At 51.1% G+C, this 110,963-nt stretch carries 97 protein-coding genes, 2 pseudogenes and 1 riboswitch; of the genes and pseudogenes, 50 read left to right on the forward strand and 49 right to left on the reverse strand.

Annotation, left to right across the window (positions count from 1 at the left end):
* A partial coding sequence (locus A9180_RS19885; protein ID WP_149025986.1) for an NAD(P)H-dependent glycerol-3-phosphate dehydrogenase occupies nucleotides 1-454 on the forward strand: 454 nt, incomplete at its 5' end.
* Between the two features lie 79 nt (nucleotides 455-533).
* Nucleotides 534-1,355 carry a serine O-acetyltransferase gene (cysE, locus tag A9180_RS19890; protein ID WP_001277564.1) on the forward strand — a complete coding sequence of 274 codons (822 nt, stop codon included), beginning with the start codon at nucleotides 534-536 and terminating at the stop codon, nucleotides 1,353-1,355.
* A gap of 55 nt (nucleotides 1,356-1,410) precedes the next feature.
* Here the strand turns inward: cysE and trmL are convergent, their stop codons facing one another.
* The 6 genes and pseudogenes from trmL to A9180_RS19915 all read right to left on the reverse strand — a co-directional run bounded on the left by trmL (nucleotide 1,411) and on the right by A9180_RS19915 (nucleotide 6,523).
* Nucleotides 1,411-1,884 (reverse strand): tRNA (uridine(34)/cytosine(34)/5-carboxymethylaminomethyluridine(34)-2'-O)-methyltransferase TrmL, encoded by a 474-nt coding sequence (gene trmL / locus A9180_RS19895; protein ID WP_064530256.1) that lies wholly within the window; start codon nucleotides 1,882-1,884, stop codon nucleotides 1,411-1,413.
* A gap of 47 nt (nucleotides 1,885-1,931) precedes the next feature.
* On the reverse strand, nucleotides 1,932-3,122 hold the full coding sequence (gene lldD / locus A9180_RS19900; RefSeq protein ID WP_064530257.1) for a quinone-dependent L-lactate dehydrogenase: 1,191 nt from the start codon (nucleotides 3,120-3,122) through the stop codon (nucleotides 1,932-1,934).
* Nucleotides 3,119-3,895, reverse strand: a complete 777-nt coding sequence (gene lldR / locus A9180_RS19905) for a transcriptional regulator LldR (protein WP_064530258.1) — start codon at nucleotides 3,893-3,895, stop codon at nucleotides 3,119-3,121. The genes lldD and lldR overlap by 4 nt, the downstream gene beginning before the upstream one ends.
* Complete coding sequence (gene lldP, locus A9180_RS19910; protein ID WP_064530259.1) at nucleotides 3,895-5,550, reverse strand: L-lactate permease; 1,656 nt, start codon at nucleotides 5,548-5,550, stop codon at nucleotides 3,895-3,897. Before lldP ends, lldR begins: the two co-directional genes overlap by 1 nt.
* Before the next feature lie 255 nt (nucleotides 5,551-5,805).
* Nucleotides 5,806-6,006, reverse strand: a pseudogene (locus A9180_RS25035) (hypothetical protein); the annotation flags it as partial.
* Nucleotides 6,007-6,160: 154 nt separating this feature from the next.
* The gene (locus A9180_RS19915; RefSeq protein WP_064530260.1) at nucleotides 6,161-6,523 is read right to left on the reverse strand and encodes a YibL family ribosome-associated protein; all 363 of its coding nucleotides are present in this window, start codon (nucleotides 6,521-6,523) and stop codon (nucleotides 6,161-6,163) included.
* Nucleotides 6,524-6,804: 281 nt separating this feature from the next.
* Here A9180_RS19915 and yibT point away from each other — a divergent pair, with 281 nt between their 5' ends.
* Complete coding sequence (gene yibT, locus A9180_RS19920) at nucleotides 6,805-7,014, forward strand: protein YibT (protein WP_064530261.1); 210 nt, start codon at nucleotides 6,805-6,807, stop codon at nucleotides 7,012-7,014.
* Between the two features lie 4 nt (nucleotides 7,015-7,018).
* Here yibT and mtlR read toward each other — a convergent pair whose 3' ends face one another.
* From mtlR to mtlA, 3 genes are all read right to left on the reverse strand, one after another.
* On the reverse strand, nucleotides 7,019-7,606 hold the full coding sequence (gene mtlR / locus A9180_RS19925; protein ID WP_064530262.1) for a mannitol operon repressor MtlR: 588 nt from the start codon (nucleotides 7,604-7,606) through the stop codon (nucleotides 7,019-7,021).
* Nucleotides 7,606-8,751, reverse strand: a complete 1,146-nt coding sequence (gene mtlD / locus A9180_RS19930; protein WP_064530263.1) for a mannitol-1-phosphate 5-dehydrogenase — start codon at nucleotides 8,749-8,751, stop codon at nucleotides 7,606-7,608. The genes mtlR and mtlD overlap by 1 nt, the downstream gene beginning before the upstream one ends.
* A 210-nt stretch (nucleotides 8,752-8,961) precedes the next feature.
* A complete protein-coding gene (mtlA, locus tag A9180_RS19935) occupies nucleotides 8,962-10,875 on the reverse strand; it encodes a PTS mannitol transporter subunit IICBA (protein WP_064530264.1) in 1,914 nt (637 codons plus the stop codon).
* 535 nt (nucleotides 10,876-11,410) lie between these two features.
* On the opposite strand from mtlA, the gene A9180_RS19940 reads away from it, so the two are divergent.
* The 7 genes from A9180_RS19940 (at nucleotide 11,411) to aldB (ending at nucleotide 19,965) form a co-directional block, all read left to right on the forward strand.
* Complete coding sequence (locus A9180_RS19940) at nucleotides 11,411-11,773, forward strand: DUF3302 domain-containing protein (protein WP_064530333.1); 363 nt, start codon at nucleotides 11,411-11,413, stop codon at nucleotides 11,771-11,773.
* A gap of 2 nt (nucleotides 11,774-11,775) precedes the next feature.
* Entirely contained in the window at nucleotides 11,776-12,912 is a 1,137-nt protein-coding gene (locus A9180_RS19945; RefSeq protein ID WP_064530265.1) for an HlyD family secretion protein, read from the forward strand.
* Between the two features lie 70 nt (nucleotides 12,913-12,982).
* Complete coding sequence (locus A9180_RS19950; RefSeq protein ID WP_000766696.1) at nucleotides 12,983-13,591, forward strand: glutathione S-transferase; 609 nt, start codon at nucleotides 12,983-12,985, stop codon at nucleotides 13,589-13,591.
* A 97-nt stretch (nucleotides 13,592-13,688) separates the two neighbouring features.
* Nucleotides 13,689-15,080, forward strand: coding sequence for an L-seryl-tRNA(Sec) selenium transferase (gene selA / locus A9180_RS19955; protein WP_064530266.1), 1,392 nt, complete (start codon nucleotides 13,689-13,691; stop codon nucleotides 15,078-15,080).
* Nucleotides 15,077-16,921, forward strand: coding sequence for a selenocysteine-specific translation elongation factor (gene selB, locus A9180_RS19960; RefSeq protein WP_064530267.1), 1,845 nt, complete (start codon nucleotides 15,077-15,079; stop codon nucleotides 16,919-16,921). Before selA ends, selB begins: the two co-directional genes overlap by 4 nt.
* A 188-nt stretch (nucleotides 16,922-17,109) precedes the next feature.
* Nucleotides 17,110-18,261, forward strand: coding sequence for an L-threonine dehydrogenase (yiaY, locus tag A9180_RS19965; RefSeq protein ID WP_064530268.1), 1,152 nt, complete (start codon nucleotides 17,110-17,112; stop codon nucleotides 18,259-18,261).
* A 165-nt stretch (nucleotides 18,262-18,426) separates the two neighbouring features.
* Nucleotides 18,427-19,965, forward strand: a complete 1,539-nt coding sequence (gene aldB / locus A9180_RS19970; protein ID WP_064530269.1) for an aldehyde dehydrogenase AldB — start codon at nucleotides 18,427-18,429, stop codon at nucleotides 19,963-19,965.
* 223 nt (nucleotides 19,966-20,188) lie between these two features.
* On the opposite strand, the gene A9180_RS19975 is transcribed toward aldB, so the two are convergent.
* Nucleotides 20,189-20,503: a hypothetical protein gene (locus tag A9180_RS19975; RefSeq protein WP_149025987.1), complete on the reverse strand. Its 315-nt coding sequence runs from the start codon at nucleotides 20,501-20,503 to the stop codon at nucleotides 20,189-20,191.
* 182 nt (nucleotides 20,504-20,685) lie between these two features.
* Here A9180_RS19975 and A9180_RS19980 point away from each other — a divergent pair, with 182 nt between their 5' ends.
* Together A9180_RS19980 and A9180_RS19985 are read left to right on the forward strand one after the other, a co-directional pair.
* Nucleotides 20,686-21,009, forward strand: a complete 324-nt coding sequence (locus A9180_RS19980) for a DUF3302 domain-containing protein (RefSeq protein ID WP_064530271.1) — start codon at nucleotides 20,686-20,688, stop codon at nucleotides 21,007-21,009.
* Nucleotides 21,010-21,014: 5 nt separating this feature from the next.
* On the forward strand, nucleotides 21,015-22,151 hold the full coding sequence (locus A9180_RS19985; RefSeq protein ID WP_064530272.1) for an HlyD family secretion protein: 1,137 nt from the start codon (nucleotides 21,015-21,017) through the stop codon (nucleotides 22,149-22,151).
* Here A9180_RS19985 and A9180_RS19990 read toward each other — a convergent pair.
* Nucleotides 22,148-23,122, reverse strand: a complete 975-nt coding sequence (locus tag A9180_RS19990) for a LysR family transcriptional regulator (protein WP_064530273.1) — start codon at nucleotides 23,120-23,122, stop codon at nucleotides 22,148-22,150. The genes A9180_RS19985 and A9180_RS19990 overlap by 4 nt on opposite strands.
* Before the next feature lie 124 nt (nucleotides 23,123-23,246).
* Between A9180_RS19990 and A9180_RS19995 the strand changes: the two genes are divergently transcribed.
* On the forward strand, nucleotides 23,247-23,987 hold the full coding sequence (locus A9180_RS19995) for a MipA/OmpV family protein (protein ID WP_064530274.1): 741 nt from the start codon (nucleotides 23,247-23,249) through the stop codon (nucleotides 23,985-23,987).
* 94 nt (nucleotides 23,988-24,081) lie between these two features.
* On the opposite strand, the gene rhaM is transcribed toward A9180_RS19995, so the two are convergent.
* Both rhaM and A9180_RS24570 read right to left on the reverse strand, forming a co-directional pair.
* Nucleotides 24,082-24,396 (reverse strand): L-rhamnose mutarotase, encoded by a 315-nt coding sequence (gene rhaM / locus A9180_RS24565; protein ID WP_064530334.1) that lies wholly within the window; start codon nucleotides 24,394-24,396, stop codon nucleotides 24,082-24,084.
* 6 nt (nucleotides 24,397-24,402) lie between these two features.
* A pseudogene (locus A9180_RS24570) lies at nucleotides 24,403-24,654 on the reverse strand (L-rhamnose/proton symporter RhaT); the annotation flags it as partial.
* A gap of 284 nt (nucleotides 24,655-24,938) precedes the next feature.
* Here A9180_RS24570 and sodA point away from each other — a divergent pair.
* Both sodA and kdgT read left to right on the forward strand, forming a co-directional pair.
* On the forward strand, nucleotides 24,939-25,559 hold the full coding sequence (gene sodA / locus A9180_RS20005; protein ID WP_001296619.1) for a superoxide dismutase [Mn]: 621 nt from the start codon (nucleotides 24,939-24,941) through the stop codon (nucleotides 25,557-25,559).
* 259 nt (nucleotides 25,560-25,818) lie between these two features.
* Entirely contained in the window at nucleotides 25,819-26,802 is a 984-nt protein-coding gene (kdgT, locus tag A9180_RS20015) for a 2-keto-3-deoxygluconate transporter (RefSeq protein WP_064530275.1), read from the forward strand.
* Nucleotides 26,803-26,857: 55 nt separating this feature from the next.
* On the opposite strand, the gene A9180_RS20020 is transcribed toward kdgT, so the two are convergent.
* A complete protein-coding gene (locus A9180_RS20020) occupies nucleotides 26,858-27,748 on the reverse strand; it encodes a dihydrodipicolinate synthase family protein (RefSeq protein ID WP_064530276.1) in 891 nt (296 codons plus the stop codon).
* A 152-nt stretch (nucleotides 27,749-27,900) separates the two neighbouring features.
* Between A9180_RS20020 and yiiM the strand changes: the two genes are divergently transcribed.
* On the forward strand, nucleotides 27,901-28,575 hold the full coding sequence (gene yiiM / locus A9180_RS20025; RefSeq protein ID WP_064530277.1) for a 6-hydroxyaminopurine reductase: 675 nt from the start codon (nucleotides 27,901-27,903) through the stop codon (nucleotides 28,573-28,575).
* 319 nt (nucleotides 28,576-28,894) lie between these two features.
* On the opposite strand, the gene cpxA is transcribed toward yiiM, so the two are convergent.
* Entirely contained in the window at nucleotides 28,895-30,268 is a 1,374-nt protein-coding gene (gene cpxA, locus A9180_RS20030; protein WP_000580414.1) for an envelope stress sensor histidine kinase CpxA, read from the reverse strand.
* Nucleotides 30,265-30,963, reverse strand: coding sequence for an envelope stress response regulator transcription factor CpxR (gene cpxR / locus A9180_RS20035; RefSeq protein WP_064530278.1), 699 nt, complete (start codon nucleotides 30,961-30,963; stop codon nucleotides 30,265-30,267). The genes cpxA and cpxR overlap by 4 nt, the downstream gene beginning before the upstream one ends.
* A gap of 149 nt (nucleotides 30,964-31,112) precedes the next feature.
* Between cpxR and cpxP the strand changes: the two genes are divergently transcribed.
* The 5 genes from cpxP (at nucleotide 31,113) to cdh (ending at nucleotide 35,973) form a co-directional block, all read left to right on the forward strand.
* Entirely contained in the window at nucleotides 31,113-31,613 is a 501-nt protein-coding gene (gene cpxP, locus A9180_RS20040; RefSeq protein WP_064530335.1) for a cell-envelope stress modulator CpxP, read from the forward strand.
* 148 nt (nucleotides 31,614-31,761) lie between these two features.
* Nucleotides 31,762-32,664, forward strand: a complete 903-nt coding sequence (gene fieF, locus A9180_RS20045; RefSeq protein WP_064530279.1) for a CDF family cation-efflux transporter FieF — start codon at nucleotides 31,762-31,764, stop codon at nucleotides 32,662-32,664.
* Nucleotides 32,665-32,844: 180 nt separating this feature from the next.
* Nucleotides 32,845-33,807: a 6-phosphofructokinase gene (gene pfkA, locus A9180_RS20050; RefSeq protein ID WP_032185626.1), complete on the forward strand. Its 963-nt coding sequence runs from the start codon at nucleotides 32,845-32,847 to the stop codon at nucleotides 33,805-33,807.
* A 319-nt stretch (nucleotides 33,808-34,126) separates the two neighbouring features.
* The gene (gene sbp / locus A9180_RS20055) at nucleotides 34,127-35,116 is read left to right on the forward strand and encodes a sulfate/thiosulfate ABC transporter substrate-binding protein Sbp (protein ID WP_064530280.1); all 990 of its coding nucleotides are present in this window, start codon (nucleotides 34,127-34,129) and stop codon (nucleotides 35,114-35,116) included.
* Between the two features lie 101 nt (nucleotides 35,117-35,217).
* Nucleotides 35,218-35,973, forward strand: coding sequence for a CDP-diacylglycerol diphosphatase (gene cdh / locus A9180_RS20060; RefSeq protein ID WP_064530281.1), 756 nt, complete (start codon nucleotides 35,218-35,220; stop codon nucleotides 35,971-35,973).
* 54 nt (nucleotides 35,974-36,027) lie between these two features.
* On the opposite strand, the gene tpiA is transcribed toward cdh, so the two are convergent.
* Together tpiA and A9180_RS20070 are read right to left on the reverse strand one after the other, a co-directional pair.
* Complete coding sequence (gene tpiA, locus A9180_RS20065) at nucleotides 36,028-36,795, reverse strand: triose-phosphate isomerase (RefSeq protein ID WP_001216325.1); 768 nt, start codon at nucleotides 36,793-36,795, stop codon at nucleotides 36,028-36,030.
* 107 nt (nucleotides 36,796-36,902) lie between these two features.
* Nucleotides 36,903-37,502: a YiiQ family protein gene (locus A9180_RS20070; protein ID WP_064530282.1), complete on the reverse strand. Its 600-nt coding sequence runs from the start codon at nucleotides 37,500-37,502 to the stop codon at nucleotides 36,903-36,905.
* A 100-nt stretch (nucleotides 37,503-37,602) separates the two neighbouring features.
* Here A9180_RS20070 and A9180_RS20075 point away from each other — a divergent pair, with 100 nt between their 5' ends.
* The 3 genes from A9180_RS20075 to uspD all read left to right on the forward strand — a co-directional run bounded on the left by A9180_RS20075 (nucleotide 37,603) and on the right by uspD (nucleotide 39,013).
* Nucleotides 37,603-38,043, forward strand: a complete 441-nt coding sequence (locus tag A9180_RS20075; protein WP_064530283.1) for a DUF805 domain-containing protein — start codon at nucleotides 37,603-37,605, stop codon at nucleotides 38,041-38,043.
* Between the two features lie 211 nt (nucleotides 38,044-38,254).
* A complete protein-coding gene (locus tag A9180_RS20080) occupies nucleotides 38,255-38,554 on the forward strand; it encodes a DUF406 domain-containing protein (RefSeq protein WP_032204720.1) in 300 nt (99 codons plus the stop codon).
* Nucleotides 38,555-38,584: 30 nt separating this feature from the next.
* Nucleotides 38,585-39,013, forward strand: a complete 429-nt coding sequence (gene uspD / locus A9180_RS20085; RefSeq protein ID WP_064530284.1) for a universal stress protein UspD — start codon at nucleotides 38,585-38,587, stop codon at nucleotides 39,011-39,013.
* Between the two features lie 4 nt (nucleotides 39,014-39,017).
* On the opposite strand, the gene fpr is transcribed toward uspD, so the two are convergent.
* The 4 genes from fpr to glpF form a co-directional block, all read right to left on the reverse strand.
* Nucleotides 39,018-39,764: a ferredoxin--NADP(+) reductase gene (gene fpr, locus A9180_RS20090; protein ID WP_064530285.1), complete on the reverse strand. Its 747-nt coding sequence runs from the start codon at nucleotides 39,762-39,764 to the stop codon at nucleotides 39,018-39,020.
* A 96-nt stretch (nucleotides 39,765-39,860) separates the two neighbouring features.
* Nucleotides 39,861-40,871: a class II fructose-bisphosphatase gene (glpX, locus tag A9180_RS20095; protein WP_064530286.1), complete on the reverse strand. Its 1,011-nt coding sequence runs from the start codon at nucleotides 40,869-40,871 to the stop codon at nucleotides 39,861-39,863.
* Between the two features lie 197 nt (nucleotides 40,872-41,068).
* The gene (glpK, locus tag A9180_RS20100) at nucleotides 41,069-42,577 is read right to left on the reverse strand and encodes a glycerol kinase GlpK (protein WP_064530287.1); all 1,509 of its coding nucleotides are present in this window, start codon (nucleotides 42,575-42,577) and stop codon (nucleotides 41,069-41,071) included.
* Between the two features lie 22 nt (nucleotides 42,578-42,599).
* The gene (gene glpF / locus A9180_RS20105; RefSeq protein ID WP_064530288.1) at nucleotides 42,600-43,445 is read right to left on the reverse strand and encodes a glycerol uptake facilitator protein GlpF; all 846 of its coding nucleotides are present in this window, start codon (nucleotides 43,443-43,445) and stop codon (nucleotides 42,600-42,602) included.
* Between the two features lie 424 nt (nucleotides 43,446-43,869).
* Here glpF and zapB point away from each other — a divergent pair, with 424 nt between their 5' ends.
* Nucleotides 43,870-44,115, forward strand: a complete 246-nt coding sequence (gene zapB, locus A9180_RS20110; protein ID WP_001296623.1) for a septal ring assembly protein ZapB — start codon at nucleotides 43,870-43,872, stop codon at nucleotides 44,113-44,115.
* A gap of 38 nt (nucleotides 44,116-44,153) precedes the next feature.
* Here zapB and A9180_RS23580 read toward each other — a convergent pair whose 3' ends face one another.
* From A9180_RS23580 to priA, 8 genes are all read right to left on the reverse strand, one after another.
* A complete protein-coding gene (locus A9180_RS23580; protein ID WP_149025988.1) occupies nucleotides 44,154-44,780 on the reverse strand; it encodes a hypothetical protein in 627 nt (208 codons plus the stop codon).
* A 350-nt stretch (nucleotides 44,781-45,130) separates the two neighbouring features.
* Nucleotides 45,131-45,616 (reverse strand): ribonuclease E activity regulator RraA, encoded by a 486-nt coding sequence (gene rraA, locus A9180_RS20120; RefSeq protein WP_064530289.1) that lies wholly within the window; start codon nucleotides 45,614-45,616, stop codon nucleotides 45,131-45,133.
* A gap of 92 nt (nucleotides 45,617-45,708) precedes the next feature.
* Nucleotides 45,709-46,635 (reverse strand): 1,4-dihydroxy-2-naphthoate polyprenyltransferase, encoded by a 927-nt coding sequence (gene menA / locus A9180_RS20125; RefSeq protein WP_064530290.1) that lies wholly within the window; start codon nucleotides 46,633-46,635, stop codon nucleotides 45,709-45,711.
* Between the two features lie 66 nt (nucleotides 46,636-46,701).
* Nucleotides 46,702-48,033 carry an HslU--HslV peptidase ATPase subunit gene (gene hslU / locus A9180_RS20130; protein WP_001293348.1) on the reverse strand — a complete coding sequence of 444 codons (1,332 nt, stop codon included), beginning with the start codon at nucleotides 48,031-48,033 and terminating at the stop codon, nucleotides 46,702-46,704.
* A gap of 9 nt (nucleotides 48,034-48,042) precedes the next feature.
* The gene (gene hslV, locus A9180_RS20135) at nucleotides 48,043-48,573 is read right to left on the reverse strand and encodes an ATP-dependent protease subunit HslV (RefSeq protein WP_000208242.1); all 531 of its coding nucleotides are present in this window, start codon (nucleotides 48,571-48,573) and stop codon (nucleotides 48,043-48,045) included.
* Between the two features lie 92 nt (nucleotides 48,574-48,665).
* Entirely contained in the window at nucleotides 48,666-49,625 is a 960-nt protein-coding gene (ftsN, locus tag A9180_RS20140) for a cell division protein FtsN (protein ID WP_074399652.1), read from the reverse strand.
* Nucleotides 49,626-49,716: 91 nt separating this feature from the next.
* Complete coding sequence (gene cytR / locus A9180_RS20145) at nucleotides 49,717-50,742, reverse strand: DNA-binding transcriptional regulator CytR (RefSeq protein WP_064530291.1); 1,026 nt, start codon at nucleotides 50,740-50,742, stop codon at nucleotides 49,717-49,719.
* 155 nt (nucleotides 50,743-50,897) lie between these two features.
* Nucleotides 50,898-53,096: a primosomal protein N' gene (priA, locus tag A9180_RS20150; RefSeq protein WP_064530292.1), complete on the reverse strand. Its 2,199-nt coding sequence runs from the start codon at nucleotides 53,094-53,096 to the stop codon at nucleotides 50,898-50,900.
* 203 nt (nucleotides 53,097-53,299) lie between these two features.
* Between priA and rpmE the strand changes: the two genes are divergently transcribed.
* The gene (rpmE, locus tag A9180_RS20155; protein WP_000710769.1) at nucleotides 53,300-53,512 is read left to right on the forward strand and encodes a 50S ribosomal protein L31; all 213 of its coding nucleotides are present in this window, start codon (nucleotides 53,300-53,302) and stop codon (nucleotides 53,510-53,512) included.
* 81 nt (nucleotides 53,513-53,593) lie between these two features.
* Here rpmE and pgtA read toward each other — a convergent pair whose 3' ends face one another.
* From pgtA to A9180_RS24445, 4 genes are all read right to left on the reverse strand, one after another.
* A complete protein-coding gene (pgtA, locus tag A9180_RS20160) occupies nucleotides 53,594-54,856 on the reverse strand; it encodes a two-component system response regulator PgtA (RefSeq protein ID WP_064530293.1) in 1,263 nt (420 codons plus the stop codon).
* 2 nt (nucleotides 54,857-54,858) lie between these two features.
* Nucleotides 54,859-56,826 carry a two-component system sensor histidine kinase PgtB gene (gene pgtB, locus A9180_RS20165; protein ID WP_064530294.1) on the reverse strand — a complete coding sequence of 656 codons (1,968 nt, stop codon included), beginning with the start codon at nucleotides 56,824-56,826 and terminating at the stop codon, nucleotides 54,859-54,861.
* Nucleotides 56,823-58,055 (reverse strand): ABC transporter substrate-binding protein, encoded by a 1,233-nt coding sequence (locus A9180_RS20170; protein ID WP_064530295.1) that lies wholly within the window; start codon nucleotides 58,053-58,055, stop codon nucleotides 56,823-56,825. Before A9180_RS20170 ends, pgtB begins: the two co-directional genes overlap by 4 nt.
* 140 nt (nucleotides 58,056-58,195) lie before the next feature.
* Nucleotides 58,196-58,411, reverse strand: a complete 216-nt coding sequence (locus tag A9180_RS24445; protein WP_149025989.1) for a hypothetical protein — start codon at nucleotides 58,409-58,411, stop codon at nucleotides 58,196-58,198.
* 516 nt (nucleotides 58,412-58,927) lie between these two features.
* Here A9180_RS24445 and pgtP point away from each other — a divergent pair.
* Entirely contained in the window at nucleotides 58,928-60,313 is a 1,386-nt protein-coding gene (pgtP, locus tag A9180_RS20180) for a phosphoglycerate transporter PgtP (RefSeq protein ID WP_064530297.1), read from the forward strand.
* 32 nt (nucleotides 60,314-60,345) lie between these two features.
* Here the strand turns inward: pgtP and A9180_RS20185 are convergent, their stop codons facing one another.
* A complete protein-coding gene (locus A9180_RS20185) occupies nucleotides 60,346-60,954 on the reverse strand; it encodes a YiiX family permuted papain-like enzyme (protein WP_064530298.1) in 609 nt (202 codons plus the stop codon).
* A gap of 185 nt (nucleotides 60,955-61,139) precedes the next feature.
* On the reverse strand, nucleotides 61,140-61,457 hold the full coding sequence (gene metJ / locus A9180_RS20190) for a met regulon transcriptional regulator MetJ (RefSeq protein WP_000852812.1): 318 nt from the start codon (nucleotides 61,455-61,457) through the stop codon (nucleotides 61,140-61,142).
* Nucleotides 61,458-61,733: 276 nt separating this feature from the next.
* Between metJ and metB the strand changes: the two genes are divergently transcribed.
* Complete coding sequence (metB, locus tag A9180_RS20195; protein ID WP_000197203.1) at nucleotides 61,734-62,894, forward strand: cystathionine gamma-synthase; 1,161 nt, start codon at nucleotides 61,734-61,736, stop codon at nucleotides 62,892-62,894.
* A 2-nt stretch (nucleotides 62,895-62,896) separates the two neighbouring features.
* A complete protein-coding gene (metL, locus tag A9180_RS20200; RefSeq protein ID WP_064530299.1) occupies nucleotides 62,897-65,329 on the forward strand; it encodes a bifunctional aspartate kinase/homoserine dehydrogenase II in 2,433 nt (810 codons plus the stop codon).
* Here the strand turns inward: metL and A9180_RS20205 are convergent.
* Nucleotides 65,293-66,423 carry a hypothetical protein gene (locus A9180_RS20205; RefSeq protein WP_064530300.1) on the reverse strand — a complete coding sequence of 377 codons (1,131 nt, stop codon included), beginning with the start codon at nucleotides 66,421-66,423 and terminating at the stop codon, nucleotides 65,293-65,295. The two genes, metL and A9180_RS20205, sit on opposite strands and share 37 nt — an antisense overlap.
* A 132-nt stretch (nucleotides 66,424-66,555) precedes the next feature.
* On the opposite strand from A9180_RS20205, the gene A9180_RS20210 reads away from it, so the two are divergent.
* Nucleotides 66,556-68,109 carry a bifunctional metallophosphatase/5'-nucleotidase gene (locus tag A9180_RS20210; RefSeq protein WP_064530301.1) on the forward strand — a complete coding sequence of 518 codons (1,554 nt, stop codon included), beginning with the start codon at nucleotides 66,556-66,558 and terminating at the stop codon, nucleotides 68,107-68,109.
* Between the two features lie 73 nt (nucleotides 68,110-68,182).
* Here the strand turns inward: A9180_RS20210 and malI are convergent, their stop codons facing one another.
* Together malI and A9180_RS20220 are read right to left on the reverse strand one after the other, a co-directional pair.
* Nucleotides 68,183-69,199: a Mal regulon transcriptional regulator MalI gene (gene malI, locus A9180_RS20215; RefSeq protein WP_064530302.1), complete on the reverse strand. Its 1,017-nt coding sequence runs from the start codon at nucleotides 69,197-69,199 to the stop codon at nucleotides 68,183-68,185.
* 87 nt (nucleotides 69,200-69,286) lie between these two features.
* Nucleotides 69,287-70,786: a PTS transporter subunit EIIC gene (locus A9180_RS20220; RefSeq protein ID WP_064530303.1), complete on the reverse strand. Its 1,500-nt coding sequence runs from the start codon at nucleotides 70,784-70,786 to the stop codon at nucleotides 69,287-69,289.
* 498 nt (nucleotides 70,787-71,284) lie between these two features.
* Between A9180_RS20220 and metF the strand changes: the two genes are divergently transcribed.
* From metF to yijE, 3 genes are all read left to right on the forward strand, one after another.
* On the forward strand, nucleotides 71,285-72,175 hold the full coding sequence (gene metF, locus A9180_RS20230) for a methylenetetrahydrofolate reductase (RefSeq protein ID WP_064530305.1): 891 nt from the start codon (nucleotides 71,285-71,287) through the stop codon (nucleotides 72,173-72,175).
* A gap of 328 nt (nucleotides 72,176-72,503) precedes the next feature.
* Complete coding sequence (katG, locus tag A9180_RS20235) at nucleotides 72,504-74,684, forward strand: catalase/peroxidase HPI (RefSeq protein ID WP_064530306.1); 2,181 nt, start codon at nucleotides 72,504-72,506, stop codon at nucleotides 74,682-74,684.
* A gap of 277 nt (nucleotides 74,685-74,961) precedes the next feature.
* Nucleotides 74,962-75,867, forward strand: coding sequence for a cystine transporter YijE (gene yijE / locus A9180_RS20245; RefSeq protein WP_064530308.1), 906 nt, complete (start codon nucleotides 74,962-74,964; stop codon nucleotides 75,865-75,867).
* A 26-nt stretch (nucleotides 75,868-75,893) separates the two neighbouring features.
* On the opposite strand, the gene A9180_RS20250 is transcribed toward yijE, so the two are convergent.
* From A9180_RS20250 to ptsP, 4 genes are all read right to left on the reverse strand, one after another.
* Nucleotides 75,894-76,511, reverse strand: a complete 618-nt coding sequence (locus A9180_RS20250; protein WP_064530309.1) for a DUF1287 domain-containing protein — start codon at nucleotides 76,509-76,511, stop codon at nucleotides 75,894-75,896.
* A 274-nt stretch (nucleotides 76,512-76,785) separates the two neighbouring features.
* On the reverse strand, nucleotides 76,786-77,889 hold the full coding sequence (gene gldA / locus A9180_RS20255) for a bifunctional L-1,2-propanediol dehydrogenase/glycerol dehydrogenase (RefSeq protein ID WP_064530310.1): 1,104 nt from the start codon (nucleotides 77,887-77,889) through the stop codon (nucleotides 76,786-76,788).
* Between the two features lie 10 nt (nucleotides 77,890-77,899).
* Complete coding sequence (gene fsa / locus A9180_RS20260; protein ID WP_064530311.1) at nucleotides 77,900-78,562, reverse strand: fructose-6-phosphate aldolase; 663 nt, start codon at nucleotides 78,560-78,562, stop codon at nucleotides 77,900-77,902.
* An 11-nt stretch (nucleotides 78,563-78,573) separates the two neighbouring features.
* Nucleotides 78,574-81,075, reverse strand: coding sequence for a phosphoenolpyruvate--protein phosphotransferase (gene ptsP / locus A9180_RS20265; protein ID WP_064530312.1), 2,502 nt, complete (start codon nucleotides 81,073-81,075; stop codon nucleotides 78,574-78,576).
* Nucleotides 81,076-81,383: 308 nt separating this feature from the next.
* Here ptsP and A9180_RS20270 point away from each other — a divergent pair, with 308 nt between their 5' ends.
* Genes A9180_RS20270 through A9180_RS20290 form a run of 5 tightly spaced genes read left to right on the forward strand, consistent with a single transcriptional unit; the run spans nucleotide 81,384 to nucleotide 86,336 of the window.
* Nucleotides 81,384-82,463: a PTS fructose transporter subunit EIIC gene (locus A9180_RS20270; protein WP_064530313.1), complete on the forward strand. Its 1,080-nt coding sequence runs from the start codon at nucleotides 81,384-81,386 to the stop codon at nucleotides 82,461-82,463.
* 14 nt (nucleotides 82,464-82,477) lie between these two features.
* Complete coding sequence (locus tag A9180_RS20275) at nucleotides 82,478-82,798, forward strand: PTS fructose-like transporter subunit IIB (protein ID WP_064530314.1); 321 nt, start codon at nucleotides 82,478-82,480, stop codon at nucleotides 82,796-82,798.
* A 53-nt stretch (nucleotides 82,799-82,851) separates the two neighbouring features.
* Nucleotides 82,852-85,149 (forward strand): formate C-acetyltransferase, encoded by a 2,298-nt coding sequence (locus A9180_RS20280; RefSeq protein ID WP_064530315.1) that lies wholly within the window; start codon nucleotides 82,852-82,854, stop codon nucleotides 85,147-85,149.
* Complete coding sequence (locus A9180_RS20285; protein WP_064530316.1) at nucleotides 85,115-85,993, forward strand: [formate-C-acetyltransferase]-activating enzyme; 879 nt, start codon at nucleotides 85,115-85,117, stop codon at nucleotides 85,991-85,993. Before A9180_RS20280 ends, A9180_RS20285 begins: the two co-directional genes overlap by 35 nt.
* Nucleotide 85,994: 1 nt before the next feature.
* A complete protein-coding gene (locus tag A9180_RS20290; RefSeq protein WP_064530317.1) occupies nucleotides 85,995-86,336 on the forward strand; it encodes a PTS fructose-like transporter subunit IIB in 342 nt (113 codons plus the stop codon).
* Here the strand turns inward: A9180_RS20290 and A9180_RS20295 are convergent.
* The 4 genes from A9180_RS20295 to argE form a co-directional block, all read right to left on the reverse strand.
* Nucleotides 86,323-87,174 carry an AraC family transcriptional regulator gene (locus A9180_RS20295; RefSeq protein ID WP_064530318.1) on the reverse strand — a complete coding sequence of 284 codons (852 nt, stop codon included), beginning with the start codon at nucleotides 87,172-87,174 and terminating at the stop codon, nucleotides 86,323-86,325. The genes A9180_RS20290 and A9180_RS20295 overlap by 14 nt on opposite strands.
* Nucleotides 87,175-87,370: 196 nt before the next feature.
* Entirely contained in the window at nucleotides 87,371-89,104 is a 1,734-nt protein-coding gene (locus A9180_RS20300) for a phosphoethanolamine transferase CptA (RefSeq protein WP_064530319.1), read from the reverse strand.
* 180 nt (nucleotides 89,105-89,284) lie between these two features.
* Complete coding sequence (gene ppc, locus A9180_RS20305; RefSeq protein ID WP_064530320.1) at nucleotides 89,285-91,936, reverse strand: phosphoenolpyruvate carboxylase; 2,652 nt, start codon at nucleotides 91,934-91,936, stop codon at nucleotides 89,285-89,287.
* A 473-nt stretch (nucleotides 91,937-92,409) separates the two neighbouring features.
* The gene (gene argE, locus A9180_RS20310; RefSeq protein ID WP_064530321.1) at nucleotides 92,410-93,561 is read right to left on the reverse strand and encodes an acetylornithine deacetylase; all 1,152 of its coding nucleotides are present in this window, start codon (nucleotides 93,559-93,561) and stop codon (nucleotides 92,410-92,412) included.
* A 153-nt stretch (nucleotides 93,562-93,714) separates the two neighbouring features.
* Here argE and argC point away from each other — a divergent pair, with 153 nt between their 5' ends.
* The 6 genes from argC to oxyR all read left to right on the forward strand — a co-directional run bounded on the left by argC (nucleotide 93,715) and on the right by oxyR (nucleotide 101,204).
* A complete protein-coding gene (argC, locus tag A9180_RS20315; protein WP_064530322.1) occupies nucleotides 93,715-94,719 on the forward strand; it encodes an N-acetyl-gamma-glutamyl-phosphate reductase in 1,005 nt (334 codons plus the stop codon).
* Nucleotides 94,720-94,726: 7 nt separating this feature from the next.
* Nucleotides 94,727-95,503, forward strand: coding sequence for an acetylglutamate kinase (gene argB, locus A9180_RS20320; protein WP_077883548.1), 777 nt, complete (start codon nucleotides 94,727-94,729; stop codon nucleotides 95,501-95,503).
* Between the two features lie 60 nt (nucleotides 95,504-95,563).
* A complete protein-coding gene (argH, locus tag A9180_RS20325) occupies nucleotides 95,564-96,937 on the forward strand; it encodes an argininosuccinate lyase (protein WP_064530324.1) in 1,374 nt (457 codons plus the stop codon).
* Between the two features lie 516 nt (nucleotides 96,938-97,453).
* On the forward strand, nucleotides 97,454-98,668 hold the full coding sequence (gene manD / locus A9180_RS20330) for a D-mannonate dehydratase ManD (protein ID WP_064530325.1): 1,215 nt from the start codon (nucleotides 97,454-97,456) through the stop codon (nucleotides 98,666-98,668).
* Between the two features lie 83 nt (nucleotides 98,669-98,751).
* The gene (locus tag A9180_RS20335) at nucleotides 98,752-100,035 is read left to right on the forward strand and encodes an MFS transporter (protein WP_064530326.1); all 1,284 of its coding nucleotides are present in this window, start codon (nucleotides 98,752-98,754) and stop codon (nucleotides 100,033-100,035) included.
* Nucleotides 100,036-100,286: 251 nt separating this feature from the next.
* Nucleotides 100,287-101,204, forward strand: a complete 918-nt coding sequence (oxyR, locus tag A9180_RS20340) for a DNA-binding transcriptional regulator OxyR (RefSeq protein WP_064530327.1) — start codon at nucleotides 100,287-100,289, stop codon at nucleotides 101,202-101,204.
* On the opposite strand, the gene sthA is transcribed toward oxyR, so the two are convergent.
* Nucleotides 101,187-102,587 carry a Si-specific NAD(P)(+) transhydrogenase gene (gene sthA / locus A9180_RS20345; protein WP_001120822.1) on the reverse strand — a complete coding sequence of 467 codons (1,401 nt, stop codon included), beginning with the start codon at nucleotides 102,585-102,587 and terminating at the stop codon, nucleotides 101,187-101,189. The two genes, oxyR and sthA, sit on opposite strands and share 18 nt — an antisense overlap.
* Nucleotides 102,588-102,916: 329 nt before the next feature.
* On the opposite strand from sthA, the gene A9180_RS20350 reads away from it, so the two are divergent.
* The 4 genes from A9180_RS20350 to A9180_RS20365 all read left to right on the forward strand — a co-directional run bounded on the left by A9180_RS20350 (nucleotide 102,917) and on the right by A9180_RS20365 (nucleotide 106,555).
* A complete protein-coding gene (locus A9180_RS20350) occupies nucleotides 102,917-104,083 on the forward strand; it encodes a M20 aminoacylase family protein (RefSeq protein ID WP_064530328.1) in 1,167 nt (388 codons plus the stop codon).
* A gap of 42 nt (nucleotides 104,084-104,125) precedes the next feature.
* On the forward strand, nucleotides 104,126-105,442 hold the full coding sequence (locus A9180_RS20355) for a citrate-proton symporter (protein ID WP_064530329.1): 1,317 nt from the start codon (nucleotides 104,126-104,128) through the stop codon (nucleotides 105,440-105,442).
* Between the two features lie 103 nt (nucleotides 105,443-105,545).
* Nucleotides 105,546-106,196 (forward strand): HTH-type transcriptional repressor FabR, encoded by a 651-nt coding sequence (gene fabR / locus A9180_RS20360; RefSeq protein ID WP_001309117.1) that lies wholly within the window; start codon nucleotides 105,546-105,548, stop codon nucleotides 106,194-106,196.
* Complete coding sequence (locus tag A9180_RS20365) at nucleotides 106,196-106,555, forward strand: YijD family membrane protein (RefSeq protein ID WP_000806411.1); 360 nt, start codon at nucleotides 106,196-106,198, stop codon at nucleotides 106,553-106,555. The genes fabR and A9180_RS20365 overlap by 1 nt, the downstream gene beginning before the upstream one ends.
* Before the next feature lie 40 nt (nucleotides 106,556-106,595).
* Here the strand turns inward: A9180_RS20365 and trmA are convergent, their stop codons facing one another.
* Entirely contained in the window at nucleotides 106,596-107,696 is a 1,101-nt protein-coding gene (trmA, locus tag A9180_RS20370) for a tRNA (uridine(54)-C5)-methyltransferase TrmA (protein WP_064530330.1), read from the reverse strand.
* 113 nt (nucleotides 107,697-107,809) lie between these two features.
* Nucleotides 107,810-108,001, forward strand: a riboswitch (cobalamin riboswitch).
* Between the two features lie 64 nt (nucleotides 108,002-108,065).
* Here trmA and btuB point away from each other — a divergent pair.
* Complete coding sequence (btuB, locus tag A9180_RS20375; RefSeq protein ID WP_064530331.1) at nucleotides 108,066-109,910, forward strand: TonB-dependent vitamin B12 receptor BtuB; 1,845 nt, start codon at nucleotides 108,066-108,068, stop codon at nucleotides 109,908-109,910.
* Nucleotides 109,855-110,712 carry a glutamate racemase gene (murI, locus tag A9180_RS20380; protein ID WP_074399655.1) on the forward strand — a complete coding sequence of 286 codons (858 nt, stop codon included), beginning with the start codon at nucleotides 109,855-109,857 and terminating at the stop codon, nucleotides 110,710-110,712. The genes btuB and murI overlap by 56 nt, the downstream gene beginning before the upstream one ends.
* Nucleotides 110,713-110,963: the final 251 nt, after the last annotated feature.

The raw sequence follows: 110,963 nt of genomic DNA on the forward strand, positions 1-110,963 counted from the left end.
GCTTGGCGGCGCGGTGAAAAACGTCATGGCGATTGGGGCGGGGATGTCCGACGGTATGGGTTTTGGCGCGAATGCACGAACGGCGCTAATCCCCCGTGGTCTGGCTGAAATGTCGCGTCTGGGCGCGGCACTGGGGGCCGATCCTGCCCCCTTTATGGGTAGGGCGGGGCTGGGCGATCTGGTGCTGACCTGTACCGACAACCAGTCGCGTAACCGCCGTTTTGGCATGATGCTCGGTCAGGGTATGGATGTACAAAGCGCGCAGGAGAAGATTGGTCAGGTGGTGGAAGGCTACCGCAATACAAAAGAAGTCCGAGAGTTGGCGCATCGCTTCGGCGTTGAAATGCCAATAACCGAGGAAATTTATCAAGTATTATATTGCGGAAAAAACGCGCGCGAGGCAGCATTGACTTTATTAGGTCGTGCACGCAAGGACGAGCGCAGCAGCCACTAAACCCAGGGAACCTTTGTTACCGCTATGACCCGGCCCGCGCAGAACGGGCCGGTCATTATCTCATCGTGTGGAGTAAGCAATGTCGTGTGAAGAACTGGAAATTGTCTGGAACAATATTAAAGCTGAAGCCAGAACGCTGGCGGACTGTGAGCCAATGCTGGCCAGTTTTTACCACGCAACGCTACTCAAGCACGAAAACCTGGGCAGTGCGTTGAGCTATATGCTGGCGAACAAGCTGTCATCGCCGATCATGCCTGCCATTGCTATCCGCGAAGTGGTTGAAGAAGCCTACGCCGCCGACCCGGAGATGATCGCCTCTGCGGCCTGTGATATTCAGGCGGTACGTACCCGCGACCCGGCAGTCGATAAATACTCAACCCCATTGTTATACCTGAAAGGTTTTCATGCCTTGCAGGCGTATCGCATTGGTCACTGGCTGTGGAATCAGGGCCGTCGCGCACTGGCTATTTTTCTGCAAAACCAGGTTTCTGTGACGTTCCAGGTCGATATTCACCCGGCAGCAAAAATTGGTCGCGGGATCATGCTCGACCATGCGACGGGCATCGTCGTTGGTGAAACGGCAGTAATTGAAAACGACGTGTCGATTCTGCAATCCGTGACGCTCGGTGGTACAGGTAAAACCAGCGGCGACCGTCACCCGAAAATTCGTGAAGGCGTAATGATTGGCGCGGGCGCGAAAATTCTCGGCAATATTGAAGTTGGGCGCGGCGCGAAGATTGGCGCAGGTTCCGTGGTGCTGCAACCAGTGCCGCCGCATACCACCGCCGCTGGCGTTCCGGCACGCATTGTCGGTAAACCAGACAGCGATAAGCCATCAATGGATATGGATCAGCACTTCAACGGCATTCACCATACCTTTGAGTATGGGGATGGGATCTGACGTCATGTGATCGTGCCGGATGCGATGCTAACGCATCTTATCCGGCCTGGCGTAACTAATCTCTCAACACCGCTCCCGGATACCCCAGCTGCCGCCAGGCTTCATACACCACTACCGACACCGCATTGGACAGGTTCATGCTGCGGCTGTCCGGCACCATCGGAATACGAATTTTTTGTTCAGCGGGCAGGGCGTCGAGAATGCTCGCTGGCAGGCCGCGCGTTTCCGGGCCGAACATCAGATAGTCACCATCCTGATAACTTACGGCGCTATGCGCGGGCGTACCTTTGGTGGTGAGGGCAAACAGACGCTGGGGATTTTCTGCTTCGAGGAACGCGTTATAGTCATGATGACGCGTAACAGCGGTAAATTCGTGGTAGTCCAGCCCCGCGCGGCGCAGGCGCTTGTCGTCCCAGGCAAATCCCATCGGTTCGATGATATGCAGACGAAAGCCGGTATTAGCGCAAAGACGAATGATGTTGCCAGTGTTTGGCGGAATTTCTGGTTCGTAAAGTACGATGTTTAACATACTGCCCCCTTAGTGCGGGGGCAGGATAGCAGATATTCATCTAACCCTTAAGCCGCATTCCCTTTCGCCATCGGAGCCAGCGCTGCAGGCAACTCTTTACCCAACCCCTGCACCAGCGAATCTTGCGTAATTTCGCTAATCGATTTCGCGCCTGTCAGCGTCATCGCCACTTTCATCTCTTTCTCAATCAGATTCAGCAGGTTAGCTACGCCCGCCTGGCCCGCCGTTGCCAGCGCATAGAGGAAAGCACGGCCCAATAGTACGGTATCGGCACCGAGAGCAATCATACGCACAACATCCAGCCCGTTACGAATGCCGCTATCCGCCAGAATGGCGATATCACCTTTCACCGCATCCGCAATAGCGGGCAGTGCGCGGGCAGAAGAGAGTACGCCATCTAACTGGCGACCACCGTGGTTAGAAACCACAATGCCATCTGCGCCAAAACGGACTGCATCACGCGCATCTTCTGGGTCGAGGATCCCTTTGATCACCATCGGGCCATCCCAGAAATCGCGGATCCACTCAAGGTCTTTCCATGAGATGGACGGATCGAAGTTATTCCCCAGCCAGCCGATGTAATCTTCCAGTCCGGTCGGTTTGCCAAGGTAAGCCGAGATATTACCTAAATCATGCGGACGACCATTCAGGCCCACATCCCACGCCCATTGTGGGTGAGTCACCGCCTGCAAGTAGCGGCGCATTGCGGCGTTCGGGCCGCTCATACCTGAGTGCGCATCACGGTAGCGTGCGCCCGGCGTTGGCATATCCACGGTGAAAACCAGCGTCGAACAACCTGCGGCTTTTGCCCGTTCCAGTGCGTTACGCATAAAACCGCGATCGCGCAGTACGTAAAGCTGAAACCACATTGGGCGCTGGATGGCGGGTGCGACTTCCTCAATCGGGCAAACGGAAACCGTCGAGAGAGTAAACGGAATACCGTGAGCATCAGCCGCTTTGGCTGCCTGAACTTCGCCGCGACGCGCATACATGCCGCACAAGCCCACCGGAGCCAGCGCTACTGGCATCGACAATTTCTCATTAAACAGCGTCGTTTCCAGACTTAAGTCGGACATGTTTTTCAGAATACGCTGGCGCAGCGCCACTTCTGACAAATCTTCCATGTTACGACGCAGGGTATATTCAGAATATGCGCCGCCATCCATATAGTGGAACAGGAACGGCGGCAGAATGCGTTGTGCTGCGGCGCGATAATCGCTGGCTGCGGAAATAATCATGCGTTTTTCTCCCTCGAATACTCATTATGCTCACCGGGCAGGCGGGTAATACGTGCACGGCGCGCCTGATCTTCATCGAATCTTTTCATGGTGCTGTGGACAAAACTGAGGTGCGCCATCATCGCTTTACGCGCCCCGTCGGCATCACCGGCAAAAATGGCGTCAATGACCGCCTGATGTTGCTCGGTCAGTTGTGAAAAAACGGGCGGCACAAGATACATCCGTTGACGGCTTTGCATCACCGAGGATTGCAGAACATCAAAGAAACCGCGCATGGTTTGCAGCAGCACGATGTTATGTGAGGCTTCGGCAATCGCCAGATGAAAACGCACATCCGCTTGCGAGGCGAGATCCGGGTCTTCACTCTGCGTCGCTTCAAAGCAGAGCTGTATCTTTTCTTTATCGGCTTGTGTGGCGCGCATCGCTGCATGCCACGCAGTGCTGGCTTCAATGGCGTAGCGGGCTTCCAGAATATCGAAGCTGTAATCCGGATCATCGGCCATCAGCGTTTTCAGCGGCTGGACGATGTTTTGCTCCGACCACGCATCATGACGCCAGCGCACAAATGTGCCACCACCGCGACGACTAAGCAGCACGCCTTCGCTCACCAGCTTTGCCAGCGCTTCGCGCAGTGAATTACGCGACACGCCGAGTTGCATCGCCAGTTGGCGTTCAGCGGGCAATTTCATGCCCGCCTCCAGATTTTGTTCATCAATCAGCGCCCGCACACGGGAGGCTACCTCGTCTGACAGGCGTCTGGGTGTAGCAATCATTAAGGAATCATCCACGTTAAGACGTAAGCCTGAAGCGTGGTGATCACGCCCACCATACAGGTGAAGATCAGGCTGTGTTTGACAGTAAAGCGGAATAAATCTGACTCTTTGCCCACCAGACCTACCGCCGCACAGGCGATGGCGATGGATTGCGGAGAGATCATCTTGCCGGTAACGCCACCGGTGGTGTTGGCTGCAACCAGCAACAGGTCAGAAACGCCAATTTGTTGTGCAGCGGTGGCTTGCAGCGCGGCAAACAGAGCGTTAGAGGACGTATCCGACCCGGTCAGGAATACCCCCAGCCAACCAAGGAACGGCGAGAAGAAGGTAAATGCATGACCGGTGTGCGCCAGTGCCAGCGCCAGCGTTGACGACAGCCCGGAATAGTTCGAGATAAAGGCGAACGCCAGCACCATACCTATAGAGTAGATGGGCAGGGCCAGTTCTTTCAGTGTGCTGCCGAAGGTGCTGATAGCGTCAGACGGTTTCATCTTCAGCCAGACAACCGAAAGCAGTGCAGCAAACAGAATGGCGGTACCAGTGGCAGAGAACCAGTCAAACTTAAACACGGCGGCGTAGGCGGTAGCTTCGCTGACGACCGGCGGCATACGGGCAACCAGTTTGTCGAGATACGGCACTGGAATGTTGATCACCCATTCATACAGGGCGCCGCCCGAAGCGAACAGGGCTTTAAACGGCGGGATACTCCAAAGTGTTACGGTGGCGGTCAGGAACAGGAATGGTGTCCAGGCACGCAGCACCTGACCCGCCGTGTAACCGGTGTGGGCCAGCGTCATATCAACCTGCGATGCACCCAGATCGCCGAAGCGGAAAACGCGTACCGGCTGCCAGCGTTTGAGGAACAGTGTCAGGCAGAGCAGCGATACCAGCGAAGAGATAATATCCGGCAGTTCCGGCCCAATAAAGTTGGAGCTGAGATACTGTGCGATGGCAAATGAACCACCTGCAACCACGACCGCAGGCCACGTCTCTTTGATGCCGCGCCAGCCGTCCATAATCGCCATGATCCAGAACAGGACGATAATGGTCATAAACGGTAACTGACGACCCACCATCTGGCCAATCTCAAAGCTGTCGATGCCCGTCACCTGCCCGGCAACCAGAATTGGAATGCCCATCGCGCCAAATGCCACTGGCGCGGTGTTAACAATCAGGCACAGCCCGGCGGCGTATAACGGTTTAAAGCCCAGACCCACCAGCAATGCGGCGGTGATCGCTACCGGTGCGCCAAAGCCCGCAGCCCCTTCGAGAAAAGCGCCGAAACAGAAACCGACAATCAGCATTTGCAGACGCTGGTCTGGGGTTATCGAAAGAATCGACGAGCGGATGATGTCAAATTGCCCGGTTTTCACTGAGATTTTATAGACGAACACCGCCGCAATAATGATCCAGGCTATTGGCCACAAACCGTAGAAGAAGCCATAAACCACCGAGGCCAGTGCGTTGGCGACCGGCATTTTGTAGAACAATAGCGCGACGGTCAGAGCGATAGCGACTGTCCACGTGGCGGCGACATAGCCTTTGAGTTTGAGCTTAATCAGCGCAAAGAAGAAAAACAGGATGGGAAGCGATGCTATCAGGCTGGAAAGCCAGATATTCCCGGCGGGATCATAGTTTTGTTGCCAGAGATTCATTGCAAGTCTCCTGGAGTCCACACACATCGTGTAATGAGTCTGTTGCTCATCTCCTTGTTACACGTTGTGTAAAAGTGGCACTGCCAATTTTGTTGTGTAGGGATAATGACAATGAATGGTTAACTAAATGTTATTAATTAGCAACAATGATGTGTGTTTTAATTGGGGAACTGTGAACCAGAGGTCAGATAAGCAAAGAATTGGTAGGGCCAATTTGGGATGGGAGGATGTCTGGTAAAGAAAAGGGCAATCCCCATCAGCGATCACACTTGCGTCACCATTAGTACCGTGTTTGGCCCTGATTTTACCTGCGGAGGTATCCCAAAGCAGAGCATCGCCAGGAGAAGTGCTAAATGAGGTGTTAATTGCTGCCAGTGCATCACCGACGTTATCGTAGTTAGTGGTACCGATGGTATATGTAGGGCCAGTAAACACTCTGTCAGCATCCACGGAAGCTATTTTCAGATTCTAGCCTACTAAAATTATTCAGGTATGCGGGGGAATTGAAAATATAACGTTAATCGATTTCGATGTTTGAAATATGCTCCTGCATGTGCCGGCAGGAGCGAATAAAAATGCGGAGACTTTAGTTATATCGACCAGTAGGGGCTTAAAACTCGGTCTTAGAGAACCCTGTCATCTCTTGCAGGCCCATTTCACGGCCCAGCGCAGTCATCGGGTGCACAACGACCAGTCCGCGAACGCTCTTCTTCAGCTTACCCATATCAGCCTGCTCTTTTTTAGTAATCGCACGCTGGAACGGCATCTTCATCAGCTTCTGCGCTTCTTTGCTAAGTTTCTGGCTGTGAACGTCACGCAGGCGGGCAATTTCCGCTTCCAGCGTGGCTTTTTCTTTCTCCAGCTCGGCGTATTTGTCTGCGGCTTCAACCAGCGACAGATCGGCCTGCTGGTGGCGGATAGCGTCCAGGCGATCGCTAAGACGTTTGATTTCGTTTTTTTCGACTTCTTTCATGTGATGACTTCTGATAAAGATAAATTTATAGTCTCTAGTATGCGTGACGGGGGGCGTTGTACACAACTGATGGCATTGCAATAGTTCCTTTTGAAATCATTGCTGTGTGTGAAATGCATTCAATTTATTGATTAATTCAGGAATCCAAAGGAAAGGATGATAAGCATGAGAGTGCAATTATTATAGTTTCAGCACAATTTCCTTAATGCCATCTTTACCGGGATCTACACTAAAATTGGCGGCCGCGCATTCCCGGCGCGGGGTAATACGGAGATATTATCATGGGCAAATTAGGTGAAAACGTTCCGCATCTTATCGATAAAACCGTAGATTTTATGGCATCAAGCCAGGCTTTCCGGGAGTATCTGAAAAAGCTTCCTCCCCGTGACGCGCTTCCGTCCGATATACCCGAGGAAAGCGTGCCGTTATATCTGCAACGTCTGGAGTATTATCGTCAACTTTATAGGCCGAAGCAGGTTGAGAAGCAGTAATCGCTTACTTTTGAAAGGCTTTTTTTAAGCTGATTTTGGAAATCAGCTCAGTCAGTGAAAGGACCATTGTTGAACGCACAGCTTGTTGGTAACGCTGAATTTGCATCGCATACAAACTGGAGTCTGTTGGTTCAAACTGTGGCGGCGGTGGGATCGCCGCCACGCAGTGCAGCTCGCCAAATGGCCCAATAATTTCATCATCGGTAAAGGCGTATTCGTTACCGTCGTGATTCAGCTCTTCACGCAGCGCCATCAAGAGTTCCGCATCTTCATATTCGTTGCGGCTAATCACGCCAAGCCCATAAATCAGCTTTAAGCGCACGGAAAGGTCGCCCAGCGGACCATCGCCGTCGAGTAATGGTTCTACAGCATACTTCACCGCGTAATCGTCTTTGCGGAATACCTGAAGCACCAGAAGATTCACCGCCTCGGTCAGGAGATCAACTGCGGTGATCAAAAAGCTTCGCACGGTTTTGCCAGCATTCAGACGCTCAAGCACACGGTTTTCAAAGGCCTGGGTTTGTTCCATTGTTGCCTGCATATCTGACAATCTGTTATTCGGGCGCAGGGAGTCCTGCGCCTGGTCTACCATTATTTTGCGTTATAAGCCGTGACTGCTTCGGCGACAACCTCGCTGTTAGCATCAAGCCCGGAAATTTGCGCCAGCGCTTCCTGCGGGCCTTTCTCGGTAATCAGCGCCGCCAGTTCCTGCGCCTGTGGATCATCTTCACTGCGGAAGTGCATTGCGGCGGCGATACCTTCAATCAGGTTTTTGTGTGGCAAACCGTACTCCAGCGTACCCAACAGCGGTTTTACCAGACGGTCGCCAGCACTCAGTTTACGCAGCGGTTGACGGCCTACGCGCTCCACATCATCTTTCAGATACGGGTTTTCAAAACGACCGAGGATTTTCTGGATGTATGCTGCATGTTTGTCAGCATCAAAGTTATAGCGCTTGATCAGTACCGCGCCGCTTTCTTCCATCGCACCTTTTACCACCGCACGGATTTTCTCGTCGAGAATCGCATCACGAATGGTCTGATGACCTGCCAGTTTTCCGAGGTACGCGGTTATAGCATGACCTGTGTTCAGGGTGAAGAGTTTACGCTCAACAAATGCCATCAGGTTGTCGGTTAACTCCATGCCTGGGATGTTCGGCAGTGCGCCTTTGAACTGGGTTTTATCAACAATCCATTCGCTGAAGGTTTCTACAGTTACTTCCAGCGGATCGTTAGTTGCAGAGGCGGAAGGCGGTACGATGCGGTCAACGGCGGAATCCACAAAGCCAACATGCTCTTCTACCCACGCTTTGGCTTCTTCCGGCAGGGCGTTCATCACATGGCCTTTCAGCTGCGTGGTGCCGCGTACCATGTTTTCACAGGCGATGATGTTCAGTGGCGATTCATTACCTTGTTCTTTACGTTTCACCAGCCCTTTGGCGATGGCGGGAGCTATACGTTCCAGCACGACCGGGCCAACTGCGGTGGTGACCAAATCAACCTGGGCGATTAAATCAACCACTTCATCGCCGATGCTGCTGACGGCATTTACGCCGGAAACGGTATCTACCTGCTCGGTTTCACCGACCACATGAACCTGATAGCTATGACGGGCATTCAGGGCATCAAGCACCACCTGATTTACATCGGCAAACGTCAGTTGGATACCCGCGTCTGCCAGCAGTTTACCGATAAAGCCACGACCGATATTACCTGCGCCAAAATGTAATGCTTTCATAGTATTAACCTTCATCAATGTTTTTACCCGAGAGGGCTGGGGTGAGGCATTTCCCTCACCCAAACCCTCTCCGTGAGGAGAGGAGCTGCGCCGGATGCGGCCTACAAAAACGTGCAAATTTAACAAACTGCGCTTTGTTTTGTAGGCCTGATAAGCAAAGCGCATCAGGCAGTTAGCCCCCCTTCTCCATGTGGAGAGGGGGGAACTGGATTACTTACGACCTGCCAGCAGTTCCAGCACTTCATCCACGCTGGTGGTGTGCGCCAGACGCTCGATGACAGACTCATCATCCAGTGCGTTGGTCAGGCTGGTGATAACCTGGATGTGCTCGTTGTTACGGGCAGCAATACCAATTACCAGACGGGCAATGTCATCTTCTTCTTCACCGAAGCGCACGCCTTCTGGGTACTGGCAGAACACGACGCCAGTTTTCAGCACGCGATCTTTCGCTTCAACCGTACCGTGCGGCACTGCGATAGACTCACCCAGATAGGTCGGGGTCAGTTTTTCACGGTCCAGCATCGCCTGAACGTATTCCGGCTCAACGTAACCGCCTTTCACCAGCTGCTCGCCGGCAAAACGAATCGCTTCTTCTTTGGTTGCCGCTTTGCGACCGAGGAAGATGTTTTCTGCGCCGAGCTTGAACAGGTTGGTGTTAGAATCGTCAAAGCTGTCTTTCAGGCTGTCTTTTACTTTCACTTCGTTTTCAGTATGGCGCTGGGCAGCAACCAGACGTTCGGTCAGGCTGGTGTACAGGCCGCTGTCGAGGAAGTTAGTCAGCGAAATATGCTGTGCCTGCGGTACCTGGCGCATAGCACGTTCGGTCAGGTCACGGTGAGTGATGACCAGGTCCACATCAGGCGGCAGGTTGTTGATCGCGCTGTTAGTAACAGAAATCTGTGACAGGCCCGCATCCTGAATCTTCTTACGCAGCACACCTGCACCCATCGCACTGGAACCCATACCGGCGTCACAGGCAACGATGATTTTACGTACGTGGCTCAGGTCGTTAGTGACATCGCCAGCAGACAGCGGAGACGCGCCTTTAGATTCAGCCTTCATGTCCTGCATACGACGAGTTGCTGCTTCAATATCATCTTCTTCTTTCACTTTGCTGGTTTTCAGCAGAATGGCAGAGACAACGAAGGAGACAGCCATTGCCGCACACACACCGGCAATGTTAGCGAAGTAAGCGCCTTTTGGCGTCATCGCCAGTACTGCGAGGATAGAGCCCGGAGATGCCGGAGAAACCAGACCGCCGCCCAGAATAGTCAGCGTGAACACGCCAGTCATACCGCCGAGGATAACGGCCAGAATCAGACGCGGGTTCATCAGTACATACGGGAAGTAAATTTCGTGGATACCACCCAGGAAGTGGATGATTGCCGCACCGCCCGCAGACTGTTTAGCGCTACCACGACCAAAGAACATGTACGCCAGCAGAACACCCATACCCGGACCCGGGTTCGCTTCAATCAGGAAGAAGATGGATTTGCCCATCTCATGGGACTGCTGAATACCCAGCGGCGAGAAGATACCGTGGTTAATGGCGTTGTTGAGGAACAGGATTTTCGCTGGCTCAACAAAGATAGATGCCAGCGGCAGCATGTCATGGACAACCATGAAGTTAACGCCCGCAGCCAGCATTTTGGACAGAGCTTCAACCAGCGGGCCAATCCCCATGAATGCCAGAATAGCGAGGATCATCCCCATGATACCGGCAGAGAAGTTGTTCACCAGCATCTCAAAACCGGATTTGATTTTACCGTCTACCCAGCGGTCGAAATGCTTAATGCACCAGCCGCCCAGCGGACCTGCAATCATAGAACCGAGGAACATCGGCATGTCTGCACCGACGATAACGCCCATGGTAGTGATAGCACCAACCACGCCGCCACGTTCGCCACCTACCAGCTTACCACCGGTATAACCGATCAGCAGCGGCAGGAGATAGGTGATCATCGGCCCGACCAGCTTCGCCAGCGTTTCGTTCGGTAACCACCCTGTTGGAATAAATAACGCGGTGATGATACCCCACGCGATAAACGCGCCGATATTTGGCATCACCATGTTGCTGAGGAAACGACCAAAGCTTTGCACTTTGATCTTAATATCGGATGACATAAAAACACCCCTTCTTATGTTTGCTGTCGCGCAGGCTGGAAGCCCGAGGTTTTTTGTTAATGTGGCGGCAGAGGTAGCCGGACCTTGTAGATACTGCGAAATCTGGCACTGAATCGGTTAACTGTCCAGTCGGTGGCCTTTTATGTGATATCAGTCACATAAATATAGGGGGTAGAGAGGTAATTGACGTGATGTTCATCACAAAATGTTTGTGTATAAAAACAACAAGACGGCAATATTGGCCAAAAATGGCATTTAAATGTGATTTTTGTCACGTTTTTGTTTTGGCTGTTTGTTGAATTTTTGTGATCTTAATCACAAGATATTTTCTTACGGCGTTCACCTGACGTGATCTACAGCATGTTATGTCTTAGCCGTAAAACCGTTATGTAACTAAGCAACTCATCGTTTCTTAAAATTATTCTTCGGTGTGATGGCGAGAATCGCAAACCCGGATTATTGTCAAATAATCAGCCTGACTCCCATCTGGCTGCCAGCCCATAACAACTCTGATAAGCGTGAATCCGAGGCAGATATGTTTCTAAACTACTTCGCGTTGGGAGTGCTGATATTCGTCTTTCTGGTGATTTTTTATGGAATCATCGCAATTCATGACATCCCTTATCTGATCGCCAAAAAGCGTAATCATCCCCATGCTGATGCGATCCATACTGCGGGCTGGGTGAGCCTTTTTACCCTGCATGTAATTTGGCCATTCCTGTGGATTTGGGCGACGCTCTACCAGCCAGAGCGCGGCTGGGGCATGCAGTCGCATGCTACGCCGCAAGAGAGGGCGCCTGACCCGGACATCGCTGCGCTTTCTGACCGTATCTCCCGGCTGGAACATCAACTCGCCGCCGAGAAAAAAACTGACTATTCCACGTTTCCGGAGATCTAACCATGGATCTGTTGATTGTCTTAACTTACGTGGCGCTGGCGTGGGCGGTCTTTAAAATCTTCCGCATTCCGGTGAATCAGTGGACGCTGGCGACGGCGGCGCTCGGTGGCGTATTTCTGGTGAGTGGTTTGATTTTGCTGATGAACTACAACCATCCTTACACTTTTACGGCGCAAAAAGCGGTGGTTTCTATCCCCATTACGCCGCAGGTGACGGGGATCGTCAGCGAAGTGACGAATAAAAATAATCAGCTTATTCAAAAGGGTGAAGTACTCTTTAAACTCGATCCGGTACGTTACCAGGCGCGAGTGGCGCGGTTACAGGCCGATCTGATGACGGCAACCCATAACGTGAAAACGCTGAGAGCGCAGTTAGCCGAAGCGCAGGCCAATACCACTCAGGTTTCAGCAGAACGCGATCGTCTGTTTAAAAACTATCAGCGTTACCTTAAAGGTAGCCAGGCCGCAGTGAATCCTTTTTCTGAGCGTGATATCGATGATGCCCGACAAAATTTTCTCGCACAGGACGCGCTGGTAAAAGGTTCGATAGCAGAGCAGGCACAGATTCAAAGTCAGTTAGACAGCATGGTCAACGGTGAGCAGTCACAAATTGTCAGCCTGAGAGCACAATTGACGGAGGCGGAGTATAACCTGGCGCAAACCATCGTGCGGGCGCCAAGTAATGGATACGTCACTCAGGTGTTGATTCGCCCAGGCACTTACGCTGCTGCGCTACCACTACGCCCGGTGATGGTGTTTATTCCTGAGCAGAAGCGGCAAATTGTCGCCCAATTCCGGCAAAATTCGCTGCTGCGTCTGGAACCTGGCGATGAAGCTGAAGTGGTATTTAATGCGCTGCCGGGTCAGGTATTTCGCGGAAAACTGAGCAGTATTTTGCCGGTTGTACCTGGTGGTTCCTACCAGGCACAGGGCGTACTGCAATCGCTGACCGTTGTGCCAGGCACAGATGGCGTACTCGCGCTGATTGATCTCGAACCTAATGCTGAGGTTGATTCTCTGCCAGACGGCATCTACGCCCAGGTGGCGGTTTACTCCGACCATTTCAGTCATGTTTCCGTGATGCGCAAAGTGCTGCTGAGAATGACCAGTTGGATGCATTATTTATATTTGGATCATTGAGACTTGTATCACCTGTGTTTTGCGTGAGCCTGGGCCATACTGATATTTTTCCTCGCACAAAGGACCCGGCATGAAACTCATCGGTAGCTACACCAGCCCGTTTGTACGCAAACTTTCTATTCTGTTGTTAGAAAAGGGCATTACTTTCGAATTTATAAATGAACTGCCCTATAACGCGGACAATGGCGTGGCGCAATTTAATCCGTTAGGGAAAGTACCGGTGCTGGTGACCGAAGAGGGCGAATGCTGGTTTGATTCGCCGATCATCGCCGAATATATTGAATTAATGAATGTTGCTCCGGCGATGTTGCCGCGCGATCCGCTGGAGTCGCTGCGAGTGCGTAAAATTGAGGCGCTGGCCGACGGCATTATGGATGCCGGGCTGGTGTCGGTGCGCGAACAGGCGCGTCCTGCGGCGCAGCAGTCTGAAGATGAATTGTTACGCCAGCGAGAGAAAATCAACCGTAGCCTGGATGTGCTGGAAGGATATCTGGTCGATGGCACGCTCAAAACCGATACAGTCAATCTGGCGACTATCGCCATTGCCTGTGCCGTCGGGTATCTCAATTTCCGCCGCGTTGCGCCGGGCTGGTGTGTCGACCGCCCACACTTAGTCAAACTGGTTGAAAACCTGTTTAGCCGCGAAAGCTTCGCTCGCACCGAACCGCCAAAGGCTTGATGCGCGATATGTCCTCCTGACGCTTCTCACGTTACAATCCGTGGTTATGTTAAACGCCCTTCTCCGTGCGAGAGGGCCTTGATGAGCCTGGTTTCCTATGACAACCGAAACGCGTTCCCTCTATAGTCAGCTTCCAGCTATCGATCGCTTATTGCGTGATAGCTCTTTCCTTTCTTTGCGTGATACTTATGGCCATACCCGAGTCGTGGAGTTGCTACGTCAAATGCTCGACGAAGCGCGGGAAATGATTCGCGACAGCCAGTCGCTGCCTGCATGGTGTGAAAACTGGGCGCAAGAGGTTGATGCTCGTCTGGCGAAAGAGGCGCAGAGCGCGCTGCGTCCGGTGATCAACCTGACGGGAACGGTGCTGCATACTAATCTTGGGCGGGCATTGCAGGCGGAAGCGGCGGTTGAGGCCGTTACGCAAGTTATGCGTTCGCCGGTGACGCTGGAGTACGATCTGGACGACGCCGGACGCGGGCATCGCGATCGTGCGCTGGCGCAGTTGTTATGTCGCATCACCGGCGCAGAAGATGCCTGTATCGTCAATAACAATGCGGCGGCGGTGCTGCTGATGTTAGCTGCAACAGCCAGCGGTAAAGAAGTGGTGGTTTCTCGCGGCGAACTGGTGGAGATTGGCGGCGCGTTTCGTATTCCTGACGTAATGTGTCAGGCGGGCTGCACTCTGCATGAAGTGGGGACGACCAACCGCACGCACGCGAATGATTATCGTCAGGCAGTGAATGAAAATACCGCGCTGCTGATGAAGGTGCATACCAGTAATTACAGCATTCAAGGCTTCACCAAAGCGATAGACGAAGCGGAACTGGTGGCGCTCGGCAAAGAACTGGATGTTCCCGTGGTGACTGATTTAGGCAGTGGTTCGCTGGTAGATCTCAGCCAGTATGGTTTGCCAAAAGAGCCGATGCCGCAGGAGTTGATTGCGGCGGGCGTCAGCCTGGTGAGCTTCTCCGGCGACAAGTTGTTAGGCGGGCCGCAGGCAGGGATTATCGTTGGTAAAAAAGAGATGATCGCTCGTTTGCAAAGCCACCCGCTGAAGCGTGCATTACGCGCGGATAAAATGACCCTCGCGGCGCTGGAAGCGACGTTACGTCTTTATTTGCACCCAGAAGCACTGAGTGAAAAATTACCGACCCTGCGTCTGCTTACCCGCAGCGCAGAGGTCATTCAAATCCAGGCGCAACGGTTACAGGCACCCCTTGCCGCTCACTACGGTGCGGAGTTTGCTGTACAGGTTATGCCATGCCTTTCGCAGATTGGTAGTGGTTCGCTGCCGGTTGATCGCCTGCCGAGCGCGGCATTAACGTTTACGCCCCACGACGGACGCGGTAGCCATCTTGAGTCATTAGCTGCTCGCTGGCGTGAATTGCCGATTCCGGTGATTGGCCGCATTTATGACGGGCGTCTGTGGCTGGACTTACGCTGCCTTGAAGATGAGCAACGGTTTTTGGAGATGTTGTTGAAATGATTATTGCGACTGCCGGACACGTTGACCACGGCAAAACAACGTTATTACAGGCGATTACTGGCGTAAATGCCGACCGTCTGCCGGAAGAAAAGAAGCGTGGGATGACCATCGATCTCGGCTATGCCTACTGGCCGCAGCCGGACGGACGTGTGCCTGGATTTATTGATGTTCCCGGCCATGAAAAGTTTCTTTCTAATATGCTGGCGGGCGTCGGGGGTATCGATCACGCGCTGCTGGTGGTGGCGTGCGATGACGGCGTGATGGCGCAGACCCGTGAGCATCTGGCGATTTTGCAGCTGACGGGTAACCCGATGTTAACAGTGGCGCTGACTAAAGCCGATCGCGTGGATGAAGAACGTGTTGATGAGGTTGAACGCCAGGTAAAGGAGGTGCTGCGGGAATACGGTTTTGCCGAGGCAAAACTGTTTGTCACCGCAGCAACCGAAGGGCAGGGAATTGATGCTCTGCGTGAACATCTACTTCAGTTGCCGGAACGTGAACACGCCAGTCAGCACAGTTTTCGCCTCGCTATCGATCGCGCTTTTACCGTAAAAGGTGCCGGGCTGGTGGTCACTGGTACGGCGTTAAGCGGCGAAGTGAAGGTAGGTGATTCGCTGTGGCTGACGGGGGTAAATAAACCGATGCGTGTGCGTGCGCTGCATGCGCAGAATCAGCCAACAGAAACCGCCCACGCCGGGCAGCGTATTGCGCTTAATATTGCCGGTGATGCAGAAAAAGAACAGATTAACCGTGGTGACTGGTTGCTGGCTGATGCACCGCCAGAGCCGTTCACACGGGTCATTGTCGAACTTCAAGCCCATACGCCGTTGACCCAGTGGCAGCCGCTGCATATTCACCACGCCGCCAGCCACGTTACGGGGCGCGTTTCGCTGCTGGAAGATAACCTGGCCGAACTGGTGTTCGACACGCCGCTGTGGCTGGCGGATAACGATCGCTTAGTGCTGCGCGATATCTCTGCCCGCAACACGCTGGCGGGGGCGCGCGTGGTGATGCTCAACCCGCCACGTCGCGGCAAGCGTAAGCCGGAATATTTGCAATGGCTGGCGTCTCTTGCACGTACACAAAGCGATGCCGACGCACTGACCGTTCATCTGGAACGCGGAGCGGTTAACCTTGCGGATTTCGCCTGGGCGCGCCAGCTCAACGGCGAAGGGATGCGCGAACTGCTGCAACAGCCTGGCTATATTCAGGCTGGTTATAGCTTGTTGAATGCGCCGGTTGCCGCCCGCTGGCAACGTAAAATTCTCGACACGTTAGCAACGTATCATGAGCAACATCGTGATGAACCAGGGCCGGGACGCGAGCGTCTGCGGCGCATGGCGTTGCCGATGGAAGATGAAGCACTGGTGCTGTTGCTGATTGAAAAGATGCGCGAAAGTGGCGACATTCACAGCCATCATGGTTGGCTGCATCTGCCGGATCACAAAGCGGGATTCAGTGAAGAGCAGCAGGCTATCTGGCAAAAAGTGGAACCGCTGTTTGGCAACGAGCCGTGGTGGGTGCGTGATCTGGCAAAAGAGACGGGAACTGACGAACAGGCAATGCGTCTGACACTACGGCAGGCGGCACAGCAGGGGATAATTACGGCGATCGTTAAAGATCGTTATTATCGTAACGATCGGATTGTCGAGTTTGCCAATATGATCCGCGATCTCGATCAGGAATGTGGCTCGACCTGCGCAGCGGATTTCCGCGATCGCTTAGGCGTAGGCCGAAAGCTGGCAATTCAAATTCTGGAATATTTTGACCGTATTGGCTTTACGCGGCGCCGTGGAAACGATCATTTATTGCGCGACGCATTATTATTTCCCGAAAAGTAAGGAAATTATTAATTCATAATAAACATGAATTAATACAAAATTATTATCAATATTAAGGAAGCACGTTATTTGATGAATATAACGTGCTTTTTATTAAAAATATTTTAATAAACGGTAATATCGATCATATTTTCGAATGAAATTCCTCTGTAAGCTGCCAGCCCTTTTTACTCTTCCAGGAGTGTTTTATGGCAGCTTCAACCTTTTTTATTCCTTCTGTGAATGTCATCGGTGCTGATTCATTGAATGATGCAATGAATATGATGGCAGACTATGGATTTACCCGTACATTGATTGTCACTGACAATATGTTGACGAAATTAGGCATGGCGGGTGATGTGCAAAAAGCCTTACAGGAACGCGATATTTTTAGCGTTATTTATGATGGCACTCAGCCTAATCCAACCACAGAAAACGTCGCCGCAGGCCTGAAACTACTGAAAGAAAATAATTGCGATAGCGTGATTTCTTTAGGTGGTGGTTCCCCGCACGACTGTGCGAAAGGCATTGCGCTGGTGGCAGCCAACGGTGGTGATATTCGCGATTACGAAGGCGTTGACCGCTCTGCAAAACCGCAGTTGCCGATGATCGCCATTAACACCACAGCGGGTACTGCGTCTGAAATGACCCGCTTCTGCATCATCACTGACGAAGCGCGTCACATCAAAATGGCGATTGTGGATAAGCACGTGACTCCGCTGCTTTCTGTTAATGACTCCTCTCTGATGATCGGAATGCCGAAGTCGCTGACTGCCGCAACGGGTATGGATGCCTTAACACACGCTATCGAAGCGTATGTGTCTATTGCCGCAACGCCGATCACTGACGCTTGTGCACTGAAAGCCGTGACCATGATTGCCGAAAACCTGCCGTTAGCCGTAGAAGATGGCAGCAATGCGAAAGCGCGCGAAGCGATGGCTTATGCCCAGTTCCTCGCCGGTATGGCGTTCAACAATGCGTCCCTGGGTTATGTTCATGCGATGGCGCATCAGTTAGGCGGTTTCTACAATCTGCCGCACGGTGTATGTAACGCCGTTCTGCTGCCGCACGTTCAGGTATTCAACAGCAAAGTAGCCGCCGCACGTCTGCGTGACTGCGCTGCCGCGATGGGTGTGAATGTGACAGGTAAAAACGACGCGGAAGGTGCAGAAGCCTGCATTAACGCTATCCGCGAACTGGCGAAGAAAGTCGATATTCCGGCAGGTCTGCGGGACCTGAACGTGAAAGAAGAAGATTTCGCGGTACTGGCGACCAATGCCCTGAAAGATGCCTGCGGATTTACTAACCCGATTCAGGCAACTCACGAAGAAATTGTGGCGATTTATCGCGCTGCGATGTAATTACCTTCTCGTAACGGCTGACGTGTTGTCAGTCGTTTTGCTGAAACTATCTCTGTAGTCCTTGCCCGTAAATTCGTGATTGCCGTCGTAAAGCTGTCACCGGCTGGCGAAGATTTCGCCAGTCACGTCTACCCTTGTTATACCTCACACCGCAAGGAGACTACCATGACCAACAATCCCCCTTCAGCACAGATTAAGCCCGGCGAGTATGGTTTCCCCCTCAAGTTAAAAGCCCGCTATGACAACTTTATCGGCGGCGAATGGGTCGCGCCCGCCGACGGCGAGTATTACCAGAACCTGACGCCGGTGACCGGGCAGCTACTGTGCGAAGTGGCGTCTTCGGGCAAACGCGACATCGATCTGGCGCTGGATGCCGCGCATAAAGTGAAAGACAAATGGGCGCATACCTCGGTGCAGGATCGCGCGGCGATTCTGTTTAAGATTGCGGATCGAATGGAACAAAACCTCGAGCTGTTAGCGACGGCAGAAACCTGGGATAACGGCAAGCCCATCCGCGAAACCAGTGCTGCCGATGTGCCGCTGGCGATTGACCATTTCCGCTATTTCGCCTCGTGTATTCGGGCGCAGGAAGGTGGGATCAGTGAAGTCGATAGCGAAACTGTGGCTTATCACTTCCACGAACCGTTAGGCGTGGTGGGGCAGATTATCCCGTGGAACTTCCCGTTGCTGATGGCGAGCTGGAAAATGGCGCCCGCGCTGGCGGCGGGCAACTGCGTGGTGCTGAAACCCGCACGACTCACTCCGCTTTCTGTACTGCTGCTAATGGAGATCGTTGGTGATTTACTGCCGCCAGGCGTGGTGAACGTGGTAAACGGTGCGGGCGGCGAAATTGGCGAATATCTGGCGACCTCAAAACGTATTGCCAAAGTGGCATTTACCGGCTCAACGGAAGTGGGCCAGCAGATTATGCAGTACGCCACGCAAAATATTATTCCGGTGACGCTGGAGCTGGGCGGCAAGTCGCCAAATATCTTCTTTGCTGACGTGATGGATGAAGAAGATGCCTTTTTCGATAAAGCGCTGGAAGGCTTTGCACTATTTGCCTTTAACCAGGGCGAAGTCTGTACCTGTCCAAGCCGTGCTTTAGTGCAGGAGTCTATCTATGAACGCTTTATGGAACGCGCCATCCGCCGTGTTGAAGGTATTCGTAGCGGTAACCCGCTCGACAGCGTGACGCAAATGGGCGCGCAGGTATCTCATGGGCAACTGGAAACTATCCTCAATTACATTGATATCGGTAAAAAAGAGGGCGCAGACGTGCTCACCGGCGGGCGGCGTAAGCTGCTGGAAGGTGAGTTGAAAGACGGCTACTACCTTGAACCGACAATCCTGTTTGGTCAGAACAATATGCGTGTGTTCCAGGAAGAAATTTTTGGCCCGGTGCTGGCGGTAACCACCTTCAAAACGATGGATGAGGCGCTGGAGCTGGCGAACGATACACAATATGGTTTGGGCGCAGGCGTCTGGAGTCGTAACGGCAATCTTGCCTATAAGATGGGGCGCGGCATTCAGGCTGGGCGCGTGTGGACCAACTGTTATCATGCCTACCCGGCACACGCAGCGTTTGGCGGCTACAAACAGTCGGGCATCGGGCGCGAAACCCATAAGATGATGCTGGAACATTATCAGCAAACCAAGTGCCTACTGGTGAGCTACTCGGATAAACCGTTGGGGCTGTTCTGATGTAAGAAGCTGGTCGCATCGGGTATTCATTGCCTGATGCGACGCTTACGCGTCTTATCATGCCTACGGCGTAGGCCGGATAAGGCGTACACGCCGCATCCGGCATAAACAAAGCGCACGTTGTTACAATCTGCGCTTTATTTATGCGTCAATTGAAACCTACGTGCGCAATAATCCTGATTACGCCAACAGAAGTGCGTTTCTGGCGGAAGCTGCCCGGCGTTTAATCTCGCGTTTCGATAGTGAGCGGGCGAACCAGGCTGTACAACCACAGACCAAAACAAGCGATGGTGCCAATCAGTACGGTGAGGAACACACTGACTGACAGGCCTGCAAGCAATCCCGCAGGCAGGGCCAGTAGGCCGTGTATCACGGTGTCGTTCCATCTCACCTGGTCGTAGCCAAACATGCCTAAAATACCGCAAACCAGGCCGTAGATAACCAATGGCGTACCGAGGCCAATCAGCAATAAACGGTAGATAATTGATGGTTTAATACGTTTAAGCTGCACTGTAGATGTGTTGCTGGTGTTATTCATAAGTTTGGCCAATAATTCCATTATTTCAATATGATAAGCCTCGTACTGTTGAAAAGCCAGACAGCACATTTCAGAAAGTATATATAAAACAATATGCCGTTATATAAATAAGTAAATTGCACTGCATTATTGCATTTCATAATATGTGTTAATTGTTCTTTTTTATATTCTCTGAGGGAAATATGTTCCTGGATTATTTTGCACTGGGAGTGCTTATTTTTGTATTCCTGGTGATCTTCTATGGGATTATTATTTTACATGATATTCCCTACCTGATTGCGAAAAAACGCAACCATCCTCATGCCGATGCCATTCATGTTGCCGGTTGGGTGAGTTTGTTTACGCTGCACGTTATCTGGCCCTTTTTGTGGATTTGGGCCACGCTTTACCGCCCGGAGCGGGGATGGGGAATGCAAAGTCATGATTCATCCATTATACAACTGCAACAGCGTATTGCCGGGCTGGAGAAACAGCTCGCTGATATGAAAGCCCCTTCTGCCGAGTAATATTTATGGATTTACTGATTATTTTGACCTATGTGGCTTTCGCATGGGCAATGTTTAAGATTTTTAAAATTCCCGTGAATAAATGGACTGTCCCTACTGCGGCACTGGGCGGCATATTTATTGTCAGTGGCTTAATTCTATTAATGAACTATAACCATCCATATACCTTTAAAGCGCAAAAAGCAGTTATTTCCATTCCGGTTGTTCCGCAGGTGACGGGTGTAGTAATTGAAGTGACGGATAAGAAAAATACGCTGATTAAAAAAGGTGAGGTGCTATTCCGACTGGACCCGACGCGTTATCAGGCACGAGTAGATCGGCTGATGGCGGATATCGTCACCGCAGAACATAAGCAGCGGGCATTGGGTGCAGAGTTAGATGAGATGGTGGCGAATACCCAGCAGGCAAAGGTTACACGGGATAAATTTGCTAAAGAGTACCAGCGTTACGCACGCGGCAGTCAGGCGAAAGTAAACCCGTTTTCAGAACGGGATATCGATGTGGCGCGGCAAAATTATCTGGCGCAGGAAGCCTCAGTGAAGTCATCGGCGGCGGAACAAAAACAGATCCAGAGCCAACTCGACAGCCTGGTATTGGGGGAGCATTCTCAAATCGCCAGCCTGAAAGCGCAGCTTGCGGAAGCAAAATATAACCTTGAGCAGACGGTAGTGCGTGCGCCGAGCGACGGTTACGTGACTCAGGTACTGATTCGTCCAGGAACGTATGCCGCGTCGCTGCCGCTGCGTCCGGTAATGGTGTTTATACCCGATCAGAAACGACAAATCGTGGCACAGTTCCGCCAGAACTCCTTGCTGCGCCTGGCCCCCGGCGATGATGCGGAAGTGGTGTTTAATGCCCTGCCAGGTAAGGTCTTCAGTGGTAAGCTGGCAGCCATCAGTCCAGCCGTTCCCGGAGGGGCTTATCAGTCGACCGGCACTTTACAGTCCTTAAATACAGCACCAGGTTCTGATGGCGTTATCGCGACCATTGAGCTGGATGAGCATATTGATTTGAGCGCATTACCAGACGGTATTTACGCCCAGGTGGCGGTCTATTCCGATCATTTCAGCCATGTTTCGGTCATGCGCAAAGTGCTGTTACGCATGACCAGCTGGGTGCATTACCTTTATCTCGACCATTAATCTTTGCTTTCCGCCGCTTGTTCAGGCCGCAGTTGCTGCGACTGAGCAAGCTGGTGGCGAATTTCACGCAGCATCTCGTCCAACACATACTGGACCCGCCAGGGCTGGTATTCCCGTTTACGGAAGATAGCCACCAGATCCAGCCACCATTCATACGGTTGCTGGAAACAGGGGATCAGCGTGCCGTCTTGCAGGTCGCTCTGCACACTTTTGTCTGGCGCAAACACAATCCCCAGGTGATTTCGCGCCAGCTCCAGCGCCGACTGAGTATTGTCGCAGACGTAATTTCCCGTAACACGATAATCACGCACTTCTTTACTTCCGGCGACGTTGAAGCGCCAGATATTCGCGTCATCGATCATCATCGAATCGATCAAAATACAGGAGTGATGTTCAAGTTCGTCTGGTTGGCTAATGGGATGTTTCTCAAGATAAGTTTGGCTGGCATAGGCGGTTACTGCATATTGCGTAATAAAACTGGCAACCAGCGATTCATCTTTTGGTGGCGCGTAGCTGATTAAAATATCACAATCATCGGGAAATTCGACGCCTTCATAAAAAGCGTTGCGCTCAAGATTGCAGGTTTTTAGCGATAAGGTGATTTCACCGATATCTTTAATTTTGTCGATAACGTGTTTGGATAAATAGGTAATAATGCCAGTTGGTGCGTAGATGGTAACCCGACCACGTTTCTCATGCTTATAATCTGCAATAAAATTATTAAGCTGCTCGTTTCTGTCGAGCATATCATTAATGTACGGTAATAGTGCGGCGCCAAAAGGCGTCAGCATTAGTTGCCGTGTGGTTCTGTCAAAGACTTTTAAACCCACTTTTGATTCAAAATCAGCAAGATATTTACTGACATTGGCCTGCGCGATGCCAAGCACGGTAGCTGCATGGCTGATATTTTCACTGGCAGCGATTACCGAGATAATTTTTAACTCCCGGTACTTGAGTTGTAATTTTGTCATCGCAACAGTCCAATTTATATATAATTTTATATATTACTATATAAATATGAATCTTGCACCGGAGAAATTGTAAGCATTACTATGCCGACTCTTTTTTATCTTAATTTAAAATGGAATGTCGGACATGTTAATTAACCGAAATATTGTGGCGTTATTTTTTATGCCTTTTATGGCAAGTGCAACTGCTGCAGAATTATCCGTTGGTACTGGCGCAGTTTATAATGAATCGCCTTATCGCGGTTATAATGAAAATACCAAAGCAATTCCGCTGATCAGTTATGAGAGCGATTCTTTTTATGTCCGCCAGACCACGTTAGGTTTTATTCTGTCGCAAAGTGAAAAAAATGAACTTAGCCTGACGGCATCCTGGATGCCACTGGAATTTGATCCTGCTGATAATGACGACCATGCTATGCAACAACTCGATAAGCGTGACAGCACGGCAATGGCGGGTGTTGCCTGGTATCACCATGAGCGTTGGGGGACCGTGAAAGCTTCTGCGGCGGCTGATGTTCTGGATAACAGTAACGGTTGGGTGGGTGAGTTATCGTTATTCCACAAAATGCAGATAGGTCGCCTGTCGCTGACACCTGCTCTTGGCGTTCTCTATTATGACGAGAATTTCAGTGACTATTACTATGGCATTTCAGAGAGCGAGTCTCGTCGCAGCGGTCTGGCGAGTTATACCGCGCAAGATGCCTGGGTGCCTTATGTCAGCCTGACGGCAAAATACCCCATCGGAGAACACGTCGTATTAATGGCGAGTGCCGGATACAGCGAGCTGCCGGAAGAGATCACTAACAGCCCAATGATTGACCGTAATGAAAGTTTTACTTTTGTCACCGGAGTGAGTTGGCGTTTTTAATTGACCCGGGAGATGTTGGATAAATTGCGTCAGCGAAATCTATATTAATCAATTGTCATCGCGGTGTCTGAGGGGGATCCGGCACCGCAGTGGATTATGCCATGTAAAACACGTCTTGCAGCTCGCTACTGACCGGGCTGTTATCCGGATTAGCGGGCATCACGTCCTGCATATGCTTCCTCCAACGTTGGCAGACTTCAGTGCTGGCAACCGCATTCCACCATTCTTCAGATTCAATCTCTACCGTGGCAAACAGCAAATTTCGCGCTTTATCGAGATAGATGGCGTAGTTATGCGCGCCGTGGGATTTCAATACAGCTTCCAGTTCCGGCCAGATCGGGTTATGCCGACGCTGATACTCTGCGTGAGCATCGGGGTTTACCTGCATCACAAAGGTTTTGCGGAGTATGTTTGCCCCCCACATCGCGCCGAACAGAAAAACAGGCAGCAGGGTAGAGAGACTAAACGAGCTGTAATACGCCCAGAAATTCGGTAGTAACAGGGCGCTGATGGCCCACGGCAGAATAATCCACGAAACAATCCCACCGACTGACCACATGGTTTCCCATGACCATTTTTTTACTTTTTTGAACGGAGCGTAAAAACAGGCTGCACTGGCCGCGCCGATCAAATGCCAAAAAATCCCCATCGTAATCGCGTTACTCATTCTTTTATCCTCATCATTTTTCGTCGCGTCACATCTCCGACGAGATGAGTGTAAAAATTGTGCAGTCGATTAACCTTTCGCCTGTTGCCGCCGTTGCCGATTTACTGGCAATCACGGCATTAAGTGGGTGATTTGGCTCACATCTCAGGCATTTTCCTGCAAAACCATATCCTTACGAAAAGTACGGCATTGATAATCATTTTCAATATCATTTAATTAACTATAATGAACCAACTGCTTACGCGGCATTAACAATCGGCCGCCCGACAATACTGGAGATGAATATGAGCTATACCCTGCCATCCCTGCCGTATGCTTACGATGCCCTGGAACCGCACTTCGATAAGCAGACCATGGAAATCCACCACACCAAACACCATCAGGCCTACGTCAACAACGCCAATGCGGCGCTGGAAAGCCTGCCAGAATTTGCCAACCTGCCGGTTGAAGAGCTGATCACCAAACTGGACCAGCTGCCAGCAGACAAAAAAACCGTTCTGCGCAACAACGCTGGCGGTCACGCTAACCACAGCCTGTTCTGGAAAGGTCTGAAAAAAGGCACCACCCTGCAGGGCGATCTGAAAGCGGCTATCGAACGTGATTTCGGTTCCGTTGATAACTTCAAAGCAGAATTTGAGAAAGCGGCAGCTTCCCGCTTTGGTTCCGGCTGGGCATGGCTGGTGCAAAAAGGCGATAAACTGGCGGTGGTTTCTACTGCTAATCAGGACTCCCCGCTGATGGGCGAAGCCATTTCTGGCGCTTCCGGTTTCCCGATTGTGGGCCTGGATGTGTGGGAACACGCTTACTACCTGAAATTCCAGAACCGTCGTCCGGACTACATCAAAGAGTTCTGGAACGTAGTGAACTGGGATGAAGCTGCGGCGCGTTTCGCGGCGAAAAAATAATCGCATATTGCCTGCTGCAATGAGGCGTTTACGCCGTTTGCCAGCATAAAAAACAAACCATCGCACATAGCGGTGGTTTTTTTGTGATCAATTTCAAAATAAAAACAATGATCCTATAAAATTAAAACAACGTTTCAATTGATGTGGTTTTGATCACTTTTATTGCTCTGTTGAATGTCTATCTTCATTTCCATCAACACTGATGCTCCGTTAAGGAACTTCGCATCAGCCTATAAAAATATGCCAACAGGTGATGAAAATGCAGATAAAACGCACGATAGAGAAAATCCCGGGGGGGATGATGCTCATCCCGCTGTTCCTTGGCGCACTGTGTCACACCTTCTCGCCGGGGGCGGGGAAATATTTTGGATCATTCACCAACGGGATGATTACCGGCACGGTGCCTATTCTGGCGGTGTGGTTTTTCTGCATGGGGGCGTCTATCAAATTAAGCGCGACGGGAACAGTGTTGCGTAAATCCGGTACGCTGGTGGTAACCAAAATTGCCGTTGCGTGGGTGGTTGCGGCAATTGCTTCGCGCATTATTCCTGAGCACGGTGTCGAAGTTGGATTCTTTGCCGGGCTTTCAACGCTGGCGCTGGTGGCGGCAATGGACATGACCAACGGCGGTCTGTATGCCTCTATCATGCAGCAGTACGGCACCAAAGAAGAGGCCGGGGCATTTGTGTTGATGTCGCTGGAATCTGGTCCGCTAATGACGATGATTATTCTGGGAACCGCCGGGATTGCTTCGTTTGAGCCGCATGTTTTCGTTGGCGCAGTGTTGCCGTTCCTGGTGGGCTTCGCACTGGGGAACCTTGATCCTGAATTGCGCGAGTTTTTCAGCAAAGCGGTGCAGACGCTGATTCCGTTCTTTGCCTTCGCGCTGGGCAATACCATTGATTTAACTGTGATTGCCCAGACAGGTTTGTTGGGGATCCTGTTGGGCGTGGCGGTGATTATCGTGACCGGTATTCCGTTGATTATTGCCGATAAATTGATTGGTGGTGGCGATGGCACTGCCGGAATTGCCGCCTCCAGTTCAGCCGGGGCCGCGGTGGCTACGCCGGTACTGATTGCGGAAATGATCCCGGCTTTTAAACCGATGGCGCCTGCGGCAACTTCGTTGGTGGCGACGGCGGTAATTGTGACTTCGATTCTGGTGCCAATTCTTACCTCTGTCTGGTCACGTAAAGCCAAAGCCAGAGTGGCGAAGATCGAAATTCTGGGGACGGTGAAATAATCTCTCTTATGCCATATTATCGCCGGATGAATTGACGTTCATCCGGCGTTTTACCTTAAATAACAAACACCTCATCAATCGTCCGACATTCGCTTTCTGTTAACTCTCCACCGACATTGCGCGACACTCCTGTGCAGTAACCAAACTTACGTGATACCACCGTCTTAATGGTGGTGACAAAATCCTCACCGATGGCGTAGATGGACATATAAGTGCCGATCTGTTGCTGAATTTCATGTAGGGCAGCGAGATTGCCATTCTTGAAGGCTTCGCGTGCTTCAACAAACAGCTCCGGCATGACGTTATTTAAGCCAGAGATTATCCCCGCGCCACCGGCCAGCAGATTAGGAATGAAATATTCGTCATACCCCGAAAGCACCGCAAAATCAGGACGCACAGCCTGAGTTGCCTGAATCATGCTGCGGGTGTGTGACTGGCAATCGACGGTATCTTTAATTCCTGCAAACTCAGGAAACTCACTCGCCAGTGTGGCAACCAGGTCTGGGGTTAAATCACAACCGGTCCGCGCCGGGAAGTTATATGCGAACCATTTGCCCTGTAATTCGCGACCCAGATGGCGGAAATAGCTTAATAATTGCTTCGCCGTCTGGCCGTAGTAGTAAGGCGGGAGGATCATCACCGCATCGTACCCAACGCGATACGCTTCTTGCGCCATCACCAGTACATCATGTGTGCAGGTGGACGAGACGTTGGCCACCATTTTTAATGTGCTCATGGAACGCGCTTCGCGAATAAGCATGAGCCTCTCTTCCAGGGTGAAGGAAGCAAACTCACCAATGCTTCCCATTAGCAATATCACATCGATGTTAGCGTCAGTGAGTCGCTGCAGATGCTGCTTCAGTCCGTTAAGGTCTACATTCCCGTCTTTATCCATCGGTGTGATGGAAGGACACCAGACGCCAGAAAACTGTATTTGCTCGGTCACGTTGTACACTCCTGATAATGAAATGGTGTTTCAAATTCATCTCATTGATAACATTTCTAAGACGTCGTCATGTGAACCGTGCTCTCATTTTGCGCGCCTGACGTAAAATAAATATGGTCTAATGGGGAAATTTCTCGGTGGAGAGGGAACAGATGCGATATCCGGTTGATGTATACACAGGCAAAATACAGGCTTATCCCGAAAGCAAACCCAGCGCGATTGCGAAAGTCCAGGTCGATGGTGAGTTGATGCTGACAGAACTGGGTCTGGAAGGTGACGAGCAAGCGGAGAAAATAGTTCACGGTGGGCCGGACAGGGCGCTGTGCCATTATCCTCGCGAGCATTATCTCTACTGGGCGCGGGAATTTCCGGAACAGGCAGATTTGTTTGTTGCGCCAGCTTTTGGCGAAAACCTCTCAACCGATGGCCTGACGGAAAGCAATGTTTTTATAGGTGATATTTTCCGCTGGGGAGAGGCGTTGATTCAGGTCACCCAGCCGCGCTCTCCGTGCTACAAACTCAATTACCACTTTGATATCAGTGATATAGCGCAGTTGATGCAAAACACGGGTAAAGTCGGCTGGCTGTATAGCGTGATTGCGCCGGGGCAGGTATCTGCTGATGCGCCGCTTGAGCTGGTTTCCCGCGTTAGCGATGTGACCGTGCAAGAGGCTGTCGCCATCGCATGGCATATGCCGTTTGATGATGAGCAGTATCACCGTTTGCTTTCTGCCGCTGGGCTATCGAAAAGCTGGACGCGAACGATGCAGAAGCGCCGACTTAGCGGCAAGATTGAAGATAATTCACGGCGGTTGTGGGGGAAATAATTCCCAGAGAGTAGGCCTGATAAGACGCTATCAGCGCCGCATCAGGCATTCTGCTCAAATGCCGGATGCGGCGTAAACGCCTTATCCGTCCTACAAAAGCAATAATTTCAGCAGATGTTGTAGGCCTGATAAGACGCGACCAGCGTCGCATCAGGCATTCTGCTCAAATGCCGGATGCGGCGTAAACACCTTATCCGTCCTACAAAAGCAAGAATTTCAGCAGATATTGTATGACTGATAAGACGCGATCAGCGTCGCATCAGGCATCCTGCTCAAACGCCGGATGCGGCGTAAACGCTTTATCCGTCCTGCGCGGTGTTTAACTCCGCTTATACAGCGGCAGCCAAATCACCAGCCGCAAACCGCCCAGCGGGCTGTCTTCGGCTTTCACCCAACCACGGTGCTGCTGGATGGCGGTTTCGACAATCGCCAGCCCCAGACCCGTACCGCCAGATTCACGATCGCGAGCTTCATCGGTACGATAGAACGGACGGAAAATTTGTTCGCGATCTTCCGGGCTAACGCCAGGACCATCATCATCCACCGTAATGGTGATACCGTCTTTATCTACCGCGAAGCCTACTTCGATCTTCGTATGGGAATAACGCAGAGCATTACGAACAATGTTTTCCAGCGCACTTTCCAGGGCATTCGGGTTGCCGTACAGCGGCCACGGCCCCGGCGGGAAGTTAACGGTAAACGATTTGCCCATTTGCTCCGCTTCGAACGCCGCGTTATCCAGCACTTCGTTCCACAGCTGGTTGGCTTTGATTGTCTCGCTCACCAGCGCGTTTTTCTGCTGATTACGTGACATCACCAACAGGTCGTTGATCATGCTGTCCAGACGCTGGGCTTCGGTTTCAATACGCTCCAGTTCCTTGCTTTCACCACTACGGCGACGCAGTAACGCCGTACCCAGTTGCAGACGCGTCAATGGCGTGCGCAGCTCGTGAGAGATATCAGAAAGCAGGCGCTGCTGGGAGGTCATCATACGTTCCAGCGCGGTCACCATCTGGTTAAAACTGGCACCTGCGGCAAGAAATTCTTGTGGCCCCGCTTCCAGTTCCGGATGCTGGCGTAAGTTCCCCTGGGCAACTTCATCGGCAGCGTTTTTCAGCTTACGTGCCGGTTTTGCCAGACTCCAGGCCAACCACAACAGCAGCGGCGTACTGACCAACATGGTGACAATCAGCAGTAATAGCGGGCGGTCAAACAGTAAGTTGATGAAATCGGATTGAGAACTGCTGGCCGGACGAATCAGATAAAGCTGGTAATTATCTTCGCCATCACGCACGGAGAACGGACCGACCAGTTCCACGCGGCCATACTTTTTCTTCTGCGGATGATCGGCGTTATCTGCTTGTCCAATAAAGTTGCGAATGATCTGCATTTCGCTGCGTTCAGCGCCGATCACGCGGCCTTCTGTGGTCACCAGTAATAAACGCTGGCCTGGCGGCGCCCACTTATCAATGGCTCGGAACAGGCGACGCCACCACATTAAATCGTTGGGTGGATCGTTCGCCAGTTCCGCTTCGACATGCTGCTCAATCATCAGCCCCTGACGCTGTTCGCTATCCAGAAGCTCGGTCATCTGGCGTGAATCGAGCTTGGGTAACATTAAAACCAACATCAACACCAGCGCCAGCGTCAGCCAGAAGATGGCGAAGATGCGCGCGGTTAAACTGCCTATCATGAAGCGGAAACCATCAGATAGCCGCGACCACGCAATGTTTTAAACCACGGATGACCGTCTTTACGATCCGGCAGCTTACGACGCAGGTTGGAAATATGCATATCGATAGCACGGTCGAAAGGCGTCAGGCGTTTGCCCAGTACTTCCTGACTTAAATGCTCGCGAGAAACCACCTGACCCAGATGCTGCGCCAGTAGGTAGAGCAGAGTAAATTCAGTACCGGTTAACTCCAGTGTTTGCCCGTCGAAGCTGGCTTCCTGACGGCCTGGATTCAGCACTAAGGCGTCAACTTCCAGCGTCGGCGAACCGTTATCGCTGTTCTGCTGTTGCTCGCTCCAGTGCGAACGGCGCAGGATCGCGCGAATACGCGCAACCAGTTCACGATCGTTAAATGGTTTCGGGAGATAGTCATCTGCACCCAGTTCAAGGCCGAGGACGCGATCAAGTTCACTGCCGCGAGCCGTCAACATAATGACTGGCGTCTGGTGTGTCTGGCGAAGTGCTTTCAGCGTATCGATACCATTTTTCTTCGGCATCATCACATCAAGCAAAAGTAAATCAATGCTGTCGTCCAGAAGATCAAGCGCCTGTTCCCCGTCGTGGGCAACAATCACGTTGAAGCCTTCCATCTCGAGCAGCTCCTTTAACAGGGAAGTCAGCTCTCGGTCATCATCAACTAACAGGATTTTATTCATTGTTTAAATACCTCCGAGGCAGAAATTACGTCATCAGACGTCGCTAATCCATGACTTTACGTTGTTTTACACCCCCTGACGCATGTTTGCAGCCTGAATCGTAAACTCTCTATCGTTGAATCGCGACAGAAAGATTTTGGGAGCAAATGATGCGCATAGTTACCGTTGCCGTCATGGCCTCAACGCTGGCAGTCAGTTCATTAAGCCACGCTGCTGAAGTCGGTTCAGGCGATAACTGGCATCCGGGCGAAGAACTTACGCAGCGCAGTACGCAGAGCCATATGTTCGACGGCATAAGTTTAACCGAACATCAGCGTCAGCAGATGCGAGATCTTATGCAACAGGCCCGGCACGAACAGCCTCCTGTTAATGTTAGCGAAATGGAGACAATGCATCGCCTTGTCACCGCAGAAAATTTTGATGAAAACGCTGTGCGCGCTCAGGCAGAAAAAATGGCGAAAGAACAAATCGCTCGCCAGGTTGAGATGGCAAAAGTCCGCAACCAAATGTATCACCTGTTAACGCCGGAGCAGCAAGCGGTTTTAAACGAGAAACATCAACAACGAATGGAGCAGTTGCGCGACGTGACGCAATGGCAAAAAAGTTCATCGTTGAAGCTATTGAGTAGTAGCAACTCACGTTCCCAGTAGTAAACCCTGTTTTCCTTGCCATAGACACCATCCCTGTCTTCCCCCACATGATGTGGGGGTTTTTTTTATCCTCAATTTGCCTGTTACTTGATGCATTGCAGATGATTTGCATCCGTTATACTACCGTCAGTTGATAGCGGGAGTATTTATGAATCAATCTTATGGGCAGCTGGTCAGTCGGGCAGCGATCGCTGCAACGGCGATGGCTTCGCTGTTATTACTGATTAAAATTTTTGCATGGTGGTATACCGGATCAGTGAGTATTCTCGCTGCGCTGGTAGATTCGCTGGTGGATATCGGCGCGTCCTTAACTAACTTATTGGTCGTGCGTTACTCACTGCAACCTGCCGACGATAATCACTCCTTTGGTCACGGTAAAGCTGAGTCGCTCGCCGCGCTGGCGCAAAGTATGTTTATCTCCGGTTCCGCGCTGTTCCTGTTTTTGACCGGTATTCAGCATTTGGTTTCTCCGACACCGATGAAAGACCCGGGTGTTGGGGTTATCGTGACTATTGTGGCGCTAATTTGTACGATTATCCTTGTCTCGTTTCAGCGTTGGGTCGTTCGCCGGACGCAAAGCCAGGCAGTGCGGGCAGATATGCTACATTATCAGTCTGATGTTATGATGAACGGCGCGATTTTGCTGGCGCTGGGATTGTCCTGGTATGGTTGGCATCGTGCTGATGCCCTGTTTGCTTTGGGAATCGGCATCTATATTTTATATAGCGCGTTACGCATGGGGTATGAGGCGGTCCAGTCATTATTGGATCGCGCGCTGCCCGATGGCGAACGACAGGAAATTATTGATATCGTGACTTCCTGGCCGGGAGTTAGCGGCGCTCACGATCTTCGCACGCGGCAGTCAGGGCCGACTCGCTTTATTCAGATTCATTTGGAAATGGAGGACTCTCTGCCTTTGGTTCAGGCACATATGGTGGCGGATCAGGTAGAGCAGGCTATTTTACGGCGTTTTCCGGGTTCAGATGTGATTATCCATCAGGATCCTTGTTCTGTCGTACCCAGGGAGAGTAAACGGTCTACGCTTTCATAATCCGTACAAAAGAGAGCCAGACCCGCATTTTGTGTATAAAATACCGCCATTTGGCCTGACCTGAATCAATTCAGCAGGAAGTGATTGTTATACTATTTGTACATTCGTTGGATCACTTCGATGTGCAAGAAGACTTCCGGCAACAGATTTCATTTTGCATTCCAAAGTTCAGAGGTAGTCATGATTAAGAAAATCGGTGTGTTGACAAGCGGCGGTGATGCGCCAGGCATGAACGCCGCAATTCGCGGGGTTGTTCGTTCTGCGCTGACAGAAGGTCTGGAAGTAATGGGCATTTATGACGGCTATCTGGGTCTGTATGAAGACCGTATGGTACAGCTAGACCGTTACAGCGTGTCTGACATGATCAACCGTGGTGGTACATTCCTCGGTTCTGCACGCTTCCCGGAATTCCGCGACGAGAACATCCGCGCCGTGGCTATCGAAAACCTGAAAAAACGTGGTATCGACGCGCTGGTGGTTATCGGCGGTGACGGTTCCTACATGGGTGCAATGCGTCTGACCGAAATGGGCTTCCCGTGCATCGGTCTGCCGGGCACTATCGACAACGACATCAAAGGTACTGACTACACCATTGGTTTCTTCACTGCGTTGAGCACTGTTGTTGAAGCCATCGACCGTCTGCGTGACACCTCTTCTTCTCACCAACGTATTTCCGTGGTGGAAGTGATGGGCCGCTACTGTGGCGATCTGACTCTGGCTGCGGCTATTGCTGGTGGCTGTGAATTCGTTGTGGTTCCGGAAGTTGAATTCAGTCGTGACGATCTGGTAAACGAAATCAAAGCCGGTATCGCGAAAGGTAAAAAACACGCGATTGTGGCGATCACTGAACATATGTGTGACGTCGACGAGCTGGCTCATTTCATCGAAAAAGAAACTGGCCGTGAAACCCGCGCAACTGTGCTGGGCCACATCCAGCGTGGTGGTTCCCCGGTACCTTACGACCGTATTCTGGCTTCCCGTATGGGCGCTTACGCTATCGATCTGCTGCTGGCAGGCTACGGTGGTCGTTGCGTAGGTATTCAGAACGAACAACTGGTTCACCATGACATCATCGATGCTATCGAAAACATGAAGCGTCCGTTCAAAGGTGACTGGCTGGACTGCGCGAAAAAACTGTATTAATGATTTCGGAAAAAGGCAGATTTCTTTAGCCTGAAACCGATGACAGAGGCAAAAATGCCTGATGCGCTTCGCTTATCAGGCCTACATAAATTCTGCAATCTATTGAGTTTGCAAGCTTTTGTAGGCCGGATAAGGCGTTCATGCCGCATCCGGCATGAACAAAGCGCACTTTGTCAGCAATATGGGGCGGATTCATTCCGCCTTTTTAACTCTTCAACATATACCCGCAAGTTATAGCCAATCTTTTTTTATTCTTTAATGTTTGGTTCACCTTCTGGCACGCTTTGCTTATCACAACACAACATAAGAGAGCCGGGCGATGAACAAGTGGGGCGTAGGGTTAACATTTTTGCTGGCAGCGACCAGCGTGATGGCAAAGGATATTCAGCTTCTTAACGTTTCGTATGATCCAACGCGCGAACTGTACGAACAGTACAACAAAGCCTTCAGCGCCCACTGGAAACAGCAAACTGGCGATAATGTGGTGATTCGCCAGTCGCACGGCGGTTCGGGTAAACAGGCGACGTCGGTAATCAATGGCATAGAAGCTGATGTCGTCACGCTGGCGTTAGCCTATGATGTGGATGCCATTGCTGAACGTGGCCGTATTGATAAAGCGTGGATCAAGCGTCTGCCGGATAACTCCGCACCTTATACTTCTACCATTGTCTTCCTGGTGCGTAAGGGTAATCCGAAGCAGATTCACGACTGGAACGATTTGATTAAGCCCGGAGTTTCGGTGATCACCCCGAACCCGAAAAGCTCTGGTGGTGCTCGCTGGAACTACCTGGCAGCCTGGGGATATGCCCTGCATCACAACAACAACGATCAGGCAAAAGCGCAGGAATTCGTGCAGTCGTTATATAAAAACGTCGAAGTGCTGGATTCCGGCGCGCGCGGTTCAACGAATACCTTTGTCGAGCGCGGCATTGGCGACGTGCTGATTGCCTGGGAAAACGAAGCTCTGCTGGCGGCGAATGAACTGGGGAAAGATAAATTCGAAATCGTCACGCCGAGCGAGTCTATTCTTGCAGAGCCTACGGTGTCAGTTGTCGATAAAGTGGTGGAGAAAAAAGGCACCAAAGAGGTGGCGGAAGCGTATCTGAACTATCTCTACTCGCCAGAAGGTCAGGAGATTGCGGCTAAAAACTACTATCGTCCGCGCGATCCTCAGGTAGCGAAAAAATATGAAAATGCCTTTCCGAAGCTGAAGTTATTCACCATTGATGAAGAGTTCGGTGGCTGGACGAAAGCGCAAAAAGAGCATTTCTCTAACGGCGGTACGTTTGACCAAATCAGTAAACGTTAATACTTTTAAGATTATCAGCCCGGTGGCATCTCGCGACCGGGTTTTTTATTGTCACGATTTTGCGTTACCCTTGTATCTCTTTGAGGTACAGGGAAAAAAAGATGAAAAAAGCAGGTCTTCTTTTTTTGGTGATGATAGTTATCGCCGTTGTGGCTGCCGGTATTGGTTACTGGAAATTAACCGGTGCAGAGTCGGACACGTTACGTCAGATAGTTCTTGAGCAATGTTTACCCAATCAGCAGCAAAACCAAAACCCTTCGCCATGTGCGGAAGTCAAACCCAATGCCGGATACGTGGTTTTAAAAGACCTTAACGGTCCTCTGCAATATTTGTTGATGCCAACGTATCGTATTAACGGCACTGAAAGTCCATTGTTAACCGATCCTTCAACGCCTAATTTCTTCTGGTTAGCCTGGCAGGCGCGTGATTTCATGAGCAAAAAATACGGCCAGCCGGTTCCCGATCGCGCGGTTTCTTTGGCGATCAACTCCCGCACCGGGCGTACGCAAAACCATTTTCATATTCATATCTCTTGTATTCGTCCTGATGTGCGCGAACAGCTGGATAACAATCTGGCGAACATCAGCAGCCGCTGGTTGCCGCTGCCAGGTGGTTTGCGCGGGCATGAATACCTGGCGCGTCGGGTAACGGAAAGCGAACTGGTACAACGCAGCCCATTTATGATGCTGGCGGAAGAAGTGCCTGAGGCGCGGGAACATATGGGAAGCTACGGGCTGGCGATGGTACGGCAGAGTGATAACTCATTTGTATTGCTGGCGACACAACGAAATCTACTGACGCTTAACCGTGCTTCAGCCGAAGAAATTCAGGATCATCAGTGTGAGATTTTGCGTTAAGGCGAAGAGTTAAGGAAAGTAAGTGCCGGATATGAAATCCGGCACCTGTCAGACTTAAGCCTGTTTAGCCGCTTCTGCAGCTTTAACGATTACTGCGAAAGCGTCAGCTTTCAGAGAAGCACCGCCAACCAGCGCGCCGTCGATGTCTGGTTGAGCAAACAGTTCTGCAGCGTTAGACGCGTTTACAGAGCCGCCGTACTGAATGATCACTTGTTCAGCGATGTTAGCGTCAACTTTAGCGATGTGGTCACGGATGAATTTGTGAACAGCCTGTGCCTGAGCCGGAGTTGCAGATTTGCCAGTACCGATTGCCCATACTGGTTCGTAAGCGATTACCGCACCTTCGAATGCCGCAGCACCCTGAGTTTTCAGCACAGCGTCAATCTGACGTGCGCAAACTTCTTCAGTTTTGCCCGCTTCGTTTTCAGCTTCGGTTTCACCGATGCACAGAACCGGAGTCAGACCCTGCTCTTTCAGCACCGCGAATTTTTTCGCGATCAGTTCGTCAGACTCTTTGTGGTAAGTACGACGTTCAGAGTGGCCGATGATGATGTACTGTGCGCCGATGTCTTTCAGCATAGCAGCAGAGGTTTCACCGGTGAATGCGCCGGACAGGTTCAGATCCACGTTCTGCGCACCCAGCATGATGTGGCTGCCTTCAGCTTCACGCTTCGCCATATCGATGTACATTTCCGGTGGTGCGATTGCAACCGCACAGCCAGCAACGCCTGCCAGCTCTTTACGCAGGTTAGAAACCAGCTCATGAACCATGTGGCGGCTGCCGTTCAGTTTCCAGTTACCCATCACTAAAGGATGTCGCATTTTAATTCTCCACGCTTATAAGCGAATAAAGGAAGATGGCCGCCCCGCAGGGCAGCAGGTCTGTGAAACAGTATAGAGATTCATCCGCACAAAGGCTTTGCTTTTTGTCATTTATTCAACCCTTCAAGCGATTCAGATAGCGCCAGCTTAATCGGTTCAACAGCGAAGGTCAGTCCCTTTTCGCCGTTGTCCGCGACAACATAGCGCAGTGCGCCTTCTGTCTCGGTGTAATAACGTTTGTTTTTCCCCGCAGTAAGGAGCGATTGCAACTTTTTCTGGCTTTGTGTTTTGGTCATCAGCGGGGTGAGTGTGCGGATCACCGCCGCCATGTATTCATGAGCTTTCGCTTTGGCGGCTTTTTGCTCTGGTCCCTGGATTGGTAGCCAGGTAATTTGAATGCTTTTGATTTTTAAAGTGCCGCGCTCCAGCGCCGTAGAGGCATACAAGTTCTCGTTAATTTTACTGGCGGCGCGAGTCAGATTGGCTTTGTCGGGGCTGCTGTCGATGGCGCGAAACTCGTTCAGTGGCAGGTTGGGGTTCTGGCTGTTAAAGTTTTCTCGAAACTGGCTGATGGAGAGGTCGAAGGTAGGGGCGCCAGCAAGCAGATAGGGCGCAGTGGTCGCCGTACCTGGTGTTTGTGCATGCACCGTTGTGCTAACGGCTGATGCAGAACATAAGAGAAAAAACAGCGCAAACCCTGGCTTCATCGACAGTACCTTTTGTTATGACTGACTCCGATTAAAACGATATCTGTCTCCCTTGTCAAAAGGGTAGAATCCTGGAAAAGACAACCATCAAGGAACTTACATGACCATACAGCAATGGTTATTCTCGTTTAAAGGGCGTATTGGGCGCCGTGATTTCTGGATTTGGATTGGCCTCTGGTTCGTTGGCATGCTGGTGCTTTTCTCACTGGCAGGTAAAAACTTACTCGATATCCAGACCGCCGCGTTTTGCCTGGTGTGCTTACTTTGGCCGACAGCGGCAGTAACGGTCAAACGGCTGCACGATCGCGGGCGTTCCGGCGCATGGGCATTTTTGATGATTGTAGCGTGGATGCTGCTGGCGGGTAACTGGGCGATTTTACCGGGCGTCTGGCAATGGACGGTTGGGCGTTTTGTCCCGACGTTGATTCTGGTGATGATGCTTATTGATCTTGGCGCATTTGTCGGTACGCAGGGCGAAAATAAATTTGGCAAAGATACTCTGGATGTGAAGTATAAAGCCGACAATAAATCAAGTAATTAACCTTTAATATATCTCTTATTGCTATTTTTTTCCGGGATCGTTATTTCCACGCAGGATATGACAATGCCCGGAAAATCCTCCTCATTTCCTCACCTTAAGCAATATCAAAAAAAATGGTAATCCATAAGATCATTACTTGTTTGTTCTTCTCTTAACGGCGCATTATTCTTAAGTCGTAATCGACAGAGAGGCGAATATACAGAGGTGCCCTATGAAAGATGTCGTAGATAAATGCAGTACTAAAGGATGTGCGATTGATATCGGTACGGTGATTGATAACGACAACTGTACCAGTAAGTTTTCGCGCTTTTTTGCCACCCGCGAAGAAGCAGAGTCCTTTATGACCAAACTGAAAGAGCTTGCCGCCACTGCATCCTCTGCGGATGAAGGGGCCAGTGTGGCCTATAAGATTAAGGATCTGGAGGGGCAAGTTGAGCTTGATGCGGCCTTCACCTTCTCATGCCAGGCCGAGATGATTATTTTTGAGTTATCCCTGCGTTCGTTAGCTTGATGGAGTCGCTTTAGAAGGAAGGAGTTAAACATGGCTTATAAACACATTGGCGTGGCAATTTCCGGAAATGAAGAAGATGCCTTACTGGTGAACAAAGCCCTGGATCTCGCCAGACATAATGACGCTCACCTGACGTTAATTCATATTGATGATGGCTTAAGTGAGTTGTATCCGGGCATTTACTTCCCTGCAACAGAAGATATTCTTCAACTGTTGAAAGATAAGTCGGATAACAAGCTGTATAAACTGACGAAAAATATTCAGTGGCCGAAGACAAAACTGCGTATTGAGCGCGGAGAAATGCCGGAAACACTGCTAGAAATTATGCAAAATGAGCAGTGCGACCTCCTTGTCTGTGGTCATCACCACTCATTTATCAACCGTTTGATGCCGGCATACCGCGGGATGATCAATAAGTTGAGTGCGGACCTGCTCATCGTGCCGTTTATCGATAAGTAACCGCTTACCAGTAATGCTCCGCTGTCATGTGGCCCGGCCGACGACGTAAATGTTTCGTCATCTGCCGGGTTTCTTTTAGCAGCTGTTGCGTATCGCGCACCATTTGCGGATTACCACACAGCATCACATGGCTGGTTTCTTTATCCATTGCCAGGCCAACCACGTTTTCCAGTTCACCGCTTTCAATTAACGCCGGTATCCGCCCGGTGAGCGAACCCGCAGCCGTTTCTCTACTGACCACCGTCTGAATGCGCAGTTTCCCCCCGTAGCGTTTTTCCAGTTCCTGCATCAGTGGTAAATAGCTTAAGTCGGCGGCATATCGTGCGGCGTGAACCAGCACCAGATTTTTGAAGCGATCTAAATCTTTGCCCAATTGCAGAATCGATAAATAAGGGCCAATCGCCGTACCGGTCGCCAGCATCCATAGCGTTTCGCAGTCCGGTACTTCATCCAGCACAAAGAAGCCTGCCGCCTCGCTAACCACTTGCACTTCGTCACCCGGTTTTAGCGCCGCCAGTCGCGGGCTTAATTTGCCATCGGGGACGGTGACCAGGTAAAACTCCAGATCGGGATTATCGGGCGAGTTAACATAGGAGTAGGCGCGCTGAACGCGTTCGCCATCAATTTCAAGGCCAAGTTTGGTGAATTGCCCGGCGGTAAACGGAAGCACGGGAGCGTGAACGGTGAGACTAAACAGGGCGTCGGTCCAGTTCTGCACTTTAGTGACTTTGCCTGTTACCCAATCAGCCATGTTTTTCTCCTGTTTTGATTGACTTGCCTTATCTTCGTTCTCCGAACAAAAAAATTCCAGTCCCGAAGGACTGGAAGGCTCAATCGATCAAATCACTCAGAGAATGTGTACCTGCATATCCGGGTCTTTACGATCCAGATAGTGGATGGACTGAATGCGGCGAATGGTGCGTGACTTGCCGCGGATCAGCAGCGTTTCGGTAGTCGCGATATTGCCTTTGCGGCTAATGCCTTCCAGCAGATCGCCTTTGGTGATACCGGTTGCGGAAAAGATAACGTTATCGCTGCGCGCCATATCGCCCAGACGCAACACTTTACCCGCTTCGATGCCCATCGCTTTGCAGCGTGCCAGTTCCTGTTCACCAATGCGGCGATTTTCTTCGTTGTCGCCTTTGACATCATGACGTGCCAGCAGACGGCCATTCATATCGCCATCTAATGCGCGGATCACCGCCGCAGAAACCACGCCTTCCGGCGCGCCACCAATGCCGTACAGCACATCAACTTCGCTGTCAGGCATGCAGGTGAGAATTGAGGCCGCAACGTCACCATCCGGAATAGCAAACACGCGCACGCCGAGTTGCTGCATTTCTGCGATAACCGCATCGTGTCGCGGTTTCGCCAGAATAGTTACCGTCAGTTCGCTCAATGGCTTGCCGAGTGCCGCCGCAACATTGCGCAGGTTATCCGCCAGCGGCAGGTTCAGGTCGATGACGCCCTTAGCTCCCGGTCCGACGATCAGCTTTTCCATATACATATCTGGCGCGTTGAGGAAGCAGCCTTTATCGCCTACTGCCAGCACCGCCAGCGCGTTAGCCTGACCCATCGCCGTCATGCGCGTGCCTTCAATCGGATCAACGGCAATATCCACCGCGTCGCCGCGACCAGTACCGACTTTTTCACCAATGTAGAGCATCGGCGCTTCGTCGATTTCACCTTCACCAATGACGATGGTGCCGTCAATGTTGACCTGGTTGAGCATAATGCGCATGGCGTTAACCGCTGCGCCGTCAGCGGTGTTTTTATCGCCGCGTCCTAACCATTTGTAGCCAGCCAGCGCCGCAGATTCGGTGACGCGGGAAAATTCGATGGCAAGTTCTCGTCTCATAGCAAACTCTAAGCAGTAAGGAATGGCGCGAAGTGTAGCACAGGGGAGGGAGCGGATTATTGATGTGTGCGGGGTTGCCCCCGCACGGTTTCAGAGTCTGCGACATGCCGGATGCGTATTCGACCCGTAGGCCTCATAAGACGCGTCAGCGTCGCATCAGGCGATCAGCATCAGGCAATCGGTTCAGGTGCCTGACATTACTCGTCGTGTTCTTCCCACGCCATCGCGCGTTTGACCGCTTTTTTCCAGCCTGCGTAACGGTAATTACGCTCGGTGGTTTCGATGCCAGGACGGAACTCGCGTTCAATCACCGCTTTCTCTTGCAGCTCGTCAAGGTTCTGCCAGAAGCCAACCGCCAGACCAGCAAGATAGGCCGCACCCAATGCGGTAACCTCGCGAACTTCTGGACGCTCAACGCGCGTGCCGAGAATATCGGACTGGAACTGCATCAGGAAGTTATTCGCCACTGCGCCACCGTCCACGCGCAGTGCGTGTAGACGAATGCCGGAGTCGGCTTGCATCGCTTCCAGCACGTCACGCGTCTGATAAGCAATAGATTCAAGTGTCGCGCGGATGATGTGGTTGGCGTTCACGCCACGAGTCAGACCGAAAATTGCCCCGCGTGCATACGGGTCCCAGTACGGCGCGCCCAGACCGGTAAAGGCCGGAACGACATATACGCCGTTGGTGTTTTGCACTTTGGTGGCAAAGTATTCGGAATCGTCGGCGTCGCTAATCAGCTTCATCTCATCGCGCAGCCACTGAATTGATGCACCCGCCATAAACACCGCACCTTCCAGCGCGTAGTTTACTTCTCCGCTCGGGCCACAGGCGATGGTCGTAAGCAGGCCGTTTTCTGATGTCACCGCTTTCTCACCGGTATTCATCAGCATAAAGCAGCCTGTACCATAGGTATTCTTCGCCATCCCTTCTTTCACGCACAACTGACCGAATAGCGCCGCCTGCTGGTCGCCCGCAATCCCGGCGATCGGAATACGCGTGCCGCCTTTGCCGCCAATGTTAGTCTGACCGTACACTTCGGAAGAACGACGCACTTCTGGCAGCATCTCGCGCGGAATATCCAGCACTTCCAGCATTTTGTCGTCCCAGTCCAGGGTATGGATGTTGAACAGCATGGTACGAGAGGCGTTGGTGTAATCGGTCACATGGACACGGCCCTGAGTCATTTTCCAGATAAGCCACGTATCAACCGTACCAAACAGCAATTCACCACGACGCGCACGCTCGCGAGAGCCTTCCACATGGTCGAGGATCCACTTCACTTTGGTGCCAGAAAAGTACGGGTCAATCACCAGACCGGTATTGCTGCGGATATAATCTTCTAAACCGTCACGTTTTAAATGCTCGCAGATTTCTGCGGTACGACGGCACTGCCAGACAATGGCGTTATAGATAGGCTTGCCGGTTTCTTTTTCCCAGACAATAGTGGTTTCACGCTGGTTCGTAATACCGATAGCTGCAATTTGATCGGAACTGATATCGGCTTTCGCCAGCACTTCTACCAGCGTGGAGCTTTGGGTGGCCCAGATTTCCATTGGGTCGTGTTCTACCCAGCCTGGTTTTGGGTAGATTTGCTCAAATTCGCGCTGCGACACGCTAATGATATTGGCATCGTGATCCATTACGACCGCGCGGGAGCTGGTGGTGCCCTGGTCGAGCGCAACGATATATTTTTTTTCAGTCATGTTTAATTGTCCCGTAGTCACATTACAGTGAAGCTTTTTGTTCTGAAGGAGTTGTGATCTCCTTTTCTTCCACAACACAGATATCGCAAGGCAAATGGCGGCCAATCAGTTTGCGGTAGGCAAATGCACCTACAATCGCGCCAACGATAGGGCCAAAAAGCGGCACCAGGAAGTAAGGAATGTCTCTGCCACCGGTAAAGGCGACATTGCCCCAGCCCGCCAGCCAGGCAAAGGCTTTCGGACCGATATCACGTGCTGGGTTCATGGCAAAGCCCGTTAATGGACCCATAGATGCGCCAATGACCGCAATCAGTAGACCAATCAGCAAGGGCGCCAAAGGGCCGCGCGGTACGCCGTTACCATCGTCCGTTAACGCCAGGATCAGCCCCATCAGAATAGCGGTAATCACCATCTCAACTGCGAAGGCCTGCACAAAATTGATATGAGGATTAGGATAAGTAGAGAAAGTACCCGCCAGATCAACACTTTCGACGCTTCCGCGAACAATATGATGGGTCTGCTCGAAGTCGAGGAATAAATTGTAGTAAAGCCCGTAAACTAATGCCGCAGCACAGAAAGCTCCGGCGACTTGTGAAACGATAAAAGGAATAACCTTGCGCTTGTCGAAACAAGCAAACAGCCACAACGCAATAGTGACAGCTGGATTAAGATGCGCGCCGGAAACCCCTGCGGTTAGATAGATGGCCATCGCCACCCCCAGTCCCCAAATGACACTGATTTCCCACTGACCAAAAGACGCACCAGCGACTTTTAGCGCAGCAACGCAACCGACACCGAAAAAAATCAACAACCCGGTACCGAGGAATTCAGCAATGCACTGGCCTTTCAAGGTTGATGTTTGACTCATAATCGGATCCTGAAGAGTTAATGTTTGTTGTATGCGTGAAAGTCACGGACCTCCACGATGCTTGTAGGCATGCTGTAAACTTATCGTTAACGAGCGAAAACGAGAAATATCGAACTTAAAATGTGTGTGCTTCGTCATAAAATGAGCGTTATCGCGCTATTTATTTCATCTGTTTATACATGATGCATGTTTGCTAGATCATTAACGCAACAAATTTATTAACATTTTCTATTCGTGTGGATTATGTCACCAGGAGAAGGATGAAAAGTGTGGCAAACCGTAATCTACAAGGCGTGCCGCTGGACAGCGATGGCGCGGCTTCATACAATCGGAGCTAACGAAAACGCGCACGTATTTATTAAGGCGTCACCGATAATCGGGACGAGGATTTTTATCCATCAACGCCTTGCAATTCAGGAGAGGTATGACAATGTCATTAGAAGTGTTTGAGAAACTGGAAGCAAAAGTACAGCAGGCGATTGATACCATCACTCTGTTGCAGATGGAAATCGAAGAGCTGAAAGAAAAAAACAACTCACTGTCGCAGGAAGTTCAAAATGCCCAGCATCAGCGCGAAGAGCTGGAGCGTGAGAACAACCATCTGAAAGAACAGCAGAACGGCTGGCAGGAACGTCTGCAGGCCCTGCTGGGTCGTATGGAAGAGGTTTAATCTTTTCCACTCAGAGGCGCCGTAAGGCGCCTTATTTTTTACTTCACTGCATTTTTAGCAGACAACATAATCTCCATCGCCTGTTGGTGATATTTATCTGCCGTATCTGGCTTCATTAATGCAATGAGCCCCACAGCCCTGGGGGTATCTTCAAGGTAAACACTGATGGTTCTTTTTTGCTGACCATCAAAATTTATTAACACGTCCTGATACTTACAGGTGAAATGTTTGGCATTACAGTCATGAAACTGGAAGGTTTCTTCATTGTATTGATCCTTGAGATTGTCTCGCTGCATCTTCTTTAACTCTTCCAGCGAGTCATCGGTGCTACGTCCTGCGGGCAGGAGGAAAGCAGAAATAAAGACGCTATTATCTTCACTTCTTATATCAATGGTTTTATCAGTACTAATGGAAATCGTTTTCCAGTGTCTGTTCGGGATAGTCACGGAAATAGCGGCATTCTCAAACGTATATTGCCACGGGGTGATCATGCGAAATGTATTGCCGACGTTGGATAAAAGCAATACCCCCAATACCCAGCAGCACCCGCGAGTAAAACTGGCGAAGTTACGCGTTTTTTTAGCGAATGCGCACAGAATACCTGACACAAGCACGGGAAGTAATAACGGCCCCAGAAGTACTGAACCGATATACTCGCCAACCATGCCAGGATCTCCAGACAGTAGGTGGCTGTGCTGAAGATGACTAAGAAAAACAGTTATTATCCATAGTATTAATAAGATAACGTATCTCATATCAATCCCTTATTATATATACGTTCGCTACTAACGATGATTTATATCGCTATTTCCGGAATGGTTAATTTACCATATGGTATTAACTTTTAATGCTGCATTATTTTTATGAAGTGGTTTGTCGATAATTAATTTATATTGTCAGATGTGAAGTATTGATATTTAAAATGAATTGAACAAAAACAAATGATAGTCTCTATGAATATTTGACATATAAAAAAGGGGAATTTAATTCCCCTTTTTTTGCACATGGCAGAGAGTTATTCAATATCCAGCGGATCTTCTGAAAGAATAATCCCGGTATTATCGGCATAGAGATGGTCGCCGGAGAAGAAGGTGACGCCGCCAAAGTTGACGCGGACATCGCTTTCGCCAATGCCTTCGCCAGCGGCACCGACCGGAATTGCGGCCATCGCCTGGATGCCGATGTCCAGCTCTTCCAGATCATCTACCTGACGCACCGCGCCGTAAATGACCAGGCCTTCCCATTCATTTTGGACCGCCAGACGCGCCAGTTCCGCATCGACCAGTGCGCGACGAACAGAACCACCGCCATCGACGACAAGTACGTGACCACGGCCATTCTTTTCGAGCAGATCGTACAGCAACCCGTTGTCCTCGAAACATTTTACCGTGATGATTTGTCCGCCAAACGACGCCCGTCCACCAAAGTTGGAGAACAGCGGTTCCACGACGTTGACATCTTCTTGATAGATGTCACAAAGCTCGGAAGTATCGTATTTCATAGGCTTAACATTCAGTTGCTGCGAGAATTTTCAGTATATCGCGCTATGTGGGTTGTTGGCAAAATCATCAATTGTTAATTGATATTTGTCAGTTAAGTAGCCCACTGGCTTAAGAATATTCCCAAAACAAACAGCAGGTTAGTTAATAATGCTCCCTTGACGGTGCGTTCCAGCATCGGACGCATCGCCGCCGGGTCCATTTCACGCATCACATAACGGGCCTGTTTAACCAACAACGGCGTTGCTAACAGGAACAACCAACCCCACAGGCTGTGCAGTGAAAAGAGATTAAACAGCGCCAGACACACCAGCGAGCCCATCAGCAGGCAGGCATGGTAACGACGAGCGTTCACTTCACCTAAGCGCACTACCAGTGTGTTTTTGCCATTCTCGCGGTCGCTATTGATATCACGCAGATTGTTAATGTTGAGCACCGCCGTTGCCAGCAGACCACAGGCCGTTGCTGGAAGGATCAGCGCCGGAATCAGCGTATGTGCCTGCAAATACCAGCTGCCCATCACACTCAACCAGCCAAAGAACACCAGTACGGAAATATCACCCAGGCCGATATAACCATAAGGACGATTGCCCACGGTATAGGTGATAGCGGCGATAATTGATAACCCACCAAGAATCAGAAAGCCGACAAAATCAGCCAGGTTATGACACGCCACCGCGACCAGCGCCAGTCCGGAGAGGCAAATGAGCACGACGGTAATAATGAGCGCCCGTTTCATCTCTTGCTGGGTAATGACCCCTTTTTGCATGCCGCGCAGCGGTCCAATGCGGTCAGGTTTGTCGCTACCTTTGACGGCATCACCGTAGTCATTGGCGAGGTTAGAGAGGATCTGTAACAGCCCGGCGGTAATGAGTGCCAGCAGAGCGACCAGCGGATCGAAGTGACCTTGCCACCATGCCAGCGCCGTCCCGACGATAATTGCAGCAAAGGCGAGGGGGAGGGTTTTAGGTCGTAAACTTTCCAGCCACGCCTGAGTTCGGCTAATTTGTTGTTCAGTCATAATACGCGCCAATAAAAATGGGGCCTTTCAGCCCCATCAAACAATGATGAAAATGATTGAACGCGATTATAGGATAAAACGGCTCAGATCTTCATCTGCCACCAACGCATCCAGATGTTTGCTCACATAATCTGCGTCAATAGTGATGGTTTGACCGCTTAAATCGCTGGCGTCGTAAGAAATCTCTTCCATCAAACGCTCCAGAACGGTATGTAAACGACGCGCACCGATGTTTTCGGTAGATTCGTTTACCTGCCATGCAGCTTCTGCAATGCGTTTGATACCAGAGTCGGTGAACTCAATATTCACGCCTTCGGTCGCCATCAGTGCTTTGTACTGCACGGTGATAGAGGCATTCGGTTCGGTCAGAATACGCTCAAAGTCGCTGGTGGTCAGGGCCTGCAGCTCAACGCGGATCGGCAGACGACCTTGCAGTTCCGGGATCAGGTCAGACGGTTTCGCTACCTGGAACGCGCCAGAAGCGATAAACAGAATGTGATCGGTTTTGACCATCCCGTGTTTGGTGGAAACGGTGCAACCTTCTACCAGCGGCAGCAAGTCGCGCTGAACGCCTTCACGAGAAACGTCCGGGCCGGAGGATTCGCCGCGCTTACAGATTTTGTCGATTTCGTCGATAAACACGATCCCGTGCTGTTCAACGGCATCGATAGCGTCTTGCTTCAGTTCTTCCGGATTCACCAGCTTCGCCGCTTCTTCTTCAATCAGCAGCTTCATGGCGTCTTTGATTTTCAGCTTACGTGCTTTTTGCTTCTGGCCGCCCAGATTCTGGAACATAGACTGCAGCTGGCTGGTCATCTCTTCCATTCCCGGAGGCGCCATAATTTCAACGCCCATCGGTGCTGCGGCAAGATCGATCTCGATTTCTTTGTCATCGAGCTGGCCTTCACGCAGTTTTTTGCGGAATGCCTGACGAGCAGCGGACGGTTCCTGCTGCTGTTCGGTCTGTCCCCAGTTGTTTTTAGCCGGTGGGATCAGCACGTCGAGAATACGTTCTTCTGCCAGTTCTTCAGCGCGATAACGGTTTTTCTCGATAGCTTGTACACGCACCATTTTCACTGCGGCATCGGTCAGGTCGCGGATAATAGAATCGACTTCTTTACCTACATAACCGACTTCGGTGAATTTGGTCGCTTCAACTTTGATGAACGGCGCGTTCGCCAGTTTAGCCAGACGACGGGCGATTTCAGTTTTACCGACGCCGGTCGGGCCGATCATCAGAATGTTTTTCGGGGTCACTTCATGGCGCAACTCTTCGTTGAGCTGCATGCGGCGCCAGCGGTTACGCAGTGCAATCGCCACGGAACGCTTGGCGTTATCCTGGCCGATGATGTGCTTATCAAGTTCGCTGACGATTTCGCGTGGGGTCATTTCAGACATGGGAGATCCTTACGCTTTGTAGCTTAATTCTTCGATGGTATGGAAATGGTTGGTATAGATGCAAATATCGCCTGCAATATCCAACGCCTTTTCAGCAATTTCACGGGCGCTAAGTTCTGTGTTTTCTAACAGAGCGCGTGCCGCAGCCTGGGCGTAAGGGCCGCCGGAGCCGATAGCAATAAGATCATTTTCTGGCTGTACCACGTCACCGTTACCAGTGATGATAAGCGATGCAGTTTCGTCTGCGACCGCCAGCAGTGCTTCAAGTTTGCGCAACATGCGATCAGTACGCCAGTCTTTTGCCAGCTCAACCGCTGCTTTAACCAGATGGCCCTGATGCATTTCCAGTTTACGTTCAAACAGTTCGAACAGCGTGAAGGCATCCGCCGTGCCGCCGGCAAAGCCTGCGATCACTTTATCGTTATACAGGCGGCGAACTTTTTTAACGTTGCCTTTCATTACAGTGTTACCCAGTGTGGCCTGACCATCACCGGCGATTACTACGTGGCCATTACGGCGTACGCTTACTATAGTTGTCACGAGCAGACCCCTTGGTTAGGAATACAGAATTCAAGCCCCGCACAATTGTACGGGGCATAATGAAAGTATAGATGGGGGAGATTTTGAGGGTTTCAACCCCCGGTGGCGAGCCGAATGCAGTTTGTATGGCCTGCCATCTTCAAACGATTGAGGGTGCTGTCAGCGTTCTCTTTGCCTTTCACCGGCCCGATGACCACACGATTCCAGCCATTGTTGGTGGTAATTTTCGAGTCAAAGCCTTCGAAAGCCAACTGCGCACGGACAGTCTCAGCCTGTTCAGCACCTTTAAATGAACCGCACTGTACCATCCAGCGACGTTCATCTTTCTTCTCCGCTGTTGGTTTCGGCGCTTCAACCGCGCGTGCTACTGGTGCGGCCTGCTGTGGCTTCGGCTGCGAGGTAGTATGCGCAGGCGTTTGCAGCAGATCCTGATACGGTTGCTGGGTAGAAGCCGGTTTAGACTGGCGCGGTTGCGATTGTACTGGCGCAGCTTGCGACGTACGCGTCTGTTGCTGCCAGCTTTGTTCAGATGCACGTGGCGGCTGTGCCTGACGTTGCTGTTCCGCTAACTGCTGCGCCTGACGCTGGCGTTGCAGCGTTTGTTGGCGCTGTTCCGGCGTCTGCTCATTCCACGGGACTTCGGCAAGCTGCGTTGGTTGCTGACGCATATCAGCCTGCATTTGTTCAAGAAGCTGGCGCTGCTCTGGAGTCAGCTGATCCGGCGTTTTCACTTCGCCGCCAGCAGACGGTTCTGTTGGCGCACGTACGCCCGGCTGGCGACTTTCCAGCTCTTTAATGTAGCGCCAACGTTCTTCCGGTTTCGGAGGTAGTCCGTTTCCGGTCACTTTCTGGCTTTGCAGCGTCGCAGACTCTTCTTTCTTGTGATGCGTAATGAAGTACAGACCCCCGATAAAGGTCACAAGAACGGCTGCAGCAATAGCGACCATTGCGGGAGAAACCGCAGGCATATTTCGTTGCTTTTTCCGTGAGGTGCTCTTTTTTCGCCGCGAAGGTGCCGGTTGGCTGCGGCGTACATAATCTCGTTGTGCCACTATCGTTTCGCTGTATTTATTCGTTCGTCAGCCCGCCATGTTACTTAAGCGGCGGGCCTTTGACCAGTCACGGAAGCCTTAAAGGTTTACTTTAAGATAACGTGCGCGTCGATCCACGGATAATAAGCTCGCAGTCCATTAAACGTGAGCCGCTTCCGACCGTTTGTCCCTGCATTTGATCAAGCAGTAACAACATAGCTTCCCGACCAATTTCGTAGCGCGGCTGTGCAATGGTGGTCAGCGGCGGATCACAAAATTGCGTCAGGTCGATGTTGTCAAAACCGATTATGGAAAGGTCGTCAGGGACTTTCAGCCCCTGGCGTTTCGCCTGAGAAAGTGCGCCAAGCGCCATTACATCGCTATGACAGAAAACGGCAGTTGGCGGTTGCGGAAGGTCGAGCAGCTGTTGCATGGCTTTACTTCCGGCTTCGAAGGTGAAGTCGCCCCGGGCGATATATTGCGGATCAACCATAATGCCGCAGCGACGCAGCGCCTGAACGTAGCCTTGTAGACGGTAGTGACACAATGGCATCTCTTCGGGGCCGGCAATGCAGCCAATCAGTTTATGTCCTTGTTCATACAGATAATTTACGGCATCAAAGGCAGCGGTCAGGTTGTCGATATGAACCGTAGGCAGTTCCAGCTCTGGTGCGAATTCGTTCGCCATCACCATCGGCGGCAGATTACGTTGCTCCTCAATACTGGCATCAAACGGCAGCCTTGAGCCAAGCAGCAACATGCCATCAATTTGTTTGGTGATTATCAAGTCGATAAAGGTCTTTTCCTGCTGATTTTGGTGCGCGCAGTCGCCAATCAGTACCAGATATCCATGACTTGCCGCCGTGACTTCGATACCGCGAATAATTTCACTAAAGAAGGGGTCGCAGATATCCGGGACAATCACCAGAATCGTTCGGGATTCATTACGCTTTGCGTTACGCCCCATTGGCTGCGGTAAATAACCCACTTCCCGGGCCGCTTTTTCAACCCGATTACGGGTGGCCTGGGAGACTTTATCTGGATTCATTAATGCTCGGGAGACGGTCGCTGTAGAGACTTTTGCCTTCAGGGCAACGTCTTTCATTGTTGCGGCAGTTTCCTGCTTCTTCGCTTTCACACTCACTCCTCGCCTGGCACGTCAGGCGTACTACATCCATGTTTACTTCACATCGGCAACATTTTTAGCAGATAGCGCGTGAAAACGGTTACAGAATTTTCATGAAAAGTGTGATGAATATTTAATTTTTCGATCCGCCTCGCATCGTTAGCGGTTTAACCCTCAATAGGATCGACATCCAGCACCCATTTCACTTTCCGTGAATCCGGTATTGTATTAATAAGCGCCAGCGTACCGTTAATGATGTGCTGTAAGCGCACGCGGGAAGGGTGCTGCAACAAAATTTGCCAACGCCAGCGACCGCCGCGTTTAGGCGCCAGCGCCGGAACCGGGCCGAGAACCCACAATTTGTCATCCGCCAGTGGGCTGGAGAGAAGCAGATTACGCAACTGTTGCAGGAACAGCGGCGCGTGCTGATTGTTATGATCCTCCGCACGCACAATCACATGGCTGGTCCACGGCGGCAGTTGCATCATTCGCCGCTCGGCCAACGCCTGCTCCGCAAAAGCGTCATAACCTTTATACAGCAAGGTTTGTAAGAGAGGATGTTCCGGATGGTGCGTTTGCAGCACCACTTCGCCCTGTTTACCCGCACGTCCGGCACGTCCGGCTACCTGGGTGTATAGCTGGGCAAAACGCTCCGCCGAGCGAAAATCCGCAGAAAACAGCGCGCCGTCCACGTCCAGTAATGCAACCAGCGTTACATCCGGGAAATGGTGACCTTTCGCCAGCATTTGTGTACCAATCAAAATTCGCGCGCCGCCGCGATGCACTTCTGCCAGTTGCTGCTCCAGCGCGCCTTTACGGCTGGTTGTATCGCGGTCGATACGTGAAATGGCTACACCAGGGAAAAGCGGCGCTAACGTCTGTTCAAGTTGTTCTGTTCCCAGACCCACCGGCACCAGATGGGTAGAGCCGCAGGACGGACACTGGCGCGGTACTGGACGCTGACTGTCGCAATGATGGCAGCGCAAATGCTGCTGCGCCTGATGCAACGTGTAGTAGTGATCGCAACGTGGACATTCGGCAATCCAGCCGCAGTCGTGGCACAGCAGCGCAGGCGCAAAACCACGGCGGTTAAGAAAGAGAATAACCTGGTTGTTGGCCTGTAAATGCTGGCGCATACGGCTGATCAGCGCCGGAGCCAGCCCCGCCTGCACCTTCTGACCTTTTAAATCCAGTACATGTTGAATTGCCGGACGCGCATTTCCCGCCCGGCGCGTCAGGCGCAGCAGGCGGTATTTTTTCTGCTGTACGTTACATAACGTTTCCAGCGCGGGTGTTGCGGAGCCAAGAATGATCGGGATTTGCTCGCTGTGCGCACGATATACCGCCAGGTCGCGGGCATGATAGCGCCAGCCTTCCTGCTGCTTGTAGGAACTGTCATGCTCTTCATCGATAACAATCACACCGAGATTTTTAAACGGTGTAAACAGTGCGGAACGGGTACCAATCACAATCGCCGCCTCGCCATTTTTCGCTTTCAGCCAGGCCGAAAGGCGTTCACTGTCATTGAGGCCGGAATGCAGAACTTCCACTGGTGCATTAAACCGTTCACGAAAACGGGCGATCGTCTGGGGGGTCAGGCCGATTTCAGGCACCATCACCAGCGCCTGCTTGCCCTGAGCAAGCACGTTTTCCAGTACGCTTAGATAAACCTCTGTTTTACCGGAGCCGGTAACGCCCGCCAACAGCCATGCGGAAAAGGTATCCGCTGCGCTATGAATTGCGCCAACGGCGGTGGCTTGTTCGGTATTCAGCCGCAGACGTTCGCCTGTAACAGCATAGTTCGTTCGCCAGTCGCTAAACTCCGGCGTTTCGCTTGCCAGCTCGCAAAGACCTTTTTTGCGCAGCGCCTGTAGTGCGGCATCATTGAATTCAAGTTCCGCTACCTGGTCACGCCAGATTTTCCCTTGTCGCAACGCCGCCAGCGCCTGTTGTTGCTTAGGCGAACGTTTCAGGCTGTTGATATCCACTGCCTGGCCTTGCTCGGTAGCAAACCAGTACCACATGGGCGCGTTAGCCGCGGGCCGCCCCTGGCGCAATAAAATCGGCAGGGCATGAAACAATACATCGCCAATTGGATGATGATAGTAATCTGCCGCCCATAGCAGTAATCGCCAGACGGAACTGGAAAAAACAGGTTCGCTGTCCAGCACTTCTACGACGGTTTTTAGTTCGTTGAGCGGCAACTCGCTGACGTCGCTAACTGACACGACAATCCCGATGCGTTCCTGCTGTTTGCCAAACGGCACGCGTACGCGACACCCGGCTTTAACCGTCATGCCTTCTGGCAGGCGATAGTCAAAGGTACGGGGAAGCGGAACGGGCAAGGCAACGTGGGCAACGGGCATAGCATCATCCTGACTTGAAATTCGGTGGAACAGTATACACATTGCGGTAGAGGAGTGCGGATCAGTTTGCATACGCTGGTTAATTTCTGTATGATTCGGCGCCTTTGATACGAAATGATCGTATTGAAACTATACTTTAAACATCGCGTGGTGTCTGGCGTTAGGGCTGGAAGAGCGACGCGGCCTTAAACCGAGGTTTTCCCATGAAAAAAGATATTCACCCGAAATACGAAGAAATTACTGCTAGCTGCTCTTGCGGTAACGTAATGAAAATCCGCTCCACCGTTGGTCATGATCTGAACCTCGACGTGTGCAGCAAGTGCCACCCGTTCTTCACTGGCAAACAGCGTGATGTTGCTACCGGTGGCCGTGTTGACCGCTTCAACAAGCGTTTCAACATCCCGGGCAGCAAATAAGACCGGATTTCCGAAAAAAGCGCCGAACGGCGCTTTTTTTGTGCCTGAAAACTTTCATTAGCAGGATAACGTATTGGATTTTTATCTTTCCTTTACGTCGCGAAAATCCATTTTATCAATACCGTACTTTTTCATGCGCAAATACAGTTTTTTTCTGGGGATCTGAAAGTAATCGGCGACGTCGTTGATACGTCCCTGGAAGAAGTTGAGTGCATCAATAATTATTTGTCTTTCATAACTTTCTACACGTTCATCAAGTGGTGTTGGATCAGCATCCATCATCTGCAAACTGACTGAATCGTCCAGCATTAAAACACCCACAGCCACCAATTCTGCTGCATTTATTAATTCAATGATATTACCTGGCCAGGTTCGCGCCATCAGTCGCTTATAAAACGTTTTCCCCAGCAGCGGTTGTTGGCGATTTAGTCGTTTACAGGTGAGTGTCAGATAGTGGTGAAAAATAGGTTCAATATCCCCCGGGCGTTGACTTAGCGGTGGGCATTCGATGTGGGTGAGTGAAAAAAGAAAATACAATGCAGGAATAATTTTTTGTGCGGCAGCCAGTTCAGCCAGAGGGCTCTGATTAACAACAATCAGACGAAATGACCGATCCTGGGGTCTTTCCTGGTACTGGATTAAGGCGCGCTGATTTTCTGGCGTTAAATGCTCAAGTTCTTTTAATAACAGCGTGCCACCTTCTGCTTCTTTCACCCATTCTTCCAACGGCTGCTGGCTATTGGCGCTGAGTGTGCGTTCAATTAAAGGTCTTTCCTTGCGAGAGCTAAATTGGTGAAGATAGTGGGCGGCTAATGTTCTTCCTGTGCCCGGTTCGCCGTAAAAGCAGACGGGAAGATCGGTTTCTGCCAGCGTTTCAAGCTGTTGACGTGTCTGGCGAATCCAACCGCTGTTACCGATTAAGTGCCGATTAAACTGAGCGTGTCGCCATTTTTTTTGTTCCAGATAAGCTTCACGCTCTGCCAGTGCTTTTTCGATAAGCGATAGAAATTGTTCCGGATTGATCGGTTTTTGCAGGAAATCCCATGCTCCCTTTTTTACTGCTTCAACTGCCATGGGGACATCGCCATGCCCGGTGATCATCAGAATGGGAAGATTAGGGTCAATCAGCATTATTTTTTCCAGTAGCGTAATGCCTGAAATATCCGGCATACAAACGTCGCACACCACGATGCCTTCCCACGTATTTTGCAGTAATTGTAGAGCCTCAGAAGGGTTGCTACAGGTACATACGACATAACCCTCTTGCTGTAAGAGAGTGCTGTAGGCTTGCAGAACATCATTGTCGTCATCAATTAACAGAATTGTTGGGGTGGTGTCTGTCATGCTTAAAGTTTCCTGAAACGTAGAATAACCAGCGCATGGCGGTCGAGAGTTGACGCGATATATAACTCTCCCTGGCACTGACGCATAATAGAATGACTAATCGAAAGGCCAATACCCAAACCTACAGCTTTGTCCGTGGTAAAAGGCGTTAATAGTCGATCAGCCAGATGCACTGGCCAGCCTTTTCCATTATCAGCAATATATAGCGTTACCGTGGAGGCTTCTTCTTCAAAGCTGATGGTTATTGTGGGCGGTTTTTCCTGACTAGCTTCCAGGGCATTCGTAAATAAATTAACTAAAACTTGTTGAATCAAAACATCGTCGCCATAAACGGCAGGAAAATTATCCGGGTAGTGAAGAGATGCTTTCAGTGGTCGATGTTTTAATGCCAGAAGCTCCCAGGATGAATAAATTACCTGCTGTAAATTAATTGCTCCACCTACGAGTTCACTATCGCGTCGGCGGGCGAAGTTTCGCAGTCGTTTAACGATATTATCCATGCGCTCAACCAGCGATCGCATCGTAACGATATAGTTTTTCGCCAAACCAGTGTCTTGTTGCTCTATAGCGCGATTGGCGCTGAACAGGTACATAGATAATGCATTAAGCGGTTGATTGATTTCATGTGCCAGTGTTGTCATTGTCTGCCCAACCACGGCCAGTTTGGCGGTTTGGATCAATTCACTTTGTGCTGTTCGCAGATTTTTTTCTGTCGCGATTCGATCACAGATTTCCTGCCCCAGTTGATGTTGCTGCTGATTAATTTGCGCTATCGTTTGGCGGAGTAGGTTGGCAATTCTCCCAAGCTCATCATTACCGGAGACTGGAATATCTGCATCGAGTTCACCGTTACTTAATTTGACGACGGCATCATTCAGTAAGCGAAAACGGCGGATCATTCTTGGCCGAATGTAGAAATAATTTACCAGAATAACGAACAGTAAGGCCATCACCATAGCTGCAAAAATCAGTAATCCACTGATTTGCATTATTTTTTCTAATCGCAGATTGAATGTTTGTAGCTGTTGATGGCTATTACCCAGTTGCGTTTCTAATTGGCCACGTATTTGCGTAAACACATGCTCTTTATCCCTGATAGTATTCATAAGGGTCTGTTGAGCCTGCCGCCAGGCGTCCAGAGTTCCGGGTAGATAATTTTTCTGTGTACCCAGTTCCCACAGGGAATAAACTGTCTGGTGTAATGTGATAGTGCTGGAATAAGAAGATAACGACCGCACATTTTCGTCAATGCTACGTTTCAAAAAATCCAGGTATTGAATATGTTGTCTTAACGACTCTGGATCATTGTTATGCGTGTTAAGCATATCCTTTAAGGTACTGACGATTTCAGTTTCTATATGTGAGAGTTCGAAAACGAGCTGTAATTCGTTTTGAATAGATTGCAGTGCATTTTGCACCCCCTGGTTTTCATGGGGATCTTTCCGTTGGCTGAGTTGATTGAGCAATGATGATTGTTGCCAACTTAAATCCTGAGTCAGGGAGTTGAGTTCATTATTGAAATCGTCATGCAACCAGTTAACTCTTGAAGATATAACGTCGAGTTTCCCTTTTTCTTTATTATAGTCATTCAATGCCTTATCGAGATTGCCAAGCAATTTGCGACTACTGGCGACCTGTTGGTTAAGCGCACTTTGATGTACTGAATCAAGATGGGGATTAATTGACTGAATTTTTTGTAGCCGTTGTTCAATTTGCTCTCTTACCTGAAGGCGGCTATTGGTGTTGGTTGTCTGTTGTAGCTCATTGAATTCATTTACCAATGCCGTGAGGTTTTCTTCAAAAAGAAATGAAGCCTGAATTCGTGGGAAATAATCGTCAAGTGCGTAGCGAACCTGAGAATTTTGTTCATGCCAGGAATAGAGGCTGACTACGCTAACGAATAGCGTAAGAACGGCACTAAAAACAAAGGCGAGCCGCAAACTCGTCCCTATAGTATGTAGTTGTTTCACTTTAACGACTCAAGTTGTGTGTTCACCAATTGCTGCTGATGCAGAAAAAATTGCTGCCATGCCATGATCTGAGCTTCACGAAAGCCTGATTGCAGTTCGAATTGCTGCAGGTATATGGAATTAACGGACTGCTCCGGGGTAACAGGAACTGCTGTTAATAATGCACGCACCTCTGGCAATTTACGCTTAAGCCGATGTTCTGCTGCATATAATGATTTCCAGCTGTTTTGAAGCTCGGTAAGGCGAAAGGTAATCGCATTATCAAATAACAATTGCACGAGCTTTTGGCGTTGCATGATCAACGGGTAATCAAGAGAAGGAGATGCAAATAACCGCATTTGTTGGTCAGCGAGTGGAGTGCCGGAGGGCAGAGGATATACCGGATATTTCCCTGAATCAGAATCACTCAGTGCTTGCTGTCCCTCCGGACTCAACAAGAAATTAATAAAACGTCCCGCCTCTTGTGGATGATTACTGCCTTCTGTAATGGCAATAAACATAGGCGCTGCTCGCGAGTTGGGGAAATAGCTGAAACGTAAAGTTGAATTATTAAGCAGTACGTTAGCGTAATTGTCGATTACCGGACCAGCGTCCCCCAGTCCTGTACTGATCTTATTTGCTACACCGAAGCTACGTGATGAAATGGTGGCGAGATTACCGCCTATTTTCAGTAGTGTACTCCAACCGCTAGTCCATCCTTGTTGTTGCAGGAGATCTTCAATCATCAGATGTGTCGTATCTGAACGAGAAGGACTGCTCATTAATAGCATTCCTTGATAACGCGATTTACTTAATTCCTGCCATGAAGTTGGCACAGGTTCTTTTTTGTCTTCCAGATGCGCCACATTGATAAGAATTCCGTAGCCCGATATGGCAACAGCAACGGTGGTTGAACGAATGGATTCCGGTACTAACTTTCTACTTGTTTCTATTTGATTATTAAATGGCTGGAGCAGATTTTTACTTTGTAACCGCTGTAGCAACATAGGGGATGAACTCAGTACCAGATCAATATTTTCACCCAATGGGTTTTCCAGCAGGCGCTCAATAGATGCACTGGTTCGGTTGAGCGTTCGGATTTCAGTTGCCTGTGGTTGCTTTTGCCATTGACTGATAATGTGCTCTGTCGCTTCCGAAGAAAGCGTTGTAGCAATCACTAATTCATGCGCTGAGGCAACGCTGATATATAAAATCCAACAGATTAGCGCTCTTTGTATAATGCGAATCATGTCAAAAATCCCATTATCGAGAGAAAAATTCCTGGGTCGTAATCCATGTCGTTATCCATTAGTTAACATAAGCAATGAACTTCAAGCCACGTGTTTCTGTATCTGCAAATTATCATTAGTTCGGCAAGCAACCAGCATTACTATATCTGCAAGTGGCGGTTACGGAAATGCTCATTAATTAATTTCCACATGTTCGCTCTCAGATTCAGGTTCTGACTGTATGGCAGTAAAAAATAAGATTTGTTATTGGCGGCTTCGGCCCATTTTTTTACCCGTTGAGGATGGTAATAACAAGCACTGTCGTAAATAGGATCATCAACGGTGGCCTGATACAGATTTAGAGACTCAGTAATCATAACGGAGTTCCCGTCTTCACAAACCATAAAAAAGGCTTTAATTCGAGCGCAAATCCGCGTGTTACGACGGGTATCCTGAAGGTGTTCAGACTCTGCTTTTTGTTGTGTGGTGATGAAGGTTTTCATGTTGTGCAGCATGGTTCTCTGGCATAACAAGAACAAGTATCTTCAATGATCCCGATTACAGAAGCAAAATATGTGATTGAACTCAAAAAATGAAAAATTTAATAAAACTGATTTTTTTTTAAATTGGGCCTGTTGTAACACGTCAAGGTTCAAAGAATAGCCATGTTGCATTTTCCAAAATCAAATATGGGAAAGAAATGGAACATGTGATTTGTTTTTTTGAGTCAGTTTTGACTCATTTCCCCTGTATTGTAACTTAAACTCTCTTGCTTCACTATCTTCAAAACTTACTAAGCAAAGGCTTTTTAAATACTCATCAGAGAACAGTAATGAGCATTGCTATGAATATTATGATTTGTTTAAACAACACCATGAACTGGAAGGTGATATATGCTTTCTTTATTGAAACCTAAAGTGGCAACACATAAGGTTCCTGAAAGTGAAGTGAAAAGTACCTATAATCGTTACCGTATGCAGGCGTTATTCAGCGTATTTATCGGTTATCTTTCGTATTACATTGTCAGGAATAACTTTGTTCTCTCTACGCCGTATTTAAAACAAGAGCTTAATCTTTCTGCGACGCAAATAGGGTTATTAAGCAGTTGTATGCTGATAGCCTACGGTATTAGTAAAGGGATAATGAGTAGTCTGGCCGATAAAGCTAATCCCAAAGTATATATGGCAGTAGGTTTAATACTTTGTGCTCTCGTTAACGTGGCGCTTGGTTTTAGTTTCGCGTTCTGGATGTTTGCGGGACTTGTCATTCTGAATGGTTTCTTTCAGGGAATGGGTGTTGGCCCGTCGTTTATTACGATCGCCAACTGGTTTCCTCGTAAAGAACGAGGCATCGTCGGTGCGGTCTGGAATATTTCGCACAACGTGGGTGGCGGTATTGTTGCTCCGATTGTCGGCGGCGCATTTGCCGTGCTGGGCACTGAACACTGGAAAATAGCAACATATGTTGTTCCGGCGATTGTCGCAGTTGTCATTGCAGTAATGGTGCTGATGTCAGGTAAAGGTTCACCGGTAAGTGAAGGTTTGCCGCCATTAAACGAAATCGTTCCGGACGACGTCAGCATTAAAGCAAAAGATGATCGTGCGCCGGAAGATATGACTGCCTGGCAAATTTTTTGTACCTATGTGCTTAAAAATAAGAATGCATGGTTTGTCTCTTTCGTTGATGTTTTTGTCTATATGGTGCGTTTCGGAATTATCAGCTGGTTACCTATTTACCTGTTAAGCGTGAAGCATTTTACGAAGACCGAAATGAGTACGGCATTTTTAATCTTCGAATGGGCAGCTATTCCAACAACATTATTTGCAGGCTGGTTGAGTGATAAATTATTTCATGGTCGCCGTATGCCACCCGCTATTATCAGCATGGTATTTATTTTCTTCTGCCTGTTGGGCTACTGGAAAAGCGATTCTCTCCTCTCTATTACTATTTTCGCTGCTTGCGTAGGCTGCCTTATCTATGTTCCGCAGTTCCTGGCCTCTGTTCAGACAATGGAAATTGTTCCCAGTTTTGCCGTGGGATCCGCTGTCGGTTTGCGTGGCTTCATGAGTTATATTCTTGGCGCGACGCTTGGTACAAGTCTGTTTGGTATTATGGTCGATGAGGTTGGTTGGGATGGTGGTTTTTATCTTCTGCTTGCTGGTGTTATCTGTTGCATCATTTTCTGTACGTTAACGCACTTTGGTGCGATCGCTATGGAAAAACAACGTCAAAATGATGCTGAGATGTATCAACCAGAGCTTCAGACTCAAAAAAGCTAGGTTTTAGGGCCAGTCACGATGTGATTGGCCCATTACCACGAAAACAGCGGCCATTCTTTGGCGACGGTAGTGAGTTGTGGCGCGTCGTAAACGGCCTGAGGCGAAACCACCGTTTCTTCAAGCGGGATATTTTTGCCGTAGCGTTCTTTGAGCTTCGCCTGGACCAACGGGTTGCTGAGATCGAACTCTTTCAATTTTTGCTGTTCGCCCACGCGCATTCCCAGCGCGTTCTGATAAACCTTCCAAACGACTTCCGAACAATACTGGCGATCGTCGCCCCACGAGAAGCTGAAATCATACGGTTTGCCGAGATAACGTTTTGCGGTTTGCGCCAGTTTTTGCTGTTGTTCGGTACTGAGTCCGCCTTCAACGCGACGCACAATGTATTTGCCCTTTTCACCGTGGGCTATCCACTGTTTGAGCGGCGTGTATTTCACCGGGCCGACCGCTTCAAAGACGTAGGGCTGTTTGTTGCGTATCACCAGCATACCGGTGTGGCTGTAATCGGAATGGGTCGCCAGTTGGATCGCTTTACTTTGCGATGAGCGAGAGATCTGAAAGATGATGTCGCCGGTTTGTGGCTGCCAGGCAAAGGCAGGCGCAGAAACCAGCAGGCTGAGGATCAGTAGCCTGTTTTTCATAGTTAAACGTCCATGTATAAAAAGCGGTGGGTCGCTGACAACGTGCTCGTTGTTTATGCCGGATGCGGCGTGAACGCCTTATCCGGCCTACAAGTTCGTGCAAATTCAATAAATTGCAATATGACGTAGGCCTGATAAGTGTAGCGCATCGGGCGATTCCACTCTCCGCGCCGCTCTTTTCCGCTTTAGTATTCCCACGTCTCCGGGTTAATCCCCATCTCACGCATGATCTCTTTTGCCGCTTCCGGAATTTCGTCGCTGCGCTCTTTACGCAGGTCGGCATCATCCGGCAGAGGTTGCCCGGTAAAGGCATGCAGAAACGCCTCGCACAGCAGTTCGCTGTTGGTAGCGTGACGTAGGTTGTTCACCTGACGACGCGTGCGTTCATCGGTGAGGATTTTTAACACCTTAAGAGGAATGGAAACCGTAATCTTTTTGACTTGCTCACTCTTCTTGCCGTGCTCAGCGTATGGGCTGATATATTCGCCGCTCCATTCAGCCATGAGATACTTAATCCTCTTCGTCAATAAATTGAAACCAGACCACACAATTAATGTGGGTAATGGCTATAAACCCGCATAGTTTACCGTACAGGCGCTACCGTGACATCGTGTAATGCACCTGTCGGCGTGATAATGCATGTAATTTTAACGGTTATTGGGGAATTGCTCAATCTATACGCAAAGAAGTTTAGATGTCCAGATGTGTTGACGTCCATTAACACAATGTTTACTCTGGTGCCTGACTTTTCACCGACTCAGCCCAGGGAACTTCATCACATGACGCGTAAACAGGCCACCATCGCAGTGCGTAGTGGGTTAAATGACGACGAACAGTATGGTTGCGTTGTCCCTCCGATCCATCTTTCCAGCACCTATAACTTTACCGGATTTAACGAACCACGCGCGCATGATTACTCGCGTCGCGGTAACCCGACGCGCGATGTTGTCCAGCGTGCGCTGGCAGAACTGGAAGGTGGTGCTGGCGCGGTGCTTACAAATACTGGCATGTCCGCGATCCACCTGGTCACTACCGTCTTTTTGAAACCTGGCGATTTGCTGGTTGCACCGCACGACTGCTACGGCGGCAGCTATCGCCTATTCGACAGCCTGGCAAAACGCGGCTGTTATCGCGTGCTGTTTGTTGATCAGAGCGATGAACAGGCATTACGGGCGGCACTGGCAGAAAAACCTAAACTGGTGCTGGTAGAAAGCCCAAGTAATCCATTGTTACGCGTCGTGGATATTGCGAAAATCTGCCATCTGGCAAGGGAAGTCGGGGCGGTGAGCGTGGTGGATAACACCTTCTTAAGCCCGGCATTACAAAATCCACTGGCATTAGGTGCCGATCTGGTGTTGCATTCATGTACGAAATATCTGAACGGTCACTCAGACGTGGTGGCGGGCGTGGTGATTGCTAAAGACCCAGACGTTGTCACCGAACTTGCCTGGTGGGCAAACAATATTGGCGTGACGGGCGGCGCGTTTGACAGCTATCTGCTGCTGCGCGGTCTGCGTACTCTGGTGCCGCGTATGGAGTTGGCCCAGCGTAATGCGCAGGCGATTGTGAAATATCTGCAAACCCAGCCGCTGGTGAAAAAACTGTATCACCCGTCGCTGCCGGAAAATCAGGGGCATGAAATTGCCGCGCGCCAGCAAAAAGGCTTTGGCGCAATGTTGAGTTTTGAACTGGATGGCGATGAGCAGACGCTGCGTCGTTTCCTGGGCGGGCTGTCGTTATTTACGCTGGCGGAATCGTTAGGGGGAGTGGAAAGTTTAATCTCTCACGCCGCAACCATGACACATGCAGGCATGGCGCCAGAAGCGCGTGCTGCCGCCGGGATCTCCGAGACGCTGTTGCGTATCTCCACCGGTATTGAAGATGGCGAAGATTTAATTGCCGACCTGGAAAATGGCTTCCGGGCTGCAAACAAGGGGTAAAAATGAGTGTGATTGCGCAGGCAGGGGCGAAAGGTCGTCAGCTGCATAAATTTGGTGGCAGTAGTCTGGCTGATGTGAAGTGTTATTTGCGTGTCGCGGGCATTATGGCTGAGTACTCCCAGCCCGACGATATGATGGTGGTTTCCGCCGCTGGTAGCACCACTAATCAGTTGATTAACTGGTTGAAACTAAGCCAGACCGATCGTCTCTCTGCGCATCAGGTTCAACAAACATTACGTCGTTATCAGTGCGATCTGATTAGCGGCCTGTTACCCGCCGAAGAAGCCGATAGCCTCATTAGCGCCTTTGTCAGCGATCTGGAACGCCTGGCCGCGTTGCTCGACAGCGGTATTACCGATGCGGTGTATGCAGAAGTGGTGGGCCACGGGGAAGTGTGGTCGGCGCGTCTGATGTCTGCGGTACTTAATCAACAAGGATTGCCAGCAGCCTGGCTTGATGCCCGCGAGTTTTTACGTGCCGAACGCGCCGCACAACCGCAGGTTGATGAAGGGCTTTCGTATCCGTTGCTGCAACAGCTACTGGTACAACATCCGGGCAAACGTCTGGTGGTGACCGGGTTTATCAGCCGTAACAACGCCGGTGAAACGGTGCTGCTGGGGCGTAACGGTTCTGATTATTCCGCTACCCAAATCGGTGCGCTGGCGGGCGTTTCCCGCGTAACTATCTGGAGCGACGTCGCCGGGGTATACAGTGCTGACCCGCGCAAAGTGAAAGATGCCTGCCTGCTGCCATTGCTGCGTCTTGATGAGGCCAGCGAACTGGCGCGTCTGGCGGCCCCCGTTCTTCATGCTCGTACTTTACAGCCAGTTTCTGGTAGTGAAATCGACCTGCAACTGCGCTGTAGCTACACGCCTGATCAAGGCTCTACACGCATTGAACGCGTGCTGGCTTCCGGTACAGGAGCGCGTATTGTCACCAGTCACGATGATGTCTGTTTGATTGAGTTTCAGGTGCCCGCCAGCCAGGATTTCAAACTGGCGCATAAAGAAATCGACCAGATCCTGAAACGCGCGCAGGTGCGTCCGTTGGCAGTGGGCGTGCATAACGATCGCCAGTTGCTGCAATTTTGCTACACCTCGGAAGTGGCCGACAGCGCGCTGAAAATCCTCGACGAAGCAGGATTACCTGGCGAACTGCGTCTGCGTCAGGGGCTGGCGCTGGTGGCGATGGTCGGGGCGGGCGTCACCCGTAACCCGCTGCATTGCCACCGCTTCTGGCAGCAACTGAAAGGCCAGCCGGTCGAATTTACCTGGCAGTCGGATGAAGGTATCAGCCTGGTGGCAGTACTGCGCACCGGACCGACCGAAAGCCTGATTCAGGGGCTGCATCAGTCCGTCTTCCGCGCGGAAAAACGCATCGGCCTGGTGCTTTTCGGTAAGGGCAATATCGGTTCCCGCTGGCTGGAACTGTTCGCCCGCGAGCAGAGCACGCTCTCGGCGCGTACCGGATTTGAATTTGTGCTGGCAGGCGTGGTGGACAGCCGCCGCAGTTTGTTGAGCTACGACGGGCTGGACGCCAGCCGCGCGTTAGCCTTCTTCAACGATGAAGCGGTCGAGCAGGATGAAGAGTCGTTGTTCCTGTGGATGTGCGCTCATCCGTATGATGATTTAGTGGTACTGGACGTTACCGCCAGCCAGCAGCTTGCTGATCAATATCTCGATTTCGCCAGCCACGGTTTCCACGTCATCAGCGCCAACAAACTGGCGGGAGCGAGCGACAGCAATAAATATCGCCAGATCCACGACGCCTTCGAAAAAACCGGGCGCCACTGGCTGTACAACGCCACCGTCGGCGCTGGCTTGCCGATCAACCACACTGTGCGCGATCTGATCGACAGCGGCGATACTATTTTGTCGATCAGCGGGATCTTCTCCGGCACGCTCTCCTGGCTGTTCCTGCAATTCGACGGCAGCGTGCCGTTTACCGAGCTGGTGGATCAAGCATGGCAGCAGGGCTTAACCGAACCTGACCCGCGTGACGACCTCTCCGGCAAAGACGTGATGCGCAAGCTGGTGATTCTGGCGCGTGAAGCTGGTTACAACATCGAACCGGATCAGGTACGTGTGGAATCACTGGTGCCAGCCCATTGTGAAGGTGGCAGCATCGACCATTTCTTTGAAAACGGCGATGAACTTAACGAGCAGATGGTGCAACGGCTGGAAGCGGCCCGCGAAATGGGGCTGGTGCTGCGCTATGTAGCGCGTTTCGACGCCAACGGCAAAGCGCGTGTGGGCGTGGAAGCGGTGCGTGAAGACCATCCGCTGGCATCACTGCTGCCATGCGATAACGTCTTTGCCATCGAAAGCCGCTGGTATCGCGACAATCCTCTGGTGATCCGTGGGCCTGGCGCAGGGCGTGATGTGACCGCTGGGGCGATTCAGTCGGATATTAACCGCCTGGCACAGTTGTTGTAACCCTGAGCCAGAGAAAGCAGTATTTGCGTGACGCGCCCTGCGGAAAGTGGGGCGCTGTGAGTAAATTTTGCCTGTTTATGTAGCCAGTGGATAAATTCTCTGCTGGTTGCTAAAGAGAGTATTTTAGCTTTGTTGCTATTTCCACCCGTTAATGCACATACCATTTTACGGTTTTTTCCCTGCTCCCAGAGTTGCCACTGATTTTGCCACCAGCCGTGATATGTTGTTCCCTGAAAACTCCAGGAAGTGTTATCGGTACTGTCAGCTATTTCCTCTTCAATAAACCAAATCTCACCTTGCTGTTGGCGAAACAGTTCTGCCCAGGCCGTAATAATCGCACCTCTTAAAAAACACTCGTGTGAAATAACATGTGTTTTTACTGTAGGGAATAAAATATTCAGTACTCTGAAATGCCCGTGAGCAGTGATAACCGGACGCAGAATAGTGCCTTTGGCATTACGCTTGAGCGCTGCGCTGCCATATTGAATTTCATCAAACTGACTGCGGCGTAGAAATTGTTTTTCGCGCATATCAACGCGTTGTACGATATTACTTCCGTGTGACTCTGGCTCTGCATTTCCTCTGTATCGATAATGCAGACTTTCTCCAGCCTGATGCTGAGTGAAATTAGTGGAGAGTTGAAGAATATTACCGCGAAGAGCATCAAAACTCATTAAAACATACAGCTTTTGCCCACCGCTGGCCCCCTGAAATGGCACGGCCAGAGCAACCGTTTCGATTATTTCGGGAGGTGTTATTTTTTTTTGCAATTGTTTCGGGGTCCAGACTTTTTTGCAATTACTGCATTGAATTCGCTGTGTTCCCTGCGGATTGTGGCCATAACAAATCGTCTCTTTGCCGTAACATACCGGGCAAAAATGGCCTTTCTCAGTTGCAAAAGTAGATAAGTGAACTGACAACCAGTCACGAAATTGCTGTTCGTCAAACAAAGGCGGGTAACTCCCGCATGCCCGACAGTGCAATGCTGCATAACCTAGTCGATAGTCAGGCCAGCTATAATCTTTCGATGTTGGCTGCCCTAAATTACGGCAACCAAACGACTTGCAGGCATTAATCGTAAACAGAGTTGACATATTTCACCAACGATTTCACAAGGTCGTTTATTTTGTCCGTCAACTCTCCCCTGTGGATGTGATTATTCTCACATAAATAAGTCTTTCAGAACGTAATGTAGCAATCCTTTATCTCACTGAAAGGGACTATTTATGAAAATTAAAATGCTTGCTGCGGGTATCGCATTAACACTGCCGTTCTGGGCTTGCGCCAAAGATGTCACCATCATTTATACCAACGATCTCCATGCGCATGTAGAGCCTTATAAAGTACCGTGGATCGCTGACGGTAAACGGGATATTGGCGGCTGGGCAAATATCACTACGCTGGTTAAACAAGAAAAAGCCAAAAACAAAGCCACCTGGTTTTTTGATGCGGGTGACTATTTTACCGGGCCATATATTAGCAGCCTGACCAAAGGCAAGGCTATTATCGATATTATGAATACCATGCCGTTCGATGCTGTCACGATAGGAAATCATGAATTTGACCACGGCTGGGACAACACATTATTACAGTTGAGCCAGGCAAAATTCCCTATTGTGCAGGGCAATATTTTTTATCAGAACAGCAGTAAAGCATTCTGGGATAAGCCATATACCATTATCGAAAAAGACGGTGTGAAAATTGGCGTTATAGGTTTGCATGGAGTATTTGCCTTCAACGATACGGTATCTGCTGCCACGCGCGTGGGTATTGAAGCGCGCGATGAAATTAAATGGTTACAACGTTATATCGATGAACTCAAAGGTAAGGTTGATTTGACCGTCGCCCTGATCCACGAAGGTGTTCCGGCCCGCCAGTCCAGTATGGGAGGCACAGATGTGCGTCGCGCATTGGATAAAGATATTCAGACGGCAAGTCAGGTGAAAGGGCTGGATATTTTGATCACCGGACATGCGCATGTGGGTACGCCGGAACCGATTAAAGTCGGCAATACGCTCATCCTCTCCACTGACAGCGGCGGGATTGATGTGGGCAAACTGGTTCTCGACTACAAAGAGAAGCCGCATGATTTCACGGTGAAAAAGTTCGAGCTTAAAACCATTTACGCCGACGAGTGGAAGCCCGATCCGCAAACGAAACAGGTGATCGACGGCTGGAATAAAAATCTTGATGAAGTGGTGCAACAAACGGTGGCGCAATCGCCAGTTGAATTAAAACGTGCCTATGGTGAATCGGCATCCCTGGGGAACCTGGCGGCGGATGCTTTGCTGGCAGCGGCAGGTAAAAACACCCAAATAGCTTTAACCAACTCTGGCGGTATCCGTAATGAGATCCCCGCAGGGGCGATTACGATGGGCGGCGTCATCAGTACGTTCCCGTTCCCCAATGAACTGGTGACGATGGAACTCACGGGTAAACAATTACGCAGTTTGATGGAACACGGTGCAAGTTTAAGTAATGGCGTTTTGCAGGTATCGAAAGGCCTGGAAATGAAGTACGACAGCAGCAAGCCGGTTGGTCAGCGTGTTATCTCACTGACGCTGAATGGCAAACCGATTGAAGATGCGACGGTTTACTCTATTGCCACTCAGAGTTTCCTTGCTGATGGCGGTGATGGTTTTACCGCATTTACCGAAGGGAAAGCGCGCAACACAAACGGCGGTTATTACGTTTATCACGCCGTGGTTGATTACTTCAAAGCGGGTAACACCATCACGGATGAACAGCTCAACGGTATGCGCGTGAAGGATATCAAGTAAAATTACGCATTAAATTTGTTTACACCTTATTGCCGGATGGCGATGTCGACGTACATCTCATTCGGCATGTGTATTACGCCGATTCTCGCACTACCAGTTGCCCCGAAAGCGCAATTCTTTGAATTTGCAATTCCGGGTCTTTTAATTTGCGAATCATCAGGGTCGCTGCCTGGCGTCCGGTTTCTTCACTGGCGGAAGATACCCAGGTGAAAACAGGAGAGGTGAGGTTGATGTGCAGCATATCTTCAAAACCAATTAGCGCTACCTGCTGGGTTAGAAAGACGTCTTTCCCGACGGTGCGCCCCACCTGATGTATGCCGTTGATGCTGCCAATCATCGCGTCGGGCGAATGGCAGAGCAGGGCGGTAATGGCGTTGTTATTTTCCAGCAACTGGCGCGTAGCTATGCTGGCGGCGTGGGTATCCTCGTCACAGGCTGGCGTGAACTCGTCACGACAGGCAATGCCAAATTTTGCCAGGGTCTGGCGAAAACCAACCAGTCGCTGCTGACGGATAAGATCGCTTTCTTTGCCGCCGAGATAGGCAATGTAACGATGCCCCCGCTCAATTAAATAGCGTGTGGCAAGGCTTGCCGCCTGTTGGTTGTCGCGCAACACCAGGTTGCATTCATCTTTGATGGGAGATTGTGACGCGACGACTAGAGGAAGAGGACACTGGCGAATTAGTGTGGGCAGGGTTTCACGATGTGCATCGGAAGCCAGATAAATCACTCCGGCAACACCTTGTTGCTTGAAGGAAAGTAAACAGCGCTCAAGATGTTCATGCTCGTTCTGTGGTTGCCCGAGGAAAACCATATATCCTTGTGCTTCCAGTTCCTGAACAATACTTGCCATCACTTTGATGGAAAAACTATCGCTAAAATCACCTAAAATCAGACCGATAAGATTTGAAGTGTTGGAGCGTAAATTGGCGGCGGCAACATTATGCACGTAGCCCAGTTCGTCAATAGCAGCATGAACTTTTCCGATGGTCGCCTCTGAGATTTTCCCTTTCTGGCGCAGCACTAGCGATACAGTAGAGACTGAAACGCCGGCTCTTTTGGCAACATCAATTATGCTGACTTTCTTCAAACTCACTCCCTGAACAACGTTGATTCTTTAAATAGCAAGAAGGTTCTGGTCAGGGACCAGAACCTCTGACATCGGGTAATCTTAAGGCTATTTACCGATCATCGTCGACATGGTTTGCGCGATAAATTGCGCTCGCGCGCCAAAAATTACCTGAATGCCGTTATCGCCGACAAAAACCACGCCACGGGCGCCAATATTGTTCAGACCATCCTGATCCACCGCTTCTTTATCAGAGACTTCCAGACGTAAACGCGTGATACAGGAGCCTACCGATTTAATGTTTTGCTGACCGCCAAGCAGCGTGATGATTTCTGTTGCCAGCTCGTCATCGGTTTTATCATTAGCGCTAACCGTAGTTTCAGTACGACCAGGCGTTTTCACATCAAAACGACGAATAACAAAGCGGAAGGTGAAGTAGTAGATCACCGCCATTGGCACGCCGACGATAATGGCGCTCAGGAAGTTGGTTTCGTAGCCATTAAAGGATGGCAGGATGCCAAAAGAAATATAGTCAATAAGCCCCGCCGAGAAAGATTTGGCAATATGTGCATGCAGCAGATACATCGCCATATAGGAAAGGCCCGCCATAATGGCATTGAAGACATACAGCACAGGGGCGACAAAGATAAATGTAAATTCAACGGGTTCTGTAATACCGGTCAGAAAACAGGTTAAAGCAGCAGAGAACAGAATACCGGCGGCAATTTTCTTATTCTTTGTGTGTGCTTCATGGTACATCGCCAGACATGCCGCAGGCAGCGCGAACAGCATGAGCGGGAATTCACCCTGTAAAAACTTACCCGCATTATGGTAGCTGTCGCTACTGAACGATTTCACACCTTCTTCCAGCATTTTGAACCAAATTGTCTGGTCGCCGTGGATCGTTTGCCCCGCCAGGGTCGTGTAATCACCAAAAGAGTACCAGAACGACGGATACCAGATGTGGTGCAGTCCAAGTGGAATGAGCGCTCGTTCTGTCACACCAAAAATAAAGGTCGATGCCGCCTGGTTATCACCATTGACGATAACTGATAGTGCATCGATTCCCGACTGAATATGTTGCCAGACATAGGGCAATAACAAGCCAAGAATGAAGGAAAGAAAAGCCGTCGCGATAGCCACAAAGCGTTTGCCGGAGAAAAAGCCAAGGAATTCTGGTAATTGCATGGTATGAAAACGGTTATAACACCACGCCGCCAGAACCCCGCATATCAGGCCGCCGAAGACGCCCATTTGCAGCGTTGGGATCCCCACCACCATCGCATATTTACCGCCTTGCCCAGCCATCTCTGGTGTGATGCCAAGGACAGTACCGATGGTGATATTAGTGACAAAGACGGATACAGCTGCGGATAGCGCCGCAATACCCGATTCTGAAGCCAGCCCTACGGCGGAACCGATAGCAAAAAGCATCGGTAAGTTATCAAAAATTATACCGCCGGCATTCATCATCAACGGCAAATGGAATTTATCGCCGAACGCCAGTAACAACCCAGCGGCAGGCAGAAGCGAAATTGGCAGCATTAGCGCGCGACCAATCATCGACAATTTAGAAAGTGATTTTACGACACTCGACATCAGACTCATGCTGATTTCCCCCGAATAGCGCATAAAGCTGCGCAAATTAGTCTTTTTTGTATAAGTAGAACGTTCTAGTAGAACGTTCTACTTATCGTGGGGGATGCTTAATTGCTCTGCAACTTAATTTTGGAGAAATTATTAATAGTTTGAAGTAGTTCAAATAATAAACATGCAGTAATGAATGCAAAATATAATATCTATTTGTTTTATTTAAATAAGTGTTCGGCTAGCACAGTCGTGAATATTAATTAACTCTTATTTAAATAAATTTGAAGCCGATGGTTTAAGCCTTTATTCATTACTTCACGACGTGATAATGCGAGAGAACCCATCTACTCCCACATCCAGATGAAGGAAATTCATCTTCCCTGATTTTTCCTCACCATCATTGGCCATTTTTCGGTTGACGCCCCTCGGCTTTTCCTTCATCTTTACATCTGGACGTCTAAGTGGATAGATGTTCACAACACAACATATAACTACAAGCGATTGATGAGGTAAGGTATGAGCTTTTTTCACGCCAGCCAGCGGGATGCCCTGAATCAGAGCCTGGCAGAAGTCCAGGGGCAGATTAACGTTTCGTTCGAGTTTTTCCCGCCGCGTACCAGTGAAATGGAGCAGACCCTGTGGAACTCCATCGATCGTCTCAGCAGTCTGAAGCCGAAATTTGTTTCAGTGACCTATGGCGCAAATTCCGGCGAGCGCGACCGCACGCACAGTATTATTAAAGGCATTAAAGATCGTACCGGTCTGGAAGCTGCGCCGCATCTCACCTGCATTGATGCGACGCCTGACGAGCTGCGAACCATCGCCCGCGACTACTGGAATAACGGTATTCGTCATATCGTGGCGCTGCGTGGCGACCTGCCGTCGGGAAGCGGTAAGCCGGAAATGTATGCCTCTGACCTGGTGGCGCTGTTAAAAGAGGTCGCAGATTTCGATATCTCCGTGGCGGCGTATCCGGAAGTGCATCCGGAAGCGAAAAGCGCCCAGGCGGATTTGCTTAACCTGAAACGCAAAGTGGATGCCGGAGCCAACCGCGCCATTACTCAGTTCTTCTTCGATGTCGAAAGCTATCTGCGTTTTCGTGACCGTTGTGTTTCGGCGGGTATCGATGTGGAAATTATTCCCGGTATTTTGCCCGTCTCTAACTTTAAACAGGCGAAGAAATTTGCTGACATGACCAACGTACGCATTCCGGCATGGATGGCGCAAATGTTTGATGGCCTGGATGACGATGCCGAAACCCGCAAACTGGTGGGCGCGAATATTGCGATGGATATGGTGAAGATTTTAAGCCGTGAAGGGGTGAAAGATTTCCACTTCTATACGCTTAACCGTGCTGAAATGAGTTACGCGATTTGCCATACGCTGGGTGTGCGTCCTGGTTTATAAATATTTTAACTGTTGTGAAAATCACATAGTGATCACAAAATTAAAACAGCGCACAAAATGCTGCCTCGAAATGAGAATGGGAAAATAAGGTAGTCAGCCTTATTTTCTCCCTCCTTCCTTGAAGGATACGAAGCTAAAACCTTTTCTTATAAAGCATTTGTCCGAAATCGGACATAATCAAAAAGTCTTAATTACGATCAATTTGATCTACATCTCTTTAACCAACAATATGTAAGATCTCAACTATCGCATCCGTGGATTAATTCAATTATAACTTCTCTCTAACGCTGTGTATCGTAACGGTAACACTGTAGAGGGGAGCACATTGATGAGCACGTCAGACGATATCCATAACACGACAGCCACTGGCAAATGCCCGTTCCATCAGGGCGGTCACGACCAGAGCGCGGGTGCGGGAACAACCACTCATGACTGGTGGCCAAAACAACTCCGTGTTGACCTGTTAAACCAACATTCTAACCGTTCTAACCCACTGGGCGAGGACTTTGACTACCGCAAAGAATTCAGCAAATTAGATTACTATGGCCTGAAAAAAGATCTGAAAGAATTGCTGACAGAATCTCAACCGTGGTGGCCAGCCGACTGGGGCAGCTATGCGGGTCTGTTTATTCGTATGGCCTGGCACGGCGCGGGTACTTACCGTTCAATCGACGGACGCGGTGGCGCTGGTCGTGGGCAGCAACGTTTTGCACCGCTGAACTCCTGGCCGGATAACGTCAGCCTGGATAAAGCGCGTCGCCTGTTATGGCCAATCAAACAAAAATATGGTCAGAAAATCTCCTGGGCCGACCTGTTTATCCTTGCGGGTAACGTGGCGCTGGAAAACTCTGGCTTCCGTACCTTCGGTTTTGGTGCCGGTCGTGAAGACGTCTGGGAACCGGATCTCGACGTGAACTGGGGTGACGAAAAAACCTGGCTTGCTCACCGTAACCCGGAAGAACTGGCAAAACGCCCATTAGCAGCAACCGAAATGGGGCTGATTTATGTTAACCCGGAAGGGCCAAACGCCAGCGGCGAACCGCTTTCAGCAGCAGCGGCTATCCGCGCGACATTTGGCAATATGGGAATGAACGATGAAGAAACTGTTGCGCTGATCGCTGGTGGTCATACGTTAGGTAAAACTCACGGCGCAGGTCCCGCAACGCACGTAGGCCCAGATCCGGAAGCGGCTCCGATCGAAAACCAGGGCTTAGGGTGGAAGAGCGATTTTGGCTCCGGTGTAGGTGCCGATGCCATCACCTCTGGTCTGGAAGTGGTCTGGACCCAGACGCCTACCCAGTGGAGCAACTATTTCTTCGAAAACCTGTTCAAATATGAGTGGGTACAGACCCGCAGCCCGGCTGGCGCAATCCAGTTCGAAGCGGTAGACGCACCGGAAATTATCCCGGACCCGTTCGATCCGTCGAAGAAACGTAAACCGACAATGCTGGTGACCGACCTGACGCTGCGTTTTGATCCTGAGTTCGAGAAGATTTCTCGTCGTTTCCTCAATGATCCGCAGGCGTTCAACGAAGCCTTTGCCCGTGCCTGGTTCAAACTGACGCACAGGGATATGGGGCCGAAATCTCGCTACATCGGGCCGGAAGTACCGAAAGAAGATCTGATCTGGCAAGATCCGCTGCCGCAGCCGATCTACAACCCGACCGAGCAGGACATTATCAGTCTGAAATTTGCGATTGCGGATTCTGGTCTGTCTGTCAGCGAGCTGGTGTCGGTCGCCTGGGCGTCTGCTTCTACCTTCCGTGGTGGCGACAAACGCGGTGGCGCCAACGGCGCACGTCTGGCATTAGCACCACAACGCGACTGGGATGCGAACGCCGCAGCCGTTCGTGCTCTGCCAGTTCTGGAGAAAATCCAGAAAGAGTCTGGCAAAGCCTCGCTGGCAGATATCATCGTGCTGGCTGGTGTGGTTGGCGTAGAGAAAGCCGCAAGTGCCGCAGGGGTGAGCATTCATGTACCGTTTGTGCCGGGTCGCGTCGATGCGCGTCAGGATCAGACTGACATTGAGATGTTTGAGCTGCTCAAACCTGTTGCCGATGGTTTCCGTAACTATCGTGCTGCGGCGGGTGAGGCTACAACTGAATCACTGTTAATCGATAAAGCACAGCAATTGACTCTGACTGTACCGGAAATGACCGCGCTAGTGGGCGGGATGCGTGTACTGGGTGCCAACTTTGATGGCAGCAAAAATGGTGTCTTCACTGACCGCGTGGGCGTATTGAGCAATGACTTCTTCGTGAACTTGCTGGATATGCGTTACGAGTGGAAAGCGGCGGACGAATCGAAAGAGCTGTTCGAAGGCCGTGACCGTGAAACTGGCGAAGTGAAATACACTGCCAGCCGTGCGGATCTGGTATTTGGTTCTAACTCTGTCCTGCGCGCGGTGGCGGAAGTTTACGCCAGCAGCGATGCCCACGAGAAGTTTGTTAAAGACTTCGTGGCAGCTTGGGTGAAAGTGATGAACCTCGATCGTTTCGACCTGCTGTAATCTGACCTTCTTCAGCGACTGCCTGATGGCAGTCGCTGAAGTGAGGCTGATGACAAACGCAAAAACTGCCTGATGCGCTACGCTTATCAGGCCTACGAGGTTCATGCAGTATATTGAATTTGCACGATTTTGTAGGCCGGATTAGGCGTTCACGCCGCATCCGGCATGAACAAAGCGCACTTTGTCAGCAATCTGAGCGGCTGCCTGATGGCAGTCGCTGAAGTTTCTTTACCAGCGTATAGTGTCCACAGGAAAACGACTACACACTGGATCTCTCATGCCTACTACGGGAAAGAGCAACCCACTGGCAATCAGTGGCCTGGTTTTGCTCACACTTATCTGGAGTTATAGCTGGATTTTCATGAAGCAAGTCACCAGTTATATCGGTGCCTTCGACTTTACCGCCTTACGCTGCATTTTCGGCGCTCTCGTTTTATTCATCGTCCTTTTATTACGTGGTCGCGGCATGCGCCCGACGCCATTTAAATACACCTTAGCCATTGCTCTATTACAAACCTGCGGGATGGTAGGCCTGGCGCAGTGGGCGCTGGTGAGCGGCGGAGCGGGGAAGGTGGCGATCCTTAGCTATACCATGCCATTCTGGGTGGTGATCTTCGCGGCGTTGTTTCTCGGTGAACGTCTGCGACGCGGGCAATATTTCGCGATTCTGATTGCCGCTTTCGGCTTATTTTTGGTGTTACAACCGTGGCAACTCAATTTCTCTTCGATGAAAAGCGCCATGCTGGCGATCCTCTCCGGCGTCAGCTGGGGGGCGAGCGCCATTGTTGCTAAACGCCTTTACGCCCGCCATCCACGCGTGGATTTATTGTCGTTAACATCCTGGCAGATGCTGTATGCGGCGCTGGTCATGAGTGTGGTCGCTTTACTGGTGCCGCAACGTGAAATTGACTGGCAGCCCACCGTGTTCTGGGCGCTGGCCTACAGTGCGATTCTGGCGACGGCGCTGGCGTGGAGCTTATGGCTGTTTGTATTGAAAAACTTGCCTGCCAGTATCGCCAGCTTAAGTACGCTGGCCGTTCCCGTTTGTGGCGTGCTCTTTTCCTGGTGGCTGCTTGGTGAAAATCCGGGCGCCGTTGAAGGTAGCGGCATTGTCTTGATTGTGCTGGCACTGGCACTGGTGAGCCGCAAGAAAAAAGAAGCTGTCAGCGTAAAAAGGATCTGAGTTTTTTCTACACGTGGGGCGATCGCTTATTTAGCAAAATACCGATAATGCCCCACCATCCGCCAGCTAAATAACACGTCTTCTTCCTGTGCACCCGCGCCAATGTTATGCACCACCAGCGGCGTACCGTCGCGAGCAAAGCCATCGGAAACCACGCCAATATGTGCCAGTCCGTTGTCCAGTCGCCAGGAGACAATATCGCCCGCTTGATAGTCACTGGCATTTTTGCTGGTGGGGCGTGTTTTGTCATGGCGGCTAAACCAGGTTTCCAGATTAGGCACCCGGCGGTGATCGATGTTGCTGTCCGGGCGCTTTAACTTCCACTTTCGCGGGTAATCGGCAAAATTCTTCGCCATATCTTCATGAACCAGTTTCTGTAAATCGACCTTCTGGCTGCGCAAGGCGCGGATCACCACATCGGAACATACGCCGCGTTCTTGCGGGACATCACCGCCAGGATAAGTAAGCTGCACATATGCCGGATCGTAAAATAGCGTGCTGCCAATTTGCTGCCTGGCACCGTCTGCGATGGCAAGGTTGGTGTTGGCCTGGACTTGTACCACTGCTGGTGGAACGGCGGGAGATTTTAAGGAGTGGCTGGTAAATGTTGTTAGCAGGCTAACCAGCGCCAGTGATGCTTTCATCTGTTTCGTCCGTGAAAATAAGAGTCACAGATTCGACCTTCCGGGCGTTTGAATGTTCGATGGGGGAAATGTCCAGAAACGGATAAAAAACTCCCGAACAACGTGGGAGTTTGAGATTACTGGCACAAAGTGCCGGATGCGGCGAAAATTCCTTATCCGGCCTACAAAATAACGCAAATTCAATATATTGCAGAGATAATGTAGGCCTGATAAGCGTAGCGCATCAGGCAATTTTGTATTCAAACTCCCGGACAAGCCGGGAGTCTGGCGTAGATTATTCCCACTCTTGCAGGAAACGCTGCCCGTATTGGTCAGCCACCAGCAATGCGGCGTAAACCTGATCTGGCGTCGCGCCGCCAGGCATGTTGTGGATGGTTTCACCTTCTGCACATGCTGCTTCTGCGACAATTCGCATTTTCGCCGGGACATCTTCTTTAATATCCAGTTGAGCGAGCGTTATTGGCAAACCTACCGCATGGCTAAGTGCTGCTACGGTTTCGATTTCCTCAACCGGCGCATTTTCCAGCACCAGTTGTGTAAGCGTACCAAACGCCACTTTTTCACCGTGATAATAGTGATGCGCATCCGGAATTGCTGTCAGGCCATTGTGCACCGCGTGCGCCGCCGCCAGGCCGCCGCTTTCAAAGCCCACGCCGCTCAAATAGGTATTCGCTTCAATCACGCGCTCCAGCGCCGGAGTTACCACATGCTGTTCGGCGGCGAGCATTGCTTTTTCGCCTTCTTCCAGCAGGGTGTTGTAGCACAGTTCAGCCAGCGCCAGCGCGGCCTGAGTACATTTACCGCCCGCCATCGTGGTTGCGCCACTGCGAGAGCAGGCACGCGCTTCAAACCAGGTTGCCAGCGCATCGCCGATACCCGCCGCTAACAGACGTGCAGGTGCGCCAGCGACGATTTTGGTGTCGACAATGACCATATTCGGGTTATTTGGCAGCAGCAGATAGCGGTCAAACTCACCGTCATCGGTGTAGATAACAGACAGTGCGCTGCACGGTGCGTCGGTTGAGGCGATGGTCGGCGCGATTGCTACCGGAACACCCATAAAGTGCGCCAGTGCTTTGGCGGTATCGAGGGTTTTGCCGCCGCCGATACCGAGAATTGCACCACACTGAGCTTTTTCTGCAATGCCGCGCAGACGGTCGATCTCATTTTGTGAACATTCGCCACCAAACGGCGCAATTTCTACCACCAGTCCAGCATCTTTAAAGCTTTTCTCGACTGTGGCTTGAGCAAAACCTAAAACGAATTTGTCACCTACCACTAACCAGCGTTCTGCCAGTGGCTTCAGGTATTCGCCCAGACGATTAATGACATCAGCGCCCTGGATGTATTTACCTGGTGATTGAATAATGCGGTCCATAATTGCTCCTTTAGAGATGAGTAGTGCCAAATGCGGCATTCCAGTCGTGTTCGAACTTCTCTATAGCTGACTCTACCGCAGGTGTGTTGAGCATTTGTTGCGCTACATCTAAGGGCAGGGTGATGGATTCACATCCAGCCAGCAAACAGTCCAGCGCCTGACGCGGCGTTTTAAAGCTGGCAGCCAGCACCATGCTTTCTGGCGCGTGCATTTCCAGTAACGCTTGCAGTTCTTGTACGGTGCGAATGCCGTCACCGCCCTGGGCGTCTACGCGGTTAACATACGGAGCAACATATTTGGCACCTGCCAGCGCGGCCAGTAATCCTTGCGCGGCGCTGTACACTGCGGTGCCAAGCGTAGTAATACCTTCTTTTTTCAGTATTTTAATTGCTGCCAGACCTTCAGCGGTCACCGGGATTTTCACCACGATGCCCGGAATGGTATCGCGCAGACGCTTCGCTTCTTCCACCATCCCCTGCGCGTCGCGGCTCATGGTCTGAGCAAACAGAATGCCCTCATCACCAATCGCTTTTTGCAGACGCGGCAGCACTTCCCAGATGGACTCCTTGCTGGCAGCGATAATGCTAGGGTTCGTTGTCACCCCGGCAATCGGGAATATGCGTGCCAGACGTTCGACTTCTGCGACGTTAGCGGTGTCCAGATACAGTTCCATGATGTTTCCTTTTACAGTTCCAGTTCATGTTGCAGCAGGCTGGCGATAGCGTCGGCAGAGGCGGCGTTAACCAGCGCGTTACGGAATTCTTCATGCATGATGCGGCGAGCGAGGCGCGAGAAAATACGCATATGCTGATCGCCCGCGGCGTGTTTGTTCAGGGTTAACATAATGATGAATTGCGCCTCATCATCGCCCCAGCGCACCGGCGTTTGCAGACGCGCGACGCTGATGGTGGACTGCTCAATATGTTCCGATTTGCTGTGCGGAATGGCGAAACTAAAGCCCAGTCCGGTAGAGAAAACCGCCTCGCGCGCCCACAAGTCGGCTTCCAGTTTACGCGGATAGCGGCAGCGGCCCGCCAGCAGTAGGTTATCGGTCATGCCTTTGAGCACTTCTTCTTTGCTGCGCCAGTCGCTTTCAAGCGTAATGCACTCGGCGGTGACCAGCGGTGCGTCCTGTTGCGTCATGCGGAACTGCGCCAGCAGATGCTCCACTTCCAGCGAAGTCCGGCAGGCCATTGCCTGGTTGAGCAACTGGCGGCACTCGCGGCTATCAAGTTGCGCCATCCGCGCTTTCGCTGCCGGAATCGATGGCGCGCTCATGCTAAGTTCATCCAGCCCTAAGCCAACCAGCAGCGGCAGCACAGAACCTTTCGCACCCAGTTCACCGCACAGACCAATCCATTTGCCCTGGCGATGCACTGCCTGCACAGCGTAATCGAGCGCCCGCAAGAAGGCCGGATTCAGGCTGTTGTAGTGACGAGTGACCTTAGCGTTATCGCGATCCACTGCCAGCAGATACTGAGTCAGGTCGTTACTGCCGATACTAAAGAAATCAATCTCTTCGCAGCACTGATCGATGATGAACATTACCGACGGCACTTCCAGCATGATGCCGAGCTGGATCTTCTCATCAAACGGAATGTGCTCATTGCGCAGTTGCTGTTTGGCTTCCGCCAGTTTTTCTTTCACCCATAAGATCTCTTCCATTGAGGAGATCATCGGGATCATGATTTTCAGGCTGCCGTGAGCGGAGGCACGGAGGATCGAGCGTAGCTGCGTGATAAACAACGACGCGTACTCTTCATAAATACGCACGGCGCGATAACCGAGGAACGGGTTTGCCTCAGCGGGAATGTTCAGATAATCAACGGGCTTGTCGCCGCCAATGTCCATAGTACGCACAATAATGCTGCGCCCGTTGGCGGATTCCAGCGCCTGACAAAAAATGTTGTATAACTCACTTTCACCCGGTGCACTGGTGCGATCCATATAGAGCATTTCAGTGCGGAACAAACCAACGCCTTCCGCGCCATTGCCGAACGCGGCCTGCGCTTCGACCGAGTGGGCGATGTTAGCGGCAATTTCAATGCGGATACCGTCAGCAGTGCGGGCTTGCTGGGTCAGCCAGACACGCTGTTGCTCACGCAGTGCGTCCTGCACGCGGGCTTCTTGCTGATAGTAGCGTGCAACGGCTTCCCCAGGCTCAACCACAATCGCCCCGGCGTTGCCGTCGATATAAATTGTTTGATGTTGCCACGGAGTAAGCGTGTCGATATCCACACCAACCAGCGTCGGAATGTTGAACGAACGGGCAAGAATCACCGTGTGTGAAGTGGTACCGCCGCTTTTCAGTAACAGACCTTTGAGGTGATTTTTATCCAGTTCGAGGAACTGGCTGGGGGTCAGCTCATCGGCCATACAAATTGCTGGCTGCGTCAGTTTACCCGGCGCCGGGAAGCGTTGCTCGCCGTAGATTTGCTGAAGTAACTGGAAGCAGACGTCACGCACATCCAGTGCACGCTCTTGCAGGTAGCTGCTGCTGGAACGGGCAAACTCTTCACAAAAGTAGTTCGCGCTGGCGACAATCGCTTCGGCACAGCTTAATCCCTCGCTGACGCCCGCCAGTAAGTGCTGACGTAAAGAGGTATCGCCTGCCAGCGAACGATGTGCTTCCAGAATCGCGCTGGTGGCGCCGTCGCTATCAAGCAGACGAAACTCAATGTTTTTCATCACCAGCGTCAGGCCGTTTTCCAGGGCGGATTGCTCTGCATCGACGTCTTTGGCGACGGGAAGATGACCCAGCGCGTTGAGATCTAAAGAAGAGATCGGCGTCAGAATTCCACCTGCGCTACCGCTGCACACGGTGCGGGCGCGGATAATTCGCGGATTCAGGTTGGTCAGTGAAACCGGCAGCGGCTCCAGTTCGTCAGATTTAACTTCCGCCAGCGGCGCGTCGCAGTGGGGAAATTCATCGCGCAGCCATTGGCTTAAACGCTGGTGTGCTTCCTGTTCGTCTGCTCCGGAAATCAGTAGCTGGCAGTTATCGCCCACCAGCGTATCGGTGCCAATCAGCGCCAGGGCGCTTTTGGCGTTGCCCTTGCGATCGGTGCGCAGGTTATGCCACTCAATCTGTGATGAAAAAGTATTACACAGCGTTTCAACGTGGCTTGCCGGACGTGCATGTACGCCGTTAGGTAGCTCACAAATAAATTCCACAATCAGGGCCATTGCCTTTCTCCCGGTACGGTTTTCTGTTTACAGGATAAGAGCGCATGGCAACGGCCTGCCATGTGACAAATCTGCCAAAAGCTGGACAAATGTAATGTAACCGCCAATTTGCGACGCGTCTCACAAGACGCGCCACTCCGGCATGATTCCGAGTTAACGCAAGTTATGAGGCGGATCGCATTTTTGTACAGACATTACAAAAATCCAGTAAATGGCCTTTTTATCCACTGTTTGACCTGCTTGCGATTGCCTATTGTTTCTCCCATCAAAAATATGGACATAGGCTTGGGTAAGCCTGGGAGCGACTTATGAATGAGTTGGTGCAGATCCTGAAAAATACCCGTCAGCACTTAATGACGGGCGTTTCACACATGATCCCCTTCGTGGTATCGGGCGGTATTTTGCTGGCGGTTTCCGTCATGTTGTACGGCAAGGGCGCGGTGCCGGATGCCGTAGCCGATCCGAATCTGAAAAAACTGTTTGATATTGGTGTTGCAGGTTTGACGTTGATGGTGCCTTTTCTCGCGGCGTACATCGGTTATTCCATTGCAGAACGCTCTGCGCTGGCCCCGTGCGCTATCGGTGCCTGGGTTGGTAACAGCTTTGGTGCGGGCTTCTTTGGCGCGCTGATCGCCGGAATTATCGGCGGTATCGTGGTGCATTACCTCAAGAAAATTCCGGTGCATAAAGTTCTGCGCTCTGTCATGCCAATCTTCATCATTCCGATCGTCGGCACACTAATTACCGCAGGCGTCATGATGTGGGGGCTGGGCGAGCCGGTGGGTGCGTTGACCAATAGTCTGACCCAGTGGCTTCAGGGGATGCAGCAGGGCAGCATTGTTATGCTGGCGGTGATCATGGGACTGATGCTGGCGTTCGATATGGGCGGTCCGGTGAATAAAGTGGCCTATGCGTTCATGCTGATCTGTGTGGCTCAGGGCGTTTATACCGTGGTGGCCATTGCTGCCGTGGGGATCTGTGTTCCACCGCTGGGTATGGGGCTGGCGACGCTAATTGGCCGCAAAAATTTCTCTGCGGAAGAGCGTGAAACCGGTAAAGCGGCACTGGTAATGGGCTGTGTTGGCGTCACCGAAGGGGCGATTCCTTTCGCTGCGGCCGATCCGTTGCGTGTCATTCCTTCCATTATGGTGGGGACTGTCTGTGGCACGGTGACTGCAGCAATGGTCGGTGCGCAGTGCTATGCCGGTTGGGGTGGTCTGATTGTGCTGCCGGTGGTTGACGGCAAGCTGGGGTACATCGCAGCAGTGGCTGTCGGGGCTGTAGCAACGGCAATCTGCGTAAACGTGCTGAAAAGTCTGGCGCGTAAAAATGGGTCTTCGACTGCTGAGAAGGAAGACGACCTGGAACTGGATTTTGAAATTAATTAATTGAGGAACGAGCCATGACGAAAATTATTGCAGTAACCGCATGTCCTTCAGGTGTTGCCCATACCTATATGGCGGCAGAGGCGCTGGAAAGCGCCGCGAAAGCGAAAGGCTGGGAAGTGAAAGTAGAAACCCAGGGCTCGATCGGTCTGGAAAATGAACTGACCGCTGAAGACGTAGAAAGTGCCGATATGGTGATTCTGACCAAAGATATCGGCATCAAGTTTGAAGAGCGTTTTGCAGGCAAGACTATCGTGCGTGTCAACATCAGCGACGCGGTAAAACGCGCTGACGCCATTATGAACAAAATCGAAGCCCATCTGGCACAGACTGCTTAAGTTTTTAGCCCGCCTGAAACGGCGGGCTTGTTTTTCCCCTACAGGAGTTCCTCATGACGAATCGTATCTCTCGCCTTAAAACTGCGCTGTTTGCCAATACCCGTGAAATCTCGCTGGAGCGGGCGCTGCTTTATACCGCTAGCCATAAGCAAACCGAAGGCGAACCGGTAATTATTCGTCGGGCAAAAGCCACAGCGTATATCCTGGAACACGTTGAAATTTCGATTCGTGATGAAGAACTGATTGCCGGTAACCGCACGGTGAAACCGCGCGCCGGAATTATGTCGCCGGAAATGGACCCTTACTGGCTGCTGAAAGAGCTGGACCAGTTCCCGACGCGCCCGCAGGACCGTTTCGCTATTAGCGAAGAAGACAAACGTATTTACCGCGAAGAGTTGTTCCCGTACTGGGAAAAACGTTCGATGAAAGATTTCATCAACGGGCAGATGACGGATGAAGTTAAAGCCGCGACCAGCACGCAGATTTTCAGCATCAACCAGACGGATAAGGGCCAGGGACACATCATTATTGATTACCCGCGCCTGCTGAATCACGGGCTGGGTGAGCTGGTGGCGCAGATGCATCAACATTGCCAGCAACAACCGGAGAATCACTTTTATCAGGCGGCGCTGTTATTGCTCGAAGCTTCGCAGAAACACATTTTGCGTTACGCCGAACTGGCGGAAACGATGGCGGCAAACTGCACAGATGCCCAGCGTCGTGAAGAACTGCTGACTATTGCGGAGATCTCCCGCCATAACGCGCAACATAAGCCGCAGACGTTCTGGCAGGCGTGCCAGTTGTTCTGGTACATGAACATCATTCTGCAATACGAATCCAACGCCAGTTCGCTGTCGTTAGGACGCTTCGACCAGTATATGTTGCCGTTCTATCAGGCATCATTAACCCAGGGGGAAGATCCTGCGTTCCTGAAAGAACTGCTCGAATCTTTATGGGTGAAATGCAACGACATCGTGCTGTTACGCTCTACCAGTAGCGCGCGTTATTTCGCAGGATTCCCAACTGGTTATACCGCACTGCTCGGCGGTTTAACGGAAAACGGACGTAGTGCGGTGAACGTGCTTTCGTTCCTCTGCCTCGATGCCTATCAAAGCGTGCAATTACCGCAACCGAACCTGGGAGTGCGCACTAACGCCTTGATCGACACGCCATTCCTGATGAAAACCGCAGAAACCATCCGCCTGGGCACCGGTATTCCGCAAATCTTCAACGATGAAGTCGTAGTGCCAGCGTTTCTTAACCGTGGCGTTTCGCTCGAAGATGCGCGCGACTATTCGGTGGTCGGTTGCGTGGAGTTGTCTATTCCTGGCAGAACCTACGGTCTGCACGACATTGCAATGTTTAACCTGCTGAAAGTGATGGAAATCTGTCTGCATGAAAATGAAGGCAATGCTACGTTGAGCTATGAAGGCCTGCTGGGGCAGATCCGCGCCAAGATCAGCCACTACATCACTCTGATGGTTGAAGGCAGCAATATTTGCGATATCGGTCACCGTGACTGGGCGCCTGTGCCGCTGCTCTCGTCGTTTATCAGCGATTGTCTGGAAAAAGGCCGCGATATTACCGATGGCGGCGCGCGTTATAACTTCTCCGGCGTACAGGGGATCGGTATCGCTAACCTGAGCGATTCTCTCCATGCGTTGAAAGGGATGGTTTTTGATCAACAGCGTTTAAGTTTTGACGAATTACTGTCGGTATTAAAAGCCAACTTCGCAACGCCAGAAGGCGAAAAAGTGCGCGCTCGCTTAATTAACCGCTTTGAGAAATACGGTAATGATATCGACGAGGTGGATAACATCAGCGCCGAACTGCTGCGCCATTACTGCAAAGAAGTGGAAAAATACCAGAACCCGCGTGGCGGTTACTTCACGCCGGGATCGTATACCGTTTCTGCTCACGTCCCGTTGGGATCGGTGGTTGGCGCGACGCCAGATGGTCGTTTTGCCGGGGAACAGCTGGCAGACGGCGGCTTGTCACCCATGCTGGGCCAGGACGCACAAGGGCCAACGGCGGTACTGAAATCAGTCAGTAAGCTCGACAATACGCTGCTTTCTAACGGTACATTGCTGAACGTGAAATTCACTCCGGCGACCCTGGAAGGAGAAGCGGGATTACGCAAACTGGCCGACTTCTTACGGGCATTTACCCAGCTTAAGTTGCAGCATATTCAGTTTAACGTGGTGAATACTGACACGTTGCGAGAAGCCCAACAGCGCCCACAGGACTATGCCGGGCTGGTGGTGCGCGTTGCCGGATACAGCGCCTTCTTTGTCGAACTGTCGAAGGAGATCCAGGATGACATCATCCGCCGGACAGCGCATCAGCTGTAACGTTGTGGAAACGCGCCGCGATGATGTGGCGCGCATTTTCAACATTCAGCGTTATTCACTGAATGACGGCGAGGGCATCCGTACGGTGGTCTTTTTTAAAGGCTGCCCGCATCTTTGCCCGTGGTGTGCTAATCCGGAGTCGATCTCCGGCAAAATTCAGACGGTGCGCAGAGAGGCGAAATGTCTGCACTGCGCAAAATGTTTGCGCGATGCGGATGAATGCCCGTCCGGCGCGTTTGAACGAATTGGCCGCGATATCAGCCTCGACGCGCTGGAGCGGGAAGTGATGAAAGATGACATTTTCTTTCGCACGTCCGGCGGCGGCGTCACGCTTTCTGGCGGTGAAGTGTTAATGCAGGCGGAGTTTGCTACTCGTTTTTTACAGCGACTTCGGCTGTGGGGCGTGTCATGTGCCATCGAAACCGCAGGAGACGCGCCAGCCAGCAAGCTGTTGCCGCTGGCGACATTGTGCGATGAAGTGTTGTTCGATTTAAAAATTATGGACGTGACCCAGGCGCGGGATGTGGTGAAGATGAACCTGCCACGCGTACTGGAGAATTTGCGTTTATTGGTAAGCGAAGGTGTCAACGTGATCCCGCGTTTACCGCTGATCCCTGGTTTCACGCTAAGTCGGGAGAATATGCAGCAGGCGCTGGACGTGCTGATCCCGCTGAATATCAGGCAGATCCACCTGTTGCCGTTTCATCAGTACGGCGAACCGAAATACCGCCTGCTGGGGAAAACATGGTCAATGAAAGAGGTTTCTGCGCCGTCGTCAGCCGATGTGGCAACGATGCGCGAAATGGCAGAACGGGCCGGATTTGAGGTTACCGTGGGAGGTTAAAATGGCATACCTGGTGGCAGTAACCGCCTGCGTGAGCGGCGTGGCACATACTTATATGGCGGCAGAGCGGCTGGAAAAGTTATGCCAGCTAGAGAAGTGGGGCGTCAGCATCGAAACTCAGGGCGCGCTGGGAACGGAGAATCGTTTAGCGGACGAGGATATTCGTCGGGCGGATGTCGCGTTGTTGATTACGGACATTGAGCTTTCCGGTGCCGAGCGATTTGAGCACTGTCGCTATGTGCAATGTGGTATCTACGCTTTTCTGCGTGAGCCGCAGCGGGTAATGAGCGCGGTACGCAAAGTGCTTTCTGCACCGCAGCAAACTCATATTATTCTGGAGTAGTCGGTTTTTCCGTTAACTGGCTGTGGTACTGCCGACGATACTCCGACGGAGAGCGTTCGGTGTTTTTACGAAACAGACGGCAGAAGTAGTTGCTGTCGACAAAGCCACAGGCGTGCGCCACTTCTTTTACCTTCAGGTCATATCCTTTTAGCAACGTCTTAGCATGTTCCAGTCGCGTGTGATTCAGGTATTCGTTAAAGCCAATGGCCCCCGTTTTTTGAAACAGGTGAGAGAGGTAATTGGGCGAAATGTAGAACGCCTGCGCGACAGATTCGCGGGTGAGCGCGGAGGCATAGCGTTCATCGATATAATCACGAATCGCTTCAAATAGTGCCTGGCTGCGTGAAGCAGTCTGGATTTGGCTGCCGAGCAAATCACGGCAGTGGCTAAGTAGACTGGTGACGATAAGCCTGGCCGTTTGCTGTTCCTGCGGCTGCATTTGCATTTCATTGAGCGTTTGTAGCAGGAAAGAACCAATGCGTGGACCGCGTCGGGCGACGTGCTGCTTTGCCAGATTTTGATATTGCTTGCCATCCCATTGCACGACGCTGAAACCGAGTTGCTGTTTACCAAATAACACGCTAAAGGTGGTGGCGGGTGTTTGCCATTGTGGGAAGTTCCAGCCGCCAGCGGGAACGTACAGTACATCGCCAGGAACTAACGTTGCACCAGCGCCAGTATCAAAAAATTCACCTTCCAGCACAATTTCCAGCCGTGGAAAATCGACCTGATACGCGAGATCGGGGACCAGACCATTGCTGTTGGCAAAGTAAATCTGGTGCAGCGACAGCGGGCCGTTTATCAGGTGGGAAAGCAGATAGTTGACGTCGTGATACATGTTATTCCCTTAGGTATGTAGACGGGAAAACAGTAACTGGCATTATGAAAAAAGGCCACCTGAAAAGTGTGGCCTGATGGGAGTTCGATGTAAACATTACGGCAGTTGTATTGCCGGATGCGGCGTATCGCCGCGATTTGTAGGCCGGATAAGACGCGTCAAGCGTCGCATCCGGCAAATAGCACCAGGTAGATAATTACTGATTACCCACCTGATCGCCATACGGCAGAGTGTCGTAATCGATCAGCGCATTTTTCTTATACGGGTTACCAATCCAGCGGGTGGTTTCTTTGAACTGCGGGTTCACCACCGAACGGGTTGGATCGTAACCGTCGTAAGATAAGCCCGCCAAATCTGACCAGGTATGGATCAGTTCAGCAAGACTGTATTTCCGATCGACATCCTGCGAGAAATCACGCGGATGTGTCGCTTGCCATTTGTCCGACGTCCACAGCAGGAATGGAATGGTGTACATGTGGCGCGTCGGGTTGTCTTCGTTACGCCCCTGAGTTTTGTGTGGCGGCGTGTCGTAAACCTCCTCACCGTGGTCAGAGAAGTAAACCAGAAAACCGTTCGGGTCTGCCGCCTTAAAGTCTTTAATCAGGCTGGCAACCACGTGATCGTTATACAGGTTAGCGTTGTCGTAATCGTTATACGACTCCAGCTCTTCTGCGCTTAATCCCGGCGGCACATGATCGGTGTTGCCATCAAACTTGCCCTGATTTTCCGGGTAACGGTATTTGTATTTGATGTGCGTACCCAGCAGATGAACGATGATCAGTTTCTTCGGTGCCGGGTCTTTCAGCACTTCCTGGAATGGCTTCAGCACGTTAGTGTCGTATTCACGCGCACTCTGCGTACGTTGCTGGTTCATGTAGTACTGCTTGTCGGTCTGGCGCGAAAATACCGTCAGCATGGTGTTGCGGGCAGTCATCGTCTGCTGGTTGGTTATCCAGAAGGTTTTATAACCTGCCTGTTTCATCATGTTCATCAGCGACGGCTGTGTCAGATACAGGTCCGGGTTCTTTTCGTTGGCAAAGGTCAGCGCCTGTTGCAGGATTTCAATGGTGTACGGACGCGATGTGACCACGTTATTAAACACGGTCAGATTCGGATCGGTTTTATGCAGCGCATCCAGTTCCGGCGTGGTTTCACGCGGATAGCCATATAAGCTCATGCGTCCACGCTGGGTCGATTCGCCAATCACCAGCACTAAGGTGCGCGGTTCGTTACCCGATTCGTCTTTGAAATTAGCCAGCGGCGGTAATGCGTTATTTTCATTCAGTAGCTTCGTCAGTGAGTTAAGTTGCTGACGATACTGATAATAACCGGTCAGAAATTGCCACGGCGCAGCAGGTTCCATGCGTGATGCCAGATTATCCAACGTTTTCTCAAACGGCTTGTGTTTGATAAACGTGTTCATGGCGATAGGGTGCAGAATCAAACCATAAAGCAGGGCAAAAGAGACGATATAACGCCACGGCTTTGGAATATAGACCGGGCGCAGGCGCGTCCACAGCAGCACGGCCACCGCCGTATAGGCCAGGGCAATAAGCACAATCTTCAGGCTGAAATACTGGCTTAAGTACTCGCTGGCTTCGTTGGTGTTGGTTTCAAACATCACAAACAGAACGCTTTGCGAGAACTCCTGACCGTAGATGACGTAGTAACACAACGCTGCCAGAGAGGCTGCCCACAGAATTACGCCGATCACCGCTGCGATAATTTTAATCCGCTTCGGAAAGAGGAATACCGGGATCAACCACAGCGAACTGAACAGCAGAGAGTCGCGCATGCCGTTGGTGCCGCTGTAGCCGCTGATGTAGATAATGGCCTGTAACAGGGTAGAGAAAAACCAAAAGTAGAGCAGTGCCCAACCCAGGGCTTTCCAGCTAAAAAGGGGTTTAGTCTGGACTTCAGTGGAATGCATAGTAAGAACCCGTTTTGGATAATAGCGCCGAATGTAAGGACAAAACCTTAAGGATATCTGAAGGGATATCCAGAATCTGGGTGAAATGCAGACAGAAATATATTGAAAACGAAGGTGTTAGAACAGAAGTATTTCAGAAAACCCTCGCGCTATTGCACGAGGGTTGATAGAGGAGGGAGGTTAGCCAGTATTACGCATGCCTGCCGCAATTCCGGCAATAGTGACCATCAACGCTTGTTCGACGCGGGGATCCGGCTCCTGTCCTTCTTTTTCTGCCTGGCGCGAACGATGCAGTAACTCTGCCTGCAGTACGTTCAGCGGGTCAGTGTATATATTCCGTAGCTGAATAGACTCGGCAATCCACGGCAGATCGGCCATCAGATGGGAATCGTTGGCAATTGCCAGCACCACTTTGATGTCTTCTTCTTGCAGATTGCGTAACTCTTTACCTAACGGCCACAGGGCTTTGTCGACCAGGCGTTGGTCATAGTATTCCGCCAGCCACAGGTCTGCTTTGGCGAAGACCATTTCCAGCATTCCCAGACGCGTTGAGAAGAACGGCCAGTCGCGGCACATAGCTTCCAGTTCGCTCTGTTTGCCATCTTCCACCACTTTTTGCAGCGCCGTACCCGCGCCCAGCCAGGCTGGGAGCATCAGACGGTTTTGTGTCCAGGCAAAAATCCACGGAATAGCGCGCAGAGACTCGACGCCGCCGGTTGGGCGACGTTTCGCCGGGCGTGAACCTAACGGCAGTTTACCCAATTCCTGTTCTGGCGTAGCGGAGCGGAAGTAAGGGACAAAGTCTTTGTTTTCACGCACGTAGCCACGGTAGAGATCGCAAGAAATGACCGACAGTTCATCCATAATGCGACGCCAGCTCTCTTTCGGCTCTGGAGGTGGTAGCAGGTTTGCTTCCAGAATCGCCCCGGTATACAGCGACAGGCTGCTGACCGTGATTTCTGGCAGACCGTATTTGAAGCGGATCATCTCGCCCTGCTCGGTTACACGCAGGCCGCCTTTCAGGCTTCCCGGCGGTTGCGACAGCAGCGCCGCATGGGCCGGTGCGCCACCGCGACCAATGGAACCGCCACGACCGTGGAACAACGTCAGTTCAATACCCGCTTTTTCGCAGGTTTTGATTAACGCGTCCTGTGCCTGATATTGCGCCCAGGAAGCCGCCATCACGCCAGCATCTTTTGCTGAGTCAGAATAGCCAATCATCACCATTTGTTTGCCCTGAATCAGACCGCGATACCAGTCGATATTCAGCAGTTGGGTCATGACATCGTTGGCGTTGTTCAGGTCATCGAGAGTTTCAAACAGCGGTGCGACCGGCATCGCAAATCCAATACCCGCTTCTTTCAGCAGCAGGTGGACGGCCAGTACGTCGGACGGCGTTTTCGCCATTGAGATCACGTAGGCGGCAATAGAGCCTTGCGGCGCTTCAGCAATCACCTGACAGGTATCAAGCACTTCGCGCGTTTCGGGGCTTGGTTGCCAGTTGCGCGGCAGTAGCGGGCGTTTGGAGTTCAGTTCGCGGATCAGGAATGCCTGCTTGTCGGCCTCTGACCAGCTTTCGTAGTCGCCAATGCCGAGGTAGCGGGTTAGTTCACCTAATGCTTCGGTATGACGGGTGCTCTCCTGGCGAATATCAATACGCACCAGCGGTACACCGAAACATTTTACGCGGCGCAGAGTGTCGAGCAGATCGCCGTTAGCAATAATGCCCATGCCACACGCCTGAAGTGACTGGTAACAAGCGTAGAGCGGTTCCCACAGTTCTTCGTTCTGCGTCAGCAGACCTTCCGGCTTCGGCAGTTCTTCGCCTTTCAGACGCGCTTCCAGCCAGGCCTGTGTCGCCATCAGGCGAGAACGCAGGTTTTTCATCAGATAGCGATATGGTTCTGCGGCACCTTCTTCGCCAACCAGCGCCAGCAGTTCTGGGGTGGCTTCAACCATCGACAGTTCAGATACCAGAATCTGAATATCTTTCAGGAACAGGTCGGTGGCTTTCCAGCGACTGAGCAGCAGGACATGGCGGGTGATGTCGGCGGTGACGTTCGGGTTGCCGTCGCGGTCGCCGCCCATCCACGAAGTAAAACGGACCGGAACAAATTCGACCGGCAGCTTATAGCCGAGGTTCTCTTCCAGTTGTTCGTTCAGTTCGCGCAGGTAATTCGGTACGCCTTGCCACAGGCTGTTTTCCACCACGGCAAAGCCCCATTTTGCTTCGTCAACCGGAGTTGGGCGCAGCTTACGGATTTCATCAGTATGCCAGGACTGAGCGATCAACTGGCGCAGGCGGCGCATCAGCTGGTGGTGTTCGTAGTCGGCGATATCTTTGTTATCGAGCTGTTTTAAGCAGGCGTTCACTTCCACCATTTTGTGGATCAGTGTCCGACGGGTAATTTCGGTAGGGTGCGCAGTGAGAACCAGCTCCAGCGACAATGATTCCACCGCTTTTTTGATGGTGTCTTCGCTCAGTTCCGGCTGGTTTTTCAGTTTACGCAGGGTGCGGGCGATCACTTCCGGATTGCTGGCAGCCTCACCTTTCGGCGAAATGCTGTGGTATTGCTCGGCAGTGTTGGCCAGATTCAGGAACTGACTAAACGCACGCGCAACGGGCAGCAGCTCGTCGTTCGACAAATTTTGTAAGGTGGTGAGTAACTCCTGGCGGTTAGCGTCATTGCCAGCGCGTGAAGATTTGGACAACTTACGGATAGTTTCTACGCGATCAAGAATGTGTTCTCCCAACGCATCCTTGATTGTTTCTCCCAGCACTTTGCCGAGCATACTGACATTACTACGCAATGCGGAATATTGTTCGTTCATATAACCCCAGACACCCCATCTTATTGTTTGAAGCCCGGTATCCTTCACGTCGCATTGGCGCGAATATGCTCGGGCTTTGCTTTTCGTCGTCTTTTATAAAGCCACGTAAAAGCGGTGACGTCAAATGCTGCGAAATCGCTTCAGCAAACGAATAAATAGCAGGAATTTACGCCATTAAATTCACGACGGATAAAATAAGCGTAACTTATGGAAATGTTAAAAAATCGCCATACATAACACCAAAGGTGTAGGTCGGATAAGATGCGCAAGCATCGCATCCGACATTATTGCGGCACCGGAGTTTGGCAACGGTGCCGGATGCGGCGTGACCGCCTTATCCGGCCTACGGTTGGGCATCATTTGAGTCACTGTAGGTCGGATAAGATGCGCAAGCATCGCATCCGACATTATTGCGGCACTGGAGTTTGGCAACAGTGCCGGATGCAGCGTGACCGCCTTATCCGGCCTACGTTTTAATGCCAGCAAAAATGGTGAATTACCTGGGTGATCAGCTCACGGGTGGGCTTAATAAAACGCGTCTCCAGATATTCATCTGGTTGATGGGCCTGATTAATTGAGCCAGGGCCGAGCACCAGCGTCGGGCATAACGTCTGAATAAACGGCGCCTCGGTACAGTAGTTAACCACTTCGGTCTGTGCGCCGAGTAATTTCTCAACCACTTCAACCAGTTGGTGGTTCGGTAGGCATTCATAGCCTGGGATCGGTGGGTGCAACTCTTCGACCGTCAGACGGCCCGGCCAGCGTTCGCTCACCGGCGCCAGCGCGTCGTTGAGCAAGCCGTTAAGTTCACTGAGCGTCATGCCAGGCAGCGGGCGAATATCCATATGCAATTCACAACAAGCGCAAATACGGTTAGAGGCGTCACCGCCGTGAATATGCCCGAGGTTGAGTGTGGGATACGGCACTGTAAACGCTTCATAGTGATAGCGTTCTTTCAGGTTATCGCGCAATTGCAAAATATGGCCGATGGCGTCGTGCATCAGTTCGATAGCGTTAACCCCGCGCGACGGATCGCTGGAGTGGCCCGACTGACCCATAATGCGAATGGCATTAGAGATGTGGCCTTTATGTGCGCGTACCGGTTGCAGCGATGTTGGTTCGCCAATGATGGCGCAATCCGGGCGCAGGGCGGTGGTTTCGGCAAAATAACGCGCTCCTGCCATACTGGTTTCTTCATCGGCAGTCGCCAGAATGTAGAGCGGTTTTGCAAGCTTCGTGACGTCGACATCGCGTAGCGCATCGAGGATAAACGCAAAGAAGCCTTTCATGTCGGCGGTGCCCAAGCCGTAAAGCTTGCCGTCATGTTCCGTCAGCGTAAACGGATCGCGCGTCCAACGCCCATCATCAAACGGTACAGTATCGGTATGACCGGCCAGCAGCAGGCCGCCAGCCCCCTGTCCGCAACTTGCCAGCATATTAAATTTGTTGCGAGTTCCTGGCACGGGCTGCACTTCCACATTGAAGCCCAAATCTTTAAACCAGCCCGCCAGCAGAGTGATTAAATCTGCATTGCTTTGATCGAGTGCCTCTTCCGTAGCGCTTATTGAAGGTGTGGCAATCAGAGCGCGGTAAATCTCGATAAATGGCGGTAATTTGTTTTTCATTGTTGACACACCTCTGGTCATGATAGTATCAATATTCATGCAGTAATTGTGAATAAAAATACACTAACGTTGAGCGTAATAAAACCCACCAGCCGTAAGGTGAATGTTTTACGTTTAACCAGGCAACCAGACATAAGAAGGTGAATAGCCCCGATGTTGAATACGCTGATTGTGGGTGCCAGCGGTTACGCTGGCGCAGAGCTAGTGACCTATGTAAATCGCCATCCGCATATGAACATAACCGCTTTGACTGTCTCAGCGCAAAGCAATGATGCGGGAAAGTTAATCTCCGATTTGCATCCGCAGCTCAAAGGCATCGTTGATCTGCCGTTGCAGCCGATGTCGGATATCAGCGAGTTTAGCCCAGGAGTGGACGTGGTGTTTCTCGCCACCGCCCATGAAGTTAGCCACGATTTAGCGCCACAATTTCTTGAAGCGGGCTGTGTGGTGTTCGACCTTTCCGGCGCGTTTCGCGTTAACGACGCTGCCTTCTATGAAAAATATTACGGCTTTACCCATCAATACCCGGAACTGCTTGAGCAGGCGGCTTATGGGCTGGCGGAGTGGTGCGGCAATAAATTAAAAGAAGCGAACTTGATTGCGGTGCCGGGCTGTTATCCGACGGCGGCACAACTGGCGCTGAAACCGTTAATTGACGCCGATCTTCTTGATCTCAGTCAGTGGCCGGTCATCAACGCCACCAGTGGTGTGAGCGGTGCAGGACGTAAAGCGGCAATTTCAAACAGCTTTTGCGAAGTTAGCCTGCAACCATACGGTGTCTTTACCCATCGCCATCAGCCGGAGATCGCCACGCATCTTGGTGCTGACGTGATTTTTACCCCGCATCTGGGCAATTTCCCGCGCGGCATTCTGGAAACCATTACCTGCCGCCTGAAGTCTGGCGTGAACCAGGCGCAAGTGGCGCAGGCATTACAGCAGGCGTATGCGCATCAACCGCTGGTGCGACTGTATGACAAAGGCGTTCCTGCGCTGAAAAATGTCGTCGGGCTGCCGTTTTGCGATATCGGGTTTGCCGTTCAGGGCGAGCATCTGATTATCGTGGCGACCGAAGATAACTTATTGAAAGGTGCGGCGGCGCAAGCAATACAGTGCGCCAATATTCGTTTCGGCTATGCCCAAACGCAGTCTCTTATTTAAGGGTGCAATGATGAATCCATTAATTATCAAACTGGGCGGCGTGTTGCTGGATAGCGAAGAGGCGCTGGAGCGTCTGTTTAGCGCACTGGTGAAATATCGCGAATCACATCAGCGCCCGCTGGTGATTGTCCACGGCGGCGGCTGCGTGGTGGATGAGCTGATGAAAGGGCTGAATCTGCCGGTGAAAAAGAAAAATGGCCTGCGGGTGACGCCTGCCGATCAGATAGACATTATCACCGGGGCGCTGGCGGGAACGGCAAATAAAACCTTACTGGCGTGGGCGAAGAGACATCAGATTGCTGCCGTAGGCTTGTTTCTTGGTGATGGCGACAGCGTCAAAGTGACCCAGCTTGATGAAGAGTTAGGCCATGTTGGACTGGCGCAGCCAGGTTCGCCTAAGCTTATCAATACGTTGCTGGAAAACGGTTATCTGCCGGTGGTTAGTTCCATTGGCGTAACGGACGAAGGGCAACTGATGAACGTCAATGCTGACCAGGCGGCGACGGCGCTGGCGGCAACGCTGGGTGCGGATCTGATTTTGCTCTCCGACGTCAGCGGCATTCTCGACGGTAAAGGGCAACGTATTGCCGAAATGACCGCCGCGAAAGCGGAACAACTGATTGAGCAGGGCATTATTACCGACGGCATGATAGTGAAAGTGAACGCGGCGCTGGATGCTGCGCGCACGTTGGGCCGCCCGGTAGATATCGCCTCCTGGCGTCATGCGGAACAGCTTCCGGCACTGTTTAACGGTATGCCGATGGGTACGCGGATTTTAGCTTAAGTTTTGTTGGCCGGAGGCAGAGCTTTCCGGCATTGAATTTCAAAATAAGGAAACAGAGTTATGGCACTTTGGGGCGGGCGTTTTACCCAGGCAGCAGATCAACGGTTCAAACAATTCAACGACTCACTGCGCTTTGATTATCGTCTGGCGGAGCAGGATATTGTCGGCTCTGTGGCCTGGTCCAAAGCCCTGGTAACGGTAGGCGTGTTAACCGCAGAAGAGCAGGCGCAACTGGAAGAGGCGCTGAACGTGCTGCTGGAAGATGTTCGCGCCAGGCCACAGCAAATCCTCGAAAGCGACGCCGAAGATATCCATAGCTGGGTGGAAGGCAAACTGATCGACAAAGTGGGCCAGTTAGGCAAAAAACTGCATACCGGGCGTAGCCGTAATGACCAGGTAGCGACCGATCTGAAACTGTGGTGCAAAGCTACCGTTAGCGAGTTGCTGACGGCTAACCGTCAGCTGCAATCGGCGCTGGTGGAAACGGCGGCAAACAATCAGGATGCGGTAATGCCGGGCTATACCCACCTGCAACGCGCCCAGCCGGTGACGTTCGCTCACTGGTGCCTGGCCTACGTTGAGATGCTGGCGCGTGATGAAAGCCGTTTGCAGGACGCGCTTAAGCGCCTGGATGTCAGCCCGTTAGGCTGTGGCGCGCTGGCGGGAACGGCCTATGAAATTGACCGTGAACAGTTAGCAGGCTGGCTGGGTTTTGCTTCGGCAACGCGTAATAGCCTCGACAGTGTTTCTGACCGCGACCACGTGCTGGAGCTGCTTTCTGCCGCCGCTATCGGTATGGTGCATTTGTCGCGTTTTGCCGAAGATCTGATTTTCTTTAACACCGGTGAAGCAGGTTTTGTGGAGCTTTCTGATCGTGTGACTTCCGGTTCATCATTAATGCCCCAGAAGAAAAATCCGGATGCGCTGGAGCTGATTCGTGGTAAATGCGGCCGTGTTCAGGGCGCGTTAACCGGCATGATGATGACCCTTAAAGGTCTACCGCTGGCCTACAACAAAGATATGCAGGAAGACAAAGAGGGCTTATTCGACGCGCTCGATACCTGGCTGGACTGCCTGCATATGGCGGCGCTGGTGCTGGACGGGATTCAGGTGAAACGCCCGCGTTGTCAGGAAGCGGCGCAGCAGGGCTACGCAAACGCCACCGAACTGGCTGATTATCTGGTGGCTAAAGGCGTGCCGTTCCGCGAGGCGCACCATATTGTTGGCGAAGCGGTGGTGGAAGCCATTCGTCAGGGCAAACCACTGGAAGAACTGCCGCTGGCTGAGTTGCAGAAATTCAGCAAGGTGATTGGCGAAGATGTCTATCCGATTCTGTCGCTGCAATCGTGCCTCGACAAGCGTGCGGCAAAAGGCGGCGTCTCACCGCAGCAGGTGGCGCAGGCGATTGCTTTTGCAAAGGCGCGGTTAGGGTAACTTGTTTATATCGCTCCCCTGAAAACGGGGAGTTTGCCTGATGCGCTTTGCTTATCATGCCTACGTAGTGTTGCACTTTGTAGGCCTGATAAGACGTGATAGCGTCGCATCAGGCAGAGATTTGCCAGCATTCTGTTGACCTTAAATTTAACGCCCAGCCAGAACTATTATTTGTCACATTCCTTTTTATTCCTGTGCCTTCTTTTACGTTCGTTCCTCGCATAAAAATATTTTTAAATACATCAAACGATACATATTTTAATTAATGAAATATGATTAATTTCTGCTGCTGTGTTCATTCTGAAGGTTAATGGAATTTGTTATGTGATTATTTAACGTGTTGTTTTAACGATAATGATCAATTATCCTGGTGGTTTTTGAGGATATTTTTGTTCCTCGGAGGAAATTTTTGTTTTTAATGTGATCACGGTTGAATAATCACTCTTTCTCTCTTGTATGGTAGTAGACGTAAAATTAAGTTTGAAGCGTCTATTTACAACACAGGAGATTGCAATAATGAAAATTATTGCTGCGGACGTTTTTGTTACTTGCCCCGGGCGTAATTTCGTTACGCTTAAAATAACCACTGAAAGCGGACTTTGTGGATTGGGAGATGCCACGCTAAATGGTCGCGAATTGTCGGTCGCGTCATATCTTAAAGATCATCTTTGTCCACAATTAATTGGCCGTGATGCCAGTCGAATCGAAGATATCTGGCAATTCTTTTATAAAGGCGCTTACTGGCGACGTGGCCCCGTCACGATGTCGGCTATTTCTGCTATCGATATGGCGCTGTGGGATATCAAAGCTAAAGCAGCCAATATGCCGCTGTATCAACTGCTTGGTGGTGCTTCTCGTGAGGGGGTGATGGTTTATTGCCATACCACCGGGCGCACGATTGATGAAGTCCTTGAGGACTATGCAAAGCACCAGCAGATGGGCTTTAAGGCGATTCGTGTGCAGTGCGGTGTGCCTGGGATGCAAACCACCTATGGCCTGGCGAAAGGCAAAGGACTGGCGTACGAACCGGCAACTAAAGGCCAGTGGCCGGAAGAGCAGTTGTGGTCGACGGAGAAGTATCTCGATTTCACGCCGAAGTTATTTGAGGCAGTGCGCAATAAGTTCGGTTTTAACGAACATCTGTTGCATGACATGCACCATCGCCTTACCCCCATCGAAGCGGCGCGCTTTGGAAAGAGCATTGAAGATTACCGCCTGTTCTGGATGGAAGACCCGACGCCTGCCGAGAATCAGGAATGTTTCCGTTTAATTCGCCAGCATACCGTGACGCCGATTGCGGTCGGTGAAGTGTTTAACAGTATCTGGGACTGCAAGCAGTTAATCGAAGAGCAGCTAATTGACTACATTCGCACGACGATTACCCATGCAGGCGGCATTACCGGAATGCGGCGGATAGCCGATTTCGCATCACTTTATCAGGTACGCACCGGTTCGCACGGCCCTTCTGATTTATCGCCCATTTGCCATGCGGCGGCGCTGCATTTTGACCTCTGGGTACCAAACTTTGGCGTTCAGGAGTACATGGGCTATTCCGAACAAATGCTTGAAGTCTTCCCGCATAGCTGGCGCTTCGATGAGGGTTATATGCACCCTGGTGATGAACCGGGTCTGGGTATCTCTTTCGATGAGAAGCTGGCGGCGAAATATCCGTATGACCCGGCGTATCTCCCTGTCGCACGACTGGAAGACGGCACATTGTGGAATTGGTAGTGATTTAAGCGAAGCCGTATATCTGTCGCTTAATTTATTGATTGAGTAATCAAATCTATTAAATCTGCTCAAGGAGCTTAAAAATGGACGTTGATTTGCCTGGTAGTGTTGTGGGTAATAAACTGCAACGGATCCGTCGTATTCAGACAGTGACGCTGGTTTTATTATTTATGGCGGGGATCGTTAATTTCCTCGACCGTTCGTCGTTGAGTGTGGCAGGTGAAGCTATTCGTGGTGAGTTAGGATTATCCGCCACCGAGTTTGGCGTTTTACTTTCTGCATTTTCTCTGTCTTATGGTTTTTCACAACTTCCTTCCGGTATTTTGCTAGACCGCTTTGGCCCACGAATAGTTTTAGGCGCAGGCTTGATATTCTGGTCATTAATGCAGGCATTAACAGGAATGGTTAATTCTTTTAGCCACTTTATTTTAATGCGTATTGGTCTGGGTATTGGCGAAGCGCCATTTATGCCTGCGGGGGTGAAATCTATCACCGACTGGTATGCCCAAAAAGAACGCGGCACGGCGTTGGGGATTTTTAACTCATCTACCGTTATCGGTCAGGCTATTGCGCCTCCTGCTCTGGTGCTGATGCAACTGGCGTGGGGCTGGCGGGCGATGTTTGTCATCATCGGCGTGGCGGGGATTCTGGTTGGGATCTGTTGGTACGCGTGGTACCGCAACCGGGCGCAGTTTGTCCTGACCGAGGAAGAACGGACGTATCTCTCCGCGCCGGTTAAACCGCGACCACAACTGCAATTTAGTGAATGGCTGGCGCTGTTTAAGCATCGGACAACCTGGGGGATGATTTTAGGTTTCTCTGGCGTCAACTATACAGGCTGGCTCTACATCGCGTGGTTACCCGGTTATTTGCAGGCCGAGCAAGGTTTTAGTCTGGCGAAAACGGGTTGGGTGGCGGCGATTCCTTTCCTCGCGGCGGCAGTCGGAATGTGGGTCAACGGTATTGTTGTCGATCGACTGGCTAAAAAAGGCTACGACCTGGCGAAGACGCGTAAAACGGCTATTGTCTGCGGTTTGATGATGTCGGCATTAGGCACGTTGCTGGTAGTGCAATCTTCCTCACCAACGCAAGCGGTGGCGTTTATCTCAATGGCGCTGTTCTGTGTGCATTTCGCGGGAACATCTGCATGGGGACTGGTTCAGGTGATGGTGTCTGAAACAAAAGTGGCTTCCATCGCCGGTATTCAAAACTTTGGCAGTTTTGTCTTTGCTTCCTTTGCCCCGATCGTAACCGGTTGGGTAGTGGATACTACGCACTCGTTTAATCTGGCGCTGGTTATCGCCGCTTGTGTGACCTTCACTGGTGCGCTGTGTTACTTCTTTATTGTCAAAGATCGCATTGAGTAACCGTTACTATCAGGCTCTCTTGCTGTGGGCCTGTAAAATAAAAAAAAGCGGATCCTGGAGATCCGCAAAAGTTCACGTTGGCTTTAGTTATTCGAGTTGAGAAACTCTCGAAACGGGCAGTGACTTCAAGGGTTAAAAGAGGTGCCGCTCCGTTTCTGTGAGCAATTATCAGTCACAATGCTTGATAGGGATAATCGTTCGTTGCTATGCTACCTATCGCCATGAACTATCGTGGCGATGGAGGATGGATAATGAATATTCGTGATCTTGAGTACCTGGTGGCACTGGCCGAGCACCGCCATTTTCGCCGTGCGGCAGATTCCTGCCACGTCAGCCAGCCAACCTTGAGTGGGCAAATTCGTAAGCTGGAAGATGAGCTGGGCGTGATGTTGCTGGAGCGGACCAGCCGTAAAGTGTTATTCACCCAGGCGGGAATGCTACTGGTGGATCAGGCGCGTACCGTGCTGCGCGAGGTGAAAGTCCTTAAAGAGATGGCAAGCCAGCAGGGGGAGACGATGTCCGGACCGCTGCATATTGGTTTGATTCCAACGGTTGGACCTTACCTGTTGCCGCATATTATCCCGATGCTGCACCAGACCTTTCCGAAGCTGGAAATGTATCTGCATGAAGCGCAGACCCACCAGTTACTGGCGCAGCTGGATAGTGGCAAACTCGACTGCGTGATCCTCGCGCTGGTGAAAGAGAGCGAAGCATTCATTGAAGTGCCGTTGTTTGATGAGCCAATGCTGTTGGCAATCTATGAAGATCACCCGTGGGCTAACCGCGAATGTGTGCCGATGGCCGATCTGGCAGGAGAAAAACTGCTGATGCTGGAAGATGGTCACTGTCTGCGCGATCAGGCAATGGGCTTCTGCTTTGAAGCTGGAGCGGATGAAGATACACACTTCCGCGCGACCAGTCTGGAGACGCTGCGCAACATGGTGGCCGCAGGTAGCGGGATCACTTTACTGCCTGCGCTGGCTGTACCGCCAGAACGCAAACGCGATGGTGTGGTTTATCTGCCGTGCATTAAGCCGGAACCACGCCGTACCATTGGTCTGGTTTATCGCCCAGGCTCACCATTGCGCAGCCGCTATGAGCAGCTGGCAGAGGCCATCCGCGAAAAAATGGATGGCCATTTCGATAAAGCGTTAAAACAGGCGGTTTAAGCCGTTTAATGCCGCTACCCGATAGGCTTCCGCCATGGTCGGGTAGTTAAAGGTGGTGTTGACGAAGTACTCAATAGTGTTGCCGCCACCTTTTTGTTCCATAATCGCCTGACCGATATGAATAATTTCGGCAGCGCGCTCGCCAAAGCAATGAATCCCCAGAATCTCTTTCGTTTCCCGATGGAACAAAATTTTCAGCGTACCCACGTTCATGCCGACGATTTGTGCGCGAGCCAGATGTTTAAACTGGGCGCGGCCTACTTCATACGGAACCTTCATCGCGGTCAGTTGCTGTTCCGTTTTACCGACCGAGCTGATTTCCGGAATGGTGTAGATGCCGGTAGGGATATCTTCAATCAGATGCGCGGTGGCTTCGCCTTTCACCAGCGCCTGCGCGGCAATGCGCCCCTGGTCGTAGGCCGCCGACGCCAGACTTGGATAACCAATCACGTCGCCCACCGCGTAAACGTGCGGCTGCGCGGTTTGATACATGCTGTTGACCTTAAGCTGTCCGCGACTGTCAGTTTCCAGCCCAATGTTCTGTAACGCCAGCGAATCGGTATTACCGGTGCGTCCGTTGGCATAGAGCAGGCAGTCTGCTTTCAGCTTTTTGCCTGACTTCAAGTGCATGATCACGCCGTCATCGCAACCTTCGATCTTCTCGTACTCTTCGTTGTGACGAATCACCACACCACTGTTCCAGAAGTGATAGGAGAGAGAATCTGACATCTCCTGATCCAGAAATGCCAGCAGACGATCACGGGTATTGATCAGATCCACTTTCACATCCATGCCACGGAAGATCGACGCATATTCACAACCGATCACCCCTGCGCCGTAGATAAGCACATGGCGCGGTTCGTGATGCATGCTAAGAATCGAATCGCTATCGTAAATGCGCGGATGGGTAAAATCGACGTCTGCTGGATGATAAGGGCGTGAGCCGCAGGCAATGACAAATTTTTCTGCGGTTAACGTTTCAACCGTGCCGTCCGGACAGTCCAGCGCCAGCGTGTGCTCGTCAACGAAGCGGGCATTCCCCTGCAATATTTCGCAGTGATTACGTTCGTAAAACCCCTGACGCATGCGCGTTTGTTGATTTATCACGTTATCGGCATGGTTGAGGATATCGGCAAAAGAAGAGCGGAGCAGTCGCGAATGGTCGCTGTAAAGTGGGTTTTGATTAAATTCTATAATGCGGCTAACAGCGTGGCGGAGGGCTTTTGACGGGATGGTGCCCCAATGGGTGCAACCGCCGCCAACATTTTGATAACGCTCGATAACTGCGACGCGCGCACCTTGCTTAACAAGACCCATTGCAGCGCCTTCGCCGCCGGGGCCGGAACCTATTACTATGGCATCGTAATCGTAGGAATGTGGCATGGTAGGGCTTACCTGTTCTTATACATAAAAGCAACAGAATGGTAACATTTTATCGCGGGTAAGCCAATTGATCCCCGTCATTTATCTGGCTATATCGTGAGCGGCCTTTGCTTTGTCTGCCCCCTTCTTAATCCACTAATTCGCTATTAATTGCTTTTTCTTATGGCTGATAGTTTTATCTTGCCGAAGCGTGCTTTTTTGTTATTGTCTATGTTAAATATTCTTATAAAACAAATATATAAATATTTCATATTGATTCGTTATTTATATTTACACCATCAATAAAACCCGTTAATTAACTTGTTTATAAGTGAATAAAGGAATAGCCGATGATCGAACACTACATTCGTGGGTTTGAGGAAGAGTTGCGCGAGATCCGCCACCAAATCCACGAAAACCCGGAGCTGGGATTACAAGAATTTAAAACCAGTGCTCTGGTTGCGGAAAAGCTGCGCCAGTGGGGCTATGAGGTAGAGCAAGGGCTGGCAACGACGGGGATAGTGGCCACGTTAATAGTGGGGGACGGAGAGAAAAGTATTGGTCTGCGTGCTGATATGGATGCGTTGCCAATTTATGAAAATAGCGGCAAGCCCTGGGCCAGTAAACATCCCGGTTTAATGCACGCATGCGGGCATGACGGTCATACCACGATATTACTTGGCGCTGCGCGTTATCTTGCCGAAACTCGTCGTTTTAACGGCACGTTACGTCTTATCTTCCAGCCCGCAGAAGAGATGATTAACGGCGGCGAGATCATGGTTAAAGAGGGGCTTTTTGACCGTTTCCCCTGCGATGCGATTTTCGGTATGCATAACATGCCGGGCTTACCGGTTGGCAAGTTTTTCTTCCAGCCTGGGGCGCTAATGGCGTCAATGGATCAGTTCCACATCACAGTTCATGGTTGTGGTGGGCATGGCGCAATTCCTCACAAAGCCATCGATCCGGTGCTGATCACGGCACATATCACCACCGCATTACAAAGCATTGTGTCGCGCAATGTCGATCCGCTGGAAGCAGCAGTGATAACCGTTGGCAGCATTGTTGCGGGTGAGGCCGCTAACGTCATTCCTGATAGTGCTGAGATGAAAATCAGCGTCCGCTCTCTTAGCCGCGAAACCCGGCAACTTCTTCTGACCCGTATTCCTGCTCTGGCGCAAGCCCAGGCTGTCAGCTTTGGCGCTACGGCTGATGTGACGCATGTTAACGGCACACCGGTATTAGTGAATGACGAGGAGATGGCGCGCTTCGCCTGGCAGGCGGCGTGTAAAACGTTTGGCGAAGCTCGGGCTGAGTTTGGCATTAAACCTCTGATGGGCAGTGAAGATTTCTCTTTCATGTTGGAAGCCCAGCCAAAAGGCGCTTTTTTGCTGTTCGGTAATGGCGATGTCGGGGAAGGGGCATGCATGGTGCATAACCCGGGCTACGACTTCAACGATGCAAGTCTGGTCCCGGCAAGTAGCTACTGGGGCGCACTGGTAGAAGCCTGGCTGCAATAAATAAAACAACACACAACAACACTTTCTGGCAAGGAACATGGAATGACGGCGATCGTAAATGGAACCGTGATTGTGAAGAAAAAGCCCAGCGGTAAGCGGGTGATTTTTGCCTCGGCGTTTGGCAATGCGCTCGAATTTTTTGATTTTGGCGTTTACAACTTTTTTGTGGTCTATATCAGTACGCTTTTCTTCCCACCCAGTGCTGATCACAATGTCGCGCTGTTACTGGCATTTGCAACGTTTGGCGTGAGTTTTTTTATGCGCCCGCTTGGTGGAATTATCGTCGGGGCCTGGGCCGATCGCTTCGGACGTAAGCCTGCGATGGTGTTCACCATTGCCCTGATGAGCCTCGGCACGTTGATGATTGGCATTGCGCCAACATATGCGACGGCGGGCTATTGGGGAACGGCGACGCTGGTGCTGGCGCGTCTGATTCAGGGCGTTGCGGCAGGTGGTGAAGTCGGCGCCTCAATGTCTTTGCTGGTTGAGTCAGCTCCGGCAAATCGTCGCGGCTTTTACAGTAGCTGGTCGCTGGCGACTCAGGGGCTGGCAACGACATTTGGTGGCGTTGTTGCTTTAGGTCTGAGCGCATGGCTACCGTTCGCCACAGGTTCAGAAACCGTAATGGCAGAATGGGGCTGGCGTGTGCCATTTTTTATTGGTGTGCTTTTAGCGCCCATCGGTTGCTGGCTGCGTCTGAGCCTGGAAAATGATGTGCCTGAACCAGTACACAATAAAAAAGCCGCTGCCAGCGAAAGCGCGTTCTCTCTGCTCCTGCAACATAAAGCGACTATCGTTAACGGCGTTTTACTCGCTATTGGTAGTACGGTAGCAACCTATATTTCCCTCTTTTACTACGGCACCTGGGCGGCGAAGTATCTGGCAATGCCTCAACACTATTCTCATGCAGCGATGTTACTGGCGGGGGTGATTACGTTTGCGGGCGCGCTGTTGGTGGGGATGCTATGTGATTCGGTCGGACGTAAAAAGCTGATTTTTATCTCGCGTGTGATGGTGCTTCTCTGTAGCTGGCCTTCGTTCTGGTTGTTGGTGAATTACCCAAGCCCAGGCATGTTGCTGACGGTCGTTTTCGTGATGGTCAGCTTTACCACGCTTGGTGGAGTACCGGTAATGTTGCTGATTTCCGAACTGTTGCCGAAACGGATCCGGGCATTAGGCTTCGCGCTGGTTTATAGCATTGGCGTAGCAATTTTCGGCGGTTTTGCGCAATATTTCGCTACGCAATCCATCGTGTTACTGGATAGCCTGACTGCTCCGGCGTGGTATCTGGGCGGGGGGACATTGCTGTCGATGCTGGCGTTGTTGTTCGTAAAAGAACCGGCCAAAGAATTGCAGTGAATACGTTTTATTGTCTTGCCATTCATTCACAGCACTGAAGCAATCCAGAATGTTCATTCTCTGGTATAGTGCCAGCAGTACTTTTGGCAAGGATTCAGACATCGTGATGGGCGTAAGAGCGCAGCAAAAAGAAAAAACCCGACGTTCGCTGGTAGAAGCCGCATTTAGCCAATTAAGTGCTGAACGCAGCTTCGCCAGCCTGAGTTTGCGTGAAGTGGCGCGTGAAGCGGGCATCGCTCCCACCTCTTTTTATCGGCATTTCCGCGACGTAGACGAACTTGGCCTGACCATGGTTGACGAGAGTGGTTTGATGCTGCGTCAGCTTATGCGCCAGGCGCGTCAGCGTATCGCTAAAGGCGGGAGTGTGATCCGCACCTCGGTATCCACATTTATGGAGTTCATCGGTAATAATCCTAACGCCTTCCGGTTATTATTGCGGGAACGCTCCGGCACCTCCGCCGCATTTCGTGCCGCCGTTGCGCGTGAAATTCAGCACTTCATTGCGGAACTTGCGGACTATCTTGAACTCGAAAACCATATGCCTCGCGCGTTTACTGAAGCGCAAGCCGAAGCAATGGTGACGATTGTCTTCAGTGCGGGTGCCGAGGCTTTGGATGTCGGCGTCGAACAACGTCGGCAATTAGAAGAGCGACTGGTACTGCAACTACGAATGATTTCGAAAGGGGCTTATTACTGGTATCGCCGTGAACAAGAGAAAACCGCAATTATTCCGGGAAATGTGAAGGACGAGTAATGAAACAAGCAAATCAAGATAGAGGTACGCTGCTGCTGGCGTTGGTTGCTGGCTTATCGATTAATGGTACTTTTGCAGCGCTGTTTAGCTCCATTGTGCCATTTTCTGTATTCCCGATTATTTCCCTGGTGCTGACGGTTTACTGCCTGCATCAACGTTATCTTAATCGTACTATGCCGGTCGGATTGCCGGGTCTGGCAGCTGCCTGTTTTATTCTCGGCGTTCTGCTGTATAGCACGGTGGTTCGTGCAGAATATCCGGATATCGGTTCTAACTTCTTCCCGGCTGTGCTGTCCGTCATCATGGTGTTCTGGATTGGCGCGAAGATGCGTAACCGTAAGCAGGAAGTTGCAGAGTAACAAGTATCATGCCGGATAGCGATGCTATCCGGCATGGATTTTACTTCGCCGTCAGTAATACGCCGCACTCCATATGGTGCGTGTAGGGGAACTGATCAAACAGAGCCAGACGTTCAACCTTGTGCGTCTGGCTTAATGTTTCCAGATTCTTACACAGCGTTTCCGGGTTGCAGGAAATGTACAAAATACGCGGATACGCCTGCACCATTTTCTCGGTTTCACTGTCCAGACCGCTGCGCGGCGGGTCGACAAAAATGGTTTCACACTGATAACTCTTTAAGTCGATTCCCTGTAAACGGTTAAACTCACGCACGCCATTCATCGCCTGGGTAAATTCTTCCGCTGCCATACGAATAATTTGTACGTTATCAATATGGTTGGCGGCAATGTTGTATTGCGCAGCAGCAACAGACGGCTTGGCTATTTCGGTGGCTAATACCCGATCAAAATTGCGCGCCAGCGCTAATGAAAAATTACCGTTTCCGCAGTACAGCTCCAGCAAATCACCTTTTGAGCCTTTGGTCACGTCCAGCGCCCATTCCAGCATCTGAATATTCATCGCCGCGTTCGGCTGGGTGAAGCTGTTTTCTACCTGGCGGTAGATCATCTCTTTTCCTGCGACCGGTAGACGTTCGTCGATGTAATCCTGATCCAGCTCGATTTTGGTTTTCGTTGCCCGACCAATCAGATGCACATTCAGATTCTGCGCGCGTAGTGCATCGCGCAGGGCTTCCGCCTGCTGACGCCACTCGTCATCCAGCTTTTTATGGTACAGCAGGGAAATCACCGCTTGATTACTCAGCGTGGTGAGGTAATCAATCTGGAACAGCTTGTGGCGTAGAACAGGATTATTGCGCACACCCGCAATCATCGCCGTCATCAACTGGTTGATAAGTTCACTGGCGGCGGGAAAGCTATCTACGCGGATGCGGCTTTTGGTTTGCTGATCGAAAATGATGTGGTACAGGTCATCGCCATCGTGCCAGATGCGGAACTCCGCACGCATCCGGTAATGGCTGACCGGCGAGCGAAACACTTCCGGAACCAGGTCAGAAAACGGTGCCATCATACTTTGCAAACGTACCACTTTTTCGGCTAACTGCGCTTCATACTGTTCTGTTGGAAGGTGTTCGGGGGTCATGATGTATCCTGAAAAATTAAAGTACGCGGCGATTGTAGGGATTGCTCATCAGATGTCCAGATCTTGATGAATTCCTATTTGTGAGCTATGTCTGGACAGTAACTTGTTACAACCTGTAGCATCCACTTGCCGGTCCTGTGAGTTAATAGGGAATCCAGTGCGAATCTGGAGCTGACGCGCAGCGGTAAGGAAAGGTGCGATGATTGCGTAATGCAGACACTGCCATCCGGTGGGAAGTCATCATCTCTTTGTATCCTCAGATACCCCTCCAAGCCCGAAGACCTGCCGGCCAACGTCGCATCTGGTTCTCATCATCGCGTAATATTGATGAAACCTGCGGCATCCTTCTTATATTGTGGATGCTTTACAATGATTAAAAAAGCTTCGCTGCTGACGGCGTGTTCTGTCACAGCCTTTTCTGCTTGGGCACAGGATACCAGCCCGGATACTCTCGTTGTTACTGCTAACCGTTTTGAACAGCCGCGCAACACTGTGCTTGCGCCAACTACCGTTGTGACGCGTCAGGATATTGACCGCTGGCAGTCGACCTCGGTCAATGATGTGCTGCGCCGTCTCCCTGGCGTGGATATCACTCAAAACGGCGGTTCAGGTCAGCTTTCTTCTATTTTTATTCGTGGCACAAATGCCAGTCATGTGTTGGTATTAATTGATGGCGTGCGCCTGAATCTGGCAGGGGTGAGTGGTTCTGCCGATCTTAGTCAATTCCCTATTGCACTTGTCCAGCGTGTCGAATATATCCGCGGGCCGCGATCCGCCGTTTATGGTTCCGATGCAATCGGCGGGGTGGTGAATATCATTACGACGCGCGATGAACCCGGAACGGAAATTTCAGCGGGATGGGGAAGCCATAGTTATCAAAACTACGATGTCTCTACGCAGCAACAACTGGGGGATAAAACTCGGGTAACCCTGTTAGGCGATTACGCTTATACCCATGGTTATGATGTTGTCGCTTACGGCAATACAGGAATGCAAGCGCAGCCTGATAACGATGGTTTCTTAAGTAAAACGCTTTATGGTGCTCTGGAACATAATTTTACCGATGCCTGGAGCGGCTTTGTACGTGGCTATGGCTATGATAATCGGACCAATTATGACGCGTATTATTCTCCCGGCTCACCGTTGCTCGATACCCGTAAACTCTATAGCCAAAGCTGGGACGCTGGGCTGCGCTATAACGGCGAACTGATTAAATCACAGCTCATTACCAGCTATAGCCATAGCAAAGATTACAACTACGATCCGCATTATGGTCGTTATGATTCGTCCGCGACGCTCGATGAGATGAAGCAGTACACCGTCCAGTGGGCAAACAACGTCACCGTTGGCCACGGTAATATTGGTGCGGGTGTTGACTGGCAGAAACAGACTACGACGCCAGGTACCGGGTATGTTGACGATGGATATGATCAACGTAATACCGGTATCTATCTGACCGGATTGCAACAAGTCGGCGATTTTACCTTTGAAGGTGCAGCACGCAGCGACGATAACTCACAGTTTGGCCGTCATGGAACCTGGCAAACCAGCGTCGGATGGGAGTTCATCGAAGGCTATCGTTTCATCGCTTCTTATGGCACGTCCTACAAGGCACCTAATCTTGGGCAATTGTACGGCTTCTACGGTAATCCGGATCTGGACCCTGAGAAAAGCAAACAGTGGGAAGGCGCGTTTGAAGGCTTAACCGCTGGAGTGAACTGGCGTATTTCTGGATATCGTAACGATGTTAGTGACTTAATCGATTATGACGACCACATCCTGAAATATTACAACGAAGGGAAAGCGCGGATTAAAGGTGTCGAGGCGACCGCCAATTTTGATACCGGACCACTGACGCATACTGTGAGTTACGATTATGTCGATGCTCGTAACGCAATTACTGACGCACCGTTGTTACGCCGCGCTAAACAGCAGGTGAAATACCAGCTCGACTGGCAGCTGTATGACTTCGACTGGGGTATTACTTATCAGTATTTAGGCACTCGCTATGATAAGGATTACTCCTCCTGGCCGTATCAAACTGTGAAAATGGGCGGTGTGAGTTTATGGGATCTTGCGGTTGCATATCCGGTCACCTCTCATCTGACAGTTCGTGGTAAAATAGCCAACCTGTTCGACAAAGATTACGAGACAGTCTATGGCTATCAAACTGCAGGACGGGAATACACCTTGTCTGGCAGCTACACCTTCTGAACCACGTCCCACCGTGCTGGTGTTTGACTCCGGCGTCGGTGGGCTGTCGGTCTATGACGAGATCCGGCGCCTCTTACCGGATCTCCATTACATTTATGCTTTCGATAATGTCGCTTTCCCTTATGGCGAAAAAAACGAAGACTTTATTGTTGAGCGAGTGGTGGAAATTGTTACTGCGGTGCAAGAGCGTTATCCCCTTGCGCTGGCTGTTGTGGCTTGCAACACCGCCAGTACCGTCTCACTTCCTGCATTACGCGAGAAGTTTGCGTTCCCGGTTGTCGGTGTCGTACCGGCAATTAAGCCAGCGGCACGTCTGACTGCGAATGGCATTGTCGGATTGCTGGCAACTCGTGGCACGGTAAAACGTTCTTATACCCACGAGCTAATCGCGCGTTTCGCTAATGAATGTCAGATAGAAATGCTGGGCTCGGCAGAGATGGTTGAGCTGGCTGAAGCGAAGCTGCATGGCGAAGAAATCTCTCTGGATGCGCTAAAACGTATCCTGCGCCCGTGGCTAAGAATGAAAGAGCCACCAGATACTGTTGTTCTGGGTTGTACCCACTTCCCTCTATTACAAGAAGAACTGTTAAAGGTGCTGCCAGAGGGAACCCGACTGGTGGATTCAGGCGCTGCGATTGCCCGCCGAACGGCCTGGCTGCTGGAACATGAAGCTCCTGAGGCAAAATCTGCCGATGCGAACATTGCCTTTTGCATGGCAATGACGCCAGAAGCTGAACAGTTATTACCCGTTTTACAGCGTTACGGTTTCAAAACGCTCGAAAAACTGGCAGTTTCAAGCTGATTTGGTTGAATGTTGCGCATTCGGAAAATTATTTTAAATTTCCTCTTGTCAGCTCAGAATAACTCCCTATAATGCGCCACCACTGACACGGAACAACGGCAAACAAGCCGCCGGGTCAGCGGGATTCTCCTGAGAATCCCGGCAGAGAAAAGCAAAAAAATGCTTGACTCTGTAGCGGGAAAGTGTATTATGCACACCCCGCGCCGCTGAGAAAAAGCGAAGCGGCACTGCTCTTTAACAATTTATCAGAC

The organism is Escherichia sp. B1147, assembly GCF_001660175.1.
Classification (GTDB): domain Bacteria; phylum Pseudomonadota; class Gammaproteobacteria; order Enterobacterales; family Enterobacteriaceae; genus Escherichia; species Escherichia whittamii.

Bases quoted from the DNA above. Each gene is read 5' to 3' on its own strand.
- A9180_RS19995 (WP_064530274.1), top strand. From the start codon at position 23,247: ATGTTAATTAACCGAAATATTGTGGCGTTATTTTTTATGCCTTTTATG.
- mtlD (WP_064530263.1), bottom strand. From the start codon at position 8,751: ATGAAAGCATTACATTTTGGCGCAGGTAATATCGGTCGTGGCTTTATC.
- cdh (WP_064530281.1), top strand. From the start codon at position 35,218: ATGAAAAAAGCAGGTCTTCTTTTTTTGGTGATGATAGTTATCGCCGTT.
- lldD (WP_064530257.1), bottom strand. From the start codon at position 3,122: ATGATTATTTCCGCAGCCAGCGATTATCGCGCCGCAGCACAACGCATT.
- cysE (WP_001277564.1), top strand. From the start codon at position 534: ATGTCGTGTGAAGAACTGGAAATTGTCTGGAACAATATTAAAGCTGAA.
- A9180_RS20250 (WP_064530309.1), bottom strand. From the start codon at position 76,511: ATGAAAGCATCACTGGCGCTGGTTAGCCTGCTAACAACATTTACCAGC.
- A9180_RS19915 (WP_064530260.1), bottom strand. From the start codon at position 6,523: ATGAAAGAAGTCGAAAAAAACGAAATCAAACGTCTTAGCGATCGCCTG.
- hslU (WP_001293348.1), bottom strand. From the start codon at position 48,033: ATGTCTGAAATGACCCCACGCGAAATCGTCAGCGAACTTGATAAGCAC.
- priA (WP_064530292.1), bottom strand. From the start codon at position 53,096: ATGCCCGTTGCCCACGTTGCCTTGCCCGTTCCGCTTCCCCGTACCTTT.
- pgtP (WP_064530297.1), top strand. From the start codon at position 58,928: ATGCTTTCTTTATTGAAACCTAAAGTGGCAACACATAAGGTTCCTGAA.
- yiaY (WP_064530268.1), top strand. From the start codon at position 17,110: ATGGCAGCTTCAACCTTTTTTATTCCTTCTGTGAATGTCATCGGTGCT.
- A9180_RS20185 (WP_064530298.1), bottom strand. From the start codon at position 60,954: ATGAAAAACAGGCTACTGATCCTCAGCCTGCTGGTTTCTGCGCCTGCC.
- A9180_RS20295 (WP_064530318.1), bottom strand. From the start codon at position 87,174: ATGTATCACGACGTCAACTATCTGCTTTCCCACCTGATAAACGGCCCG.
- A9180_RS19980 (WP_064530271.1), top strand. From the start codon at position 20,686: ATGTTCCTGGATTATTTTGCACTGGGAGTGCTTATTTTTGTATTCCTG.
- A9180_RS20350 (WP_064530328.1), top strand. From the start codon at position 102,917: ATGATCGAACACTACATTCGTGGGTTTGAGGAAGAGTTGCGCGAGATC.
- metL (WP_064530299.1), top strand. From the start codon at position 62,897: ATGAGTGTGATTGCGCAGGCAGGGGCGAAAGGTCGTCAGCTGCATAAA.
- ppc (WP_064530320.1), bottom strand. From the start codon at position 91,936: ATGAACGAACAATATTCCGCATTGCGTAGTAATGTCAGTATGCTCGGC.
- A9180_RS19985 (WP_064530272.1), top strand. From the start codon at position 21,015: ATGGATTTACTGATTATTTTGACCTATGTGGCTTTCGCATGGGCAATG.
- sodA (WP_001296619.1), top strand. From the start codon at position 24,939: ATGAGCTATACCCTGCCATCCCTGCCGTATGCTTACGATGCCCTGGAA.
- A9180_RS20170 (WP_064530295.1), bottom strand. From the start codon at position 58,055: ATGATTCGCATTATACAAAGAGCGCTAATCTGTTGGATTTTATATATC.
- fieF (WP_064530279.1), top strand. From the start codon at position 31,762: ATGAATCAATCTTATGGGCAGCTGGTCAGTCGGGCAGCGATCGCTGCA.
- yijE (WP_064530308.1), top strand. From the start codon at position 74,962: ATGCCTACTACGGGAAAGAGCAACCCACTGGCAATCAGTGGCCTGGTT.
- sbp (WP_064530280.1), top strand. From the start codon at position 34,127: ATGAACAAGTGGGGCGTAGGGTTAACATTTTTGCTGGCAGCGACCAGC.
- menA (WP_064530290.1), bottom strand. From the start codon at position 46,635: ATGACTGAACAACAAATTAGCCGAACTCAGGCGTGGCTGGAAAGTTTA.
- A9180_RS20300 (WP_064530319.1), bottom strand. From the start codon at position 89,104: ATGCATTCCACTGAAGTCCAGACTAAACCCCTTTTTAGCTGGAAAGCC.
- rpmE (WP_000710769.1), top strand. From the start codon at position 53,300: ATGAAAAAAGATATTCACCCGAAATACGAAGAAATTACTGCTAGCTGC.
- kdgT (WP_064530275.1), top strand. From the start codon at position 25,819: ATGCAGATAAAACGCACGATAGAGAAAATCCCGGGGGGGATGATGCTC.
- cpxA (WP_000580414.1), bottom strand. From the start codon at position 30,268: ATGATAGGCAGTTTAACCGCGCGCATCTTCGCCATCTTCTGGCTGACG.
- trmL (WP_064530256.1), bottom strand. From the start codon at position 1,884: ATGTTAAACATCGTACTTTACGAACCAGAAATTCCGCCAAACACTGGC.
- argE (WP_064530321.1), bottom strand. From the start codon at position 93,561: ATGAAAAACAAATTACCGCCATTTATCGAGATTTACCGCGCTCTGATT.
- A9180_RS20270 (WP_064530313.1), top strand. From the start codon at position 81,384: ATGAATGAGTTGGTGCAGATCCTGAAAAATACCCGTCAGCACTTAATG.
- A9180_RS20205 (WP_064530300.1), bottom strand. From the start codon at position 66,423: ATGTCAACTCTGTTTACGATTAATGCCTGCAAGTCGTTTGGTTGCCGT.
- A9180_RS24445 (WP_149025989.1), bottom strand. From the start codon at position 58,411: ATGATTACTGAGTCTCTAAATCTGTATCAGGCCACCGTTGATGATCCT.
- A9180_RS20280 (WP_064530315.1), top strand. From the start codon at position 82,852: ATGACGAATCGTATCTCTCGCCTTAAAACTGCGCTGTTTGCCAATACC.
- A9180_RS20220 (WP_064530303.1), bottom strand. From the start codon at position 70,786: ATGAGTCTGATGTCGAGTGTCGTAAAATCACTTTCTAAATTGTCGATG.
- A9180_RS20275 (WP_064530314.1), top strand. From the start codon at position 82,478: ATGACGAAAATTATTGCAGTAACCGCATGTCCTTCAGGTGTTGCCCAT.
- glpK (WP_064530287.1), bottom strand. From the start codon at position 42,577: ATGACTGAAAAAAAATATATCGTTGCGCTCGACCAGGGCACCACCAGC.
- A9180_RS19940 (WP_064530333.1), top strand. From the start codon at position 11,411: ATGTTTCTAAACTACTTCGCGTTGGGAGTGCTGATATTCGTCTTTCTG.
- lldP (WP_064530259.1), bottom strand. From the start codon at position 5,550: ATGAATCTCTGGCAACAAAACTATGATCCCGCCGGGAATATCTGGCTT.
- A9180_RS20210 (WP_064530301.1), top strand. From the start codon at position 66,556: ATGAAAATTAAAATGCTTGCTGCGGGTATCGCATTAACACTGCCGTTC.
- manD (WP_064530325.1), top strand. From the start codon at position 97,454: ATGAAAATTATTGCTGCGGACGTTTTTGTTACTTGCCCCGGGCGTAAT.
- fpr (WP_064530285.1), bottom strand. From the start codon at position 39,764: ATGGCTGATTGGGTAACAGGCAAAGTCACTAAAGTGCAGAACTGGACC.
- katG (WP_064530306.1), top strand. From the start codon at position 72,504: ATGAGCACGTCAGACGATATCCATAACACGACAGCCACTGGCAAATGC.
- yiiM (WP_064530277.1), top strand. From the start codon at position 27,901: ATGCGATATCCGGTTGATGTATACACAGGCAAAATACAGGCTTATCCC.
- selA (WP_064530266.1), top strand. From the start codon at position 13,689: ATGACAACCGAAACGCGTTCCCTCTATAGTCAGCTTCCAGCTATCGAT.
- btuB (WP_064530331.1), top strand. From the start codon at position 108,066: ATGATTAAAAAAGCTTCGCTGCTGACGGCGTGTTCTGTCACAGCCTTT.
- pgtA (WP_064530293.1), bottom strand. From the start codon at position 54,856: ATGACAGACACCACCCCAACAATTCTGTTAATTGATGACGACAATGAT.
- metB (WP_000197203.1), top strand. From the start codon at position 61,734: ATGACGCGTAAACAGGCCACCATCGCAGTGCGTAGTGGGTTAAATGAC.
- uspD (WP_064530284.1), top strand. From the start codon at position 38,585: ATGGCTTATAAACACATTGGCGTGGCAATTTCCGGAAATGAAGAAGAT.
- aldB (WP_064530269.1), top strand. From the start codon at position 18,427: ATGACCAACAATCCCCCTTCAGCACAGATTAAGCCCGGCGAGTATGGT.
- argH (WP_064530324.1), top strand. From the start codon at position 95,564: ATGGCACTTTGGGGCGGGCGTTTTACCCAGGCAGCAGATCAACGGTTC.
- mtlR (WP_064530262.1), bottom strand. From the start codon at position 7,606: ATGGTAGACCAGGCGCAGGACTCCCTGCGCCCGAATAACAGATTGTCA.
- A9180_RS20290 (WP_064530317.1), top strand. From the start codon at position 85,995: ATGGCATACCTGGTGGCAGTAACCGCCTGCGTGAGCGGCGTGGCACAT.
- gldA (WP_064530310.1), bottom strand. From the start codon at position 77,889: ATGGACCGCATTATTCAATCACCAGGTAAATACATCCAGGGCGCTGAT.
- A9180_RS19990 (WP_064530273.1), bottom strand. From the start codon at position 23,122: ATGACAAAATTACAACTCAAGTACCGGGAGTTAAAAATTATCTCGGTA.
- zapB (WP_001296623.1), top strand. From the start codon at position 43,870: ATGACAATGTCATTAGAAGTGTTTGAGAAACTGGAAGCAAAAGTACAG.
- yibT (WP_064530261.1), top strand. From the start codon at position 6,805: ATGGGCAAATTAGGTGAAAACGTTCCGCATCTTATCGATAAAACCGTA.
- A9180_RS20080 (WP_032204720.1), top strand. From the start codon at position 38,255: ATGAAAGATGTCGTAGATAAATGCAGTACTAAAGGATGTGCGATTGAT.
- A9180_RS19950 (WP_000766696.1), top strand. From the start codon at position 12,983: ATGAAACTCATCGGTAGCTACACCAGCCCGTTTGTACGCAAACTTTCT.
- lldR (WP_064530258.1), bottom strand. From the start codon at position 3,895: ATGATTGCTACACCCAGACGCCTGTCAGACGAGGTAGCCTCCCGTGTG.
- ptsP (WP_064530312.1), bottom strand. From the start codon at position 81,075: ATGGCCCTGATTGTGGAATTTATTTGTGAGCTACCTAACGGCGTACAT.
- trmA (WP_064530330.1), bottom strand. From the start codon at position 107,696: ATGACCCCCGAACACCTTCCAACAGAACAGTATGAAGCGCAGTTAGCC.
- fsa (WP_064530311.1), bottom strand. From the start codon at position 78,562: ATGGAACTGTATCTGGACACCGCTAACGTCGCAGAAGTCGAACGTCTG.
- argB (WP_077883548.1), top strand. From the start codon at position 94,727: ATGATGAATCCATTAATTATCAAACTGGGCGGCGTGTTGCTGGATAGC.
- tpiA (WP_001216325.1), bottom strand. From the start codon at position 36,795: ATGCGACATCCTTTAGTGATGGGTAACTGGAAACTGAACGGCAGCCGC.
- A9180_RS19945 (WP_064530265.1), top strand. From the start codon at position 11,776: ATGGATCTGTTGATTGTCTTAACTTACGTGGCGCTGGCGTGGGCGGTC.
- mtlA (WP_064530264.1), bottom strand. From the start codon at position 10,875: ATGTCATCCGATATTAAGATCAAAGTGCAAAGCTTTGGTCGTTTCCTC.
- cpxR (WP_064530278.1), bottom strand. From the start codon at position 30,963: ATGAATAAAATCCTGTTAGTTGATGATGACCGAGAGCTGACTTCCCTG.
- A9180_RS20075 (WP_064530283.1), top strand. From the start codon at position 37,603: ATGACCATACAGCAATGGTTATTCTCGTTTAAAGGGCGTATTGGGCGC.
- murI (WP_074399655.1), top strand. From the start codon at position 109,855: ATGGCTATCAAACTGCAGGACGGGAATACACCTTGTCTGGCAGCTACA.
- metF (WP_064530305.1), top strand. From the start codon at position 71,285: ATGAGCTTTTTTCACGCCAGCCAGCGGGATGCCCTGAATCAGAGCCTG.
- glpF (WP_064530288.1), bottom strand. From the start codon at position 43,445: ATGAGTCAAACATCAACCTTGAAAGGCCAGTGCATTGCTGAATTCCTC.
- argC (WP_064530322.1), top strand. From the start codon at position 93,715: ATGTTGAATACGCTGATTGTGGGTGCCAGCGGTTACGCTGGCGCAGAG.
- A9180_RS20355 (WP_064530329.1), top strand. From the start codon at position 104,126: ATGACGGCGATCGTAAATGGAACCGTGATTGTGAAGAAAAAGCCCAGC.
- A9180_RS20285 (WP_064530316.1), top strand. From the start codon at position 85,115: ATGACATCATCCGCCGGACAGCGCATCAGCTGTAACGTTGTGGAAACG.
- selB (WP_064530267.1), top strand. From the start codon at position 15,077: ATGATTATTGCGACTGCCGGACACGTTGACCACGGCAAAACAACGTTA.
- A9180_RS20070 (WP_064530282.1), bottom strand. From the start codon at position 37,502: ATGAAGCCAGGGTTTGCGCTGTTTTTTCTCTTATGTTCTGCATCAGCC.
- A9180_RS20365 (WP_000806411.1), top strand. From the start codon at position 106,196: ATGAAACAAGCAAATCAAGATAGAGGTACGCTGCTGCTGGCGTTGGTT.
- glpX (WP_064530286.1), bottom strand. From the start codon at position 40,871: ATGAGACGAGAACTTGCCATCGAATTTTCCCGCGTCACCGAATCTGCG.
- pfkA (WP_032185626.1), top strand. From the start codon at position 32,845: ATGATTAAGAAAATCGGTGTGTTGACAAGCGGCGGTGATGCGCCAGGC.
- oxyR (WP_064530327.1), top strand. From the start codon at position 100,287: ATGAATATTCGTGATCTTGAGTACCTGGTGGCACTGGCCGAGCACCGC.
- A9180_RS20335 (WP_064530326.1), top strand. From the start codon at position 98,752: ATGGACGTTGATTTGCCTGGTAGTGTTGTGGGTAATAAACTGCAACGG.
- A9180_RS23580 (WP_149025988.1), bottom strand. From the start codon at position 44,780: ATGGTTGGCGAGTATATCGGTTCAGTACTTCTGGGGCCGTTATTACTT.
- A9180_RS19975 (WP_149025987.1), bottom strand. From the start codon at position 20,503: ATGAATAACACCAGCAACACATCTACAGTGCAGCTTAAACGTATTAAA.
- rraA (WP_064530289.1), bottom strand. From the start codon at position 45,616: ATGAAATACGATACTTCCGAGCTTTGTGACATCTATCAAGAAGATGTC.
- sthA (WP_001120822.1), bottom strand. From the start codon at position 102,587: ATGCCACATTCCTACGATTACGATGCCATAGTAATAGGTTCCGGCCCC.
- metJ (WP_000852812.1), bottom strand. From the start codon at position 61,457: ATGGCTGAATGGAGCGGCGAATATATCAGCCCATACGCTGAGCACGGC.
- cpxP (WP_064530335.1), top strand. From the start codon at position 31,113: ATGCGCATAGTTACCGTTGCCGTCATGGCCTCAACGCTGGCAGTCAGT.